At 62.8% G+C, this 113,039-nt stretch carries 105 protein-coding genes (1 of these 105 only partly in view); 61 read left to right on the plus strand and 44 right to left on the minus strand.

Features of this window, described 5'->3' with window-relative positions; translation table 11 throughout:
• Positions 1–291, minus strand: the 5' portion of a protein-coding gene (locus B0919_RS04230) for a universal stress protein (RefSeq protein ID WP_078010976.1). It extends 597 nt beyond the left edge of the window; only the first 291 of its 888 coding nucleotides appear in the window; it begins with the start codon at positions 289–291; its stop codon lies off the left edge, out of view.
• A 38-nt stretch (positions 292–329) separates the two neighbouring features.
• On the minus strand, positions 330–1,796 hold the full coding sequence (locus tag B0919_RS04235) for a BON domain-containing protein (protein ID WP_078010977.1): 1,467 nt from the start codon (positions 1,794–1,796) through the stop codon (positions 330–332).
• Positions 1,797–2,612: 816 nt separating this feature from the next.
• On the opposite strand from B0919_RS04235, the gene B0919_RS04245 reads away from it, so the two are divergent.
• The 7 genes from B0919_RS04245 (at position 2,613) to B0919_RS04280 (ending at position 11,884) form a co-directional block, all read left to right on the plus strand.
• The gene (locus B0919_RS04245) at positions 2,613–3,893 is read left to right on the plus strand and encodes a GTPase-associated system all-helical protein GASH (protein ID WP_078010979.1); all 1,281 of its coding nucleotides are present in this window, start codon (positions 2,613–2,615) and stop codon (positions 3,891–3,893) included.
• On the plus strand, positions 3,890–4,912 hold the full coding sequence (locus tag B0919_RS04250; RefSeq protein WP_139361902.1) for a TRAFAC clade GTPase domain-containing protein: 1,023 nt from the start codon (positions 3,890–3,892) through the stop codon (positions 4,910–4,912). The genes B0919_RS04245 and B0919_RS04250 overlap by 4 nt, the downstream gene beginning before the upstream one ends.
• Before the next feature lie 5 nt (positions 4,913–4,917).
• The gene (locus B0919_RS04255; protein WP_139361903.1) at positions 4,918–5,439 is read left to right on the plus strand and encodes a TRAFAC clade GTPase domain-containing protein; all 522 of its coding nucleotides are present in this window, start codon (positions 4,918–4,920) and stop codon (positions 5,437–5,439) included.
• A gap of 13 nt (positions 5,440–5,452) precedes the next feature.
• On the plus strand, positions 5,453–5,755 hold the full coding sequence (locus B0919_RS04260) for a hypothetical protein (protein ID WP_262490541.1): 303 nt from the start codon (positions 5,453–5,455) through the stop codon (positions 5,753–5,755).
• Positions 5,756–5,757: 2 nt separating this feature from the next.
• Complete coding sequence (locus B0919_RS04265; protein WP_078010983.1) at positions 5,758–9,186, plus strand: effector-associated domain EAD1-containing protein; 3,429 nt, start codon at positions 5,758–5,760, stop codon at positions 9,184–9,186.
• A gap of 748 nt (positions 9,187–9,934) precedes the next feature.
• On the plus strand, positions 9,935–10,567 hold the full coding sequence (locus tag B0919_RS04275; RefSeq protein ID WP_078010985.1) for an LON peptidase substrate-binding domain-containing protein: 633 nt from the start codon (positions 9,935–9,937) through the stop codon (positions 10,565–10,567).
• 84 nt (positions 10,568–10,651) lie between these two features.
• On the plus strand, positions 10,652–11,884 hold the full coding sequence (locus tag B0919_RS04280; protein WP_078010986.1) for a metallophosphoesterase: 1,233 nt from the start codon (positions 10,652–10,654) through the stop codon (positions 11,882–11,884).
• On the opposite strand, the gene B0919_RS04285 is transcribed toward B0919_RS04280, so the two are convergent.
• Both B0919_RS04285 and B0919_RS04290 read right to left on the minus strand, forming a co-directional pair.
• Positions 11,844–12,749 carry a diacylglycerol/lipid kinase family protein gene (locus B0919_RS04285; RefSeq protein WP_176132845.1) on the minus strand — a complete coding sequence of 302 codons (906 nt, stop codon included), beginning with the start codon at positions 12,747–12,749 and terminating at the stop codon, positions 11,844–11,846. The genes B0919_RS04280 and B0919_RS04285 overlap by 41 nt on opposite strands.
• 103 nt (positions 12,750–12,852) lie before the next feature.
• Entirely contained in the window at positions 12,853–13,665 is an 813-nt protein-coding gene (locus B0919_RS04290; protein ID WP_078010987.1) for a M48 family metallopeptidase, read from the minus strand.
• A gap of 181 nt (positions 13,666–13,846) precedes the next feature.
• On the opposite strand from B0919_RS04290, the gene B0919_RS04295 reads away from it, so the two are divergent.
• Positions 13,847–14,035 carry a hypothetical protein gene (locus B0919_RS04295; RefSeq protein WP_078010988.1) on the plus strand — a complete coding sequence of 63 codons (189 nt, stop codon included), beginning with the start codon at positions 13,847–13,849 and terminating at the stop codon, positions 14,033–14,035.
• An 80-nt stretch (positions 14,036–14,115) separates the two neighbouring features.
• On the opposite strand, the gene B0919_RS04300 is transcribed toward B0919_RS04295, so the two are convergent.
• On the minus strand, positions 14,116–14,886 hold the full coding sequence (locus B0919_RS04300) for a murein L,D-transpeptidase catalytic domain family protein (RefSeq protein ID WP_078010989.1): 771 nt from the start codon (positions 14,884–14,886) through the stop codon (positions 14,116–14,118).
• Positions 14,887–15,072: 186 nt separating this feature from the next.
• Here B0919_RS04300 and B0919_RS04305 point away from each other — a divergent pair, with 186 nt between their 5' ends.
• Positions 15,073–15,393 carry a hypothetical protein gene (locus tag B0919_RS04305; protein WP_078010990.1) on the plus strand — a complete coding sequence of 107 codons (321 nt, stop codon included), beginning with the start codon at positions 15,073–15,075 and terminating at the stop codon, positions 15,391–15,393.
• Between the two features lie 75 nt (positions 15,394–15,468).
• Here the strand turns inward: B0919_RS04305 and B0919_RS04310 are convergent, their stop codons facing one another.
• Together B0919_RS04310 and B0919_RS04315 are read right to left on the minus strand one after the other, a co-directional pair.
• Positions 15,469–15,867 (minus strand): hypothetical protein, encoded by a 399-nt coding sequence (locus B0919_RS04310; RefSeq protein WP_078010991.1) that lies wholly within the window; start codon positions 15,865–15,867, stop codon positions 15,469–15,471.
• Between the two features lie 225 nt (positions 15,868–16,092).
• Entirely contained in the window at positions 16,093–16,563 is a 471-nt protein-coding gene (locus B0919_RS04315; RefSeq protein WP_078010992.1) for a DUF4199 domain-containing protein, read from the minus strand.
• Positions 16,564–16,877: 314 nt separating this feature from the next.
• On the opposite strand from B0919_RS04315, the gene B0919_RS04320 reads away from it, so the two are divergent.
• Together B0919_RS04320 and B0919_RS04325 are read left to right on the plus strand one after the other, a co-directional pair.
• Positions 16,878–18,503, plus strand: a complete 1,626-nt coding sequence (locus B0919_RS04320; RefSeq protein ID WP_078010993.1) for an ABC-F family ATP-binding cassette domain-containing protein — start codon at positions 16,878–16,880, stop codon at positions 18,501–18,503.
• An 84-nt stretch (positions 18,504–18,587) separates the two neighbouring features.
• On the plus strand, positions 18,588–19,505 hold the full coding sequence (locus tag B0919_RS04325) for a hypothetical protein (protein ID WP_078010994.1): 918 nt from the start codon (positions 18,588–18,590) through the stop codon (positions 19,503–19,505).
• Between the two features lie 90 nt (positions 19,506–19,595).
• Here the strand turns inward: B0919_RS04325 and B0919_RS24580 are convergent, their stop codons facing one another.
• Complete coding sequence (locus B0919_RS24580; RefSeq protein ID WP_139361904.1) at positions 19,596–19,757, minus strand: lmo0937 family membrane protein; 162 nt, start codon at positions 19,755–19,757, stop codon at positions 19,596–19,598.
• Between the two features lie 350 nt (positions 19,758–20,107).
• Between B0919_RS24580 and B0919_RS04330 the strand changes: the two genes are divergently transcribed.
• Together B0919_RS04330 and msrA are read left to right on the plus strand one after the other, a co-directional pair.
• On the plus strand, positions 20,108–20,998 hold the full coding sequence (locus B0919_RS04330; RefSeq protein ID WP_078010995.1) for a 3-hydroxybutyryl-CoA dehydrogenase: 891 nt from the start codon (positions 20,108–20,110) through the stop codon (positions 20,996–20,998).
• A 293-nt stretch (positions 20,999–21,291) separates the two neighbouring features.
• Complete coding sequence (gene msrA, locus B0919_RS04335; RefSeq protein WP_078010996.1) at positions 21,292–21,828, plus strand: peptide-methionine (S)-S-oxide reductase MsrA; 537 nt, start codon at positions 21,292–21,294, stop codon at positions 21,826–21,828.
• 105 nt (positions 21,829–21,933) lie between these two features.
• On the opposite strand, the gene B0919_RS04340 is transcribed toward msrA, so the two are convergent.
• Positions 21,934–22,686 (minus strand): SDR family NAD(P)-dependent oxidoreductase, encoded by a 753-nt coding sequence (locus tag B0919_RS04340; RefSeq protein WP_078010997.1) that lies wholly within the window; start codon positions 22,684–22,686, stop codon positions 21,934–21,936.
• A 94-nt stretch (positions 22,687–22,780) separates the two neighbouring features.
• The gene (locus tag B0919_RS04345; RefSeq protein WP_078010998.1) at positions 22,781–23,725 is read right to left on the minus strand and encodes a helix-turn-helix domain-containing protein; all 945 of its coding nucleotides are present in this window, start codon (positions 23,723–23,725) and stop codon (positions 22,781–22,783) included.
• Between the two features lie 333 nt (positions 23,726–24,058).
• Here B0919_RS04345 and B0919_RS04350 point away from each other — a divergent pair, with 333 nt between their 5' ends.
• Positions 24,059–24,994 carry an isoaspartyl peptidase/L-asparaginase family protein gene (locus B0919_RS04350; protein WP_078010999.1) on the plus strand — a complete coding sequence of 312 codons (936 nt, stop codon included), beginning with the start codon at positions 24,059–24,061 and terminating at the stop codon, positions 24,992–24,994.
• Positions 24,995–25,055: 61 nt separating this feature from the next.
• Here the strand turns inward: B0919_RS04350 and B0919_RS04355 are convergent, their stop codons facing one another.
• Entirely contained in the window at positions 25,056–25,880 is an 825-nt protein-coding gene (locus tag B0919_RS04355) for a 2,3,4,5-tetrahydropyridine-2,6-dicarboxylate N-succinyltransferase (RefSeq protein WP_078011000.1), read from the minus strand.
• 109 nt (positions 25,881–25,989) lie between these two features.
• Between B0919_RS04355 and B0919_RS04360 the strand changes: the two genes are divergently transcribed.
• From B0919_RS04360 to mnmE, 4 genes are all read left to right on the plus strand, one after another.
• On the plus strand, positions 25,990–27,144 hold the full coding sequence (locus B0919_RS04360) for a glycosyltransferase family 4 protein (protein ID WP_078011001.1): 1,155 nt from the start codon (positions 25,990–25,992) through the stop codon (positions 27,142–27,144).
• A 79-nt stretch (positions 27,145–27,223) separates the two neighbouring features.
• Positions 27,224–28,234 carry a 3-oxoacyl-ACP synthase III family protein gene (locus tag B0919_RS04365; protein WP_217700996.1) on the plus strand — a complete coding sequence of 337 codons (1,011 nt, stop codon included), beginning with the start codon at positions 27,224–27,226 and terminating at the stop codon, positions 28,232–28,234.
• Between the two features lie 239 nt (positions 28,235–28,473).
• The gene (locus tag B0919_RS04370) at positions 28,474–29,133 is read left to right on the plus strand and encodes a metal-dependent transcriptional regulator (protein WP_078011002.1); all 660 of its coding nucleotides are present in this window, start codon (positions 28,474–28,476) and stop codon (positions 29,131–29,133) included.
• 113 nt (positions 29,134–29,246) lie between these two features.
• Positions 29,247–30,629 carry a tRNA uridine-5-carboxymethylaminomethyl(34) synthesis GTPase MnmE gene (gene mnmE, locus B0919_RS04375; protein ID WP_078011003.1) on the plus strand — a complete coding sequence of 461 codons (1,383 nt, stop codon included), beginning with the start codon at positions 29,247–29,249 and terminating at the stop codon, positions 30,627–30,629.
• 45 nt (positions 30,630–30,674) lie between these two features.
• On the opposite strand, the gene B0919_RS04380 is transcribed toward mnmE, so the two are convergent.
• The gene (locus B0919_RS04380) at positions 30,675–31,571 is read right to left on the minus strand and encodes an aldo/keto reductase (RefSeq protein ID WP_078011004.1); all 897 of its coding nucleotides are present in this window, start codon (positions 31,569–31,571) and stop codon (positions 30,675–30,677) included.
• 317 nt (positions 31,572–31,888) lie between these two features.
• On the opposite strand from B0919_RS04380, the gene B0919_RS04385 reads away from it, so the two are divergent.
• The gene (locus B0919_RS04385; RefSeq protein ID WP_078011005.1) at positions 31,889–33,181 is read left to right on the plus strand and encodes a citrate synthase; all 1,293 of its coding nucleotides are present in this window, start codon (positions 31,889–31,891) and stop codon (positions 33,179–33,181) included.
• A gap of 154 nt (positions 33,182–33,335) precedes the next feature.
• Here B0919_RS04385 and B0919_RS04390 read toward each other — a convergent pair whose 3' ends face one another.
• From B0919_RS04390 to lepA, 8 genes are all read right to left on the minus strand, one after another.
• Entirely contained in the window at positions 33,336–33,704 is a 369-nt protein-coding gene (locus B0919_RS04390; RefSeq protein WP_078011006.1) for a hypothetical protein, read from the minus strand.
• Between the two features lie 84 nt (positions 33,705–33,788).
• Positions 33,789–34,166 (minus strand): hypothetical protein, encoded by a 378-nt coding sequence (locus tag B0919_RS04395; RefSeq protein ID WP_078011007.1) that lies wholly within the window; start codon positions 34,164–34,166, stop codon positions 33,789–33,791.
• 321 nt (positions 34,167–34,487) lie between these two features.
• Positions 34,488–36,428, minus strand: coding sequence for an OmpA family protein (locus B0919_RS04400; RefSeq protein ID WP_254846479.1), 1,941 nt, complete (start codon positions 36,426–36,428; stop codon positions 34,488–34,490).
• An 11-nt stretch (positions 36,429–36,439) separates the two neighbouring features.
• Complete coding sequence (locus tag B0919_RS04405; RefSeq protein WP_217701000.1) at positions 36,440–37,021, minus strand: 7-carboxy-7-deazaguanine synthase QueE; 582 nt, start codon at positions 37,019–37,021, stop codon at positions 36,440–36,442.
• 228 nt (positions 37,022–37,249) lie between these two features.
• On the minus strand, positions 37,250–38,161 hold the full coding sequence (locus tag B0919_RS04410) for a bifunctional 5,10-methylenetetrahydrofolate dehydrogenase/5,10-methenyltetrahydrofolate cyclohydrolase (RefSeq protein WP_078011009.1): 912 nt from the start codon (positions 38,159–38,161) through the stop codon (positions 37,250–37,252).
• A gap of 37 nt (positions 38,162–38,198) precedes the next feature.
• Entirely contained in the window at positions 38,199–38,741 is a 543-nt protein-coding gene (locus tag B0919_RS04415) for a hypothetical protein (protein ID WP_078011010.1), read from the minus strand.
• A gap of 2 nt (positions 38,742–38,743) precedes the next feature.
• Complete coding sequence (locus B0919_RS04420) at positions 38,744–38,932, minus strand: hypothetical protein (protein WP_078011011.1); 189 nt, start codon at positions 38,930–38,932, stop codon at positions 38,744–38,746.
• Between the two features lie 104 nt (positions 38,933–39,036).
• Positions 39,037–40,824: a translation elongation factor 4 gene (lepA, locus tag B0919_RS04425; RefSeq protein ID WP_078011012.1), complete on the minus strand. Its 1,788-nt coding sequence runs from the start codon at positions 40,822–40,824 to the stop codon at positions 39,037–39,039.
• A gap of 129 nt (positions 40,825–40,953) precedes the next feature.
• On the opposite strand from lepA, the gene B0919_RS04430 reads away from it, so the two are divergent.
• From B0919_RS04430 to B0919_RS04465, 8 genes are all read left to right on the plus strand, one after another.
• A complete protein-coding gene (locus B0919_RS04430; protein WP_078011013.1) occupies positions 40,954–41,805 on the plus strand; it encodes a hypothetical protein in 852 nt (283 codons plus the stop codon).
• A 58-nt stretch (positions 41,806–41,863) separates the two neighbouring features.
• Complete coding sequence (locus tag B0919_RS04435; protein WP_078011014.1) at positions 41,864–42,217, plus strand: hypothetical protein; 354 nt, start codon at positions 41,864–41,866, stop codon at positions 42,215–42,217.
• Positions 42,218–42,348: 131 nt separating this feature from the next.
• Entirely contained in the window at positions 42,349–44,199 is a 1,851-nt protein-coding gene (locus tag B0919_RS04440; protein ID WP_078011015.1) for a glycoside hydrolase family 15 protein, read from the plus strand.
• Positions 44,200–44,269: 70 nt separating this feature from the next.
• On the plus strand, positions 44,270–45,136 hold the full coding sequence (locus tag B0919_RS04445; protein WP_176132847.1) for a carboxypeptidase-like regulatory domain-containing protein: 867 nt from the start codon (positions 44,270–44,272) through the stop codon (positions 45,134–45,136).
• 147 nt (positions 45,137–45,283) lie between these two features.
• On the plus strand, positions 45,284–46,117 hold the full coding sequence (locus tag B0919_RS04450; protein ID WP_176132848.1) for a carboxypeptidase-like regulatory domain-containing protein: 834 nt from the start codon (positions 45,284–45,286) through the stop codon (positions 46,115–46,117).
• Positions 46,118–46,206: 89 nt separating this feature from the next.
• Entirely contained in the window at positions 46,207–46,950 is a 744-nt protein-coding gene (locus tag B0919_RS04455) for a DUF434 domain-containing protein (protein ID WP_078011018.1), read from the plus strand.
• A 194-nt stretch (positions 46,951–47,144) separates the two neighbouring features.
• Entirely contained in the window at positions 47,145–48,017 is an 873-nt protein-coding gene (locus B0919_RS04460; protein ID WP_078011019.1) for a hypothetical protein, read from the plus strand.
• Between the two features lie 115 nt (positions 48,018–48,132).
• A complete protein-coding gene (locus B0919_RS04465; RefSeq protein ID WP_078011020.1) occupies positions 48,133–48,735 on the plus strand; it encodes a Uma2 family endonuclease in 603 nt (200 codons plus the stop codon).
• Between the two features lie 5 nt (positions 48,736–48,740).
• On the opposite strand, the gene B0919_RS24585 is transcribed toward B0919_RS04465, so the two are convergent.
• Positions 48,741–49,253, minus strand: a complete 513-nt coding sequence (locus B0919_RS24585) for a hypothetical protein (RefSeq protein WP_139361905.1) — start codon at positions 49,251–49,253, stop codon at positions 48,741–48,743.
• A 119-nt stretch (positions 49,254–49,372) separates the two neighbouring features.
• Here B0919_RS24585 and B0919_RS04470 point away from each other — a divergent pair, with 119 nt between their 5' ends.
• The 4 genes from B0919_RS04470 (at position 49,373) to B0919_RS04485 (ending at position 57,030) form a co-directional block, all read left to right on the plus strand.
• Positions 49,373–52,840 (plus strand): methylmalonyl-CoA mutase family protein, encoded by a 3,468-nt coding sequence (locus B0919_RS04470; RefSeq protein ID WP_078011021.1) that lies wholly within the window; start codon positions 49,373–49,375, stop codon positions 52,838–52,840.
• A gap of 168 nt (positions 52,841–53,008) precedes the next feature.
• On the plus strand, positions 53,009–53,779 hold the full coding sequence (locus B0919_RS04475) for a Hachiman antiphage defense system protein HamA (protein ID WP_176132849.1): 771 nt from the start codon (positions 53,009–53,011) through the stop codon (positions 53,777–53,779).
• Between the two features lie 2 nt (positions 53,780–53,781).
• On the plus strand, positions 53,782–56,253 hold the full coding sequence (locus B0919_RS04480) for a DEAD/DEAH box helicase (RefSeq protein WP_078011023.1): 2,472 nt from the start codon (positions 53,782–53,784) through the stop codon (positions 56,251–56,253).
• Between the two features lie 162 nt (positions 56,254–56,415).
• On the plus strand, positions 56,416–57,030 hold the full coding sequence (locus B0919_RS04485) for a hypothetical protein (RefSeq protein WP_078011024.1): 615 nt from the start codon (positions 56,416–56,418) through the stop codon (positions 57,028–57,030).
• A 204-nt stretch (positions 57,031–57,234) separates the two neighbouring features.
• Here B0919_RS04485 and B0919_RS04490 read toward each other — a convergent pair whose 3' ends face one another.
• Together B0919_RS04490 and B0919_RS04495 are read right to left on the minus strand one after the other, a co-directional pair.
• A complete protein-coding gene (locus B0919_RS04490) occupies positions 57,235–58,791 on the minus strand; it encodes a tail fiber domain-containing protein (RefSeq protein WP_078011025.1) in 1,557 nt (518 codons plus the stop codon).
• A 302-nt stretch (positions 58,792–59,093) separates the two neighbouring features.
• Positions 59,094–59,420 (minus strand): hypothetical protein, encoded by a 327-nt coding sequence (locus B0919_RS04495; protein ID WP_078011026.1) that lies wholly within the window; start codon positions 59,418–59,420, stop codon positions 59,094–59,096.
• A gap of 675 nt (positions 59,421–60,095) precedes the next feature.
• On the opposite strand from B0919_RS04495, the gene B0919_RS04500 reads away from it, so the two are divergent.
• The 6 genes from B0919_RS04500 to B0919_RS04525 all read left to right on the plus strand — a co-directional run bounded on the left by B0919_RS04500 (position 60,096) and on the right by B0919_RS04525 (position 67,581).
• Entirely contained in the window at positions 60,096–61,169 is a 1,074-nt protein-coding gene (locus B0919_RS04500; RefSeq protein ID WP_078011027.1) for a mandelate racemase/muconate lactonizing enzyme family protein, read from the plus strand.
• 9 nt (positions 61,170–61,178) lie between these two features.
• Entirely contained in the window at positions 61,179–61,958 is a 780-nt protein-coding gene (locus B0919_RS04505; protein WP_078011028.1) for an SDR family NAD(P)-dependent oxidoreductase, read from the plus strand.
• A gap of 392 nt (positions 61,959–62,350) precedes the next feature.
• Positions 62,351–63,547 carry an MFS transporter gene (locus B0919_RS04510; RefSeq protein ID WP_078011388.1) on the plus strand — a complete coding sequence of 399 codons (1,197 nt, stop codon included), beginning with the start codon at positions 62,351–62,353 and terminating at the stop codon, positions 63,545–63,547.
• A 113-nt stretch (positions 63,548–63,660) separates the two neighbouring features.
• Positions 63,661–65,487, plus strand: coding sequence for a peptidoglycan D,D-transpeptidase FtsI family protein (locus B0919_RS04515; RefSeq protein ID WP_176132850.1), 1,827 nt, complete (start codon positions 63,661–63,663; stop codon positions 65,485–65,487).
• A gap of 108 nt (positions 65,488–65,595) precedes the next feature.
• On the plus strand, positions 65,596–66,546 hold the full coding sequence (locus B0919_RS04520) for a hypothetical protein (RefSeq protein ID WP_078011030.1): 951 nt from the start codon (positions 65,596–65,598) through the stop codon (positions 66,544–66,546).
• 162 nt (positions 66,547–66,708) lie between these two features.
• Positions 66,709–67,581 carry an aldo/keto reductase gene (locus B0919_RS04525; RefSeq protein WP_078011031.1) on the plus strand — a complete coding sequence of 291 codons (873 nt, stop codon included), beginning with the start codon at positions 66,709–66,711 and terminating at the stop codon, positions 67,579–67,581.
• A 95-nt stretch (positions 67,582–67,676) separates the two neighbouring features.
• Here the strand turns inward: B0919_RS04525 and B0919_RS04530 are convergent, their stop codons facing one another.
• Positions 67,677–68,180 carry a hypothetical protein gene (locus B0919_RS04530; protein WP_078011032.1) on the minus strand — a complete coding sequence of 168 codons (504 nt, stop codon included), beginning with the start codon at positions 68,178–68,180 and terminating at the stop codon, positions 67,677–67,679.
• A 312-nt stretch (positions 68,181–68,492) separates the two neighbouring features.
• Between B0919_RS04530 and B0919_RS04535 the strand changes: the two genes are divergently transcribed.
• From B0919_RS04535 to B0919_RS04570, 9 genes are all read left to right on the plus strand, one after another.
• Complete coding sequence (locus B0919_RS04535; RefSeq protein ID WP_139361906.1) at positions 68,493–69,572, plus strand: OmpA family protein; 1,080 nt, start codon at positions 68,493–68,495, stop codon at positions 69,570–69,572.
• Positions 69,573–69,692: 120 nt separating this feature from the next.
• Positions 69,693–70,520, plus strand: coding sequence for a polysaccharide deacetylase family protein (locus tag B0919_RS04540; protein WP_078011034.1), 828 nt, complete (start codon positions 69,693–69,695; stop codon positions 70,518–70,520).
• 100 nt (positions 70,521–70,620) lie between these two features.
• On the plus strand, positions 70,621–71,292 hold the full coding sequence (locus tag B0919_RS25920; RefSeq protein ID WP_078011035.1) for a methylated-DNA--[protein]-cysteine S-methyltransferase: 672 nt from the start codon (positions 70,621–70,623) through the stop codon (positions 71,290–71,292).
• 244 nt (positions 71,293–71,536) lie between these two features.
• Entirely contained in the window at positions 71,537–71,674 is a 138-nt protein-coding gene (locus B0919_RS25120; RefSeq protein WP_176132851.1) for a hypothetical protein, read from the plus strand.
• A gap of 291 nt (positions 71,675–71,965) precedes the next feature.
• Positions 71,966–72,970: an alpha/beta hydrolase gene (locus B0919_RS04550; protein WP_254846480.1), complete on the plus strand. Its 1,005-nt coding sequence runs from the start codon at positions 71,966–71,968 to the stop codon at positions 72,968–72,970.
• 50 nt (positions 72,971–73,020) lie between these two features.
• Complete coding sequence (locus tag B0919_RS04555) at positions 73,021–73,938, plus strand: hypothetical protein (protein ID WP_139361907.1); 918 nt, start codon at positions 73,021–73,023, stop codon at positions 73,936–73,938.
• Positions 73,939–74,050: 112 nt separating this feature from the next.
• Positions 74,051–74,677: an FKBP-type peptidyl-prolyl cis-trans isomerase N-terminal domain-containing protein gene (locus B0919_RS04560; RefSeq protein WP_078011038.1), complete on the plus strand. Its 627-nt coding sequence runs from the start codon at positions 74,051–74,053 to the stop codon at positions 74,675–74,677.
• A gap of 51 nt (positions 74,678–74,728) precedes the next feature.
• The gene (locus B0919_RS04565) at positions 74,729–75,280 is read left to right on the plus strand and encodes a hypothetical protein (protein ID WP_078011039.1); all 552 of its coding nucleotides are present in this window, start codon (positions 74,729–74,731) and stop codon (positions 75,278–75,280) included.
• A gap of 101 nt (positions 75,281–75,381) precedes the next feature.
• Positions 75,382–77,355, plus strand: a complete 1,974-nt coding sequence (locus B0919_RS04570) for a KUP/HAK/KT family potassium transporter (RefSeq protein ID WP_078011040.1) — start codon at positions 75,382–75,384, stop codon at positions 77,353–77,355.
• 70 nt (positions 77,356–77,425) lie between these two features.
• Here the strand turns inward: B0919_RS04570 and B0919_RS04575 are convergent, their stop codons facing one another.
• Positions 77,426–77,890: a hypothetical protein gene (locus B0919_RS04575; RefSeq protein WP_078011041.1), complete on the minus strand. Its 465-nt coding sequence runs from the start codon at positions 77,888–77,890 to the stop codon at positions 77,426–77,428.
• A gap of 217 nt (positions 77,891–78,107) precedes the next feature.
• Between B0919_RS04575 and B0919_RS04580 the strand changes: the two genes are divergently transcribed.
• Positions 78,108–79,691 carry a S8 family peptidase gene (locus B0919_RS04580; RefSeq protein ID WP_078011042.1) on the plus strand — a complete coding sequence of 528 codons (1,584 nt, stop codon included), beginning with the start codon at positions 78,108–78,110 and terminating at the stop codon, positions 79,689–79,691.
• 74 nt (positions 79,692–79,765) lie between these two features.
• On the opposite strand, the gene B0919_RS04585 is transcribed toward B0919_RS04580, so the two are convergent.
• Positions 79,766–80,404 (minus strand): NAD(P)H-dependent oxidoreductase, encoded by a 639-nt coding sequence (locus B0919_RS04585; RefSeq protein ID WP_078011043.1) that lies wholly within the window; start codon positions 80,402–80,404, stop codon positions 79,766–79,768.
• A 66-nt stretch (positions 80,405–80,470) separates the two neighbouring features.
• Positions 80,471–82,276, minus strand: a complete 1,806-nt coding sequence (locus B0919_RS04590) for a M61 family metallopeptidase (protein WP_078011389.1) — start codon at positions 82,274–82,276, stop codon at positions 80,471–80,473.
• A gap of 185 nt (positions 82,277–82,461) precedes the next feature.
• Here B0919_RS04590 and B0919_RS04595 point away from each other — a divergent pair, with 185 nt between their 5' ends.
• From B0919_RS04595 to B0919_RS04610, 4 genes are all read left to right on the plus strand, one after another.
• Complete coding sequence (locus B0919_RS04595) at positions 82,462–83,022, plus strand: C40 family peptidase (protein ID WP_078011044.1); 561 nt, start codon at positions 82,462–82,464, stop codon at positions 83,020–83,022.
• An 810-nt stretch (positions 83,023–83,832) separates the two neighbouring features.
• Positions 83,833–84,270, plus strand: a complete 438-nt coding sequence (locus B0919_RS04600; RefSeq protein WP_078011045.1) for a DUF2147 domain-containing protein — start codon at positions 83,833–83,835, stop codon at positions 84,268–84,270.
• Positions 84,271–84,394: 124 nt separating this feature from the next.
• Positions 84,395–84,850, plus strand: a complete 456-nt coding sequence (locus B0919_RS04605; protein WP_254846481.1) for a DUF2147 domain-containing protein — start codon at positions 84,395–84,397, stop codon at positions 84,848–84,850.
• Positions 84,851–84,931: 81 nt separating this feature from the next.
• Entirely contained in the window at positions 84,932–85,549 is a 618-nt protein-coding gene (locus B0919_RS04610) for a hypothetical protein (protein WP_078011046.1), read from the plus strand.
• Between the two features lie 69 nt (positions 85,550–85,618).
• Here B0919_RS04610 and B0919_RS04615 read toward each other — a convergent pair whose 3' ends face one another.
• Positions 85,619–87,679 (minus strand): M1 family aminopeptidase, encoded by a 2,061-nt coding sequence (locus B0919_RS04615; protein WP_078011047.1) that lies wholly within the window; start codon positions 87,677–87,679, stop codon positions 85,619–85,621.
• A 198-nt stretch (positions 87,680–87,877) separates the two neighbouring features.
• Here B0919_RS04615 and B0919_RS04620 point away from each other — a divergent pair, with 198 nt between their 5' ends.
• The gene (locus B0919_RS04620; protein WP_078011048.1) at positions 87,878–90,124 is read left to right on the plus strand and encodes a gliding motility-associated C-terminal domain-containing protein; all 2,247 of its coding nucleotides are present in this window, start codon (positions 87,878–87,880) and stop codon (positions 90,122–90,124) included.
• A gap of 105 nt (positions 90,125–90,229) precedes the next feature.
• Here B0919_RS04620 and B0919_RS04625 read toward each other — a convergent pair whose 3' ends face one another.
• The 3 genes from B0919_RS04625 to B0919_RS04635 all read right to left on the minus strand — a co-directional run bounded on the left by B0919_RS04625 (position 90,230) and on the right by B0919_RS04635 (position 91,601).
• Positions 90,230–90,874: a heme-copper oxidase subunit III gene (locus tag B0919_RS04625; protein WP_078011049.1), complete on the minus strand. Its 645-nt coding sequence runs from the start codon at positions 90,872–90,874 to the stop codon at positions 90,230–90,232.
• A 147-nt stretch (positions 90,875–91,021) separates the two neighbouring features.
• On the minus strand, positions 91,022–91,360 hold the full coding sequence (locus B0919_RS04630; protein WP_078011050.1) for a hypothetical protein: 339 nt from the start codon (positions 91,358–91,360) through the stop codon (positions 91,022–91,024).
• Positions 91,353–91,601: a hypothetical protein gene (locus tag B0919_RS04635; protein WP_078011051.1), complete on the minus strand. Its 249-nt coding sequence runs from the start codon at positions 91,599–91,601 to the stop codon at positions 91,353–91,355. The genes B0919_RS04630 and B0919_RS04635 overlap by 8 nt, the downstream gene beginning before the upstream one ends.
• Before the next feature lie 165 nt (positions 91,602–91,766).
• Between B0919_RS04635 and B0919_RS04640 the strand changes: the two genes are divergently transcribed.
• The 3 genes from B0919_RS04640 to ligA all read left to right on the plus strand — a co-directional run bounded on the left by B0919_RS04640 (position 91,767) and on the right by ligA (position 95,497).
• Complete coding sequence (locus B0919_RS04640) at positions 91,767–92,606, plus strand: hypothetical protein (RefSeq protein ID WP_078011052.1); 840 nt, start codon at positions 91,767–91,769, stop codon at positions 92,604–92,606.
• A gap of 50 nt (positions 92,607–92,656) precedes the next feature.
• Entirely contained in the window at positions 92,657–93,172 is a 516-nt protein-coding gene (locus tag B0919_RS04645) for a DUF4920 domain-containing protein (RefSeq protein ID WP_078011053.1), read from the plus strand.
• Positions 93,173–93,454: 282 nt separating this feature from the next.
• Positions 93,455–95,497: an NAD-dependent DNA ligase LigA gene (gene ligA / locus B0919_RS04650; RefSeq protein ID WP_078011054.1), complete on the plus strand. Its 2,043-nt coding sequence runs from the start codon at positions 93,455–93,457 to the stop codon at positions 95,495–95,497.
• A gap of 66 nt (positions 95,498–95,563) precedes the next feature.
• Here the strand turns inward: ligA and B0919_RS04655 are convergent, their stop codons facing one another.
• A complete protein-coding gene (locus tag B0919_RS04655; RefSeq protein ID WP_078011055.1) occupies positions 95,564–95,965 on the minus strand; it encodes a hypothetical protein in 402 nt (133 codons plus the stop codon).
• Between the two features lie 284 nt (positions 95,966–96,249).
• Between B0919_RS04655 and B0919_RS04660 the strand changes: the two genes are divergently transcribed.
• Both B0919_RS04660 and B0919_RS04665 read left to right on the plus strand, forming a co-directional pair.
• Positions 96,250–96,630 carry a rhodanese-like domain-containing protein gene (locus B0919_RS04660; protein ID WP_176132852.1) on the plus strand — a complete coding sequence of 127 codons (381 nt, stop codon included), beginning with the start codon at positions 96,250–96,252 and terminating at the stop codon, positions 96,628–96,630.
• Between the two features lie 6 nt (positions 96,631–96,636).
• Positions 96,637–96,948: a hypothetical protein gene (locus B0919_RS04665; protein ID WP_078011057.1), complete on the plus strand. Its 312-nt coding sequence runs from the start codon at positions 96,637–96,639 to the stop codon at positions 96,946–96,948.
• Positions 96,949–97,017: 69 nt separating this feature from the next.
• Here B0919_RS04665 and B0919_RS04670 read toward each other — a convergent pair whose 3' ends face one another.
• Positions 97,018–97,959, minus strand: coding sequence for a polysaccharide deacetylase family protein (locus B0919_RS04670; RefSeq protein ID WP_078011058.1), 942 nt, complete (start codon positions 97,957–97,959; stop codon positions 97,018–97,020).
• 125 nt (positions 97,960–98,084) lie between these two features.
• Here B0919_RS04670 and dapA point away from each other — a divergent pair, with 125 nt between their 5' ends.
• Positions 98,085–98,951 carry a 4-hydroxy-tetrahydrodipicolinate synthase gene (dapA, locus tag B0919_RS04675; RefSeq protein ID WP_078011059.1) on the plus strand — a complete coding sequence of 289 codons (867 nt, stop codon included), beginning with the start codon at positions 98,085–98,087 and terminating at the stop codon, positions 98,949–98,951.
• A gap of 121 nt (positions 98,952–99,072) precedes the next feature.
• Here dapA and B0919_RS04680 read toward each other — a convergent pair whose 3' ends face one another.
• From B0919_RS04680 to B0919_RS04700, 5 genes are all read right to left on the minus strand, one after another.
• Entirely contained in the window at positions 99,073–99,810 is a 738-nt protein-coding gene (locus B0919_RS04680; protein WP_078011060.1) for a (Fe-S)-binding protein, read from the minus strand.
• Positions 99,791–100,306: a hypothetical protein gene (locus tag B0919_RS04685; RefSeq protein ID WP_078011061.1), complete on the minus strand. Its 516-nt coding sequence runs from the start codon at positions 100,304–100,306 to the stop codon at positions 99,791–99,793. The genes B0919_RS04680 and B0919_RS04685 overlap by 20 nt, the downstream gene beginning before the upstream one ends.
• A gap of 17 nt (positions 100,307–100,323) precedes the next feature.
• Positions 100,324–101,175, minus strand: coding sequence for a hydroxymethylglutaryl-CoA lyase (locus B0919_RS04690; RefSeq protein ID WP_078011062.1), 852 nt, complete (start codon positions 101,173–101,175; stop codon positions 100,324–100,326).
• 129 nt (positions 101,176–101,304) lie between these two features.
• The gene (locus B0919_RS04695) at positions 101,305–102,276 is read right to left on the minus strand and encodes a hypothetical protein (RefSeq protein WP_078011063.1); all 972 of its coding nucleotides are present in this window, start codon (positions 102,274–102,276) and stop codon (positions 101,305–101,307) included.
• Between the two features lie 123 nt (positions 102,277–102,399).
• Positions 102,400–103,059 (minus strand): helix-turn-helix domain-containing protein, encoded by a 660-nt coding sequence (locus tag B0919_RS04700; RefSeq protein ID WP_078011064.1) that lies wholly within the window; start codon positions 103,057–103,059, stop codon positions 102,400–102,402.
• 149 nt (positions 103,060–103,208) lie between these two features.
• On the opposite strand from B0919_RS04700, the gene B0919_RS04705 reads away from it, so the two are divergent.
• Positions 103,209–104,564: a M23 family metallopeptidase gene (locus B0919_RS04705; protein WP_078011065.1), complete on the plus strand. Its 1,356-nt coding sequence runs from the start codon at positions 103,209–103,211 to the stop codon at positions 104,562–104,564.
• Between the two features lie 104 nt (positions 104,565–104,668).
• Here B0919_RS04705 and B0919_RS04710 read toward each other — a convergent pair whose 3' ends face one another.
• The 3 genes from B0919_RS04710 to B0919_RS04720 all read right to left on the minus strand — a co-directional run bounded on the left by B0919_RS04710 (position 104,669) and on the right by B0919_RS04720 (position 107,885).
• Positions 104,669–105,274, minus strand: a complete 606-nt coding sequence (locus B0919_RS04710; RefSeq protein WP_139361908.1) for a hypothetical protein — start codon at positions 105,272–105,274, stop codon at positions 104,669–104,671.
• A 137-nt stretch (positions 105,275–105,411) separates the two neighbouring features.
• A complete protein-coding gene (locus tag B0919_RS04715) occupies positions 105,412–106,134 on the minus strand; it encodes a hypothetical protein (protein WP_078011067.1) in 723 nt (240 codons plus the stop codon).
• A complete protein-coding gene (locus B0919_RS04720; RefSeq protein ID WP_078011068.1) occupies positions 106,131–107,885 on the minus strand; it encodes a S8 family serine peptidase in 1,755 nt (584 codons plus the stop codon). The genes B0919_RS04715 and B0919_RS04720 overlap by 4 nt, the downstream gene beginning before the upstream one ends.
• Positions 107,886–108,089: 204 nt before the next feature.
• Here B0919_RS04720 and B0919_RS04725 point away from each other — a divergent pair, with 204 nt between their 5' ends.
• Positions 108,090–108,920 (plus strand): flagellar motor protein MotB, encoded by an 831-nt coding sequence (locus B0919_RS04725; RefSeq protein ID WP_078011069.1) that lies wholly within the window; start codon positions 108,090–108,092, stop codon positions 108,918–108,920.
• 86 nt (positions 108,921–109,006) lie between these two features.
• On the opposite strand, the gene B0919_RS04730 is transcribed toward B0919_RS04725, so the two are convergent.
• Both B0919_RS04730 and B0919_RS04735 read right to left on the minus strand, forming a co-directional pair.
• On the minus strand, positions 109,007–109,993 hold the full coding sequence (locus B0919_RS04730; protein WP_078011070.1) for a hypothetical protein: 987 nt from the start codon (positions 109,991–109,993) through the stop codon (positions 109,007–109,009).
• Between the two features lie 300 nt (positions 109,994–110,293).
• Positions 110,294–110,857: a 2'-5' RNA ligase family protein gene (locus B0919_RS04735; RefSeq protein ID WP_176132853.1), complete on the minus strand. Its 564-nt coding sequence runs from the start codon at positions 110,855–110,857 to the stop codon at positions 110,294–110,296.
• A gap of 92 nt (positions 110,858–110,949) precedes the next feature.
• On the opposite strand from B0919_RS04735, the gene B0919_RS04740 reads away from it, so the two are divergent.
• Positions 110,950–111,390 (plus strand): hypothetical protein, encoded by a 441-nt coding sequence (locus B0919_RS04740; protein ID WP_078011072.1) that lies wholly within the window; start codon positions 110,950–110,952, stop codon positions 111,388–111,390.
• A gap of 217 nt (positions 111,391–111,607) precedes the next feature.
• On the opposite strand, the gene B0919_RS04745 is transcribed toward B0919_RS04740, so the two are convergent.
• Positions 111,608–113,002, minus strand: a complete 1,395-nt coding sequence (locus B0919_RS04745; RefSeq protein ID WP_078011073.1) for a M28 family peptidase — start codon at positions 113,000–113,002, stop codon at positions 111,608–111,610.
• Positions 113,003–113,039 lie beyond the last annotated feature (37 nt).

The following is a 113,039-nucleotide window of genomic DNA, read 5'->3' on the forward strand; positions in this document are numbered from 1 at the left end:
GATAAGGGCCTGTAGCGTATCGTGCAGCCCGCCGGCGGCCGGCTGCACCCGGGCCGGAGCGGGCAGCGTCCGGGCCAGTTCGGCCAAGGCTGCAGCCACGTCGTGCTGCTGCTGGTCCAGGTACTCGGCAGGCAGGGGCAGCATCCCGAACTCCGGCTCCACTACTGCCTCGGCTTCCAGGTACACCAGCCGTAGCTCGGCCCCGGTAGCCCCCGCCAGCAGCGCCGCGTAATACGCCGCCCGGTGTGCCCCGGGCGAGAGGTCGGTTAGGACAACGAAGATGGGTTTCATCTGTAAGGCTAGGTTAGAACAGTTTCAGCACACCGCGTTCAGGCCGCTGGCCCCGGTGCCCGCACCCGCAGCAGGTTGCGTACCGAGCCAGCTCCGCCTTCGTGGGCGCAGAGCGCGGCCGCCTGCCGGTCCAGCCAGGTATCCACCGTGCCCGTGAGGGTGGCCTGCCCGCGGCGCACCGCCACCGTTATGGGCTGGGTGGCCAGCAGCGGCGTCCAGGCCAGCTGCTGCTCGATGCGCTGCTGCAAGGTCGCGTTGGGGAGGTCGGAAGCCGGGGCGGCGGGGTCGTAGGCGAGGTAGCAGGCGTAATAATCGCTGCCCCCGGCCGTGGGCCACGCTGGCACCGTCAGGCCGTTGTCGACAGCTACTACCCCGCGCAGGCTGGCGGCTACCTCGGTGGCCCGCTGCTTTTCATAGTGCGAGTCCACCGTGCCGTACAGCCGCACCTGCCCATTGCAGGCCACCACTTCCAGCGCAAACCGCTGCAGGTACGGGTCGCGCAGCAAGGCGGCTTGCACGTGCACCTGTATGGAGGTGTCCGCTGCCGGCTGCCGGGGGCGCACCCGCAGGTAGTTGCTGACGCTTAGCACGCCCACGACGCCGAGCGCGTCTTGCTCGGCCGCCTGCCGGGCACGCAGGCTGTCCACGCAGCCCCGCAGCGTCACCTGCCCGTGCTGCACGTCGACTTCCGGCTCGTCGGAGCGTACCCGCAGGTCGTAAAAGAAACTGTCCCGAATGGCTTGCTGGATTTCTGCGTCGGCGCGGGGCGCGTGCTTGTCACCGCGCAAGGCGTCGTTGCGAGCGGCGGGGGCCACAAGCAGTCCGGCGGCCTCCACGGCCGCGGCGCCCACGCGCCAGGCCGCCCGCACCACGTCGCGCCGCTCCGCCGCGCTGCCCACGTACCCGCGCAGCACCAAGCCGGCTCCATCATCGGGCCGCACCTGCACCAGGGCGCTGTTGAGGCGCACATCCCAAGCCAGCAGTTCTTCAAGGGCGGCGGCCAGCTCGGCCCCGGAGGCAGCGGCATGCCCCAGGCCCGCCGGGGAGCGAAGGTGGTCCTCCACGGCGCGCACGCCCCGCACGCTTTTCACCACGTGCAGCACCAGGTCCTTGTCCGACCACGTCGGCACGTCACCCAGCACCATCACCCGGCCTTCGCGGGCGGTACAACTCACCTCGTAGTGGCAGGTAATAGCGTCCTGCAGTAGGGCCTCTTCCACGTCGCGGCGCAACGTCACGTCGGGCAGGTCGACCCAGGCGCGCACGTCGATGGTGTTGATGACGCCCCGCACCCCGCGCACGGCTTGGGCAATTTCCTCGGCCCGTTCGCGCGCCAGCAGGTGGTCCGCGTACCCGGACAACGTCACGATGCCCTGGGCGGTGCTGACGTCGACCCAGTGGGCTTTTATTCCACTTTTGATGGCCAGCAGACGTTCCACCGCGGCCGTGATGTCCGCATCTGCGAGGTCTGTTTCCCGTGCGAGGGTAGATACTAGGGTTGCCATGGCCGTTTCAGTGTGAAGACCCAGCCGGGTGGTTGTATTTACTACCCCAAAATGCTTGTTCTACAGCGCGTTTATCATGACGAAGCGCACCTTTATTGGTGATTTATATCACTGGGCTAAAGTGTAGCTCGACCATCGGTATCTACCTGGCTCAGGCGGTAGTATACAAGCAAAGTGACGTAGTATGCCAGGCTCGCATCTTGATACTAATAGTCACGGCGTTGGGTGGCTGGCTCCACTCCGAGCCGCCGTAGATATACAGGCCGGGTGTATTATCGGTCTGGTAAATGAACAGGCCCACGGCGTAGCTCTGGATGGCGTCGCGCTGGGTTTTAGTCAGCTGGGGCAGCAGGCCCTTGTTAGCAGTGCTCAGTTTTAGCAGGGCATCGGGGGCGGTGGTATCACTATCTACTAGGCCCTGAGCCTGGCCAGCGGCTAGCAGTAGGCCAGGCAGTACACCCGGCCAGGCGGCCGGAGCCCCCAGAATACGCCGGAAATATAGCGGCGGGCATAAGCAGAAACGACGGTAGAAAAGCAGCCGGATAGCGGAAGAACTTGGGAAATTGAAGGCACTGGTGGCTTGACCTGCCCTCCACCGACGAGCGGCGGACAAGCACGACCAAGGCGCACGAAAACCCGATGACTAGTTATTCGACTATCAGCCGCTGCGCTTGCTCGACGCCGCGCACCACATACACGCTGGCTATCGGTAGCATAACGAAGTTTATAGCTTTTTTTCCTACTCACTATTAGCCTCGGCTCACCTAACTTGCGTTAGCATCTCGCGCTAACCATTTTAGACACCAATCAGCATTCATGTCTGCCAATCCCCTGTTCGACCGCTGGCACGAAAACGACTTTTTCGGTATCGGTGACGACGACGCCCGTCGCGACCAGCTCCTGAAAGCTGTTGCTGATTTAGGCAAGATTTTCAAGAAGACGCCCAGCCAGATACGCTGCTACACGCTGGTAGCCCTCGATGCCCACATTGCGGAAGACAACGCCCTGCTGGCAGCTACCTATGAACTGATAAAGAAGCATTGGCCAGGAGCCGGCGGCAGGTTCAAAGGGACCATGCCCCGCCAAACGGTGCGGGGCGTCATGTTGAGCGCCCTGTACGAACGTGCCTCGGAAGACCTGACAGCGCTAAAAGTCCTGTACTACACTGCCAGCGGGTATTATCCTTTCACGGACTTCGGCGCGGAGAAGCCCGTTATTGACTTACTGCTGGAGGAGTTCGGTAGCAAGCTAGAAACCCAGGCTATTGCGGAATGGTCGTTGGATCAAGCTGGCTTTACGCCTCACATTGAGAAATTTCAATTCTCCCTCTCGCCTGCGGAGGTAGCAGTTGACAAAACGCAACTTGAAGTTTTGTTAAAAGAAGCCATTCACTCACTGCAACTTCAGGATAAGTACGGAACAATCCGCCCTCAAGACGAAGAGGGTACCGCATTTGGGTCAAAATCGGCTGCAGCCATTGGTAATGCCATCGAGGTAGCTATAAAATCCTCGGGCAAATCTCTTTCCACCGCCAGCTTCGAAGCAGAGCTAAACAGTTTCCTCGACTCGGTCAGCAAGGTTATAACCGATACATTAACCAAGTCACAGCAGGCCATGAAGGCGGTGGAGCGCCGTAGCCAACTATTGTGGTGGAAGGAGACGCTGTACTCCACCACGCTCCGCCGTAGCTACCGCGACCTAGATGTTGCGCTGCTGCCCGCCGTCATGGCCGTAGAGCTGGCGAAGCTGGTGCCCAACACCATTCCCGTGAGCGTGGACTATTTGCTGACTGATACGTACCGCGCCGTGGTGAGCGGCAAGCCCGCCCCCCAAACGCTGGCCGAGCTGGTGGCCCCCTTCGCCACCGCCGAGCACCGCACGGCCTTGCGCCAAGCGCTACCCCAGGAGATGACCGCCTGCGATGAGCGCACCACGCTTACCGCGTTCCTAACGCAGGTATTGCACCAGCGCGCCACCCCCGAGCAGCTGCAGGTCCGCACCGGCCTGCGCCCCGACCACCCCGCCGCTCCCGACCAGCTGGCCGTTATCCTACTCCACGACCTACTCACCGACCGTCTACTGTCTGCCCGCTCATGAGCACATGTTCTCAACCTTACTGCCACCCCGAAGAGTCGGGCTGCGCCGAAGAGGGCGGTGGCGACGGTGCTAAGTGTAAATTCCGTCGCAAGGTCTCCGAACCCACCGCAGCGGGTAAAGCCGCCGCAGCGGCCGCAAATGAAGAAGTTCACCTGTCGGCTGGCTTCCGCGTAAGCTGGACGGGTAGTCCATTGGGGGCGCAGGATATGCGGTTGCTCAAGGCCCGCTCGCAGGTGGTATGCATTGGGTTGGTGGGGGCCGACAACGCGGGCAAAACCACGTTTCTGGCGCTGCTCTACGCGCTGCTGCGCCAGGGCCAAGCTATTCCGGGCTACCGCTTTGCGGGCTCCTGTACGCTGCCCGGCTGGGAAGCCATTGCCAGCTCCCTCACATTTCGGGAAGATCGAACCGACATTCAGTTTCCGCCGCACACCAGCCGCAGCACCGGCCGCGACGAAGGCCGCGTACCGGGCCTGCTGCACTTGGTCCTTCGTCCGGACGACGCCCCGGCCGCCGTGCTCGACGTGGTATTCACAGACGCCCCCGGCGAGTGGTTCACCAACTGGGTTGTCCGGCACGAGGCCGACGCGGCGGCTGGGGCGCGCTGGGTGTACCAGCAGAGCCGCGCCTTCCTACTCTTCGCCGACCGAGAACGATTAACTGGTAGCCAACGCGGCCCAGCCCGTGGGGAACTTATGGATTTAGCCGACCGGCTCAAGCACGGGCTTGGCACCCGGCCGCTGGGACTAATGTGGACCAAAGCTGACCTGCCCAATGAACGCCCACAATTTTTGGAGGATATCAGCCAGCACCTGCAACACGATGCCGCGCGCCACTACCGCGAGTTTGAGGTGAGTGTGGAGCTAAGCGGAGCCGCTCAGTGGCACCCGCAGGTACTGGCCAGTGTGGCCTGGCTGCTGGACACACTTCGTCGCGAATCGGGTACACCGCCGCCCGTGCCTGTACCGGCCGCCACCGAGCAAGACCTATTTCTACTGCGCCGCCAAATAATCTGTTAATCCGGATGGCTCACCAACTTTTGATTCTGGGCGGACCGCACGTGGGCAAAACTCACTACGTAGGCCAGCTCTACCTGCGCCTTACCGACAAGCGCCGGGCTGCACAGTACGCCCTGCAAATGACCGTACCACCCACCGACCTAACGGCCATCAATCACATCATCCAGCGCCTACGCGAAGGGCGGTCGGCTGGGCACACTCCCAGTGGATTTAACGAGGTAATCAGCTTTACTGTGGCCGACCGGCAGGGACAACAGGTGGCGCTGACGTTCCCGGACTACGCCGGGGAGCAGGTGCAAAGCCTGGTCAGAAACTACCTCATCCCGCCGCGCTGGCAGGAAATGATTTCGCAGGCCAACGAATGGCTGCTGTTTATCCGGCCAGATGAGATAAAGCCGCTCGAAGACGTTACCAACCGCTCTCGTTCGCACTTGGTCGAGCAGCGCCCCCGGGCCAAAGAGGCGCTAGCGCAGGGGGAACTGTCGGCCCCGGCTTTTTACATCGAGTTGTTACAGATGCTACGCTAGGGGGCAGTCGGCTCTGTCGCGGGCCCAGGCACCGCGTCTGACCGTAGCCCTTACCTGCTGGGATATTCTACCCAACGTAGCTGAAGCGCCCCGCCCAGCCGACCAGTTGCGGAGTTGCCTGCCGTTTCTAGACGAATTTCTGACGGCCACCTGGGAGCCCGCCGCGCTGCGCATCCTGGGCCTCTCGTCCACCGAAACCACGCTCGACCCCGACATACCCAACGAAGATTTTGTGGATGGCCCTGAGATGAAAGGGTACGTGGTGCTGGCCGACGGTACGCACAGTTCCGACCTCACGCTGTTGGTGGCGCCCTGAATATGTCTGTCAAGCCCATCCTCATCCAGCAGGCTTACTACGGGGCCGTGCGCGGCACCTCGCACGGGTACCTGGCCAGCAGTGAACCCCTGAGCGAGTCGCTCCAAAACTTCCTACCGGGCTTCACCGACCGCCCCGGCAACGAGATGATTCCGGCCGGAGTGTCCTCGTATCTGTCCGGAGCTGTTACTGACAAGTATTTTTTACTCAGCCGCACGTGGCCCGACGAAACGACTGCCCGCGCCGGCATGGTGTTCACCCATGTGCTGCTGTTGCCCCTAGCGGCCGTGCTCCATGTGAACGATCTGGCAGACCTGCTGGCCCTACTGCTTCCCGTGCCGCCCGCCGCAGCCGACCGCATCCAGCTCCCCCCTGTTACTTTTTGCCCGGCTGAGCGTTCAGATAATTTCCTTACTTCCTTACCTAATAGTTGGCGGCAAGTGGGGCAACAGCTACTTAGCGGGGCAACGGCGGTGACTGTGAGTGCCGAGCAGGAGCAAATGGCGGCGCTGCTGGTACGCCTGTGGAACGGGCTGCTGCCCAGCCTGCGCCCGCTGCTTACCTGGGCTACCCGCTTCAGCCCAACCGCCACTGGTGCGGAAGCAGGCTTGCTGGTAGGCGTGCCGCCGGTGGTGGCAGGGCGTTGGGTCGGCCGACCGCTCATTACCCTCACCGGCGAACCTGCTGCCTCCGCTATGTCTTTGCAGGAACAGGTACTCTGGAATGCGGCTTGCGCCACTCCCTTCCGCGCTTTCCTGCGCGCGTTGGAGATAGAACCAACGCTGTTTCGTGCCCTCACGCAGCACGAAAGGGCTTTCACCAACTACGAGCGCCTAGCCGACTTGTCTGCGGCCGAACTGATGTCGTTGGCGCGTGACGTGGCGGCGCTTCAGCCCGCACCAGCTAAAGGAGTAACTATCAAAGAGGCCGTGCTGTCGCGCTTAATCAAGGCTATTGCTACCTCCAACGAGCCACCGCTGAGAAACCTGCGCAAGTTTTCCTTAGCGCCCTTTGCCGATACCTCCGCCTTGGAAGCAGCCGTTGTTACCAGGGTAAAAGTCTTAATGACCGCCGCAACCAGCGCGCCTGATGCTGTAACTGAAGCTTTCGACCTCGACACGGGTCCGGATGCCGCCGACAACCAGCCGTGGCTGCGGGTCGCTGTAGAGGCTGCCTTAACCGACCAGCTGCGCCAGCCCACGGTGGCCCTGGCTCCGGCATGGTGGCTGGGGATACAGCACCACGAGGCTACCCGTATAAAATTGCTCGCTACGCTGGCTCCCTCCCCCGCAGCGGCTTCCGTGCTTGCCGCCACCGCGCCAGCTACGCTCGATAAAGGCGTAGCCGAACCGCTGCTGGCCCTGAGCCGCGAGTGGGGCTGGTGGGCGTTGCACGCTGCCGTGGCGGCTGCGGCCCTGCTTCCGGCCGCAGCCTTGCGCCGCCAGGTAGTGGCCGAGGGCACCGGACGTAACAACGCTTCGCCACAGGTGGTGCAACTGGCTCAAGCTGTAGCCGATGACGACCTGTTGGCCCTGGCCCTGGAAACCAATGATAACCAACTGCTGAAACTGGCGGGCGCGGCCTGCGCCAACGACTCTTCGCTCCTTTCTGGGCTTGATGTGGCAGATGATGCTTGGCGGCAAATTTGGGAGTACGCGGTAAGCCAATCAGACAAGCTAACCGCAGGGCTGACCGCGCCAGCCGCTACAGTGGATGCCTACCTAAGCCTGTTGATTGAAAACCCGGCCAGGGCTTTCTCATTGCTGCCACGCATTGCCCGGTCGTCGTTTGCCAATGTGTTGCACCACCCCCGGCGTTCATCATTGTGGGCCGTGCTGCCGGCTCCCAGTCGGTCGGTATTCTTGAAAGCAACCGCTCAGGCACTGACTGCCGAACTGGTGGACGGACGACGATACACCTCCATCGAAGCCCCTTTGCGGCAAGCGGTGCAGCAGCCGGCTTTCACCACCCAATTGCTCTCCACCTACCGTGCCGCCCCGGCAGCCGTTCTTGCCATTCAAGCTGGCTGCGACAACCTGACCGACCGTTACCTAGCCGACTACGTGGCAGATCTTCCTGCCATAGAGCCAGCGGACGCGGTGGTCCTTGGCCGGCTCATCAACAGCAAACGATGGTCGCTGTCCGCGCAAAAAGTGGCGGACCGGGCCAAACGCGATGCTGGCTTTCGGCTTGTTTTGGCCGAATGCGAAAGCCAGCTGAATGGTGTAAAAAGTTGGTTAGCCGGATTATTCACAAGCGACACCGGCCGTTCTTTTTCACCCCAGTTCCCCTACACTCCATCTACCTCCTCCAACATGGCAACTGATGTGCTCATTATGACCGCGCTAGGTCTGGAATTTAATGCCGTACAGCAAATTTTATCGGCCCCTCAAGCCATAAGGCACCCCACAACGGGCCCCCGTTACACGCAAGGAATTTTCGCTCATGACGGGCGGCAGTTTTCGGTGGCTCTGGCGGAGTCCGGGGCAGGCAATGTGGATGCTGCCCAGGCCACCGAGCGTGCCCTTTCGCATTTCAAGCCCCGCTATGCTTTCTTCGTGGGCGTGGGCGGCGGCATTAAAGATGTCAGCCTGGGCGATGTTGTCGCCTCATCCGAAGTGTTGCAATACGAGGGCGCCAAAGATGGCGAAACGTACAAGCCCCGCATCAAGGCCCACTCTGGAGCGCACGAGCTTACAGAGTTAGCTAAGTTCATTGCTAACCGCAATCTGTGGCAGCACCGGCTGGGACCACATGGGCAATATAAAGCTGAAGTCAAGCCGATTGCTGCGGGCGAGAAGGTCGTAGCTTCCAATCGTTCAGCCACCTACCAGCTAATCAGTCAAAGCGTGAGCCAGGCCATAGCCGTAGAAATGGAAGGATATGGGTTTCTGGCTCCCGTCCACTCGCACCATAGCAAGGGCATTGTCATCCGCGGTATCTCCGACCTGTTGGAGAACAAAACCGCATCCGATCAGGCCGGTTGGCAGCCAATTGCCGCCGCCAACGCCACTGCCTTCGCAGCCGAAATGCTGGCTCATCTGCTCAATGACCAAATCAGTGAGCTCCCCCCTGCACAAGCGGCCCCGGCCACCGCGCAACCGCGGTCAACAGATGTGATGTCTAGCTCTGAACCCGCCAGCGCCCCGCTGACCGAACTGTTGGGCTCCGTGTCGGCTCGCAGTGAACTCGCCACTATTCTTGCTGATTTGTACGACCGAGGCCCCGAAGAGCGACAAGTGTGGAAGCGGGCGGGCGGAAAGCTAAGCTTCTTGAAACAAGCAGACCCTGCTGATACGCAATGGCATCACGCGCTGGACTATCTGGCCAAGGGGGGCAGTGGTAATATTACGCCACGCTCCCTGCTCGAAGCCGTGCAGGCGGACTTCCCAGCAAATCCTTCATTACAGCGTTATTATGGATTGCTGTAAAGGACCAGTCATCATAAGTCCGATTCAGGTTAGTTGATGGGTCGGGTAAGGGTGTGCCGGAGTATCCGACAAATGAGGCAACCCGCTTTCCTCTCCAGAAGGACGTTTGAGGAGAAGAAGCGGGGTGAAGAGCTTCACAAAGCACAAAAGATGCGTTGGCTGCAGGTAAGGCTAAATGGAGCAAGGCAATTACGAGTGGACACCCACGCCCCGTAACAAAACCCATGTCGTTGGGACCGTTGCCCACGATAATTAGCGCCCCGCTGGCGAAGGTATCCACGCCTTTATTGAGTATTACCCGCACTGATTCCGCAATGGTCAGAGCGGCCAACAGGTCCAGGTCGTCGCCGGTGTCTACTTCGGCGGCTGTCACTGCGTGTGACTAGCCACTGAGCGTCGTGGCCCTACTGTTCATGAAGGCAGCAGAGCCGCTGTTAAGCCAAATATACAATGTCGTAGCGCCCGCATCGGCCGTTGCCAGGTTCAGCGTCTAGGTCGGCGGCCACGTCGTTGGACTGCCCATAGGCGATGTAGTTGATGCCGCTGCTAAAATACCCTCTGATTATATAGGCAGCCTCAAACGCTTTCGCCCCGGCACGGCGAACTTGGTTGCCCACATTCGGACAAATGTTCTACTTCGCGAGGTCTGCGCTTGGGTCCTGCTTGGGACCAAGTGGGTACCAAAAATAGCCAACAGCATCGGGACCCACGCCTTACTTCTTTCGACCAAATCCGATTTTAGATGCGTATGAGGCTTTTACCACTCTTCCCTCTTAACCTTGTAGTATTTCCCGGCGAGAAACTCAACTTGCACATTTTCGAGCCGCGCTACCGCCAGCTGGTGGCCGATTGCCTCGCCGGGGACATCACCTTCGGCATTCCGCCTTACCTCGACGACCAAGTACAGCCCATCGGCACGGAAATGCGGCTGCTGCGCGTGGAGCGCACCTACCCCAGCGGCGAGTCCGATGTTCGCACCCAGGCCATCGGGCGGTTTCGCATCAGCGAGGTTTACCGCCAGGCGCCGGGCAAGCTCTACGGGGCCGCCGCCGTAGAAGACCTGCACGACGATTCGCAGCCCGATCCGCTGCTCAAGCAGCACATCAGCGCCGAAATCGAGAAGCTGTACGGGGCGCTGGGTCTGCAAAAGCTCTTCATCGAGCTGGCCCCGGACTACACCATCTTCGACATTGCGCATCACCTCGGGCTGTCAACGGAGCAGGAAGTAGCATTGCTGGCCTTGGACACCGAGCCGGAGCGGCAGGAGTACGTACTGGAACACCTGGCGCGCATCCTGCCCGTGGTGCTGGAGACCGAGCGCCTGAAGGAGCGGGTGCGCCAAAACGGCCATTTCAAGCACCTCACGCCGCCGAATTTTTAGTCCATAACGGCGCGGGCTGGCCTGCCTCGCACTTGCCGGCTGCCCATTCTCGACCGCAACGCCCCAGCGGCCGTACACGGGGCTGTGACGCACCTCTACCTCTGGCTGCTCGCCGCGGCAGCCTGCCTTGTACTGGCGTGGTTGCTGCTGCGCTTTGCGCGGGAACGCCGCTACCGCCGGCGCCCGTTTGTGGCCGCTGCGGCGGCCCACTGGGCCACGCTACAGCCGCCTACCGAAGCGCCTTTGCACCGCATTTGCCTGGTGGGCGACCTGGGCGCCGTGGCTACCGACGGCCGCGACCCGGTGCTCAACCTGTTGCAACAATGGATGCGGGAGACTAGGGCACACGGCACGGTGGTCATCCTCGGCGACAACGTCTATCCCACCGGTCTGCCGCCCGTGGGCCATCCGCAGCGCCCCTTCGCCGAGCACCGCCTCGATGCCCAACTGAACCTGCTGCGCGACTTTCCCGGGCAGGTGGTATACCTCAGCGGCAACCACGACTGGAACAAAGGCCGCCCCGACGGCTACGTTTACCTGCAGGCGCAGGAAACCTACATCCGCCACCACTTGCCGCGGGCCTTGTACCTGCCCGAAAACGGCTGCCCTGGCCCCGTAGCGCTGCCCTTGGCCGAAAACCTCGTACTGCTGGTGCTCAACACGCAGTGGTGGGTGCAGCGCGGCCCGCGCCCCCTAGGCCGCAGCCACGGTTGCACCGCCGACGACGCCCGCCAGCCCTTTGAGCAGCTACGCGAGCTGCTGGAGGAGTTTCGCGGCCGACAGGTGGTGGTGGCGGGCCACCACCCGCTGTTTTCCAATGCCGTCCACGGCGGCAAATTCACCATCAAGCAGCACGTATTCCCGCTCACGGCCGCCCACAAGCGCGCCTATGTGCCGCTGCCCGTCATCGGGTCGCTGTTTCCGGCTTACCGCCGGGTGCTGGGCGCGGCCGAGGACATGGCCCACCCACGCTACCGCCGCATGCGCCGCCGCCTGCTGCAGGTGCTACGGCAGTTTCCGGGCACCGTGTACGCCGCCGGCCACGACCACAACCTGCAGTACTTCTTCCGGCGCGCGGTGCACTTCCTGGTCAGCGGCTCGGGCAGCAAAACGGCTTTCGTACAGGATGGCGGCAAGGCCACCTTTACCCACGAGCACAAGGGCTTCTTCAGCCTCGATTACTACGCCGACGGCCAGCTGTGGCTGCACACCTGGGAGCCCGCCGACAACCAAGGTACGCCGGCTCCTTCGCCCTTCCGTTGGCAGCTCACGCCCCCTACTCCGCCGGCACCAGCACGCGCAGGCTCTGCGGGTTGATGGTCACCTCTACCGGCGTGGGCAGGTGCAGCGGCTCGCCATCCACCTGCACGCGCACGTCCGCCACGCCCGGCAGCTCAATGCGGGCCCAGTGGCACTGCAGCCGCCGCGTGTACGCCGATTCGTCGAAGCCCTCGGTGTAGAGCTGGTATAGGATGCCCGGCGCGGCCGTGCCCGGGAAGGGCTCAATCACGCACACTTCGAAGCGGCCGTCGTCCATGCGGCTGGCCGGGTTGATGACCACGTTGCTGCCGAAGGTGCGCGCGTTGGCAATGGTGAGCATGAAGGCTTCGCCCTCCCAGGTTTCCTGGTCGGTTACCACGCGGTAGCGGGCCGGCTCGTAGCTCATGTACTCCTGCAGGGCTACGCGTACATACGCCGCGGGGCCGCGGGTGCCGCCCTCGGCAAAGCGCGCGACAATCAGCGCGTTGAAGCCCAAATCGGCTAGGTGCGCTGCGAAATGCCCACCCACCGACAAGGTATCCACCGGCACCACCCGGTGCTGCCAGACTAGGCCCAGCGCCGCCTCGGGGTCTTGCGGAATGCCCAGGTCCTTGGAGAGGCCGTTGCCCGAGCCCAGCGGCAGGATGCCCATCGGTAGCTGGCTCCCGCTCAGGGCCTGCGCCACCAGGTTCACGGTGCCGTCGCCGCCGGCGGCAAATACCGCGTCGTAGGCGTGGCCCTGCAGGTGCCGACGCAGGCGGTTCAGGTCATCCTCGCCGGTGGTTTCGTAGAGCTCGGTGGTGCGGCCCCGCTCGCGGCAGACTTCCCGGATCAGGTGCTGCACCTCGGCTTTGTCGATGTCGCCTGAAATCGGGTTCATCACGAACAGCAAGTGGCGCAGAATGGGTGGGGTATCGGGCATTGAGGTGGTAAAATGACGGCAAAGCAATAAACGCAGTACAAATAAAAACGGCCGGAACCTGGGTCCCGGCCGTTTCCAGCGCGCACATAGTCAGCGCGTAGCGTTAGGGCTTTAGCCCGCCCGGCAGGCCACTGGGAAATTCCTCCTGGATTTCGCGCTGCAGCACCCCGATGCGGTTGCCCGGGTCGGGGTGGGTGCTCATAAACTCGGGGCCGCGGCCGCTCCCGCCCTGCTCCTGCAAGATCTGCATCACCTGAATCATGGCGCGCGGGTCGTAGCCAGCCTGGGCGGTGTATTTCACGGCCTGGCGGTCGGCGTCCAGCTCGTCCTCACGGCCGAAACGCAGGTTCACGACCTTGGCAATGGCGGCGGCAATGGCCGCGTTGGCCAACGAGCCACCGGGACGGTCGGGGTCGTAGGCGGCAATGCCGGCGGCCCCGGCCAGGCCCTGCGTAAGCTGGGTCTTGGCCAGCTGCTCGGCCGAGTGGCGACCGATGACGTGGCCGATTTCGTGGCCCAGTACCCCGGCCACCTGGCCTTCGGTTTTGAGGTGCTTCAGCAACCCGGCGGTGATAAACACCTGCCCGCCCGGCAAGGCAAAGGCGTTGATGGTGTTCTGGTCGGCCAGCAGGTGAAAATCGAAGCGGTAGGGCGAGCGGCCCGCGCCCGAAGCCTGCACCAGCGTGGCGCCGATGCGGTCAATGGCGTCCTGGGCTTGCTGATCGGGGTACAGCCCGCCGTACTGCTGCGCCATCTGGGGCGCCGCCTGCAGGCCCAGGGCTATTTCCTGCTCGGTGGTCATGTTCACGTGTTGCACCTCGCCCGTGACGGGGTTGGTCTGGCGGTTGCAGTAGTAGGTTATCAGCGAAAACCCGGCTACCACCAGTGCTATGAGGTATCGAAGGTTGCCTCTCATGGGAATGTTGAAACGTAGGAATGGAAGGAAGCCCGGCCGCAGCCGGGGGTAAGCCGTCTAACGCGGCCCCGCCAACAGGGTTGTACCGGCCTATATAGCCAAAACTGCTTGGCTTGCGTATCAGGCAAAACGGCGCTGCCACGGGCTGGCGCCGCATTCCCGATACTCCTCCCCCTGAACTATGAATCAGAAACGCACTTTCGGTTCGCTGCTGACGCTGCTCGGCATTGCGGGCATCATTTATGGCGCCATGGGCCTGCTGGGCATGGTGGGCCTGAGCAAGATTAACTCCTTCGTCCCGCTCGGCGTCGGGCTGATCTTCTTCTTCGCCGGCATCAGCCTGGTGCGCGCCACCGGCGACCGGGCCTGACCCCTCACCCCGAAAAAGGCCGGGGCCGGCTTCCAGTACAGGAAGCCGGCCCCGGCCTTTTTTATGCCTGCTCAGCCAGACTACTGGCCCACGCTGAAGCCGCTGCCCCGCGGCTGGAAAGCCGATAGCGCGGTGTTCATGTTCAGCCAATTGGAGGTGTAAGCCACCGAGCTGGGGCCCTGCACGTACAGCACCGAGCCGCCTTTGATGGTTTTGATGATGCTGGCGGCTTGCGCCGGGGGCAGCGCCGGGCAGCCCTGGCTGCGACCCAGGCGGCCGGTTTGCCGGATAAAATCCTGGTTTACGTAATCGGCGCCGTGCACCACCACGGCGCGGTCGGCGGCGTTGGAGTTGTAGCGCGGGTCGAGGCCCTGTAGCTTCAGAGAGAGGCCGTGCTTGCCCTGGTAGGTCTGGCCCGTCAGATAAAAGCCCAGACTGCTCATTTCCGAGCCTTCGCGGTTGGAAAAAGTGCGCGCAAACTCTTCGCCGGTATTTTTGCCGTGGGCCACCAGCGTGTGAAACAGCAGCCGCGAGTGGTTCAGGTCAATCACCCAGAGGCGATTGAGCCGGCTCGAGCGGCTGAAGTCCACCACCGTCAGCACTGGTTGCTTGGCTAGGCCGCGGCTGCGCAGGTTGAAGTAGCCGATGAGGGCGTTGCGCAGCACCGGCATGCTGAGCCCCGTCGGCCCCAGCTTGGCGGCCACATAGGTACGCGCCAGGTACTGCTCGAAAGCCACCAACGACGCCGCCTGTGCGGGCGCTACGGGGCGCACGGGGCCTTTAGCCGCCACCGGCCCAAGGCCCGACGTCAGCAGCAACAACCCAACGAGGGCGCAACGAAAAAACTTCATGGGTGGAGAAGTAAGCCTAAAAAACCGCAGGCAGAAACCTGGCCAAAGGCAAAAATAGTAGATTTGTCCAAGCAGAGCCCATCCAACGGACCTGCCGCCGCTCTGGTTCCCACAATGTTACAACGCGCCCTCTTCCTACTTTCGTGTACGCTCCTGCTGGGCGGCTGCGGTCAGTCCCTCGGTTCGATGCCCGGTTTCGATGCTGCCGCCTGGCGCCAGGACGTGCGCGGCTGCGCCGGCCAGCGGCAGCTGCTGCTGCGCGCCCTCGATGCCAACCGCGAAGCCCTGTACAATGCCCACGTCAGCGACGTGGCGGACTTGCTCGGCCGCCCCGACGAAGAAGAACTGCAGGAACAAACCCAGCGGGTGTACTCCTACTACGTGGCGCCAGGCCCCCAGTGCGCCCCCGGCCGTCCGCACGCCGCTACCCGCCGGCTGATGATCCGCTTCGGCTCCCTCGGCACGGTTACGGAAGTGCTGTACTCCGCTCCTGCCCCGGCGCAATAGCAACTTCCCCGAAACGCAACGCGGGCGTCCTCAATGAAGAGGACGCCCGCGTTGCGTTTCGGGGAAGAGCCCAAATTAGCCCAGTCCGTTGCCGGCCGTTTCGGTGGGCGTGGGCACCACGTCGTGGGGCTGCTCATCGCGCAGCAGGCTGATCTGGGAGGGCGTCAGGATGCGGCGGCACTCCTGCTCATACTGCGCTTCCAGCTCAATCAGGCGTGCTTGCTGGGTCTTCGGGTCGTTGCGATACTGCCATTGGATTTCATCCATCCGGGCCAGCTTCAGCTGATTCACCGTACGCAGCCGGATGTACTGTGCCTCGTTGAGCCGCAGTCGGTTGGTCATCTGCCGGGTGAGCTGCTCAGCACCGGCTTTGGTAACGTTATCGGTGGGCACACCCGCAACACGGTCGCGCATTTGGGCAGAAGCCGACATAGCTACGCCGCCCAGGAGGAGGGTAAACAACAATTTTTTCATGTGGAGTGGAGCTTGATGGACAGGAAAGCCAAGATGCGTTGGCGTAACACAAAGCTTTGTTCAGTCCAAATATATATTAATAAAGTTTCAAAACAACTTCCATTTATAACATTTAACCCAGCTGTAATCGTTCCAATTCCGGGAAATTCAGTATCATAATGAGAATAAAAAAAGCCCCGCCGAAAAGCGGGGCTTTTTTACTTTTTTGTCAACGCCAAGAGTCAACTACTCCAATTGTTGCATCGGCTTGTGGTCGGGGCTCTTGAAATATTGCATGGCCACCAACGAAATAATTACGCCCGACATCACACCTTGCAGCAGAATGGCCAGGAAAGCAATGGTTACCGACAGGTCAAAACCAAACAGGTCCTCGGCGCGCATGCGCTCCATCAGGCCGGGGCTGACAACGGTAACGATGATGAAGAACAGGCCAAACACCAGGCTAGCCACAGCCGCAGCAATAATACCCGTACCGTAGCCGTGCAGATACGGCATCCGGTCGTGGCGGGCGCGCTTGTAGTGCGCAATGGCCAGACACACGCCTACGGCCAGAATGGCACTGTTGGCGTAGCTGTATTCAATCTTGTGGGCGACGCCGAAAAGTACGGCCAGCAGGAAATAGGCGGCCATACAACCGGCCGTGTACAGGCCGTAACGTACGCCGTTGCGTTCAGGGGAAAGCAGTTGATCAGCCATAAGGCAGGGAAAGTTTAGAGGAGTTGGAGAGAAGCGCGGGACCCGCACCTGAACCGATTGCGCCACAGCGCCTCAGCCGCAGTGCCGGGTTGGTTATTAATACTTTCATTCGTCATCCGCGGTTGTGTTTTGAGCCGAAAAAAGCTTGCAAACGCTCCGACAACGCGCTGACAATGAAGTGGCAGCCCAGGGATTTTTTGCGCGGGCCGCGTTGTTATGCATCAGATTCCGGCGACCGGGCGCGGGTATTTTTTCTCTACCTTTGCGCGATTTTCCGGGTCGGGGTCCTTCCTTATTCCGCTTACATCTCCTGCATGATCAGCACTACCAACGTCAGCCTGCGCTACGGCAAGCGCGTGTTGTTTGAAGACGTCACCATCAAATTCATGCCCGGCAACGTGTATGGCCTCATCGGGGCCAACGGCGCCGGCAAGTCCACGTTCCTGAAAATCCTCTCGGGCGAAATCGAGCCCAACACCGGCTCGGTGGACATGCCCAAGGGCGCCCGCCTCTCGGTACTGAAGCAGGATCAGTTTGCCTACGACCAGTACCCGGTGCTTCAGACGGTGATTATGGGTCACCAGCGCCTGTGGAAGGTGATGGAAGAAAAGGACGCCATCTACGCCAAGCCGGACTTCTCCGACGCCGACGGCGAGCGTGCTGCGGCCCTGGAAGGCGAGTTTGCCGACCTGGAAGGTTGGAACGCCGACTACGAAGCCGCCGAGCTGCTCTCGGGCCTCGGCATCGGCGAGGACAAGCACTACACGCTGATGGGCGACCTGGGCACCTCCGACAAGGTACGCGTGCTGCTGGCCCAGGCCCTGTTCGGCAACCCCGACGTGCTGCTGCTCGACGAACCGACCAACGGCCTCGACGCCGAAACCGTGCTGTGGCTCGAGAACTTCCTTGACTCGTTCCAGAACACGGTTATCGTGGTAAGCCACGACCGTCACTTCCTCGACGCGGTGTGTAACTACATGGCCGACCTGGACTTCTCGAAAATCACCATGTACCCCGGCAACTACTCGTTCTGGTACGAGTCGTCGCAGCTGGCTTTGCGCCAGCGCCAGGAGGTAAATAAGAAGACCGAAGACAAGCGCAAGGAGTTGGAAGAGTTCGTGCGCCGCTTCTCGGCCAACGCCTCTAAGTCCAAGCAGGCTACTTCGCGCCAGAAGCTGCTGCAGAAGCTCACGCTGGAAGAGATTAAGCCTTCGTCGCGCAAGTACCCGTATATCGCCTTCAAATCGGAGCGCGAGGCCGGCAACCAGCTGCTGTCGGTGGAGAATCTTTCGGCGACTATCGATGGCGAGACGGTGTTCCGCAACGTGTCCTTCTCTCTAGACAAGAAGGACAAAGTAGCCATCGTGAGCCGCGACGACCGCGCCGCCTCGCTGCTGTTCGACATCCTGTTTGAGCAGCGCAAGGCCGACAAGGGCGACTACAAGTGGGGCACTACCATCACCCCCTCTTACTTCCCGAAGGAAAACACCGAGTTCTTCGATACGGACCTGAACCTGGTGGACTGGCTGCGCCAGTACTCCACAGAGAAGGACGAATCGTTTATCCGCGGCTTCCTGGGCCGGATGCTGTTTTCGGGCGAAGAGTCGCAGAAAAAGTCGAACGTGCTGAGCGGAGGCGAGAAAGTGCGCTGCATGCTCTCCAAGATGATGATGGAAGCCGGCAACGTGCTCGTGCTCGACGACCCGACCAACCACCTGGACCTGGAAAGCATCACGGCCCTGAACAACTCGCTGCGGGACTTCCCGGGCTCCATGCTCTTCGCTTCGCACGATTTGCAGTTCATCGACACCATCGCCAACCGCATTATCGAACTCACCCCGGAGGGAATTATTGACAAGCGGATGTCGTATGAGGAATACCTTGCCGACGAGAATATTAAGGCTCAGCGCCAGCGCATGTACCAGACGGTGGGTGCGTAACTGCTGAAATCGGAAGGCCGCGGATGCAACGATCCGCGGCCTTTTCGTTACTTACACTCACACGCCCTCACACGCCCTGCTCTTATGAAGCGCTTTTTGCTGGTGGCCGCGCTCAGCACCGCCGCACTTTTTGCCTCCCACACCGATGCTCAGGCCCAGCGTACGGACAGCACCTACGTGAAGCCGCAGCTGCCCACCGGCCCGCCCGCTCTGCCCCCCACAGCTCCGCCCACGCGCCCGCCCCAAACCACGCAGCCCCAACAGCCCGTGCAGCAGGTACCGACGCAACCGCAGCAGCCCACGCGCCCACCCGGCGGCATCGACGACGACGGCCGCTCGGCCCAGCCGCTGCCCGGCTCCCGGCCGCAGCAGCCAGCCGCAGCGCCCACGCAGCGCCCCGGCGGGGGCATCGACGACGACGGCCGCCCCGCCCAGACGCTCCCGCAGAACGGCACTGTGCCCGGCGCTACGGTGCAGCAGGAGTACCAGCCCAGCAAGTACTTCATCTACGGTAACCTGAGCCTCGGCCTCACCTCGAACTACGTCGGCGGCGTGTTCTACAACGTGGGGGCATCCCCGGCCCTGGGCTACCGCCTCAATTCGCGCGTGGCCGTAGGGCCCGGCCTTGTGTACTCGCACAGCGCCTACACCATTCCCAGCCGGTCGCGCGCGCCTGGCACCCCGAAGAACATCACCGGTAACAACCTTGGCCTGAAGGTCTTCGGGCAGGTGATTGTTTACAAGCAGTTCTTTATCCACGCCGAGTACGAAGTCACTAAAGCTGAAATCATCAGCGAAGCGGTGGCCGGCAACCAGGTGTTTGTGGGCAAGACCAAAGCCACGGTGCGCACGCCCCTGCTCGGCGCGGGCTACCGGCAGCAACTCGGCGACAAGTTTGCCACCGACATTGCCATCCTGTACAACTTCAACGACGGCCTGGACAACAACATCTACGGCCAGCCCGTGATTCGCTTCAGCCTGCTCTACGATTTGGGCAAATAACCGCCCGGCGCGCCAAACACGAAAAGGGCGGCTCCCAACAATGGGAGCCGCCCTTTTCGTGTTTTTCAGACAGAATTATCGGAAGCGGCCTCAGACGGCACTGCCGCGTATCAGACGCAGCACCACGGCGATGATGGCAATTACCAGCAGGATGTGAATCAGGTTACCCATGCCGAAGCTGTTGAAGCCAAACAGGCCGAGCAGCCAGAGAATGATCAGGATGACGGCGATGATGTACAGTAGGTTGCCCATGGCGGGGGAAGGATTTAGGTGAGAGGTGTTGGTTGAGAGAACGTCGACAGTGCACCCCGGTTGTATCCAGTTTGAAAGCCGGCCGGCAGGGCAGTCTGCGGTTTTGTACGCGGGGTTGTACAAAAGGATATGAAAGGCCAGAAAAAATATTTGCACACATAGTTGCATAACTATGTAGCTGACTGATTTTCTGCGCCAAAACATTTTATGGCTTGGCCGGTTATGCCGGACCGGCTCCGTAGCATACCCCAAACAATAACTTGGGTGGCCCCGCCCATTCGGTTAGTTTTGCCGCGGCTTGCGGTGTCAGGCCACTTTTGCTCATTTCCCTCTCCTCATTCCCACCACACATGCTGAACGTTGCCGTTATAGGCTCGGGCACCATGGGCAATGGCATTGCCCACGTGTTTGCCCAGCACGGTTTTCCGGTTACCCTGATTGACTTGAACCAGGCCGCCCTCGACAAAGCCTGGACCACCATCGGCAAAAACCTGGACCGCCAGGTAGCCAAAGGCGGCTTGAGCGAAGACGACAAAACCGCCACCCTGGGGCGCCTGCAGCGCAGCACCTCCCTGGCCGACGCCGTGCGCGACGCCGGCTTGGTGGTGGAAGCGGCCACCGAAAACGTAAATATCAAGCTCGACCTGTTCCGCCAGCTCGACGAGCTTACGCCCGCTCACTGCATCCTGGCCACCAACACGAGCAGCATCAGCATCACCAAGATTGCTGCCGTCACCAACCGCCCCGATAAGGTTATCGGCATGCACTTCATGAACCCGGTGCCAGTAATGAAGCTGGTGGAGGTGATTCGCGGCTACGCTACCTCCGACGAGGTAACGGAGCAGATCATGACCCTGTCGCGGCAGCTGGAGAAGGTGCCCACGGAGGTCAACGACTACCCCGGTTTCGTGGCCAACCGCATCCTGATGCCGATGATCAACGAGGCCATCATCACGCTGCACGAGGGCGTGGCCGGCGTGGAGGAAATCGACACGGTGATGAAGCTGGGTATGGCGCACCCCATGGGCCCGTTGCAGCTGGCCGATTTCATCGGCCTGGACGTGTGCCTGGCCATCCTGCGCGTGCTGCACGACGGCTTGGGCAACCCCAAGTACGCCCCCTGCCCGCTGCTGGTAAATATGGTAATGGCCGGCCGCCTCGGCGCCAAGTCGGGCGAAGGCTTCTACAGCTGGACGCCGGGCAGCAAGGAGCTGGTGGTAGCCCCGCGCTTCCGCTCGTAGGCCGAGGCGGATACCGCGCGCTTGCTTACTTCTAAAGAGGCCCCGCTGCCAGCAGCGGGGCCTCTTTATAGTTAGTAGCAGACCGATGCGGCTGGCAAGCGGCGGCCTGCCGACAGTTGAAAAGCAAGTTGTTTTTGCCAGCCACGAGCTAACCCGCTCCAAGAAAGGCGGCAACGCTGATCCAGTGGCCTTTTCACGTGCTACAGGTGCTGCTTGGCCGGCGCTTTGGCAGCTTGCAACTTTCCGGCACGAAATACGCTTAACCATATTCCACACCTTATCCCCCTCCCATCATGGAAATTGCAACCTTTGGGGCCGGCTGCTTCTGGTGCGTCGAGGCCGTATTTCAGAACCTGCGCGGCGTTGAAAAAGTCGAATCGGGCTACACCGGCGGGCGCATTGCCAACCCCACCTACAAGGAAGTATGCTCGGGCCTGACGGGCCACAACGAGGCTATCCGAATCACCTTCGACCCGCAGGTCATTAGCTTCGAGGAACTGCTCGAAATCTTCTGGAAAACCCACGACCCGACGACCCTGAACCGCCAGGGCAACGACGTGGGCACGCAGTACCGCTCGGGCATCTACTACCACAACGACGAGCAAAAACGCCTGGCCGAAACCTACAAGCACAAGCTCAACGAGGCCCAGGCCTTCGACAAGCCCATTGTGACGGAAATCCTGCCCGCCGCGCCCTTTTACAAGGCCGAGGACTACCACCAGAATTACTACAATCAGAACAGCTCGCAGCCTTACTGCCAGTTCGTGGCCAAGCCCAAGGTGGACAAGGTCAAGGCGCTGTTCGGCGACAAGCTCAAGGCTACCGCCTGAGTTAGCTCGTTTCCGGCCCAACTGCTTACCACAAACGCAAAGCCGCCCCAGCCATCTTGGCCGGGGCGGCTTTTTTGCGGGCAAGACCAGTACGCCCTTCGGGGCCTATATATTCATGCCACCGGTCAGCTCGATGCGCTGGCCATTGAGCCAGCGGGCGGCGTCGGTGCAGAGGAAGGCCACCACGCCGCCGATGTCGTCGGGCTCGGCGGTGCGGCCCAGAGCCGTCATCTGGGCTACCCAGGCGCGGATTTCGGGCGTGTCCGTCATGGTCCCGCCCCCGAAGACGGCGCCGGGCGCCACCGCGTTGGCCGTAATACCCCGCGGCCCCAGTTCCAGGGCCAGGGCGCGCGTAAATACCTCCACGGCACCTTTCATGGCGGCATAGGCCGAGACGCCCGCGAAGGAACTGCGCGTGACGGCCGAGGAAACGTTGACGATGCGGCCGCCATCGCGCAGCAGGGGCAGCGCCCGCTGCGTGAGGAAGTACACGCCCTTGAAGTGGATGTTCAGCATCTCGTCGAACTGCCCCTCGGTCATCTCGGCAAAGGGGGCGCTCAGGCTGGTGCCGGCGTTGTTGATGAGGAAGTCGAACCGGTCGGTGTCGAAAGTGTCGCGCAGCACGGCCGTCACCTGCACAAAGAAGGCGTCGAAGGTGCTCAGGTCGGCCGCGTCCAGGGGCAGGGCCACGGCCCGGCGGCCCAGGGCTTCGATGTCGGCCACCACGGCCTGGGCCTCGGCCTGCTGGGTGCGGTAAGTCAGGATGACGTCGATGCCCTGCTGGGCCAGTTTCAGGGCCATGTCCTTGCCCAGGCCCCGGCTGCCACCGGTGAGCAGGGCGATGTTGGAAGTGCTCATATAGAGTGCGTTTGTCGCGTTAATTGGAACACGACAAAGGTCCCCTGCCCCGCGGCTGGCCACGTTGTACGCCGCAATCAGCTTGTTGTACAAATCAAGCCGACACGGCCTGCTGGGTGCGAAACACGCCGGGACTTACAGCGGCGTAGCGGCGGAAGAAGTGCGAGAAGTGCGCCACGTCGACGAAGCCCAGGCAGTCGGCAATTTCCCAGAGGGTCCAGTCGGTCTGGTGCAGCAGGGCCTTGGCTTCCTGGGCCACTCGCCCGGCAATGAGGTCGGTGGTAGTGCGGTTGGTGCTGTCCTTAAGCACCTTGTTGAGGTGATTCACGTGCACGGCCAGCGCGTCGGCAAAGTCCTTGGCCGTGCGCAGCGGCACGCGCTGCTGGGGCGAGGTAAGCGGAAACTGCTGCTCCAGCAGTTCCACGAAGCGCGAGGAAAGCCGGGCGGCCGCCGAGTGCGCCGGCTGCACCACGGCCACGGGCTGCCGCTTCTGCCCCAGGTGCAGCAGCTCCAGCACGTAGGCCCGGAGCAGGTCGTACTTGTAGGTGTAATCCGACGCCAGCTCCTGGTGCATCTGGGCAAACAGGGCCTCGGCCCGGTCGGCCTCGGCGGGCGTGAGCTGAAACACGGGGTAGCCGCTGGTGCGGAACAGGGGCAGCTCGTCGGGGGTGAGGCCGCCGAGGACGGGCAGCAGAAACTCGGCCGTGAACAGGCAAAACTGGCCCTGCTGCACCTCGGCGGGCCGCCACTGAAACGACACCTTGGGCGTGGAAAACACCAGCGCGTCGGGCTCGATGGTGATGGTCTGGTCGGCGTACTCGGTGCGGCTGCGGCTGCGCAGCAGGCTTATCTTGTAGAACGAGCGGCACGGGTACGGCGTACCGGGCTGCAGCTGAGCGGCCGGCCACAGGTCGGCCAGATCAAACACGTTGAAGTGGCCGGCTTCGCGCTGAATGCCTTTGGGCAGCAGCGCGCTCAGGTCGGTGCCGGTGCAGGGGGCCAGCTCCTGGTAGAGGGCATTCAGGTCGGTAGTGGTCATGACAGCGGAGGAATCAGCCTGAGGAACCCATCAGGATGCGGAAAGTTTGGGGCGCAGGGATGGCGGGCGGGCCGTCTGCCTGCGTTGGGGTGAGGCCGCGGCGGGCGCGGCACCCGCCATCAGTGGCCGGGACCTGCCCGGGACAAAACCTGGGGAGTGAATGCCCGCCAAATTCCCGGGTGAAGCTACCCACCGAGCCATATTTTTTGCCTGAACTGCTGCAGGATAGGCTTCATCGACCCTAGCTGGACACCAACCCTGCGGCGTACTGGCCGTAACAACGGCACGCCGCATTACACGCCACACCCTCACCATTCACCACCAGCACCGAATATGGGCAAGTGCGTTCTGATTATCCACGGCGGCGCCGTGAACACCGATCCGGCTACCATTCCGCCGGAAAAGGAAGAAAAACTCAAGCAGGGCCTGAAACAGGCCCTGATGGCTGGCTACGAAATCCTGGAGCGCGGCGGCGTCGCGCTCGACGCGGTGGAAGCGGCCGTGAAAAGCATGGAGGATAACCCGCTGTTCAACGCCGGGCGCGGGGGCATGTTCAACATCAACGGCGAGGTGGAAACCGAATCCTCCATCATGGATGGGGCCACGCTGCGCGGCGGGGCCGTGAGCGGCCTGAAGCTCATCAAGAACCCCGTCAGCCTGGCCCGGCTGGTGATGGAGAAGTGCAAGCACTCCTTCCTCACGGCCGAGGGCGCGCAGGAATTTGCCCTGTCGCAGGGCCTGCCCCTGCAGGATCCGAACTACTTCAAGACTGACGAGCAGCGGGACGAGTGGCTGGAAATCATTCAGGAAGCCGAAGCCGAGCACGCCAACAAGCACGACACCGTGGGCGCGGTGGCGCTGGACATGCACGGCAACCTGGCTATGGCCACCAGCACCGGCGGCATCGAGGGCAAGCTGCGCGGCCGGGTGGGCGACAGCTGCATCTTCGGGGGCGGCGGCTACGCCAACAACGAGGTGTGCGCCGTCTCGACCACCGGCGACGGGGAAATCATCATGCTGGCCGGCGTGGCGCACGAGGTATACGCCCTGCGCAAGTACAAGAAACGGAGCATCACCCAAGCCGCCCGCGAAGCCGTGGAGGTGTACGCCGATAAGCTCCAAGGCGACCGGGGCATCATCGCCCTGGACCCGGAGGGCAATGTGGCCATAGAATCGAACACCAACGTGATGCGCTGCGCCTACCAGGTAGACGGCGAGGAACCCTTCGTGGCCGTCTGGAAAGAGGAGTTGGAGCAGCATTTCAAGTAGGCTTCACCCAACAAAAAAGCCCGGCTGCAATGGCCGGGCTTTTTTATTGGCGGGCGGGTAGTTACACGGCCACGTTATGCTCGCGCAGGGCGTCGTTGAGCGAGGTCTTCAGGTCCGTGGAGGGCTTGCGCTGGCCGATGATCAGGGCGCAGGGCACCTGGAACTCGCCGGCCGGGAACTGCTTGGGCAGCGAACCGGGAATGACCACCGAGCGCGGCGGCACGTAGCCGCGGTACTCCTTGCCCTCGGGCGTGCTCACGTCGATGATGCGGGTGCTGCCGGTGATGGTCACGCCCGCCCCGATAACGGCTTCCTTGCCGATGTGGCAGCCTTCGACCAGGATGCAGCGCGAGCCGATGAAGGCGCCGTCTTCCACAATTACCGGCGAAGCCTGTACCGGCTCCAGCACACCGCCCAGGCCCACGCCACCCGAGAGGTGCACGTGCTTGCCCACCTGCGCGCACGAGCCCACAGTGGCCCAGGTGTCCACCATGGTGCCTTCGCCCACGTGGGCGCCGATGTTCACGTACGAGGGCATCATGATGACGCCGGGCGCTAGGTAGGCGCCGTAGCGGGCCACGGCCGGGGGCACCACGCGCACCTGCTGCGGGGCGTAGTTGGTCTTGAGCTTCATCTTATCGTGAAACTCAAAAATGCCTACTTCCTCGGTCTTCATTTGCTGCAGCGGGAAGTACAGAATGACGGCTTTTTTCACCCAGTCATTCACCTGCCAGGAGCCGTCTTCGGCGGCCGAAGGCTCGGCTACGCGCAGCAGGCCGCGGTCGAGGTGGTCGATAACGTTGCGGATGGCGTCCTGGGTGGCGGCGTCCTGCAGCTTGCTGCGGTCGGCCCAGGCCGCTTCGATGAGGGTCTGAATGTCAGTCATAAAGTCAGATGTGACGAAAAGTTGTACGAGCATCGGGTGCCGACGGAGGCGCGAAAGTAGTAGGTTTGGCTTTGTGCTGCCTCACTCCCGCCCTGCGCCGCTCATCCTTTTGGCTTCCGTCCTGAAGCCCGTGGACGACACGCGCATGTTCGAGAAATTCGGCCGCACCTTGGCTGATGCCGGCTACCGGGTGGCCGTGGCGGGCCGCGGCACTGCCCAGGCTTCTCAGGCCAGCGGCATTACCCAGCGCGTACTTTTCCAAGGTCAGCGGCTCGGCTTGGATCGGCTGGCCGCGCAGGGCCGCTACTGGCGGCTGCTACGGCAAGCGCAGCCGGCCTTGGTGGTGGTGCATGCGCCCGAACTGCTGCCGCTCACACTGCTCTGGCACCGGCTCACCGGCCGGCCCTTCCTCTACGACGTGCGCGAGAACTACGCCCTGAATATTCGCACGCAGCAGGTATACCGCGGTGGCCTGAAGCGCCTGCTGGCCCGCGCCGTAGGTTGGGTAGAGTCTCACGCAGCCCACCGCGCCGCGGCCGTGCTGCTGGCCGAGCGCAGCTACGCCCAGGAGCTGCCCTGGCTGCCCCGGCACTGCACCGTGGTACTGGAAAACAAGTACGCGCCGCCCGCCGCGCCCGCATCTGCCGCGGCGGCCGTAACTCTGCCCACCACGGAGCAACCCCTGCGCCTGCTGTTCACCGGCACCAGCTCCGCCCTCACCGGCGTGTTCGACGCCATCGACTTTGCCCGGCAGCTACGCGGCGCCTGGCCGCAGCTCACGCTTACCATCATCGGCTACTGCCAGCAACCGCCCGAGCTGGCGCGGCTGCGGCAGCTGGCCCAGGCCCACGCCGACTGGCTGCGCGTGGTGGGTGGCGCCCAACCCGTGCCGCACGCGGCTATTGTGGCCGAAATTGGGCACCACCACCTCGGCCTGCTGCCGTACCGGGAGCACCCCAGCTCCTGGCGCTGCTTGCCGACCAAGCTCTACGAATACCTCGCCAGCGGCCTGCCCGTGCTCATTCCGCCGAACCCATTGTGGACGGCTGAGGTCCAGCGCTACCAGGCAGGGCTTACCGTAGCTTTTGACCGCCCCCTCCCCGACGCGCAGGCTCTGGCCCGACAGCTCAGCGGCCAGCGTTTCTACCCAAGCGGCCCGCCCGCAGAGGCGCTCTGGTCGTCGGAAGCGCCGCGGCTGCTGGGCGTTGTTCGGCAGGCGCTGGGGCTGCGGTCGGAAACTGCGCCTTTCCCTGCCACGTTCTAAGCCCGGTGCTATTGTTATCTTTGGCGCCTTTTTCCCCGCAAAAAAACCGCTCCGCTTCTTTCCGCACCCCATCAACATCATGTCTCAACTGTATTCCGCCGAAATTGCCGGCATGGGCCACTACGTGCCTTCCCGCGTAGTCACCAACGCCGACCTCGAAAGCCTCATGGAAACCACCGACGCGTGGATTCAGGAGCGCACGGGCATTCAGCAGCGCCGCTGGTTCAACGAAGGCGAAGACACCACCGCCAACATGGGCGCCCGCGCCGCCCGCATGGCACTGGAGCAAGCTGGCCTCACGCCCGACGACGTGCAGCTCATCGTCTTCGCCACGCTCTCGCCCGACTACCTGTTTCCCGGTTCGGGCGTGCTGCTGCAGCGCGAGCTGGGCATCAAGGACCCCATACCGGCCTTCGACGTGCGCAATCAGTGCTCGGGCTTTATCTACGCCCTCTCGCTGGCCGATCAATTCATCAAAACCGGCATGTACGAAACGGCCTTGGTCGTAGGCTCCGAAATCCACTCCTCGGGCTTGGATAAGTCGACGCGCGGCCGGGCCGTATCCGTCATCTTCGGCGACGGTGCCGGGGCAGCCGTGCTGCGCCGCAGCTCGCGCGAGGGCCACGGCATCCTGAGCACCCACCTGCACGCGCAGGGCGAGTTTGCCGAGGAGCTGATTACCAAGGAGCCGGGCTCCAACCGCGAAAACCGCGTGCAAGTGGTGCTCGATGATCCGGAGGCCATGTACCCCTACATGAACGGGCAGCAGGTGTTTAAGCACGCTGTGACGCGCTTCCCGGAGGTCATCAACGAAGCGTTGCAGACCAACGGCTACCAGCCGTCCGACATCGACCTGCTCATCCCGCACCAGGCCAACCTGCGCATCACGCAGTACGTGGGCCAGAAGATGGGCCTGGGCGCCGACAAGGTGTTCAGCAACATCCAGAAATACGGCAACACCACCGCCGCCTCGGTGCCGCTGGCCCTGAGCGAAGCCGTGCAGGAAGGCCGCGTGAAGTCCGGCGACCTGGTGTGCCTGGCCGCCTTCGGCTCGGGCTTCACCTGGGCCTCGGCGCTGATCAAGTGGTAGACCGATAGACGTTGTTTCTATCATCCTGCCATCTGTCCTCCGCAACGCGAAGGACCTTACCGCTGCAGAACGGCCATCGACACGACGACTCCGTGCCAGCGCGATAAGGCCCTTCCCTACGCTCAGGATGACAAAGGCCAGATTAGCGAGGCAGACGCAATGCGTCTGCCTCGCTTTTTTTTGGGACCTTTGCCCCGATTCGCCCTAGTGCTTTCGTTTCCCACCCAGCTTTTACCGCGTTGCCCAGCCACACCGAGGAAAACTACCTGAAGGCTATCTATAAGCTGTACGAAGCCGAGCCCGGCGCCGAAGTCAGCACCAACAGCATTGCGGAAGCGCTGCAGACGCGGCCGGCATCGGTGACGGATATGCTGCGCCGCCTCGGCGAGAAAGGCCTGCTGAGCTACCAGCGCTACCGCGGCGTACTGCTCACGGCCGAGGGCCGGCGACTGGCCCTGCTCACCATTCGCAAGCACCGCCTCTGGGAAGTATTTCTGGTGCAGAAGCTGGGCTTTGCCTGGGACGAGGTGCACGACGTAGCCGAGGAAATGGAGCACATCAGCTCCCCGCTGCTGGTGCGCCGCCTCGACGAATTCCTGGGCTTCCCCGAAGTGGACCCGCACGGTGACCCGATTCCGCGCGAAGACGGCGCCATGCTCCGCCCCCAGCACCGCCTGCTGGCGGAGTTGCAACCGGGGCAGCAAGGCTTGGTCGTAGCCGTTAAGAATACTTCCCAACCCTTCCTGCAGTACCTCAACAAAGTAGGCCTGGGCCTGGGCAGCCGCATTGAAGTATTGGATAAAATCATCTTCGATAACTCATTAGAAATAAGCATTAATAACCTACCCAAAACCCAGATATCTGCCGAAGTAAGCCGCAACCTGTTTGTTACGTTTTAGGCAGTGAATTGGTGAGATGGTGAAATGGTGAGTGTCGTTCTGATTGCGCACAATGCGCGGTTCTGCACCTCCTAAATATCAACTCACAATTCACCATCTCACCAGTTCACCACATGCTTCCTCTCGCCCTTTCCGATACCATCGTTGCCCTCTCCACGCCGTCCGGTGCCGGCGCCATTGCCGTGGTGCGCCTGTCGGGCCCCGCGGCCATAGGCCTGACCAACGAGGTGTTCCGCGGCAAGGACCTCGCCGCGCAGCCGGGCCACACGCTGCATTACGGCACCATCCGCGACGAGGAAAAAATCCTGGACGAAGTGGTGGTGAGCCTGTTTCGCGGGCCCCATTCCTACACCCGCGAGGACGTGGTCGAAATCAGCACCCACGGCTCCGACTACATCGTGCGCGAGCTGCTGGCCCTGCTGGTGCGCCGGGGCGCCCGCCTGGCCGAGCCGGGCGAATTCACCAAGCGCGCCTTCCTGCACGGGGCCTTCGACCTGGCCCAGGCCGAGGCCGTGGCCGATTTGATTGCCGCCGATTCGGCCCTGCAGCACCGCGTGGCCCTGAACCAGATGCGCGGCGGCTTCTCCCGTGAGCTGGCCGATCTGCGCCAGCGCCTCATCGATTTTGCCGCCCTGCTGGAGCTGGAGCTGGACTTCGGCGAGGAAGACGTAGAGTTTGCCGACCGCTCGGGCCTGCTACGGCTGCTCACCGAAGTGAAGACCTTGGTGCAGCGCCTGCTGCGCTCCTTTGAGCTGGGCAACGTCATCAAAAACGGCGTGACCACCGTCATTGCCGGCCGCCCCAACGCGGGCAAGAGCACCCTGCTCAACGCGCTGCTCAACGAGGAGCGCGCCATCGTGTCGGCCATTCCGGGCACCACCCGCGACTTTATCGAGGACGAAGTCAGCCTGGAGGGCATCAAGTTCCGCTTCGTGGACACGGCCGGCCTGCGCGACACCACCGACGTGGTCGAGGCCATCGGCGTGGAGCGTACCCGCCAGCGCGTGCAGCAGGCCGCCGTGGTGCTCTACCTTTTCGACCTGGGCACCGCCACGCCCGCCGAGGTTGCCGCCGATGTAGCTGCATTGCCCCTGCCCGCTGGCGCCAGCCTGCTGCTCGTGGGCAATAAGCGGGACGAAGCCCCTGCGGCAGCCGTAACCGAGCTGAAGGCGGCCTACCCAGATATGCTCCTGCTATCGGCCGCCAGCCACAACGGCCTCGACGAGCTGCGGCAGCGCCTGCTGGCCACCGTGCGCAAAGAAGGCCTCGATGCCGGAGCCGCCACCATTGTGACCAACCTGCGCCACGCCCGCAGCCTGGAAGTAGCCGCCGAGGCCCTGACGGCCGTGCAGCACGGCCTGCAGCACGGCCTGGGCACCGAGCTGGTCGCTTCCGACCTGCGCCGTGCGCTGCGGGCCCTGGGCGAAATCACCGGCGACATCAGCTCCGACGATTTGCTGGGCAGCATCTTCACGCGCTTCTGCATTGGGAAGTAGGCCCGCGCCATAGCGCGGGCCTATGCGCCGGTTTCTACCGCTGGTTTATCGGTGCTGCTCGTAATGATTGACCGACAGCGCACCACGCAGATGCGCCAACTCGGCATCCGTCAGCGGCGGGGCCTGCCCGGCCGCAATGGCCTCGCGCAGTTGCTGCTCGGTACGTATGCCGAGCACCGCCGCCGTGATGGCCGGCTGCGCCAAGGCAAACTGCACCGCCGTTTCCGCCATCGGGCGCGGTGGCTGGACGGCCGTCTGCACGGCCTGGGCGGCGCGGGCTACTTCCGCGGCCGAATAGTTCAAGTAGGGCTTGGCCGGCTTGCCCGCCAGCAAGCCCTGGGCGAAGCTGCCACGGGCCAGCACGCTGATGCGGTGCTCGTGCAGCGACGCCAGACTGCTTTCCTCTGGCCGGCGGTCGAGCAGGCTGTACTGCATCATCACGCTGGTTAGGCCGGCGCGGCGCACGTACTCGCGAATGACGTTCGGCCGGATGGAGGAAATACCGTACGCCCGGATTTTGCCCTGCTGCTTGAGCAACTCAAACGCTTCGATGGTCTCCTCAATCGGGTCCCCGATGGTGCCCCCGTGCAGCTGGTACAGGTCGATGTAGTCGGTTTCAAGGCGGCGCAGGCTGCCTTCCACCGCCTGCAGAATGTATGCCTTCGTCGGGTTCCAGTCCCAGCCCTTGCCATCGGGCCGCCACTGGTTGCCCACCTTCGTGGCCAGCACCGCCTCTAGGCGCCGCCCGCGCAACGCCTTGCCCACGGTGACTTCGTTTTCACCCTGCTGGTACAGGTCGGCCGTGTCAAAGAAGTTGATGCCGCCCTCCAGGGCTTGGTGCAGCAGGCGGGCATTGGCCGCGTGGTCGTCGCCAAGCGACATGCAGCCGAAGCTGATTTCACTCACGCGCAGGTCGGAAGTACCGAGGGGTTGGAGCTTCATTGGACACGGATTAGAATCAGTCAATAAGCCAGGGCAAGGCGAAATTGTTGCCGCGGGTCGAGAGGCGTGCATTTGCACGGGCGAGAGCAGCAGGCCCTTGCCGTGGCCTTAGCATTCGGGAACCGACCTTAAAAATTTTTAACCTTAGCCAGAGCGGTTTAACTTTTCTAATTGGCAGTCAAGGCCAAACATCCGCCCAGCTTCATTTGTACTACACCCAGGGCGATGCAAACTCGCCGCCGGGTTGCAGGGCAAAGTGCTAATGCCGTACTTCGCCCCTGCACGCCACCCACTCCCTGTCCACTAATCAGTTTGTAATGGCAGAAACCGCTGAAATTATCCTCGACGGCAAATCGTACACGATGCCGGTGTTCGAGGGTACGGAGAACGAAAAAGCTCTCGACATCAACAAACTCCGCGACCAGACCGGCTACGTAACGCTGGACTCTGGTTACAAGAACACCGGTGCTACCAAAAGCGCCATCACCTTCCTCGACGGCGAAGAAGGCATCCTGCGTTACCGCGGCTACCCCATCGAGCAGCTGGCCGAAAAGTCCAGCTTCCTGGAAGTGGCTTACCTGCTGATCTACGGCACGCTTCCGACCGAAGCCGAGCTGAAGGACTTCTCGGGCCAGATTACCAAGCACACCCTCGTGCACGAGGACGTGCGCAAGATTTTCGACGGTTTCCCGTCGGCGGCCCACCCGATGGCCATCCTGTCCTCGCTCATCTGCGCCCTGACGGCTTTCTACCCCGAAAGCGTGTCGCCGGACCTGAGCAAGGAGGAAATCGACCTGAACGTCATCCGTCTGATGGCCAAGCTGCCCACCATTGCAGCCTGGACCTACAAAAACCAGATGGGTCACCCGCTGAACTACCCGCGGAACGATATGGACTACGCGTCCAACTTCCTGCACATGATGTTCAGCTTCCCCACCGAGAAGTACGAGCTGAACCCGGTGGTGGTAAGCGCCCTGAACAAGCTGCTCATCCTGCACGCCGACCACGAGCAGAACTGCTCCACCTCGACGGTGCGCCTCGTAGGCTCGGCCAACGCCTCGCTCTACGGCTCGGTTTCGGCCGGTATCAACGCCCTGTGGGGCCCGCTGCACGGCGGTGCCAACCAGGAGGTTGTCGAGATGCTCGAAGCCATTGAGCGCGACGGTGGCGACACCAGCAAGTTCATCGCCAAGGCCAAGGACAAGAACGACTCCTTCCGCCTGATGGGCTTCGGCCACCGCGTGTACAAGAACTTCGACCCGCGCGCCACCATCATCAAGAAGGCCGCCGACGAGGTACTGACCGCTCTGGGCCTGCAGGACAGCCCGTTGCTGAAAATCGCGAAGGAGCTGGAGCAGGCTGCCCTCACCGACGAGTACTTCGTGCAGCGCAAGCTGTACCCGAACGTGGACTTTTACTCGGGCATCATCTACAAAGCCCTGGGCATCCCCACGGAGATGTTCACGGTAATGTTCGCTCTAGGTCGCCTCCCCGGCTGGATTGCCCAGTGGAAAGAGATGCGCGAGAACAAGGAGCCCATCGGCCGCCCGCGCCAGATCTACGTGGGCGAGAAAGAGCGCAACTACGTGCCGATCAACGAGCGCGGCTAGTCAGCCTCTTCTCTTAACTGCATAAAAAAACGCCAGCCCCAAAAAGGCTGGCGTTTTTGCGTGTGGGCCGGCTGCTGCAACAGCCTACCCTAAAGCAAAGCACTGAGTAAGCGAGAGTGAAACGTGGTGAGTGAAAGCGAATGGTTGCCGGGGCTCAGCGTTGTTCGGTAGATGAGCCCAGGGCCGTCATGTTGGCGCGGGTGCGCTGGTAGGCCGCCAGCTGACGCGGCCATAGAATGGCGGCCATATCCCACTCGTAGTTGTCCTGCAGCTCGGCTAGGCGCTGGTCGAGGGTAGCCGAATCATTAGCAAAGCGGCCTTTCAGCTCTTGAGTGGCCGCCAGCAGGTTCAGGTTGAGGCGGCGCACCTTCACGAACTGGGCTTCGTTCAGGGGCACTTTCTGGGCCATCTGCTGGGTCAGCGTGGTGGCGCGGTCGTTGAGCGTGGGCTCCTGGGCCTGGGCGTGGCTGGCCGCAGTCAGCACAAGGGCCGCTGCCGCGGCCAGGCAAAACAGTTTGTTCATAACGGTGGAGAAATTAACGGTGAAGCATCGGGAAAAGAAGCAAAACAGCCCTGCCGTGTGAGCTCGGCAGGGCTGTGGTTGGCATTAGCGGCCGCTGGGCAGGCCCAGGGCAGTCATGCTTTCCTGGCTTTGCTTATAGGCTACCAGTTGGGCCGGCCGGAGCAACATGGCCAGCTCGGTGTGGTAGCTCACCTGGGTTTCGGCCATGCGCATGTCCCGGATTTCGGGGTCAGCCGCGAAACGCTCCTTCAGGTCTTCCATCGTGCTGAGCATGCTCAGGTTGAGCTGCCGCAGCTTGAGGTACTGCCCTTCGTCGAGTTTCATCTTGCTGGCCATGGCCCGCGTCAGCGCAGTAGCCCGGGTGTGCAGGCCCTTGGGGCTGCCGTTTTCGGGGTCCGAGGCAGCTTTCGTGGCCTGGTGCAGTCCTACGGCCAAAACGGCCAACAGTAGGATCTTCTTCATGGGACTGGGGTATGAAGGTTGGACAATGGAAAAAAGGGTTTAAGTGATGACAAAGAGCTAGACCCGGTTCTGGCGCAGTAGTTGGCCTACTTTGCCGGGGTTGGGTTCGGACCAAATGTGAGGAAAGGAAAATGAAACTCCAAAAAGAAATTTTGTAACTATTTTATTCAATGACTTTTATCAAAAGCATACATTATCCTAATTATCAGATCATTAATCCACATGCCGATAAGCACTGATATAGCACAAAAAAAAGTCAAAAGGGCTGCCGCGCAGTGCGCGGCAGCCCTTTTGACGAGGGTTTCGGGCCAGTAAAAGGGATTAGAGGATGCGGAACTCGATGCGGCGGTTCTGCTGCCGGTGCTCATCCGAATCGTTGACCACGAGGGGCTTCGATTCGCCGTAGCCGCGGAAACGCAGCCGCTCCGCCTTTACCCCGTGCTCTACCAGGTAGCTGTACACCGACTTAGCCCGGTTTTTCGACAGCACCATGTTGTCGTCATCAGTGCCTACATCGTCCGTATGACCCGAAATTTCCACCTGCACGTCTGGGTACTGGCTCATGAACTTGATCAGCCGGTTCAGTTCGGTGCGGGAGTTGGGCTTCAGGGCGTACTCCTTAGTATCGAAGAAGAGGTTGTTGAGGACAATGGCCCGGCCGGCGCGCATCGGCTCGAGGTAAATATCGAGCGTGAGCGGGTCAAAGGAACGCTTGTCGGTGTAGTCGAAATTGAGGCTCTTCATCAGGTACTTATCCGCCACGGCGTACATGCCGTATTGGTGGCCTTCGTTGAGCACCACGGTGTAGTCGCCCTCCACCGGGTCGCTGGTCACGGCCTGGGTCAACTCGTCGGTTTTCAGGTCGTAGAGCTGCACGTCGGCCTGGATGGGCTTCTTCGTCACGGCGTCGTACACCCGGCCCTGGGCGTAGGTGCTCTGCTCGCGCGAGCGGATTTCCTTAGGCACTTCGAAGCTGAACAAATCCACCGGTCGGTCCCGCTCGGCCACGGCGGCCTCGGCCGGGCGGGTGCGGGAGCAGAAGCCGCGGCGGTTGTCGGAACTGATGAACAGCGAAGCTTCGTTTTCGAAAGTGTTGAGCGGGTAGCCCAGGTTTTCGGGCGCCGACCACTTGCCCGCATTCAGCGCGCTGCGGTACACATCGAGGCCGCCCATGCCCACCAGCCCATCGGTGACGTAGTAGAGCGTGGTGCCGCTGGCGTGGATGAACGGAGCCATGTCCTTGCCCGGCGTGTTGACCGGCGCGCCCAGGTTCCGGGCCAGGGACCAGGAGCCGTCTTCCTGCAGGGTGGTTACGTAGATGTCTTCCTGCCCCTGCCCGCCGCGGCGGTCGGAAGTGAAGTAGAGCGTGCGTCCGTCGGCCGAAAGGGTCGGCTGCGAGTCCCAGTTAGCGGAGTTGACGTTGCGGCCCAGGTTGCGCGGCTTGCTCCAGCTATTACCAGTGCGCCGCGAGATGTACAGGTCGCAGTTGCCGACGCCGCCGGGCCGGAAGCAGGAAGCAAACACCAGCGTTTTGCCGTCACCGGAAATGGAGCTGGCGCCCTCGTTGTACTGCGTGTTGATGGCCGAGGAAATCAGCTGCGGCGTGGCAAAGGAACCGTCCTTCTCCATGCGGCTCACCACGATGTCCTCATCCGACTCACCCGTTTTGCGAATGGTGTACACGAGAAACCGGTTATCGGCTGTCACCGTGGGGAAGTACTGGAAGCGGTAGGTGTTCAGCGGGTCACCGAGGCGCTGGGGCTGCTGGCCCACCGGGTTCTGCATGGCCTTCAGGGCAAACTCGCAGTTCTGCACCTGCTGCTGGGCCTTGGGAATGTTGCGCTGGCCCTTGGGCGCCACCTTCAGAAATTTGCGGTAGCCATCCAGCGCGGGCTGGTACTCACCCAGGCCCATGGCCAGCTCCCCGAGGTAGAAGTAATCGTTCATCCGGGCGGGGTCAAACGGCATCTTCTCAACACCTTGTCGGTACGCTTCGAAGGACGGCCGTATCTGACCCATGGCCTTGTAGAGCTGGCCTTTCAGCAGAAACGGCTCCCCGAGCGAGGGAAACTTCTGGTTGAGTGCCGTCAGGGTTTCGATGGCCTTCTCGAAGTCGCGGTCCTTGGCTTGCTGCTGGGCTTTCTCCCACAGATTCTTGGCCTTGGTATTGGTAATGGGCACTTTGGCTTGCGCAACTGCCGGCTGCAAGGGCAGCAGACAACCGGCAGCCACAACCAACAAGGGCAGCAACACGCGGCGCATACAGGGGGCGGCTAGGGAATGTCGAGGTACTTATGCGTCTGCAAGGACACCTGCCAGCGCGGGTTCTGCTTGACGTAATCGATGATGAGCGGCGTGACTTGGGCGGCTTTGCTCCACTCGGGCTGCAGGAACAGGCGGCACTCGGGCCCGACCTGCGCGGCGTGCTGCTCGGCCCAAGCAAAGTCGCTTTTGTGGAACACAACGACTTTCAGCTCGTGGGCATTGCGCAGCACTTCGGGTAGCGGGGCCTTGAATTTCTTGGGCGACAGGCAGATCCAGTCCCATTCGCCCGAGAGCGGGTGGGCCCCGGAAGTTTCCATCCAGGTTTGCAAGCCGGCTTCGTGCAGGGCTTTGGTCAGCGGGCCGAGGTCGTGCATGAGCGGCTCGCCGCCGGTAATGACCACGTTCTTGCCCGGGTGGGCTGAGGCCTGCGCGACGAGGTCAGCAATGGCCTGGCGCGGGTGCGCGTCGGCGTCCCAGGACTCTTTCACGTCGCACCAGTGGCAGCCGACGTCGCAGCCACCGAGACGGATGAAGTAAGCGGCCCGGCCGGCATTGGCGCCTTCGCCCTGAATGGTGTAAAACTGCTCCATCACCGGCAAGGCGGGGGCAGTAAGCGAAGCGGCAGCGGACAGGGTAGGCAGCGGGTAAAGCAAAGCGGAAACGTAGGGCAACAAATACAGCGCGGGCTGCCCGGTAAACGAAGGTACCCCCATTCGGAGTTTCCTCAGCCTCCCAGCAGCCCGACTTTAAAAATAGCATACCCCGCCGGCATTGGCAACGCCGACGGGGTATTTGTCTACTTTTTAGTGCAACTGCGCTTAGCGCGGGTACACCTCTCCCTTGGCCGCGCGCAGCGTATTCAGCAGCAGCATGGCAATGGTCATGGGCCCGACGCCGCCCGGCACAGGCGTGATGTACGAGCACAACGGCGCGACGCCGGCAAAGTCCACGTCGCCGCGCAGGGCCCAGCCGGCCTTCTTGCTGGCGTCCTCCACCCGGGTGGTGCCCACGTCAATAACCACCGCGCCGGGCTTCACCATGTCGGCCGTCACGAAGCCGGGGCGGCCCAGAGCGGCCACCAGAATGTCGGCCGTGCGGGTAATGCTGGCCAAATCCTGGGTACGCGAATGGCATAAAGTAACGGTGCAGTTGCCGGGCTCCAAGTTCTTAGCTAGCAGAATACTAACCGGCGTACCCACGATGTTGGAACGCCCGATAACTACGCAGTGCTTGCCGTCGGTGGGCAGCTCGTAGCGGCGCAGCAGTTCCACGATGCCCGAGGGCGTGGCGGGCAGCAGCGCGGGCAGGCCGGCCACCATGCGGCCGATGTTCATGGGGTGGAAGCCGTCGACGTCCTTCTCCGGCTTGATGGCCTCGATGACCTTGTTCGGGTCGATGTGCTTGGGCAGGGGCAGCTGCACGATGAAGCCATCGATTTCCGGGTCGTTGTTGAGGTCCTCCACTTGCTGGAGCAACTGCGCCTCGGTGATGTCGTCTTCGAAGCGCAGCAGCGTGGAGCCGAAGCCCACGGCCTCGCAGGCCAGCACCTTGTTGCGCACGTAGGTTTCGGAGCCGCCGTCGTGGCCCACGAGCACGGCCGCCAGGTGCGGCACCTTAAGGCCGGCAGCCTTGCGCTGCTCTACGTCAGCAGCTATTTCGCGCTTGATGTTCTCGGCGGTCTGCTTGCCGTCGATGAGGCGGTAGGTAGTGGCGTCGGGAGCAGTGGTCATATGTGAGAGAAGGGTTGAGTGTTCGAGGAGAATTTGGCTATGAACTGGCGTCAGCGGTTAAGCTTCTGATGTAATTCCCAATGTCACCATTAGCATTCAGAGCAGTGGTTCTAATTCCGCCAGCGGCCATGGGCTCATACCGGGTTCTGGTAAATAGCGTGTCCAAGCACCATGCGTTATCAGTTAGCAGCCGCTGGCCATCAGCAAAGGTGATACACAGACTCAGATTTGCATCGAGCACCACGTCCACGATTTGCAAGTCAGTCAAAGAGCCAATGCTGGCCGGTTCTTTGAACCATCCTCCTGATTTGCTGCCCTTTTTGTCTACAATTCGTCCTTGCTTCACTATCACCCACTCACTGCCGAGCTGTAGGTTCAAATCAGAGAAGTCCTGTTCTATTACCGCCCCAGTATTTGGGCGTGGCCCCAAACTGTGCAGCTTGATGGTGTGCTTCCGGCCGATGTACAGCTCATACGACTTCATCCAAGCTGCCCATACCGGCAACCCAACCATTGCTGCAAGCACCGGCCGAAACTCGTCGGGTGACAGAAAGCCCATGGTTGGATTGGCGGCGGTCATGCTTACTTCTCGCTGGTGGCTGCCGTAGCCGCTTCCGTGTTGCGGGCAATGGCTTCGCGGCCGGCTTTCAGGATAGCTTGCTCCATGGCGGGCCAGTCGTCGCGCCAGCGGAAGCGCAGCTCCTGGCCGCGACGGATGCGCTCTAGTTGGTCTTCGCTCGTGCAGTTTTGGGTCAGCGTGGTGCTATTCATTGGGAGTTGTTGTAAGTCACACAGCGCTTTTGCAAGAATTGCATGAAATGAAAGAAATGTAGGCGGTAAAAAAAACGCGCCGCAGGGGCGGCGCGTCTTGGGCATTAGTCGATTTTCAAAACGGCCAGGAAGGCCTCTTGCGGGATTTCCACGGAACCCACCTGGCGCATCCGCTTCTTGCCCTCTTTCTGCTTCTCCAGCAGCTTGCGCTTACGCGAAATGTCGCCGCCGTAGCACTTGGCAATTACGTTTTTGCGCAAGGCCTTCACCGTTTCGCGGGCCACGATTTTCTGCCCGATAGCGGCCTGAATGGCAATTTCGAACATCTGCCGCGGCAGCAGCTCCTTGAGCTTTTCGCAGAGGCGCTTGCCCCAGTCGTAGCTCTTGGAGCGGTGCACGATGGCCGAGAGGGCGTCCACCTTCTCGCCGTTGAGCATCACGTCCAGCTTCACCATGTCGGACTGCCGGAAACCGATCAGCTCGTAGTCCAGCGAAGCGTAACCGCGCGAAATGGTCTTGAGCTTGTCGAAGAAGTCGAACACGATTTCCGACAGCGGCAGCTCAAACGCCAGCTCTACCCGCTCGGAAGTCAGGTACGACTGGCCCTTGATGATGCCGCGCTTCTCCATGCACAGGGTGATGATGGGGCCCACAAACTCGGCGGCGGTGATGATCTGCGCCTTAATGAAGGGCTCCTCGATGTGCTTGATGAGGTTGGGCTCAGGCATCTCGCTCGGGGCCGACACCATCTTCAGCTCGTCGCGGTTCGAAATGACCTTGAACTGCACCGAGGGCACGGTGGTAATCACGGTCATGTTGAACTCGCGCTCCAGGCGCTCCTGCACAATTTCCATGTGCAGCATGCCCAGGAAGCCGCAGCGGAAACCGAAGCCCAGAGCGGCCGAGGTTTCGGGCTCCCACACCAGCGAGGCGTCGTTGAGCTGCAGCTTCTCCATGCAGGAGCGCAGCTCTTCGTATTCAGTGGTATCAACGGGGTAGATACCGGCGAATACCATCGGCTTCACGTCCTCGAAGCCGACAATGGCCTCCTGCGTGGGCCGGGCCACGTGGGTGATGGTGTCGCCCACCTTCACCTCGCGAGCCTCCTTGATGCCCGAAATCAGGTAGCCCACGTTGCCGGCCGACATTTCGCCGCGCGGCTCCTGGTTGAGCTTGAGCACCCCGATTTCGTCGGCGCCGTATTCCTTGCCGGTGGCCAGGAAGCGTAGCTTGTCGCCCTTGCGCATGGTGCCGTTCTTGATGCGGAACAGCACTTCGATGCCGCGGTAGGAGTTGAAAACGGAATCGAAAATCAGGGCCTGCAGGGGCGCTTCCGGGTCGCCGGAGGGCGCGGGGATGCGCTCCACGATGGCGTTCAGGATTTCCTCGATGCCGATGCCGGCCTTGCCCGAGGCGTGGATGATGTCCTCGTGCTTGCAACCGATCAAATCCACGATTTCGTCCGAGACTTCCTCGGGCATGGCGTGGGGCAGATCGATTTTATTCAGCACCGGGATGATTTCCAGGTCGGCACCGATGGCCAGGTACAGGTTCGAAATGGTCTGCGCTTCGATGCCCTGCGAGGAGTCCACGATCAGCAGCGCGCCTTCACAGGCGGCAATGGAGCGCGACACTTCGTAGCTGAAGTCGACGTGACCGGGGGTATCGATGAGGTTGAGCGTGTACATTTCCCCTTTGTAGGGGAACTGCATCTGGATGGCGTGGCTCTTGATGGTGATGCCCCGCTCTCGCTCCAGATCCATGTTATCGAGCAGCTGCGCCTGCATCTCGCGCTGACTCACGGTGCTGGTAAATTCCAGCAGGCGGTCGGCCAGCGTGCTTTTGCCGTGGTCGATGTGGGCGATGATGCAGAAGTTGCGAATGTTCTTCACTCGGCGGGTATAAAGGCGTTATGCAACCGCGAAGGTAGCGTTTTTGGCCGGCAAAAGCTACCGGCGGACCGGTTTGCTGCTTGGCGGTACGGGGGCAACCCGCTTACATTAGCGGTAGTTCCCACGCCTATGTCCGTAACGTCTACCCCTGTTTCACACGCTTCGTCCGATGTTGGGCAGAAGTCAAAGATTGCCGGCGCCAACGCCACGCTGCTTTTCATTCTGGCCTACCTGACCGCCGACGGCCTGTACCGGCTGGCGACCATCGGGGTGGCCGCGGCGCTGGGTATTCCGGGCGTGTGGCACTTCAGCGCCATCCGGTTTCGGCTGGCCGACGCGGAGTGGTGGCGCACGGCGGTGGTGGCCGTGTACGGGGCCGGGCCGCTGGCCTGCCTGGCCCTGGCGGGCGGGGCCGCGTGGTGGTTCTGGCAGCGGGCGCGTTTCAAGCGCGGCTTGTTCAAGCAATACCTGCTGTGGCTGACGCTGCACGGGCTGAATCTGTTTTTTGGCGCCCTGGTGGCCGATACGTTTACCCAAAATGGCTTTTGGTACGTGCCCAGCTGGCTGTTTCTGGCCGGCAACATCGTCAATGTCGCGCTGGCTTTCATATTCGGCCTAGTGCTGCCGGTGCTGGGCTACCTGGCGGCCCCGCTGTTCCTGCAAAGCCACGATTCGCGCACGCTCATGCGTTACGAGCACCGCCGGCGCCTGCTACTTACCACGCTGCTGGCGCCCTGGCTGCTGGGCTCCGTCATCCTGTGCCTGGCTAAGTACCCCGACCTCAGCGTGAACGAGCGGCTGCACCTGAGCACGCTGCTGCTGGCCCTGCTGCCGCTGGCCCTGGCCTGCTCCAACGAGTTGTTCGAGTTTACCATCGAAGCCCCGCAGAAAACCCGCCTGGCGTGGGGCTTGGCCGTGCTCATGGCCCTGCTGCTCGGGGCGGGGCGGGTGGTACTTGGGCACGGCCTGACGTTCGGCTAGGCGTGACCGTTCGGCTTCGGCCTGCGTATGCGGGAGAGCAACCAACCCCAACCGAGCTATGGCCATTAAACTCAATCCCGAAGCCGTGCGATACGCGCACGAACTCATCCGCGACGGCAAAGTGCTGCACGACGAAGGGCACTGGCGGGAACACAACCCTGACGCCGACGCCGAAAACTCCTACCTCGACAAACACGACTACGCCGAATACGGCCGCTGGCACCTGGGCGTGGACAGCAGCGCGGGCGAGGACACGAAGGGCCGCTACAAATTTCCCGTGGGCGACTTCAAGAAGCTGCACCGCGACGGCCTGATTGCCGCCAAGGAGCGCGCCGCCCAGCAAGGCTACCACGACATCGAGAAAGCCGCCGACGAGCTGCTGCAGCTCGTCGATAAGCACCAGAAGAAATAGCGCCGCGCCGGTGCCGCTTCTCCCCGACCGCCGGGCTGCCTGTAGTTGGCAGCCCGGCGGTGTTGTTTAGACCCAGGTTCGGCGGGGCACGGGGGAGTTGCGTTATAAGGCTTCTACCCACCACCTGCCGCATGCATTCGTACCCACCGCTGGAAGATTACGGCCTGATTGGCAACCTGCACACCGTGGCGCTGGTGTCGAAAGCCGGTTCGCTGGACTACCTGCCGTTCACGCGCTTCGACTCCCCCACCATCTTCGCCGCCCTGCTCGACGCCGACAACGGCGGCCGCTGGACCCTCGGCCCCAGCGACCCGGCGGTGCGCAGCAAGCAACTTTACCTGCCCGATACCGGCGTGCTGATGACGCGCTTTTACTGCGAGGCGGGCATTGCCGAGCTCACCGACTTCATGCCCGTGAAGCAGCCCGGCCAACCCGGCACCGTGGTGCGGCTGCTGCGCGTCATCAAGGGCCGGTTGGCCTTCCGGCTGCACTGCGCCCCGCGCTTCGACTACGCCCGCACGCCCCACGCCGCGGAGCCGCAGCCCGATGGCAGCCTGCTCTTCCGCAGCCTGGGCCCCGACGCGTTTCAGTTTCGGCTGCTCAGCGACTGGCCCGTGACGGCCACCCCCGAGGGCGACGCCACCGGCAGCTGGGAGCTGCAGGCCGGCGACGCGGCCAGCTTCGTTATCGAGCCCGTGGTGGCCGACGCCCCCGGTTCCGGCCTCGCCGACCTGGCGGGCTACACCGCCGCAGCCCTGCAAGGCACGCTGCAGTTTTGGCGCGATTGGGTGGAGGGCAGCACCTACACCGGGCGCTGGCGCGAAATCGTGCTGCGCTCGGCCATTACGCTGAAGCTGCTCACCTCGCTGGAATTCGGCTCTACGGTGGCCGCCGCCACCTTCGGCCTGCCCGAATGCGTGGGTGGCCCGCGCAACTGGGACTACCGCTTCACCTGGATTCGCGACGCGGCCTTTACCATGTACGCGTTTCTGCGCCTGGGCTTCACGCAGGAGTCGAAGGACTTTCTGCGCTGGATCATGGAGCGCTGCCAGCAGCTGGCCGATGCCGGCGACCTGCAGCTGATGTACGCCGTGGACGGCAGCCCCGACCTGCCCGAGCAGGAGCTACCCCACCTCGATGGCTACCGCGGCTCCCGCCCGGTGCGCATCGGCAACGGCGCGGCCCAGCAGTTCCAGCTCGACATTTACGGGGAGCTGCTCGACACCATCTACCTCTACAACAAGTACGGCGGCGCCATCACCTTCGACTTCTGGCAGCACGTGAGCCGGCTGGCCGATTTCGTGGCTCAGAACTGGCAGCGCCCCGACCACGGCATGTGGGAAGTGCGCGACGAGCAGCGCGCGTTTCTTTCGGGCCGCATGATGTGCTGGGTGGCCCTGGACCGCGCCATCCGCATTGCCCGCGACCGGTCGTTTCCGGCCCCGCTGGCCGAGTGGCTCCGCGTGCGCGACGAGATTTATCACGACGTGTACCACCGCTACTGGAACGAGGAACGGCAGGCCTTTATGCAGTACCCCGGCGCCGCGGCCCTCGACGCCACGGCCCTGCTATTGCCGCTCATCCGCATGTTCAGCCCCGCCGAGCCGCGCATGCAGGCCACGCTGCGCACCATCGAAAAGGAGTTGCTGCTCGACTCGCTGCTCTTCCGCTACCGCACCGACGACGGTGCCACCGACGGCCTGCCCGGCGGCGAAGGGACCTTCACCATGTGCTCGTTCTGGTTTATCGAAAATCTGTCGCGCGCGGGGCAGCTCGACCGCGCCCGGCTGTTGTTTGAGAAGCTGCTGGGCTTTGCCAGCCCGCTGGGCTTGTACTCGGAGCAGATCGGGCCCGAAGGGGTGCAAATCGGCAACTACCCCCAGGCCTTCACCCACCTGGCGCTGATCAGCGCGGCGTTTCAGCTCAACCGCGACCTGGATGCCCGCCGCGGCGGCAGCAGCGAGGGGCGGCACTTCGTGTAAGCAACATTTTTGTGCGGGCGCGCAACCTCGGAGGGGCCGCCGCCCCTCTACCCGGAAACCTTTGTTCCCGATGATAGCCCGCACCCTGCGTTTACTGCTCCTCTTCAACATTCCTTTGGCCGCGGCGGCCCAGCATCTGGCGGGCCGCGTGGTAGCGGCCGGCTCCGAGCAGCCCGTGCCCTTTGCCACCGTCGGCATCAAAGGCCAGCCCGTAGGCACCACCGCCGACGAAGCGGGCCGGTTTGCATTTGCCCCCGCGGCCAGCCTGTCCGCTACCGATTCGGTGGTGATTTCCTGCGTGGGCTACCGCTCCCTGCGCCTGCCCGCGGCCGCGCTGCGGCAGGCCGGCGCCACGTATCTGCTGACGCCCGTCGTGCAGACCCTGCGCGAGGTGCAGGTGCGCCACGGCCAGGTGCGCCCCGCCACCCTGGGCGGCAAAGTGGAGCGCGGCACGGCGCATTGGAACACCGCCATCCGCGACGTATCGGCCGTGGGCGCCGACGAACGGGGCTGGGAAGTGGCCACCGTGCTGCCCGTGCGCCGCAGCTGCTACCTCGACGGCTTCAACCTGTACATCGAAGAAAACCAGTTTCGCCAGATCCGCCTGCGCTTCATGCTCTACGCCGTGGAGCACGGCCAGCCCACCCGGCTGCTGCTCACCGACGACATTCAATTCATGATTCCGAGCCAGCAAACCGGCTGGACGAACGTCGACCTGCGCGGCTACAACCTGCACCTGGAGCGCGGCCAGACCGTGGCCGCCGGCATTCAGTGGCTGCAGGGCGAACCGCTCACGGCCCAGAGTCACCGCTTCGGCGGGCCCGCTACTTTTCCGGCCCTGGGCCACCGCACGCTGGTCCGCGACAAAAGCGAGGCCCGGTGGCGCTCCTACCCCGCCAACGCCGGCATGTACCTCGACGTGCAGGAATACGACTAAGCGCCGAACCGGCTGGCAATAGCTTCCCGCAAGCGTTACCTTTGATAAACACGCGTTGCTAGCTTTATCCAGTTGTTTACTTTCCGTCGATTCTTCCGGCTTAGTGGGTTTCCCGCTGCCTCGGTTTATCCACTTATTGCGAGCGGCTTGCTTAGCGTCAGCGCCTTAAGCACCCGTGCCCAAACCGCACCCGCGCCCCTCGAAGGCCAGGTGCTCAACGCCCGCACCGGGCAGCCCGTGCCCTTTGCCACGCTGGGCGTGCCGCGCCGGGGCCTCGGCACCGTGGCCGACGAGCAGGGCCGCTACCTGCTGCGCCTGCCCGCCGGCTCGGCCGATACCCTGATTATCACCAGCGTCGGCTTCTCGCGCGAAGTAGTGCCGCCCGCGGTCCTGGCCGCTGGGCAGCGCGTGTTTCGGCTCATGCCCCAGGAGCAGCTTATCGACAATGTGGTGGTGGCCCACCGTGCGGTGCACCCCGCTACCCTCGGCCGCAAGCAGGACAAGGGCGACATCCGCTGGCTGGCCGGCAGCAGCGGCAAGCAGACCGTCGACGACGAATGGGGCTGGGAGCTGGGCACCGTGCTCCGGCCGAAACGCCCCGCGCTGCTGGAGGAATTCCACGTGTTCTTGTTCGACAACCGCTACGAGCGGCTGCGCTTCCGCCTCAACCTCTACGCCCTCGAAAACGGCCGGCCCGGCCGCGCCCTCCTTGCCCAGGACATCCAGCTTACCAGCGCCGCGCTGCAGAAGGGTTGGCTGAGCGTTGACCTGCGCCCCTACCACATTTCGCTCGACGCCCAGCCGGTGGTGGCCACCATTCAGTGGCTGCAAAGCGAGACAACCAAGCCCGAAAACAAGTACTTCAGCATCCCCGTCAAGCGCCAGCCCAAGCAGACCATGGTGGAGCGCGAAAACAGCCAGGCCCTCTGGACGCTGCACCCCATGCAGCCCAGCCTGTACTTCGATCTGCTGATGGAGTAGCCGGTTTACCGGGCGGCCGAAACCGAAGCGCCGTAGACAGGCTGGCCTTTATCGCGCAACTTGCCGCCGCGTCCCTTACCTGCCCGCTTATGCGCCCTGCCGACACCCGCCACCGCGGCCCCCACCCCGCCGACGTCGAACTGTTTGCGCCCCGCTGGCTGCCCGAGCTACGCCGCGCCGTGGCCGAAATGTCTTGGCTGCTGACGCGCGGCTACCCGCCGGGCGGCACCCTCAAGCTGGTCGGCGACCGGTATGCCCTCACCGAGCGGCAGCGCTGGGCCGTAGGGCGTGCCGCCTGCACCGACGAGCAGTACACGGGCCGCACCGCCAAGCAATTGCCCGCCGCCGGCCTCGGCGGCCGCCCCGTCGCCATCGACGGCTTCAACCTGCTCATCATCCTCGAAACGGCCCTGAGCGGCGGCGTGGTGCTGCGCGGCCGCGACACGGCCCTGCGCGACCTGTCCAGCATCCACGGCACCTACCGGGCGGTGCAGGAAACCGACCGCGCCATCCGCCTCGCGGCCGCCGCGCTGCTGCCCCTCAACCCCGGTCCTATCCGCTGGTTGCTCGATCAGCCCGTATCCAACAGCGGCCGCCTCGCCGCCCGCCTGCGCGACCTGGGCCCGGAACTCGGCTTGCCCTGGACGGCCGAAGTCGTGATGAACCCCGACCACGTGCTGGCCAGCACCACCGATATCGTCGTGACGTCCGATTCGGTGGTACTGGACCGCGCCGGGAGCTGGCTCAACCTGGCTGCCTTGGCGCTGGAAGCCGCGCCGCCGCGCTGGCTGCTGGACTTTGCCCAGCCCGACACGGACATTCCCCTCGCCTAGTGAATTCCACCACCCCTGGGCCGCTCACCCGAGCGGGATTTGAGCTATAGCATCATCCGAGGCCCCTCAGCCGCAGGTTTTACCTCTCTTACTCAACCGCTTTCGGCACCCGGCTTCATGACTGCGCGCAGCTGTTGCAACCGTTCACTTCCCGAATGGGCTCCTTTCTGCGTACCCTTCATCTTAGTTATTCGATGCTGATTTCCTGGATTTATTCCTCCAGCAGCGCGGCGCTGCTTGCCGCGTTGGCCTTCCCTCCCCAACAATCCCAAACCCAGGTGCTCGACGCCAGCACCGGCGCCCCCATACCCTACGCCTCCATCGGGGTCCAATTCAAGCCCGTCGGCACCGTAGCCGATGCCACCGGCCGCTTCGCCCCGCAAGCCCTGGCTGCCGCTCAGCCCGCCGACACCGTGCTGGTGACCTGCGTCGGCTATGCGCCCCAAAAGCTCCTGGCTAGCCAACTAGCCGATCTGCCCGCGGTCCGGCTAACGCCACAGCCGCACGCGCTCAGCGGCGTCACCGTCCGCGCCAGCGCCTGGAAACGCCAGCGCGTAGGCCACGAGGGCTCGTTCAGCTTTACGCACTACAATTTCCACCTCAACGGCGACGCCGAGCCCGCCCGCAAGCTGGGCCGCGAAGTGGGCACGGTACTGGCCCTGCGTCCCCAAAGCGAGTTGGAAGACGTGCACTTCTACGTCGGCAATAACTCCTTCCGCGGCGTGCGCCTGCGCCTGAACGTGCGCGCCCTCGACGCCGACGACAACCCCGCCGCCTCGCTCCTCACCCAGGACATTCACTACCAGTTGCCCGACGGTGCCAAAGGCTGGCAGCACCTCGACCTGCGCCCCTACCGCGTGCAGACGGGCCAGAACGACCGGGTAGCCGTGACCCTGGAGTGGATCGACGGCGCCCCCGACCCCGCCCGCGACTGGCAGGTGCTGCTGATGCCCGCTCCGCTAAACCCGCTGCACCGCATGGTCTACCGCGACAAATCCGCGGACCAATGGCACAGCCTGCGCGCCAGCCTGAGTTTGTACGTCACGGCCGTGAGCCCGCGGGACTAATCGAGGGCCGTATGCGCCGGAAATAGTCCGGGCTGGCCCGCTCTGGCTGACGTCAGCCGACAGCCGCTTATTAGGTATTGTAGTCCACCCACGTGTTTCACCGTATCTTTAGCCTATGCGTAATTCCCTCGAATCTGGTGGCATCCTGCTGGGCGGCTCCTACCTGGAGCGCATGAGCGACGACGAATTCTTCGACTTCTGTCAGCAGCACCCCGACCTGCGCATCGAGCGCACCGCCCATCACGAAATCCTGCTTATGTCGCCCACCGGCAGCCGCTCCGGCAAACGAAATTTTCGCCTTAACTTCCAGCTCGGTAAATGGTGGGAACACCACCAGGAGCTGGGCGAAGCGTTTGACTCCAACACTGGCTTCCGACTGCCTGACACCTCTATCCTCTCGCCCGACGCCTCTTGGGTATCGGCTGATAAGTGGAATGCCCTCACGCCGGAGCAGCAGGACAAGTTCGCTCCTCTGTGCCCGGAGTTCGTGGTAGAGCTGAAATCCAACACCGATTCGATCAAAGCCCTGCAAGCCAAGATGCACGACTGGCTGCGCAACGGCGCCCGGCTGGCCTGGCTGCTCGACCCAGACACCGAAACGGCCTTTATCTACCGCCCCGGCCAGCCCGAGCCCGAAACAGTGCAGGGCTTCGATAACGAGCTGTCCGGCGAAGCGGTGCTGCCCGGCTTCCGGCTGCGGCTTTCGGAGCTGCGGTGAGGCTGTTACAGTCGAACGATTTTCAAATCACCAGTCCGCCAAACATCAGTATCCCACCATAAAACATCCTGAAGGTCACGTACATCTTCTGGGAAGCGCTGACCATAAGCAGAGCCGTCTGTTCGACACCACTGGGATACAAAGCATATTGGCTGAGCCGGATAGTATGCTTTCTTCTTTTCGTTAAGCTCCGGTTGCCAGAATGATATCAGGCAGGTTTCAGTCCTCTCCAACAGGCTTCGGTCAAATTTGGCAGGGTATATAATCTGGCCGAGCCAGATTTTCAGGTTAGCCTCTCTGATTTCCTGCTTTTTATGATGCTTCTCATTTATCCGCGTTCTAAATTTTCCCTCCGTGATTCCACAATACAACGCCTTATCTGTTGATGCACGGCTGTATCTTTTTTTCCCAGTCAAAAGATATAAGCCATTGCCATCTGGTAATTCCTGGATTTGCTCATAGGTATAAGGGCCTTTCCAACGCAACACTACCGTTTCAAGAACTTCGCTGTTTTCCATAAGATATACTTTGCCACTAATATAGGAATTAGTGCCTAACACTCGTTAGCCCCGCGTGTCACCCCACCGGGGCTTTTTCGTACTTTAGCCGCCCATTTCCCACTCGTTCGGAATCTACCATGCACCCAGCTCCCGTAGCTCCCTATAAACCCCAGAACCACGTCCGCATCGTCACGGCGGCCGCGCTGTTCGACGGCCACGACGCGGCCATCAACATCATGCGCCGCATCATCCAGGCCAGCGGCGCCGAGGTCATTCACCTTGGCCACAACCGCTCGGTGCAGGAAATCGTGGACTGCGCCATCCAGGAAGACGCCCAGGCCATTGCCATTACCTCCTACCAGGGCGGCCACAACGAGTTCTTCAAGTACATGCACGACCTGCTGCAGGAGCGCGGCGCGGGTCACATCAAAATCTTCGGCGGCGGCGGCGGCGTGATTCTGCCCGCCGAAATCGAGGAGCTGCAGGGCTACGGCATCACCCGTATCTACTCGCCCGACGACGGCCGCGCCATGGGCCTGCAGGGCATGATCAACGACCTGCTCGAAAAAGCCGACTTCCCCACGGGCCAGAACCTGAACGGCGAAGCCGGCCACGTCAAGGAAAAAGACGCCCGCTCGCTGGGCCGCCTGATTTCGGCCGCCGAAAACTTCCCCGACGAGTTCGAGCGCGTGAAAGGCCAGCTCATTGCCGATTTCCAGAAGGCGGAGTTCGGCAGCGACCAGCGCATCAACGCGGCTTCGTCCTCGCCCAAGAAAGCCCCCATCCTCGGCATCACCGGCACCGGCGGCGCCGGTAAGTCGAGTTTGGTGGATGAGCTGGTGCGCCGCTTCCTGCTCGACTTCCCCGACAAGACCATTGCCATCATCTCGGTCGACCCGAGCAAGCGCAAGACCGGCGGCGCCCTACTCGGGGACCGTATCCGGATGAATGCCATCAACAACCCGCGCGTGTACATGCGCAGCCTGGCCACTCGCCAGAGCAACCTCGCCCTCTCGCGCTACGTGCAGGACGCGGTGGACGTGGTGCGCGCCGCCGACTTCGACCTCATCATCCTCGAAACCTCGGGCATCGGGCAGTCCGACACCGAAATCATCGAGCACAGCGACGCCAGCCTGTACGTGATGACGCCCGAGTACGGGGCGGCCACGCAGCTGGAGAAAATCGACATGCTCGACTTCGCCGACGTCATTGCGCTCAACAAATTTGACAAGCGCGGTGCCCAGGATGCGCTGCGCGACGTACGCAAGCAGTACCAGCGCAACCACCAGCTCTGGGAAACCAAGCTGGACGAGCTGCCCGTGTTCGGCACCATCGCCTCGCAGTTCAACGACCCGGGCATGAACCGCCTGTACCGGGCCGTGCTCAGCACCATTGAGCGCAAAACCGGGGCAGCCTTCCTGTCCCACCTCGAAACCTCGGAGGAACAAAGCGAGAAGGTGTATATCATTCCGCCCCACCGCACGCGTTACCTCTCCGAAATCACCGAAACCATCCGCCAATATGACCAGTGGGCCGATAAACAAGCCGAAACCGCTCAGCAGCTCTACGGACTCCGCCAAAGCCTTGACGCCGTCCGGAGCCTTGGCGCCGCAAACGGAACCGGGGGGAGCAGCCGCGACGGACTCCAGCCCGATCAGCTCACAGCCGGCCTGGAGAAAACCTTCGAGGAAATCAAACTCCGGCTGGACGGGCAAAACTGGAAACTCCTGGAAACCTGGCCGCAAAAGGTAGCCGCCTACAAAGCCCCGGAGTTCGTGTTTAAGGTGCGCGACAAGGAAATCCGCATCAAGACGCACTCCGAAACCCTCTCCCACCTGCAAGTGCCCAAGGTGGCCACCCCGCGCTACACCGCCTGGGGCGACCTGCTCAAGTGGATGCTGCAGGAAAACGTGCCCGGCGAGTTTCCCTACACCGCCGGCGTGTTCCCCTTCAAGCGCGAGGGCGAAGACCCCACCCGCATGTTCGCCGGCGAAGGCGGCCCGGAGCGCACCAACCGCCGCTTCCACTACGTGTCGGCCGGCCTGCCCGCCAAGCGCCTGAGCACCGCGTTTGACTCGGTGACGCTCTACGGCGAAGACCCCGACCACCGTCCCGACATCTACGGCAAAATCGGCAACGCCGGGGTGAGCATCTGCTGCCTCGACGACGCCAAGAAGCTCTACTCCGGCTTCAACCTCGCCGACCCGGTTACGTCGGTGTCGATGACCATCAACGGCCCCGCCGCCCAGCTGGCCGCCTTCTTCATGAACGCGGCCATCGACCAGCAGTGCGAGCTGTACATCAAGGAGCACGGCCTGGAAGCGGAAGTCAACCAGAAAATCGACGCTATCTACCGGGAGCTGGGCCAGGAGCGCCCGCGCTACCAGGGCCAGCTGCCCGAGGGCAACGACGGCCTGGGCCTGATGCTGCTGGGCGTGACCGGCGACCAGGTGCTGCCGGCCGAAGTGTACGGGCCCATCAAAGCGCGCACGCTGAGCCAGGTGCGCGGCACCGTGCAGGCCGACATCCTGAAGGAAGACCAGGCCCAGAACACCTGCATCTTCAGCACCGAGTTTGCCCTGCGTCTCATGGGCGACGTGCAGGAGTATTTTATCAAGGAGAAGGTCCGCAACTTCTACTCGGTCTCGATTTCGGGCTACCACATTGCCGAGGCCGGCGCCAACCCCATCACCCAGCTGGCCCTCACGCTCTCGAACGGCTTTACCTTCGTGGAGTACTACGTGAGCCGGGGCATGGACGTGAACGACTTCGCGCCCAACCTCTCCTTCTTCTTCTCCAACGGCATGGACCCCGAGTACGCCGTGATGGGCCGCGTGGCGCGCCGCATCTGGGCCAAGGCCATGAAGCTGAAGTACGGGGCCAATGCCCGCTCGCAGATGCTGAAGTACCACATCCAGACCTCGGGCCGCTCCCTGCACGCCCAGGAAATCGACTTCAACGACATCCGCACCACGCTGCAGGCGCTGTACGCCATCTACGACAACTGCAACTCGCTGCACACCAACGCCTACGACGAGGCCATTACCACGCCCACGGAGGAATCGGTGCGCCGGGCCATGGCCATTCAGCTCATCATCAACCGGGAGCTGGGCCTGGCCCGCAACGAAAACCCCATCCAGGGCTCCTTCATCATCGAGGAGCTGACCGACCTGGTGGAGGAAGCCGTGATGCTGGAGTTTGACCGCATCACCGAGCGCGGCGGCGTGCTGGGCGCCATGGAAACCATGTACCAGCGCGGCAAAATCCAGGAGGAAAGCCTGTACTACGAGATGCAGAAGCACACCGGCGAGCTGCCCATCATCGGCGTGAATACCTTCCTCTCCTCCAAAGGCTCGCCCACGGTGCAGCCGGCCGAGGTTATCCGCGCCACCGAGGAGGAAAAGCAGTACCAAATCACGATGCTGCAGGCCCTGCACGCCCGCAACCGCGACAAAGCTGAAGAAGCCCTGAAGCGCCTGCAGCAGGTGGCCGTGCAAAACGGCAACCTCTTCGAGGAGCTGATGGAAACGGTGAAGTCCTGCTCCCTCGGCCAGATTACCAACGCCCTGTTCGAAGTAGGCGGCCAGTACCGGCGGAATATGTAAGCTGAGGCGGCTGCTTTGCCATATAATAAGCCGAGTATACTTGTTATCTTGCATATCCAGCAAGATGGCTAGTATGCTCGGCTTCTAGTTTTTAGATAGTACAGAGCGAAGCCAAGTGAGTTAAACTTCCCTCCAAATCTTAGTTTTAATAAAATGCCATTCAAGGGAGTGAAAGTAGAAGCAGAGCCTGATTTTACGTTATGTTACGTAGAGGACTTCTGTATAGAATTCAAAAGAGAAATAAGAAATTGTTTAGCCAAACTATTCAGCGGCGCAGCCAATGTAAATGACAATTCAACTCTTTTTACATATAAGTGGACTGTTAAGGAATTTTTAGAACGATATAATGGGAAAGATTTAAAGACGAAAAAAGGAATGATAGGCGAATTACTTGCGCACATATTAATAAACAAGCATCATTTATTGCTTAAAACAGTATCAATTTTAGCTAACAAGGAAGAGAGAAGCATAAGAAAGGGCTTTGACATTATATATCTCCATGACACTGACAACTCAATATGGTATTCGGAAGTCAAGTCTGGAAACAGCAGACTAAAGGACTCGACAACCTATAACCGAGTATTACTAAATCGAGCTAAGACTGGATTAACAAATACTCTACTAGAAAATAGTGACTATCGATGGTTTAGTGCAATTGTCGACGCTAGATTAACTTTAGATGGTCCGGATAAAATAAAGGCTAGCGCACTCTTATCTAATGATTTTCCAAGTAAAGATCTAAGTGTTGGCACAAAGAGGAACGTAATTATAATAACAGTTTTATACCATTGTTTAACGGATAGAATCTTGTCTGATAATATAAAAAAATTCCAGAAAAAGCTTATCAAATCAGGTACGTTCCAAAAAAGCATAATCTTTTGCATACAAAAGACGACATACAAGAAAGTTGAACGTTTTTTGATTAAAGAATCCATTTAGCCATGAACAAGGAAACATTAACAATTCCGCAGTTTCGCAAGGCACTAACAAGCTCGTACTTTGAAATAGCTTACTCTAAGCTAATTTCTAATAACGCCGATTCACTAGAAGAGGAAGAAAAACATTATTTATTAAAAACGGCTATAATACTATTAAATCAAATTGATTCCAGCCTTGAAAAGCTAGGATATAGAATTATATTATCTTATTGCAACCAATTCAAATTTTATATACCACTATACGATGTATCTATAAACAAAGGGTACATTCCAATATCTAAATACATAGAGAGGAATTTTCTACAAGAAAGAAGAAGCGAATCCGAAAATCGTTTTTTCAATGTATTGCTTTCTTCTTATAAGGAAAACTTCGCACAGGATGGAATTTACTTATCAGAAGGCCAGCTAGATTTAGCAAAATTTGCTGCTTCAGCAGAAGGCGACTTTGCATTAGTCGCACCCACCTCATACGGCAAATCAGAAATAATCATAGATAAAATAAAGAAGAATAAATCCAAGAAAGTATGTGTGATTGTACCGACAAAATCATTGCTAGCGCAAACCAAACGACGGCTAATCAACAACGGCTCAGATAATGAACTGAATAAAATAATCACGCACCCTGATATGTATTTAAACAATCAGGAAAGCTTCATTGCTATACTTACTCAGGAGAGACTATTAAGATTAATACAAAAATTTCCCGATTTCACGCTTGATATTCTTCTTGTAGACGAAGCGCATAATTTATTAAAAGGAGACGATAGAGCAATTTTGCTAGCGCAAGTTTTATTAATAACAAGAAAAAGGAATCCAAATTCTATCATTAACTTCTTCTCTCCGTTCATAGCAGACACCCGTAGCCTAGAATCCCCATACTTACCCAAACAACTATCATATAAGAAGACTGAAGAATTCATAAAAATTGAGAAATATTTTTCTATTGACGTCCAGAATAATAAAAACCTTGAACTCTATGACCAATTCACAAATAAGTTTATTCCCATAACAGGCCATAGTGGCACCACCGATTTAATATTCGTTAGCAAACACAAAGCAAGCAAGAATATCATATACTTAAACAAGCCACGAGATATAGAAAATTTCTCAATAAAAGCAGCAACGACAGAGCCTGAAAGGAGCCTGAATAAAGGCATTGATGAACTTATAGCATCAATCGCAGAATACGTACATCCTGAATATTACCTTATTGATTGCATCAAAAAAGGCACAGTGTATCACCATGGCTCAGTACCTGACATTATAAGATTGTATATAGAAAGCGCTTTCTCACAGCAGCAATATTTTGAATATATCGTTACAAACTCAACCTTACTTGAAGGAGTAAATATCCCAGCTGACAAACTATTCATTCTATCACCTAAAATCGGCAATAGATACTTCACAAAACCAGAATTAAAAAACCTTATAGGGCGAATATGCAGGTTCAGTGAAATTTTTCACAGCTCAACAGGAAGCTTACAGCGCCTGGAGCCATCAATATATTTTATTAAAGGACAATATGTTAGCAACAAGGCAAACATTAATAATTTTATAGAACGCTCATTAAGATCTGACCTAGTCATCTTGGACGACATTGATAATGTACTTCTAAAAGACATTGATGATATAGAAGACTCTGATGAGAAGTCTAAAGCAGCAGAATCGTTAGAATATCTTGAGAACATCGAACCTAACACAGTTGATAGCAATTCTGTGACTTATGCACAATCAATAATCGCGCAGTTATGCTATAAAAACAACGTTCACGATTTCGATATCAAGAAAAACGAAGAAATTTTAAAGAAAAATTTTGCAGAAAACCTACTATTTGATATAAATACATCATCTTACCTAATACGAGCAATAACATTACTCTTTACCAGAGACATTGATATCTTGAACGAGCATTTCAAAAGAATGACGTCCCCTAGCGTTCAGCGGTACTACACCATTCTTTTGCAATGGAAGGCAGATGCTCTACCATTTAGTCAGATGGTTATTAATCTTGTAAACCTCTGGATGTCTTCTGATAACCCATTGATCTACGTAGGCAATAAATGGGGCGACATCAACTACGAACAGAAAAAAGGATCAAATGGATACATAAACCGTAACCAGAAAACCGAAAAACAGCTTATCAATCTCGCTATTGTAAGAACCAAGGAGGAACAGGATTACATAGACAACTACCTAGTTAAATATATCGAAATAATAAATGGACTAGGACTTATTGAGAACATGTTTTACAATAAAATAAAATACGGAACTGACAATCAGACCATAATCTGTTTTCTTAAGAACGGCTTTACTATAGAGCTGGCTCAAACACTCACAAAAGAAATTTACCAAGATTACATAACAATAGACCTTGAAACTGATACTATTATTATCAATCCAAACATAGCTCAAGCAATGTCAGAGAATGGAGAAAACAGAATACTAGTTTTTGAGGTCAAATATCATATCAGATAATAGCCCGGCTGGTATACGTCACAGATGTATACCAGCCAATATAGGTTGAACCAATACACAGAAGCCCCAGCCTCCCTAAGCCGCCCCAGCGGCCAGCCGCTCGGAGTCGTCCGGGCGGCGCTACTCGTACACTGCGGGTGCATTGCGTAAATTTCGGGTGCTATGGCTTACACCGATTTCACCGTTTTCGACCTGCGCCAACAGTTCGGGGTACACTTCCGGGCCGACCACCTCTTTCCGGATGCAGCACCAGTAGCCCCGAGCGACTGGCTGCGCCAGTCCATCCGTATCGGGCAGGAAGTGGGCTTCAACAGCGAAAAGTCCCGTTCCGAGCGGCTGGTGACGCCCGTGCTGCTGGAGCTGTGCGAGCTGAACAACCGCTCCTTTTCGATTTATTCGGGCATGAGCCTCGACATCGACCCGGCCCTGGGCCTGCGCGGCGAGTGTGGCTTCATTTGCTCGTTCAGCCGCATTCAGGACTTCATCACGGCCCCGGTCTTTTGCATTGCGGAGGCCAAGAAGCAGGATTTGGAGCAGGGCATTATCCAGTGCGCGGCCCAGCTCATTGCCGCCCGCAAGCTCAACGAGCTGGAAGGCCATTCGCCCCGCACCCTGTTCGGCTGCTCTACCACTGGTATTGAATGGCGCTTTCTTAAGTACGAAGGCAACGAATTTGTACTTGATGAAGGGCGGTATTTAGTCAGCGACTTGCCCTCCTTGCTAGGCGTATTACAGCGCATCGTTGACTTGTCGCGGGAGCAGTTCCACGCAGCCTAAGCCGCCCCAGCGACCAGCCGGTGCCGCGCCGCCCGGAGGCGGCCGGGCGGCGCGGTTCGTGCTGACGGGGCGCAACCTTCCGGCAAGGCTGGTCACGAGTTATACTGCGCTAACCTCGCGCCAGGCAAAGCTCCTCCGTCCGGGCGATATTGCTTCCGGGTAAGTTCAACACAGACCGTGTCGTGATGCCCAAAGGTGATGCCCCTATTTGTGCGCCTCCGCCCCGATGAGCTCCAGCCGCCGCAGCCGGGCTTCGAATGCTTCGCTGGTGGCCGTGGCTTGGGCTTCGGCCGTGACGGCGCGGGTTTTCAGCGCTTCGATCTGCTGCTGCTGCTCCTTGATGGCTTCGAGTAGCACCGGCGTGAGCTGGGCATAGTTCACGGCCTTGTAGCCCTCGGCATCGGTGCTCACCAGCTCGGGGTAGATTTTCTCCACTTCCTGGGCAAGCATCCCCACCTGCTTGGCGCCGGCCGTGCCGCCATGGCGCACCCCCAGCGCGTTCCACTCGTAGCGCACCCCGCGCAGGGCCAGCACGGAGGCCAAGGGGCTGCTGATGGCCCGCACGTTGGTCTTGAAGCGCTGGTCGGAGGTGACGGCCACGTTGTTGGCTCGTATCTGGCCGCTCACATCCAGCTTGTAGCTAGGCGTACCCATGCCGATGCCCACGTTGCCGTTGCCCAGCACCCGCAGCAGCGTGGCGCCCGCCACGTCCTGGTTGGCCCCCTGGCTCACGTCAAGGGCGGCGGTGGTGCCGTTGTTGGCAATCTTGACGGCCAGGCCGGAGGCGTTGGCCGCGGCGTTGGCGTTGTAAAACATGCCCACGTAGCCGGTTTGGCTGGCGGCCCAGGCCAGGGAGCCGGGGTTGCCGCCAGAGCCTTCGCTGCCGATGATGTTGCTGGCGGTATTGGCCAGCTGGGAGTAGGGCGCGGCGACGTTGATGCCCACCCGGCCCGTGTTGGTAATGGCCAGGCCCGTGCTACCACCGTTGCCCACCAGGTAGTACGGGCCCAGGTTGAAGTTGGCTCCGGCCGCCGTAATGGGCTGCCAGGTGCCGTAGCCGACGCCGTCCGACGTCAGTACCTTGCCCGCGGCCTGCGTGCCATCGACGATGCGGATGGCCGAGCCAGTGTTGTTGTAGCCCGGGTTCTGGCAGATGCCCACCCAGCGCAGGGGCGTGGTGGTGCTGCCCGCCGAGAAAAAGCCTGCCCACCCGCCGCCGCGGTAGGCCGTGGCCCAGATACCGTAGTCGTTGGCTGTCGTGGTACCCTCGGGCAGCTTGCCGTAGCCGGAGAGCATCACGCGGGAGTAGCGGGCTCCGAAGTTGCTGCGCGTGATAAGCGCGGTGCTCTGCGTGCCCACGCTGGCGGTCAGCTCGACCTGGGCAGTGGAGTCGCCCAGGGAAGTGGCCGCGGTGCCCAACAGGCGCTGCGCATTCAGGTTGAGGGTCTGGGTGGCGGTGTGGTTGCCCAGGTTGTCGCCGGCGCCGAGGGAGGTCCAGCCGGCGGTGGCTTCGTAGTACCAGAAGCCAGGCATGCCATCGGTCTGGTACACCAGCAGGCCCGCGGGCACAGGCGCGGCAATGGCCGTGCGCTGGGCCTGGGTCAGGCGGGGCACCAGCACGCCCTTGTCGGTGGCTGTTACATCCAGGGCCGCTTTGGCATTGGGGGTGGCCGTGCCGATTCCCACCGAGCCGGCCGGCGCTTGTGCTTGGACGGCAATGGCAGCCGGCAGCGCGGCCAGCAGGAGTAACAGGTGTTTCATAACGGGGAGCAACAGGGTCTGAGTCAAAGGTAACCAATAGAGCGGGCTGGGATTCGATAATCGTCCGCTACCCGGCGCCCGCTGGCACACGCCTGCGACGCGTGCCAGCGGCCCCGCGTCTCTGACGCGCATCAGCCGCGCCGTCTGGTCGATGCTCGTTCAACGAATCGTTCTAACGGACGCGTCGCAGACGCAAAACCGGTCGGCACGCGTCGCAGACGCGCGCCAGCTTACCGAGAAACGCAAAACCGGCCCGCCCCTCTCCCCGAGGCGCGGGCCGGTTTCGTTGCCACCCTTCCCGACTACTGCGGCTTTGCGGCCACCTTGCCGCCCTTGCTGCCCGTCGTCACCAGCTTGCGCGCCGGCCGGTAGCCGTCGAACAGCACCCGGTTCAGCAGCTTGAAAGCCTTCATATCCGCGTCGAGGTGGCGCACTTCGTCCATCAGCGCATCGAGCAAACCTTCCAGGGCCGCCCCGGCCAGCACCCGCTCGTTGATGGTTTTGCGCGTGGCCGGTTGGACCGCTTTATAGGTAACCAGCGCCTCGTGCAGCGGCTCCAGCGCCTTGTCCGTAAGTCCCTGCTTGGCCAGCTCCGGCACCACGGCGGGGCGGGCGGCGCTGCCCAGCACCGCATCGCCCCGATAAAGGCCAATGGCTGCAGCTTGCGCAGCTGCTTGCTGGTAAGCGTGGCAGAGGCCAGCAGGTCGTGGTCACCGAGGCGGGTAGCAATGCTGCTCAGCGGCCCCAGCAGCGTTTTCCTGGCTGCTTTGGCGTCGCCGGTGAGTTGGGCGGTGCGCTTGGCCGTGCCGCCCCGCCTCTGCTCAATCAGCGCGTACTGCGCTACTACGTCGGCGGCATTTTTGGCGGCTACCTCACTTACCGCAATGTCTGCCTGATGGTCTTGCAGATACGTCACTACTTGCCCGCACATGGCCAATTGGTCTTCCCGGTCCTGATTCATTTCCACGAGTATTCAATCACTGACGGAGGCGCTCCGCCCGGCGTCGTAAGTCCTTGCCTACTAAGCCCAAAGCAGCCGACCCGCTCATCAATAGCAACATTCCCACATACCATGATTTTTTGCCTCCAAAACACCCACCAAGCAACCTGCAACACCCGCCGAGCAAGGCAAAACACCTCCCGACCAACCGAAAACACCCGCCGAGCAAGGCGCAGCCGGCCGCGCACCGCCCCACCCGACACTACAGGACACCCCGGCCGCCGGCCGCCGCTACTTTGCCGCAGCCATTCACCAAACGGCCGCCCGCCTGCCAGCGGCGCCCTTCCACCCTACCTCCCCCCGCATGAACCGCATCAAGAGCTTCGGCGTCTTCACCGCTAAGGCCCGGCTGGCCCAGCCCATTGCCGACGCCACCCACACCCTGACGGAAATATCCTTTTTGGTGCTGCGCATCACCACCGAAACCGGCGTGGTGGGCGAGTCCTACCTACTGAGCTTCCAGTACAGCCCGCTGGCCATTGCCGGGGCCGTCAAGGACGTCGGCGCCCTGGTGCTCGGGGCTGAGGTGTCGGAGACGGTGGGCGTGTTTGAGCGCCTGAACCACGCCAACGAGTACTTCGGCCAGGAGGGCATCAACCGCTGGGCGCAGGCCGCCTACAACATTGCCATGTGGGATGCCTGGTGCAAAATCCTGGGCCAGCCCATCTGGAAAGTGCTGGGCACCTCCCGCACCGAAGTGCCCATCTACGGCAGCGGCGGCTGGATTTCCTACTCCGTCGAAGAGCTGATTGCCGAAGTCAGCGGCTACAAAGCCCGGGGCTTCCGGGCCGTCAAGATCAAAGTCGGCAAGCCCGACTGGCGCGAGGACCTGGAGCGCCTGCGGCTGGTGCGCGAGGCCGTCGGCAACGACATCGGCATCATGATGGACGCCAACCAGGGCATGACCGTGCCCAACGCCCTGGCGCTGGCCCGCGCCGCCCGCGAGCTGCACATTCAGTGGTTTGAGGAGCCCATTCCGCACGACGACTTCCAGGGCTACGCCTTGCTGCGCAACCAGGCCGGCATCTCACTGGCTATGGGCGAGCGGGAATACTCCACCCTGCCCCTGCGCGAGCTGCTCACCCGCAACGCCATCGATATCTGGCAGCCCGACATTCTGCGCCTGGGCGGGGTGGAAGCCTGGCGCAACAGCGCCGCCCTGGCCGGCAGCTTCAACATCCCGGTGCTGCCCCATTACTACAAGGACTACGATATCCCCTTGCTGTGCACCATCCCGAACGGGGCCGGCGCCGAGTCGTTCGACTGGATTGACCCGCTCATCGACCACCCCCTGCAGATAACCAACGGCCTGGCCCGCCCCCACGACCGGCCGGGCTGGGGCTTCAGCTTCAAGGACGCCGTGCTCACCGAAATCTAGCCCCGCCCCATGCAGCCCAACTCCGATTCCAAGCTCCGCGCGCTGTTTTCCCTGGCCGGCAAGCGCGTCATCGTCACCGGTGCCTCCAGCGGCCTCGGCCTTGACCAGGCCATTACCCTGGCCGAGTGCGGCGCCGAAGTTTTCGCCCTGAGCCGCTCCGGCCGCATCAAGGTGGAGCACCCCGGCCCGGTCCCCTCCACCATCACCTTCCTGCCCCTCGACGTGACCGACGAAGCCGCCGTGCAGCGCGTGTTCGACGACATTGGCGCCGGCGGGGGCATCGACGTGCTCGTCAACAACGCCGGCATCACCCAGCGCAAGCGGGCCGAGGCGCTGACGACGGCCGAGTGGGACGCCATTCACGCGGTGAACGTGACCAGCGTATTCCGCTGCTGCCGCGCCGCCTTCCCGTACCTGCGCCAGTCCCCCCGCATCGGCCGCATCATCAACGTCGCCTCCATGGCCTCCTACCTGGGCTTTGCGGAAGTGGTGCCCTACAGCTCCAGCAAGTCGGCGGTGCTGGGCATCACGCGCGGCCTGGCCGTGGAGTGGAGCCAGGACAACGTGCTGGTCAACTCCGTGTCGCCGGGCTGGTTCCCCTCGGAGATGAGCCAGCAGGTGATGGACGCCGACCGCCGACAGAAAATCCTGCAGCGCATGCCCCTGCACCGCTTCGGCCGCCCCGAGGAGCTGTCGGCTATGGTCTGCTTCCTGGCCTCGCCGGGCGCCAGCTACATCACCGGCCAGGACTTCAGCGTCGACGGCGGGGCCCTGGCCTTTGGGTTCTGAGCTGGCCGCTTTGCGGAGAAGACTACTTCTAGCAGGTGGCTTCTGGTTGGGCTGGCGGTATACCCGACAACGAAACCGATTCTACTTAACCCAAGTTGCGGAGCCAGAGATAGAAGCTAATTCCCCTCCTCAGATGATTCCGCGCATCAAGCGGCGTGGGGCCAGGGGTGGTTGACCTTACGCTAGAATGTCATCTAGATTCTAGCCCTAACCTTTCAACTACCCCCAACCCCTCATCAGCTGAGGAGGGGAGCTAGCTCTAGCTCCGCAACTTGGGTTACTTATTAGGACGGCTCCCCAACACGGAGTAACCGGTCGATTCGTCTACGGCATCCGCCGAATCCTCGCGGCAGATGCATCTTAGCGCCCCGACCTCTCCTCTGCTCCCACCCATGCTCCGGGTTTCCGCTCCCATCCCATCCCGCACCCTGCCCGTCATCGTGCTGGCCCAATTCTTCTGCACCTCGCTCTGGTTTGCCGGCAATGCCATTGCGCCGGAGTTGGCGGCCACGCTGCACCAACCCGCCGCCTTCGTGGCCCACCTGACCAGCGCCGTGCAGCTGGGCTTCATCACCGGCACGCTGGTGTTTGCCCTGCTGGCCGTGGCCGACCGGTTTTCGCCTTCCCGCGTGTTCGGGCTCAGCGCCCTGGCCGCCGCGGCCTGCAACCTGGGCCTGAACCTGCCCGATGTGGACGCCAGCAGCCTACTGGCGTGTCGGTTTCTGACCGGCTTTTTCCTGGCCGGCATCTACCCCGTGGGCATGAAAATCGCCGCCGACTACGCCCCATCCGGCCTGGGCAAGTGGCTGGGCTTCTTGGTGGGCGCGCTGGTGCTCGGCACGGCGTTTCCGCACTTGCTCAAGAGCGGCGCCGTGCAGCTGCCGTGGCAGGCCGTGGCCTGGACCACCTCGGGGCTGGCGGTGCTGGGTGGCCTGGCCATGTGGGCACTGGTGCCCGATGGCCCCTATCGCCGCGCCGGGCAGCGCCTGCAACTCACCGCGTTCTTGAGCGGCTTCCGGCTGCCGCCCTTCCGGGCGGCGGCCTTTGGCTACTTCGGCCACATGTGGGAGCTGTACACCTTCTGGGCCTTCTTGCCCCTGATGCTCACCAGCTACAACCATACCCACCCCACGGCCGCACTGCCGGTGGCCGCCTGGTCGTTTGGGCTGATCGGGGCGGGCGCGCTGGCCTGCGTGGGCAGCGGGCTGCTCTCGCGGGCGGTGCCGGCCCGCCCCCTGGCCCTGGTAGCGCTGGCCTTGTCGGGGCTGTGCTGCCTGGTGTCGCCGCTGGTGCTGCAGGGGGCTTCGTCGGCCGGGCTGCTGGCCTTTCTGCTGTTCTGGGGTCTGGTGGTGGTGGCTGATTCGCCCATGTTTTCCAGCCTGGTGGCGCAGAACGCGCCCGACACCACGCGCGGCACGGCCCTGACCATCGTCAACTGCCTGGGCTTCGCCATTACCATTGCCAGCATTCAGCTCACCAGCTGGCTGGCCGGATGGGTGCCGCCGCAGCAGCTTTTTCTGGTGCTGGCCGTGGGCCCGGTGCTGGGGCTGCTGACCCAAATCGGCCGCCGCCCGGCCCCGGCATCGTAACCGCCGACGGGCACACTCAGCCGCTTAGGATACGCCGCCGTTCGGGCAGCTGCGGGCCTGATTCAGCCAGAAGCCCGGCCGCCAAACTGGGCAATTGCCTAGCTTTGTCCTCTATGCGCACGGCTTTCAATCAGTGGAAAAAGACGCTGCTGGCGGTGTTGGTGGGCCTAAGCGCCTGCTCCTCACCCGACCAGCAATCCGGCGGGCCCACGGCCGGGCTGGAGGACGTGCGCATCCGCTACTCCGCCCGCCGCGTGGTGCTGCCCGAGGTGCCCGAGCGTGGCCGCATCCTCGACCGCCACGACTCAGTGCTGGTGGCCACTCGCCTGCAGTACCTGTTGCAGCTGCCGCGCCGCGGCCCCCTCGATACCCTGAAACTGGGCGAACTGCTCGGCTGGGACTCCACCACCGTGCGGCGGCGCGTTGCCGAGGCGCTGCCCTACCCGGGCGCCGCCGGCACCCTGGTGCAGCTGCGCCTCAGCGCCACCGAAGCCGAGCGCCTACGCCTCGACAGCAGCACCACGGTGCCCAACCTGACGCTGCTGGAGCAGCGCCGGCGCACCTACACCACCCCGGCCGGCGCGGCCGTGCTGGGCTACACGGCCGCCGAGGCGCAGCCGTTTTTCCGGCAGGCCAAGCGCACGGGCCGGGGCCGCTTCTACCGCCTGCGCAACGGCGGCGTGGAAAGCTACTACAACGGCCTGCTTAGCGGGCACCGCGGCTACCTGCACCCCCTGCTCGATAAGCAGGGCCGCCAGCACGGCAGCTGGGCCAAGGACACTGTCTTCCAGCAAGGCCAGGACCTGCACCTGACCATCGACGCGAAGCTGCAGGCTTACGCCGAAAAGCTGCTTGGCAACCGCAAAGGCTACCTCGTGGCCCTGGACCCGCGCACCGGCGAAATCCTGGCCTACGTGTCGGCGCCGGTGTACCAGGCCGCCACCGTCACCGCTCCCGATCAGGCCGCCATCCGCGCCGAGCTGCTGGAGCACGAAGACCTGCCGCTGCTCAACCGGCCCGCCATGCTGGCCAACCCACCCGGCTCGGTGTTTAAGCTGGTGAATGCCGCCGTGGCCCTGCAGATGCGCGCCATCACGCCCGCCTCGGCCTTTGCCTGCGACCAGTCGCTGGTGAGCTGCGTGCACCGCCACCGCCCCGCCAACACCCTGACCGCCGGCCTGAAGTACAGCTGCAACCCCTACTTCTACCAGGTCATGCGCCGCCTTATCGACTGCGTGCCCGACACCTTGGCCGGCGACACCATCGGCGCGCGCCACGCCAATCTGGCCCAGTGGCGCCGTTACGCCCGCTCGTTCGGGCTGGATTCGGTGCTGGGCGTGGATTTGCCCCGCGAGGCACCCGGCTTTCTGCCCACTCCGGCCTACTATGACAAGGCCCGCCGCACCCGCGGCTGGACCTACCGCTCCATTTACTCGCTGAGCCTGGGGCAGGGCGAAATCAACCTCACCGGCCTGCAAATGGCCAACATGGCCGCCATCATTGCCAACCGCGGCTGGTACTACCCGCCCCACTTGGTGCGCAGCGTGGGCACGAGCGGCCCGCTGCCGCGCTTCACCCGCAAGCACCGCACCCTTATCGACAGCGTGCACTTCGCGGCGCTGATACCGGGCATGGTGGCCGTGCTGCAGCGCGGCGGCACCGCCGATGCCTCCAGCCTGGCCGACGTGGGCATCACTGTGGCCGGCAAAACCGGCACCGTGCAAAACGACGAGGGCGACGACCACGCCGCGTTTGTGGGCTTTGCTCCGGCCAACAACCCCAAGATTGCCGTGGCGGTGTACCTCGAAAACGCCGGCTTCGGGGCCACGGCAGCGGCCCCCTGCGCCGTAATGGTGATGGAAAAGCACCTGCGCGGCTACGTCGCGCCCAAGCGCAAGCGGTGGGAACAGCGCATCGTGCGCCGGGCCCAGGGCGAATAATCGGGCGTGGAGCGCACGGACGGCAGGCGGGCCGCAAGCTCACCGGTTACGGATTATCTATATAGCTTGCCGCGGCTTTAACGTCTGTTCCCTCCATTCTCCCCATTCATGCGCATCAGTCGTTTCGTTGCTTTCGGCGTGTTCCCTTTTGCCGCGGTACTGATGGCAGCGGCCTCCTCGCCGGTGCCTACCACCACGCCGCCCGCCGGTTTCACGCAGGGCGTAATCACCACCCGGGTATCGTTGCCGGGCAACCCTTATGATAAGCTGCTGAGCCAGATCGACCCGGCCAAGGGCAACGTGCAGGCGCAGGTGCAGCAGCTGGCCATGCGGCTGACGCCGGCCGAGCAGCAGCAGTTGCAGGCCGAGGCCGCCAAGCTGCCCCCGGCCCTGGTGATGGGCGCCATGATGCTGCCCCGCAAAGGCACCATCTACTGCCGGGGCCAGGAAGCCCGCGTCAGCACCGATGCGCTGTCGTACCACCTGGAAAACTACTTCGACGGGGCCAAAAACGCCGGCACCATGCTGCTGGCCTCGCAGGCCAACCCGGAGCGCGTGGCCTACACCTACAACGCAGCGACCCTGAAAAAAACCTGGCAGAGCATCGTGGTGACCGAAGAGGACTACACGCTGAAAACCACCACCGAAACCAGCCCGGTAGCCGGCTACCCCAGCCAGAAAACTACCTACACCCTGAAACCGGGCGCGGCCCCCGCCACCGACGAGCCGGGCGGCATGAGCCAGAAGCCGGTAGCCCTGGACGTGTGGACGTCGGTCCAGATTCCGCAGATGCTGAATTTTGCGCACCCGGTGTACGTCAAGGAGAAAAACGGCATCACGAAGTTGGTCGTGTACTTTGATAAGGAGCGTAAGCACAAGCTGGTGTACGAGTTTGCCAGCGTGCAGTCCCGACCGGTGACCCCGCAGGAGCTGCAAATCAAAGCCAATACCCCCATCCTGGACTACGCCAAAGACGAAATGCAAATCGGCATGAAGTCCCTGGCCATCATGCTGGGTGGCGGTCCGAAGAAAACCGGGGCTTCGGACGGCAACGAATAGCCGCTTTGCACCTGCCCTGACCCCAAAAACGGCCCGTTCCTACCCCGGAACGGGCCGTTGTGCTTTCAACTACTGCGGTGGTGCCACCCGCCGCCAGCCTTTTTTCGGCAGCAGCTGTTATAAGGCTATTCTGTCACTGCCCTCTTGCGACCAACTTTATCAATGTCAACCATCACCATCGCGCCTAACTCGGCGCACCCCCTCACGGTCAACCGCCTCGGCTACGGCACCATGCGCCTCACCGGCCCCGACATCTGGGGTGAGCCGGCCAACCGCCCCGAAGCTCTCGAAATCCTGCGCACGGCCGTGGAAAGCGGCGTCAACTTCATCGACACGGCCGACTACTACGGCGAGGACGTGACCAACCGCCTCATCCGCGAGGCGCTGTACCCCTACCGCGACAACCTGGTTATCTGCACCAAAGTGGGTGCAACCCGCCGCCCCGACAAAAGCTGGGTGCCCTTCAACCGCCCCGAAGAGCTGCGCCAGAGCATCGACAACAACCTGCGCACCCTGGGCCAGGAGCAGGTACAGCTGGTGCATCTGCGTCTGATGGGCCAAGGCCCGGTGCCGCTCGACGAGCAGCTCGGGGCCATGTTCGACATGCAGCAGCAAGGCAAGATTCTGCACGTGGGCCTCAGCAACGTCACGCCCGACGATTTGGAAGCCGGCCTCCGCCTCGGCCCCATTGCCACGGTGGAGAACATGTTCAGCTACGCCCAGCGCACCACCGTGCAGCTGCCCCACGGCGCCAACCCCGGCGGCGAGGAAGTGCTGCACCTGTGCGAGCAGCACCAGCTGCCGCTGATTCCCTTCTTCTCCTTGCTGCATGCCCTGCCCAAGCAGCTCAATAAAGTAGCCGAAGTGGCCCGCAAGCACGACGCCACGCCGGCGCAGGTCAATATTGCCTGGCTGCTGCACCACTCGCCGTGGCTGCTGCCTATTCCCGGGACTTCCTCGCTGGCACACCTGCGCGAAAACCTGGCAGCCAAGGCCGTTGAGCTGACTGCCGAGGATATGGAGTACCTGGGGTAGATAGCGCCGCAGGCCCGCGTGCCTGCTGCCGTAAACGAAAGAAGCGCCCGTTCCATCTTAGCGGAACGAGCGCTTCCATTGTGTTGGGCGGCGGCTTACTTGGCCGACGCCGGCTGACCGGCAGGTTGTTGCCGGCGGGCTTCTTCTTTCTGGTAGAAAGCAAGTTCCTGCTGGTACGGGGCGTAGTTCCAGTTGGGGCGGACGGCCACGGCTTTGCGGTTGGCAGCTATTACGGCCTCGGTGTGAGCCGCGGTGAGGAAGGCTTTCACCGAATCAGCCTGAAATGCCACGTGGATTTCTTCCAAAGCGGCTTCCAGCGCCTGAATTTCGGCTCCGCCCTTTCCTTTAAACGTTGCGGCCTCGGTGCGCTTGCGCGGTACCGACTGCCCCCGGAAGCTAAACGGCGTCACGCCCGGACCCGCAGCAGGCGTGGCCGGTGCGGCTGCGTCGGCAGGCTGAACGTTTTTCTGGGCTTTCTTCTGCCGCGCCGCGATGGTAGCAGCGGCCGAAGCAGCTCGCACACCGCCCATCAGCAGCCCGATCTGGGCCTGCGCGTGGTGAACGAAGACGAATAGGACAAGGGTGAAAAGGTATTTCATGCGGTAGGGTTAATGTGGCTAAAGTTGCACAAGGTAAGCACAGCAGCCCAACTGCACCAAGCGGCCTCGGCTGCCAGCGGCACCTGTTTTTACGGGTATGGCTACGCCGGCTCAACACACTGCCGCGTCCAGCGGCTTACCGGTCCGCCGGACGGGGCCGTGCGGCTTGCGCGCAATGGTTACCGCCACCGATATTCGGCTGTCCCAACGGCCCACCATGCACTTTGGCCCCGCCGCTGACGTTGGATCGGTAAGCCTATGAACCCTACCCGGCCTTTCCTCTCCCGCTGCCCTTTTTCTTCTGCCGGCCTGTTGCTGCTTCTGTTGCTGAGTAGCGGGGCTGCGCAGGCCCAGTCCCAATCCCTGGCTGGCATCTGGCAGGGCGTAGAAACCGACCCCGACGAACCGGGCGCTACCTGGCCGGCCGTGCTGCGGGTGCAGAACGGTAAGGGCAACAGCTTATTCGGCGTGCTGTACCAGGAAGCCGGCGGCCGGCCGGGCGTCACGGTCACGTTTCAGGTACAGGCCACGCCCACCGGCACCGGCATGCGCCTGGAGCACCAGCGCAAGCTCAATGAAACGGGCCGCACACTCTCTGGCCACTGGTGCGAAGGCGCCATCAGCTTCACCTACAACGCGGCCGAGGAAAAGCTGACTGGCCGCGCCGATTACGACCCCGTCGGCGACTGCGACAAGGGCGTCTTTACGCTTTACCGCGTCAAGCTGAAATCGGCGGCCACGGTGCCGGCCGCCACCGAAACGGCCATTCGCGTATCGGGCCGCAACGTGCGCTGGTACGCCGACGCGGACCTGAAGCAGCCGGTCAACAGCGGCAACGAGTACCGCACCAAGCTCAGCAAGACCACCACTTTTTACCTGACGCAGAACTACTACCCCACGCGCGAAAGCGCCGTGGTGCCTATTACCATTAAGGTTGGGGGTACGGCGCCTAAGCCGGCCGCCACGCCCAAGCCCACTCCGCCTCCTACCGAGCCGGCGCTGCCCCCGCTCGACACCACCCGCCGCGCCCCGGCTCCCGTGCCGGCGCCCCCCGTCCTGACGGAGCAGCCCGTAGTGCTGCCCACGGTGCTCTTTAAGCTGGGCACGGCCGAGCTGCTCACCGACGGCCTGCCGGCCCTCAACCAGCTGGCCGCGCAGCTGCGGGAACGGCCGGCGCTCAAGCTGCAGATTGCCGGCCACACCGACCGCATCGGCGAGTCAGATAAAAACCAGGTGCTCAGCGAGCAGCGGGCGGAGGCCGTCAAGGCGTACCTGGTGAAGGCCGGCATCGAGGCCGAGCGCCTGAGCACCATCGGCTACGGCGACACGCGGCCCCTGTACCCCTCACCCGACGCGCGCAACCGGCGGGTAGAAGTGGCGGAGGTAAAGTAAGCGGCCGGGTGCCCCGCCGTGCCGCACATCAGCCGCGGTCCGCCAGCCCCGAAACCCGCCTAGATAGGCCTGCCAGCCCGCCCCGGCGCGTATCTTGACCGCCCGCTGACCGCACAACCTATGGCCCTTCGGAATCTTCTTGCCACTGCCACGCTGCTGCTTGCCGGCAGCCTGCCTGGCCTTGCCCAAACCACTGCTACGCCCTGGAACAATAAGTCCTGCGCCGTGGTGCTGACCTACGACGACGCCATCGACGCCGATTTGGACCGCGTGGTGCCGGCCCTGGATTCGGTGAAGCTGCGCGGCACGTTTTACCTCATCGGTTCCTCGCCGGTGGTGGCCAAGCGCCTACCGGAGTGGCGCCGGGCGGCCCAGCGCGGGCACGAGCTCGGCAACCACGCCCTGATGCACCCTTGTGACGGCTCGTTGCCGGGCCGCTCGTTTGTCACGCCCGATAACGACCTGAGCAAATACACTGTGAGCCGGGCCGTGAGCGAAATCCGCGCCACCAACACCCTGCTCACTGCTATCGATGGCAAAACCCAGCGCACCTTCGCTTACCCCTGTGGCGACCGGCAGATGGGCGGGGTATACTTCTACGAGCAGCTGAAAAACGACTTCGTGGCGGCCCGCGGCGTCACCACCGGATTGCAGACCGCGGCGCAAGTGGACTTGAGCAACATCAACGCCGTGATGATCAACGGGACGAGCCGCGAGCAGCTCATTGCCATGGTCAGGCAGGCCCAGCAGGAGCACAAGCTGCTCGTGTTTCTCTTTCACGGCGTGGGCGGCGGGCACAGCCTCAACGTGGACCTGCAAGCGCACCGCCAGCTGCTGCGCTACCTCAAGGCGCAGGAAAAAGATATCTGGGTGGCGCCGATGGTGGAAGTAGCCGCAAAGATCAAGGCCGCCCAGCAAAGCGGCGGCGCTGCCACCGGGACCCGGTAAAGCGGTTGGGAGCCGGGACGGTGCAAAACCCGGTGCTGCCCTAGCAGAACTGCGGGCCGCGGCTGTACCTTACCACTATCGTCACTTGCCACGCTGCCCTATGCCTACGCCCCACCCCAACACCAGCCCGAGCCAGGCCCCAGCCCTGAGCGCGGCGGAGTATTCGCTGTTTAACCAGCCGCCGCTGCCCGCTGCAAAGCCTGCCCCGGCACAAACGCCTGAGCAGCCCGAGCCAGCCCTTACCCAAACGCAACTCCCGACTCCGCTGGGCCCCATGCTGGCCTGCGCCACGGCCGAGGGCATCTGCCTGCTGGAATTCACCGACCGCCCTACCCTGGACGCACAGCTGCTGGACCTCACCCAACGCCTGGGCGCCCTTGCTGCCCCCGGCACCAATCCGCACTTCGAGACGCTGCGCGCCCAATTGGCGGAATACTTTGCTGGCACACGACAGGTATTTACCGTTCCGCTCTTGACGCCGGGTACCGAGTTTCAGCAGGCCGTGTGGGCCGAGCTGCAGCGCATTCCCTATGGCCGCACCCGCAGCTACGGCCAGCAGGCCAATGCTTTGCAGCGCCCCGCCGCCGTACGCGCCGTGGCGGCAGCCAACGGGCAAAACCGGCTGGCCATCCTCATTCCCTGCCACCGCGTCATTGGCGCCGATGGCAAGCTCACGGGCTACGCCGGCGGCCTGTGGCGTAAGCAGCGCCTACTGGCCCTGGAGCGGCAGCACCACCTGCCGGCCGAGGGCTTTCAGACCTCGCTGCTCTAAGTAGCCCTTACTGCATTACCGGTTGCAGCCTGCTTACTACTCGGCTGAAACCAGCATCATGGGCTACTTCGCGCATTTCTTTCGCACGATGGAGAAGTGGCTCGGGCCTGCTAGCCCCGCTACGCCGGAAGCTGGTTTGAGGCGGAACGGCAATCAAACAATGACGCATGCATAACAATTATGTAACAACTGCGTAGTATCTTTGCATCAAGAATCTGATCTACACCAACATAGAACATAGACAATGAAAAAGACCACCGCCGTTTCGACGTTGTTGCTGCTGGGTGGCCTAGGGTCCCTGGGGCTGTGGGCAGCCCGCACCTTGCGCTTTAAGCTGCACATTGATGCGCTTGAAGAAGACTGGAGCGACTACTGCTGCTAATCCAGTTTTTTCCGGGACTTACTTCATATCGCGCCGGCTCCCCATCCAGGGAGCCGGCTTTTTATTGCCCGGCAGCCTATGCAGCCCATCCCGCCCAACGCACCGCCACCAACTCCGCCTGAGTAACAGCGGCCTCCAGCTTATCCGCAGTGAGAAGCAGATGCCCGGCAGCCAGCTGCGGGTGCTAGGGCGTGGAGGCGGCACGGCGCAAGTGAACTGCTCAGCTCATCTGATCTGAAATCGAGAAATTAGCTTTGCTCTTTGCCGACCTACTGCTTTTCCATGCGCGCCTTGCCCTCTTTTTCCCGTTGCAGCTTATTTCTGGCCGTGGGCCTCGGCAGCTTAGGCCTCGCCCACTCAGTTCAGGCCCAGCAGCCCGCCCCGCGCGATACGTCTTTCACCGTCCACAGCGCCTACGTCAAGGCCAAAAAGCAATTCCCCGACATCACGGTGGCCCGGCCGCCGATGCCTAGGAACGTGCGCGCGGCCCTCGCTCAACCTTACTGCACCCTGCCCGGCGGCCGCACCCTGCAGCTGGACGTATTCTACCCCAAGGCCAAGCGCAAGCAGACGTATCCGGCCGTGCTCGTCATCCACGGCGGGGGGTGGGCCTCCGGCGACCGGTCGCAGCACGTGCCGCTAGCCCAGCAGCTGGCCGCCCGCGGTTACGTGGCCGTTACGGCCGAGTACCGCCTCACGCCCGAGGCCCGGTACCCCGCGGCGGTGCAGGATCTTAAAACGGCCATCCGCTGGCTGCGGGCCAACGCCCGCCGCTACGCCATCGACACCACCAAAGTGGCGGTGTGGGGTTTCTCGGCCGGGGGGCAGCTGGCTACGCTCGTGGGCACCACCAACGGGGAGGCGCAGTACGAGGCGGGCTCGTGCTACCGCTCGCACTCCAGCCGCGTGCAGGCTATTGTCGACGCCGATGGCACCCTGGCTTTCATCCATCCCGAGTCGGGCGAGGGCGACGACCGAAAGGGCCCTTCAGCGGCCACGCGCTGGTTTGGGGCCTCCAAAACCGAAAAGCCCGAACTCTGGCACGAGGCCGGCGCCCTCAGCCACGTGTCGGCCCAGACGCCGTCCATCCTGTTCATCAACAGCGGCGTGGACCGCATGCACGCCGGCCGCGACGACATGCGCCGCCAGCTCGACGGCTTCGGCATCTACAGCGAGGTGCACAGTTTCCCGGAGGCCCCTCACCCCTTCCCGCTGTTCAACCCGTGGTTTGAGCCGACGCTGCAATACACCGTCGACTTTCTGAACCGGGTGTTCGGCCGCGGGCCTGCCAGGTAATTGCCGCTACCTTGCGCCCGCCTTTATTCCGCCGCGCTACCTTTTTACCCGTGAAACGCTCTGTGTTCCCGTCCTGGTCGGCGCCGCTGTGCGCCCTGCTGATGCTGGCCGCCTGCCAGTCCCGGCCTGACCGCATCAATTCCGGCGCGGCCGGCGACGCGCCACCTGAAAAGCCGGCCGCCGATGGCCCTACCGTGGCGGAAAGCAGTCAGCAGCTCGCGGGCCGGTTTCTGCCCATCGTCGGGGGCGTATGGCTGAACGCGGATTACCTGGACCGCGTCGGCCGCACCCGCTCGCCCCGTCGGGCGCTGGCCGACATGCCCGGTGGAGCCCATGCCCCCACGGCGCTGCTGCTCAACCCGGCCGAGCGGCAGGCCGATACCCTGCAATTCCTGCTCGGCATCGACAACCACGAGGGCATGACGGCGACCCTGCTTTTTCGTCCGGGCCTCGGCACGACCACCCTGCCCGTGCGCATCAGCACCAACGAGCCGGGCATGAGCCACACGCTCCGCTACCAGCTGCTGGGCCAAGATACCCTGCTGGTACTAAACAGCTATACCCGCCGAGGCAAGCTTCTCCGCACCAACACCTACCGTAAAGCCGCCATTCCACGCGGCAAGGCTCCGGAACTGGACTACGGCACCCAATGGATGCTGCGCCAGCGCCTGTTTGCCGGCCGCTACCGGGGCGTTGATTCCTTGGCGCGGCCCTACTCGGTGCGCTTCGATGCCACGGGCCAGGTGAGTGGCCTGCCCGGCGCCCGTACCTACGCGGTGCAGTACGACTTCACGGGCCCCTACCTGAACCTGGATTACCTCACGCTAAACGCCGCCTCGAAACAGCCCCGGCAGCTGACTTACCGGTTTCACGGCGACACGCTCCGGCTCTACCGCGTGCAGGAAGATACCAGCACGTTTGAGCTGCGGCCGGGCGCGCTGCGCTACACCCTGATCCGGCAGCGCTAGGGCCGCCCGGCAGCGCCAGAACCCGCCGACCTGCTTTTTTTCTGCACCTTCGCCCCGCCGGCCGTATAACCACCTTTGGCCACTACGGCTCCTTTTATCCAAACCTACTTCCATGGAACTGACCTCGCTCAAGCAGCAAATCAGCTACATCATCGGCCGCGACCTGGCCCGCAACTTCGCCGAGCAGGGCGTTGACCTCGACGTGGACACGCTGGCCGCCAGCCTCAAAGAAGCCCTCAGCGGCCAGCAGAGCCGCCTTTCGCCCCAGCAAATGCAGGCGGCCATGCAGCAGTTTCAGCAGCAGATGCAGGCCCAGCAGCCCCAGGGCGGCGGTGGCGGCTCGGCCGAGGAAAACAAGGCCGAAGGCGAAGCTTTCCTGGCCGAAAACAAAAACAAGCCGGGCGTGACCACCCTGCCCAGCGGCCTGCAATACGAAGTGCTGCAGGAAGGCTCGGGCAAAAAAGCCGGCCCGAAAAGCTCCGTTACCACGCACTACCACGGCACGCTGATCGACGGGACGGTGTTTGACTCGTCGTACGAGCGCGGCGAGCCCGCTACCTTCGGCGTCAACCAGGTTATTGCCGGCTGGACAGAAGCTCTGCAGCTGATGAGCGAAGGCGCGAAGTGGCGCCTGTACATTCCCTCGAACCTGGCCTACGGCACCCGCGGCGCCGGCTCAGATATCGGCCCGAACGCGGCGCTGGTCTTCGACGTGGAGCTGCTGAAAGTAAACAACTAAGCAATCCGGCGGGTGGGCGGTTTATCAGAAAAACCGCCCACTCACTCGGCTATGGAACCGATTACTTACGGCTTTGCGCCGCCCCCTTTGCCCCTACCCCGGCCCCCGCAGCAAAGCGCGGACGGCCGCTGGCGCCTCACCGATGACGAGCTGACCTTGGAAGGTCGCACCTACAGCCTGCTGGAGCTGGAGCGCGTGGGCGTGCAGCCCGTGCGCTGGCTGCTCTGGATTATGACCGGGGCCCTGGTGCTGGGCGGCTTCACCCTGGCCTTTCTGCAGGACTGGATTCGTACGCCCACGGCCATGCTCGGCATGGGCATCGGAGCGCTGCTGCTGGCCTGGGGCCGGCGCGGTGCCATTCGGGTGCGGCTGCACCGGCTGGGCCTGCAGGATGCCTACCACGCCCTCTCCGGCGAGCTGGCCGACTGGCAGAAGCTGGCCGCCGAAACCAACCTGCGTATTCACCTGCGCCACCAGCGCGCGGCCGCCGAGGCCATGGCCCTGCTGGCCGCCCAGGAAGCTGCGGCTGCGGCCGCCCGGGACGCCGAAGCCCGCGCTGCTGATGCTGAATCGGCCGCTCCCTCGGCATACGAAGCCATTTAACCGCGCGTAACTGCCCTGTGCCATCGGTGGATGGGGCCCGCGCCTTACCTTTGCGCGCCTCGCCAAAAGAGGCGCCTTTTATTTCTCGTTGTCGCGACATCATGAGTGACACCCAAACCCTGGCGGACAGCAAAACCACGGCCGCCGCGCACCATTCGCACACCGCCATTTCCACGGCGGGCCTGCTCATTGCCCTCGGCATCATTTATGGCGACATCGGCACCTCGCCGCTGTACGTGATGAAAGCCATCGTGCCCAGCGTCATCACCAAAGACCTGGTGTACGGCGGCATCTCGGCCGTGCTCTGGACGCTCACGCTGCAAACCACCGTCAAGTACGTGCTGCTCACGCTGAACGCGGACAACAACGGTGAAGGCGGTATCTTCTCGCTCTACACCCTGGTGCGCCGGCGCGGAGCCTGGCTCTCGGCCGTGGCCATCGTGGGCGGGGCGGCCCTGCTCGCCGACGGGGTCATCACCCCGCCGATTTCGGTATCCTCGGCCATCGAAGGGCTGGAAGCGGTTTACCCCGGCATCCCGACGATGTACATCGTCATTGCCATTCTTTTCGGGCTGTTTTTCCTGCAGAGCTTCGGCACGCAGATCGTGGGTAAAGCCTTCGGGCCCATCATGTTCCTGTGGTTTTCGATGCTGGCGGTGCTCGGCGTATACGGCATCACGCAGCACCCCGAGATTCTGCAGGCCCTGAACCCCTACTACGCTTATAACATGCTGGTGAACACGCCCGGCGGCTTCTGGCTGCTCGGGGCCGTGTTCCTGTGCACCACCGGGGCCGAGGCCCTGTACTCTGACCTGGGCCACTGCGGCAAGGGCAACATCCGCATCAGCTGGACCTTTGTGAAGCTGTGCCTGGTGCTCAACTACTTCGGCCAGGGCGCCTGGCTGATGGAGCACGCCGGACAGCAGCTCAACGGCCGCAACCCCTTCTACTCCCTCATGCCCGAGTGGTTCCTGCTCATCGGCATCGGCATTGCCACCATTGCCGCCATCATTGCCTCCCAGGCCCTGATTACCGGCTCGTTTACGCTGGTGGCCGAAGCCATCCGCCTGAACATGTGGCCCAAGGTGAAGCTGAACTACCCCACCGACGTGAAGGGCCAGCTCTACGTGCCTTCCATGAACCGCCTGCTCCTGCTGGGCTGCATTGCGGTGGTGCTCTACTTTCAGCGCTCCGAGCACATGGAAGCGGCCTACGGCCTGGCCATTACCATCACCATGCTCATGACCACGCTGCTGCTGAGCATGTGGCTGCGCTCCAAGCGCGTGGCCACGCCGCTGGTGTTGCTCTTCCTGGTGGTGTACGGCGCCATCGAAGGCTCCTTCCTGGTGGCCAACCTCATCAAGTTTCCCCACGGCGGCTGGGTGTCGGTAGCCATCAGCCTGTGCCTGATTTCGGTGATGTACGTGTGGCTGCGCGCCTTCTACATCAAGCGTCGCCTGACGGAATTCGTCAAGATTGACCCGTACATGGACGCGCTGAAGGAGCTCAGCAACGACGAGACGGTGCCCAAGTACGCTACCCACCTCGTGTTCATGTCCTCGGCCGAGCGACAGACGGAAATCGAGTCGAAAATCATCTACAGCATCTTCCAGAAGCGGCCCAAGCGCGCCGACATCTACTGGTTTGTGCACGTGGATACCACCGACGAGCCGTACACTATGGAGTACAAGGTGACGGAGCTGGCCCCGAACGACGCCTTCCGCGTGACCTTCCGCCTGGGCTTCCGGGTGGAGCAGCGCATCAACCTGTACTTCCGCAAGGTGGTGGAAGACCTGGTGCGCAACAAGGAAGTGGACATCACCTCGCGCTACGAGTCCTTGAGCAAGCAGCACGTCACCGGCGACTTCCGCTTTGTGGTGCTGGAAAAATTCCTTTCCGTGGAAAACGAGCTGCCGCTGGTAGAAAACCTCGTGATGCAGGCCTACTTCTACATCAAGCAGTTCATTGCCTCGGAGGACAAGTACTTCGGTCTGGATACGTCCTCGGTGAAAATCGAGAAGGTGCCTTTGATTCTGACGCCCACGCGCAACGTGTCGCTGAAGCGCGTTTACTAAGTCCCAAATCCGCTTTTTACGGCCGCCGGCTCGCTTCCCTTTCGGGGAGCGGGCCGGCGTTTTTTGGCACCTACTTATCGCCGTCGCAGAGCAGGATATGGTACGTCTGGTCAATCAGCGCCCGGTCGTCCATGATGCGCCGGCCTTTGGCCAGTCGGCCCACCGTTACCACTAACTGGTCGCCGCCCTGCACTTTCGAGCGCATGGGTAGCTCGTAGCGCCGGGGCACCTGCGCCGCCGAGGGCGGGGCCACGCCGGGCGTGTTCAGCCAGGTCCGCACGTCGAACTGGTTGAACGCGGCCACCGACGGAAACTGCCGCACCCCGATGGGCCGGTAGCCACGCACGACGATAAACTCCACCATCAGCGTATCGGGGCGGCCAACGGGCAGCGTCAGGCTGCGCAGTTCTGCCAGCGGCTGGCAGTCCTGAAACGGGGCACCGTTGACCACAATGGCCGGGCGGCTCTGGCCCCGGGCGGCAGTGGCCGCTGCCAGCCCACCGGCCAGCAGCACAATTCGCAAGAGTGGGTTCATTGGCAAGGCAGAAGGCGGGCGTACGCCTGCCGGCGGAGCTACCTCCTACGCGTGGCCGGCCCGAATGGCTGGGTTTCGCTCTCGAAATCGTCCCTGCCAACTGCTCCGCGCTGGGAGCGGTTGGCGCCCGCAGGAAATTTGTTATGCATGTTGCAATAATCGGTGATTTTACGTGCCTTGGCGGAATGTTCTCATTCCCAACCCAAAACACCACTTTATGCGCAAGTTTACCCTATACCCCGCCGTGGCTGGCCTGCTGTGGCTGGGCGCCTGCCAAACCCAGGAGGAACAGCTAGTCCGACCCGAGCCGGCCGCCGCGGGGGAAGCGCTGAGCACTGCCGAGCTGGACGCGCAAATCTGGGCCCGGGTGCAGCAAAGCGGCAGCTACGACTGGCGCCAGGCCACCGACCACGTAGTTTGGAGCGCCCTGCAACGCTCCGACCAGGTGCTGAGCGTGGGCTACGCCCCTGCCGGCCATTGCAATCCGAACGAGACGCTACCCGCCAGTGCCGCCGACGATGCAGCTTACGCGCAGGCCCGTGAGCAGGTGCTGGCGCTGATCGTGGCCAGCGAGCAAGCCGCCGAACCGGCCGTGACGGCCCAGAACGTTCTGGTATTTCAGGAAAGCACGTTGCCGGTGCTCACCGTGCGCGTACGGCAGCTGAGCACCGTGCAGCGCCTGCGCCGCTCCGGCCTCGTGCGCTACGCCGAGCCCATGGGTTACGAGCCTTACCACGCCACCGTAGCCAGCCGCACCGCCGCCAGCCTGAGCAGTAGCGGCTGCGGCAACAACGCCGCCACTGCCGGCCTGGCCGCCGGCTCCGACTACGTGGTGCTCAGCAACGGCAGCAAGTCGTCGTGGAACCAGGCCGATACCTACCACGGCATCCGCTCGGTCTGGTCGCAGAGCACCGGCCGTGGCGTCAAGATGGTTATCATCGATACGGGCTCGTCTACCGCGCAGGAAAACCTGGGTTCGGCTTTTAACCAAGGCCTGAGCACGGGCCGCACCATCGAGCGGCTGGTGACGCTACCGCGCAACAGCATCTTCGGCATCCCGTACGGCGACGCCGAAACGCCCAACGACGGCTGCGGCCACGGCACCAGCATGGCCGGGGCAGCCGCCGCGCCCCGCGGCACCGACGGCGCCTCTACAGGCATTGCCTACAACGCCAATCTCATCACCATCCGCGCCGCCGAGGATGTGTTCCTCGATGCCTCGCGCGAGGTGCAGGGCGTGTCCGATGCCTTCACGCTGGCCGCTGGTCGCGCCGATGTGCGCATCATCAGCATGAGCATGGGCCGCGTGACCAGCTCCTCCCAAATGGCCGATGCCATTCGGTACGCCTACGCGCGCGGCAAGCTCATCTTCTGCGCCGCCGGCACCTCCTTCGATTGGTCGGCGGGCTGGGTGGGCGTCATCTTCCCCGCCAGCATGGCCGAGGCCGTGGCGGTGACGGGCGTAAAGGACAACCTCACCACCCGCTGCGACGAGTGCCACGTGGGGGCTGACGTGGAGTTTACGGTGGTCATGCAGCGCACCAGCAATAACCTGCGCCCCCTCTCCCTGGCTATGAGCGGCGACGCGCCCAGCACCGTCGGCGGCTCGTCGGTGTCCACGGCTTCGATGGCGGGCATGGCGGCCGTGGTTTGGAGCCGCTACCCCACCGAAACGCGGGAGCAGATCAAAGCCCGCCTGGTAGCGGCCAGCTCCAACGCCACCAGCCGCGACCCGAACTTCGGCTACGGCCGCGTGAACCTGGCCCGGGCGGTGGGCGCCACTGCCACGCCGCTGCCGTAAAGCAGCTTGCTACAGCAAAGCGCCTCGCCCCGAAGCTTCGGGGCGAGGCGCTTTGCTGTAGCAAGCTCAGACCTTTAGACTAATACCGGGCGCTGATTCAGCGCTTCGAGCATGCGGATGAAGTCCGCCTCCGCCTCGGTGCGCTCATCCGGGTTGAGGTGCTTGGCGCTACCGATCATAAAAGGTGCGTAGACCTGCATGCCGCAGTAAGCCAAGGTGCCCCGCAAAATATGGTTGAGCGTGCTTTCCAGGGTGGGCAACGTGCTGCCGTCCCACAAGTGATTGGGCGTACCCGAGGTCAACGACAGCAGTGCTTTCTTGCCGGCCAGCGCCTTGGTACCACCGTAGGCAAAACCAACGGCCAGCACCCGGTCAATCCATCCTTTGAGAATGGCGGGTACTGAGTGCCACCAAAGCGGAAACTGCAGTAGCAGCAAATCACAGCGCCGCAGCTTTTCCATCTCGGCCTGCACATCGGCCGCAAACGTATCGTTGACCGCGGCGGCGCGCTGCTGGGCCTGCAAATCAAAGAAATCAGCCGCAGCGGGCGGGCTGAAGTCGGCCGGGCCACTGACGGCGGCGAAGCCCTGCCGGTACAGATCGGACACCTCTACCGTATGGCCGGCGGCGGTAAGGACCTCCTCGGCTAAGCGGGCAAGGCGGCCGTTGAAGGACGCTGGCTCGGGATGAGCCAGTACGAGAAGAACGTGCATAACGGGGCAAAAAAAGCCACCGGCTCGTCTTGCGACGACACCGGCGGCGAGATACTTAGCGGAACGTTACTGCGGCAGCTGCAGCCACTTGCGGCGCACGGTCAACTGCTCGGGCGTGGCGTCGGCCGCCATGTCGATGCGGTAGCGGGTGGCCGTGCCAGCCAGCAGCGGGAAGCTCAGCTCGCGGGTCTGCCCGTCGCGCAGCACCAGCAGGCGCACCGTGCTGCCCACCGGGCGGGCCGCCATGGCTTGGTTGAGGTCCGTCGGGGGGCGCATACCGTCCACCGACAGGATTTCGTCGCTCACGTTCAGGCCGCCCTGCCAGGCGCTGCCGTCGCGCAGCACGCTGCTCACCACAGCCCGGCCACCGGCGGCCGATACGGTGGCGCCCAGTGCCGCCGCATCCTGCGCGGCAGCGGAACTCAGGCGCAGGCCGGCGTAGCCCAGGGCGCCCTCGTAGTCGAGGCGCTTGGTGCCGTACACCGACTGACGGAAGAATTCGTCGAAGCGGCGGCCGGCTACTTTAGCCACGGCATCCTGAAACTCCGCGTCGGTGAAGCCGCGGCCCTGCTTTTTGTAATACTGATCGTAGAGGTAGCGCATCACGTCGTCGAGGCTCTTCTGGCCCTTCGTGGCGTTGATGACCATCAGATCGAGCACTGCCCCGATAACCTCGCCCTTGTCGTAGTAGCTGATGGTGGAGTTGGGCGAGTTTTCGTTCGGGCGGTAGTACTTGATCCACGCGTCAAACGAGGCATCCGCCGCCGACTGCACCTTGTTGCCGGGCGTATTTTCGACCCGCGTAATACCGGTAGCCAGCTGATCGAGGTACTGCTGGGGCTTCTGGAAGCCGGCGCGCTGCACGATGAGGTTGGAGAAGTACTCCGTGCCGCCCTCGCTCAGCCAGAGCATACGGGTGTAGTTTTCCTTGTCGTAATCGAACGGCCCCAGCGCGATGGGCCGGATACGCTTCACGTTCCAGAGGTGGAAGTACTCGTGCGCGGCCAGGCCGAGGATGCCGTCGTAGCCGGCGGGCGTGTTGTAGGCGTTGCGCGAGACTTCCAGCGTGGTGGAGAACAAGTGCTCCAGGCCCCCGCCGCCGCGCTCCAGGTTGTGCACGATGAACAGGTAGCGGTCCAGCGGGTTCTGGCCCACCACTTTCTGCGCCGTCTCGCAGATGCGCTTGAAGTCGGCCACCACCCGCTGCTCGTCGTAGTTGGCTTGGCCGTACATAGCAATGCGGTGCGGCGTGCCGCCGGCCTCAAACGACAACACCTTGTGGTTGCCGATTTCGATGGGCGAGTCGGCCAGCTCGTCGTAGTTGCTCGACTGGAACGTGAACGACGGGCCGTTGCCGGCAGGCTTCAGGCTGGTCGACACTTCCTTCCAGCCTTCGAAGGGGCGCACTTCCACCGTCGAGGGCAGTTGCTTCTGGCCGTCGGGGTACATGAATACGCTGGTGCCGTTCAGGTAGCCGTGCGAGGCATCAATGAAGCTCGTGCGCACGCTCAGTTCGTTGGCATACACGCGGTAGCGCACCGTGAAGTCCTTCTGCCCGGCGTGCGTGATGCGCCAGGTATTCTTGTTGATTTTGTCGACGGCCAGGTCTTTGCCTGCGCTCTGCGCCCCGAACGACTCCACGTTCTTGGCAAACTCGCGCACCAAGTACGAGCCCGGCGCCCACACCGGCATTTTTACGTCGGTGGTGCGGCCCGAAAAGCCGCTGAGCTGCATCTCGACTTCGAAGTAGTGCGTTTGCGGGGCGGGCATGGTCAGCACGTAGCGCAGGGTGGGCGCTGCCCAGGCCGGAGCGGCGCCGAGCAGCGCCAGGGAGGCCGTTGCGCCGAGCCGGCGCCATGAGGAGTGAAGCATGTAATCGGTGGGGAGGTGAATGATACCGCTGTAAACCGCGCGGCACGCCACTGACGAGGCTACGGGCGCGGGGCTGCAAAGTAAGCCGGAAAAGTGCCTCGCGCCCACCTCGGCAACACCCGCGGCGGCCCTTGCGTTAGGCAGAATGCCGCCGTTTCACACCACCCGCACGGCTTGGCACGATTATGCGTACCGTCTGGCTCGTGTTTGGCTCCCTGATGACTCTGCTGCTGGGCGTACTGGCCTGGCAAAACCTGCGCCCCAATGCCCCCGTGCCCGCCTCCGGCGACCTGCCGCCCGTGCGCGCGGTGGTGTACCGCGCTACCCTGCCCCACCACGCCGCCAACGACCGCGGCGACGAGGTAGTGCGTACGGCGCTGCGCCAGCTCGGCAAAGCGTACTGCTACGCCGGCACCACGCCCGAGGGCGGCTTCGACTGCTCTGGCTTTTTAACCTACGTCTACAGCCAGTTCGGCATCAATGTGCCGCACTCCTCCGCCCTCCAATACCAAACCGGCACGGCCATACCGCGCGCCCAGGCCCGCAAGGGCGACCTGATCATCTTTACCGGCACGGCCCAGGACGCCGCCACCCCAGGCCACGCGGGCATCGTCATTTCCGAGCCGGGCCAGCCGTTGCGCTTCGTGCATTCATCCTCCTCCAAGCGCGACCCAGGCGTAAAAATCAGCCAGGTGGACGGCACCGACTACGAACGGCGCTTCCTCGGCATCCGCCGCGTGCTCTGAAACCATAACGCCCAGACCAGCACAGCTGCACCGGCCGTCATTGCGAGCAACGCGAACCGGAGGTCGACGTAGTCAAGCAATCCTTCCTCTCGCGGCACAAACGGTACAAACAGCACCGTCCGACACCACAGACGCTGGTTCCGGACGGTGCGGCTCATTTGGTCGGCACGCTGTACAGGACCGATTGCTTCGTCCTTCGTCCTCGCAATGACGGCCAGTTGAGCCGCGGCTTAACCGAAGCGCGTAGAAACAGCGAAGCCCGGCTTCCTTCACAGGGAGCCGGGCTTCTAATCCTGGGGCCATCTTACCAAGCGACCGGCCACCGGGGATACCGGTGCGGCCATCTTAGTTCAGACCTGCCGTAATGCAGGGAAACATACGCTCCCCCGCGACACTTGAGTGTTACGCGCGTTCGGCGGTGAAGCGAACGACATTACTCAGGCTTGGCAGGATGGATTTGGGACTATCAGACATTTTGTACCTCCTTTCTTTTTGATGAAACATCTCCCGCGGGGGCGCTACCAACAACTTAGGTCCGCTGGCCGGGGCTGAAGCACTCGCTTCGGTTACTAAAGTTATATCTGGTACGAATGGTTCAAAATAAAAAGCCGGTTTTTTTTAGCCCTGACCGGGTTTTTCCGCCAGCTATTTGATTTTCAGCACTATTATTTTTAGCCACCCCATCCTACCGCCCCTTTGCTCCCGAGCTTGGTACGTTACTTGATTTAGTGGCGGCGCGTCGTTTGTTGCGGCGTCAAGTTGCTTTTGTATATTTTCCGCCACCAACCTCATTCCCATACCCTCCTACTCATGAAAAGACTCCTCCTGTGCCTCGTCGTGTTGCTCGGCCTGGCCGGTGCGGCCTCCGCCCAAAGCCTCTCGCCGCTGGGCGTGTGGACCAACAGCGAGAAGAAAGCGACGTTCGAGATTTACAAGTGCGGCGATAAGCTGTGCGGCAAAATCGTGACGCTGGCCGTGCCCAACGACCCGGCTACGGGCAAACCCAAAACCGACAGCCAGAACCCCGATCCGAAGCTGCGCAACCGCCCGCGCATGGGCCTCGTGTTTATGCGCGACTTCGAGTACGACGGCGACAATAAGTGGGACGATGGCAAAATCTACGACCCCGAAAACGGCAAAGAGTACTCCTGCTACATGAAAATGCTCAACGCCAACACGATGGAGGTAAAAGGCTACATCGGCTTTTCCCTCATCGGCCGCTCGCAGACGTGGACGCGCGTGAAATAGCCCTCGGCATCGGCTGAGACGCTAGCGGCCTGCCCCGACGATGGGGCAGGCCGCTTTTTTGTGCCCGTTGAACGGGAATGGCCCGGCTTGTGTACTTTAGGGCAATAGCCCAAACGTTTTCCCTTTGTTTTTTCTGCGTTACCTGCTCCTGCCGCTGCTCCTCCTGCTTGGCGCTCCGGCGGCCCGTGCTCAAACCGGTGCACCCGATGCCCCGCCCCTCGGCGTGTGGACGGACGAGCAAGGCGAAACCCAAGTAGAGCTGTACCGCTGCGGCGAACAGCTCTGCGGCCGCATTGTGCAGCTGCTGCACGGCACCGATGCCGAGGGCAAGCCCCGCCTCGACGTGCACAACCCCGACCCGAAACGGCGCACCCAGCCGCACGTGGGCCTGACCATCATTCAGGATTTGCACTTCAACCCCGACGAAAAGCGCTGGGACGGCGGCCAGATCTACGACCCGGACAACGGCCGGACCTACTCCTGCTACGTGCGTCCGCTGACGGGCGACCGGCTGGAAGTCAAAGGCTACATCGGGTTTGCCCTCGTGGGCCGCGCGCAAGTGTGGAAACGCGTGCGTTAATGGCCGTTGCTACCGCGGCTTCCCGCGAAACTATTTTGCCAAGCCCGTGTTTTCCGGCTGTCTGCCCACGTTACTTGGCCATTGTTACAGTTTCTCCGACGCCTATTCAAGGGGCAAAAGCCCGATGCCGACTGGCAGCCGCTGCAGCGCTCCGCCGCGGAGCAGCGCGCCTACGCGCAATGGGTAGCTGATGAGGTGTACCGCAACTGGCTCGGTCCCTACTTCAAAGCCTACCATTACTGCAAAGCCGGCTTGCCGCCCTGCCACGGCGGCCTGCGCGTGCAGCGCCTGGAGTCCTGCGGGCAGCACGGCGCCCTGCTGCTGTACGATGCGGGCATCGGCGTAAGCAATTTCCGCCACCTGTTTGACCTGCTTCGCGACCGGACGCAGGCTTTGGGCTACCACCTGGCGGCCTCTGATGTGCGGACGCGGCAGCACCCGCGCTATCAGGAAACCATTGCCAAGCACTTTCTGAAGCCCACCCCACACGACTGCCCCGAAACCGGCCGCTGCCAGCAGCGCTTCGGCACGGTAACTATCGATTTGGTTAGCCTGAACGGCAAGCCCGGGTTTATCCGCCTCGTGTGCAATCCGATTCAGGACGAGATGTTCTGCCCGGCGTTTTCCTTTGACGAGTTCATGAACGCCCTTTTTAACGTTTCGTCCCCGGCGGCCGCTCCGGTTTCGTCCGGCAAGTAACTTCCACCACCAACAAAAGCGCCGCTGCACAATTGCAGCGGCGCTTTTGTTGGTGGTGAGCCTATTCTATCATTCCTTCACGAAGCGCGTCGCGCTGCTCATCGAGCCGTCGGCTTGCTGCAGCCGCAGCAGGTACAGGCCGGCTTTGAGCTGGTCGACCCGGAGTTGGCGGTCGGCGGCTTTCAACGCCTGGCGCAACACCACGCGGCCGGTCGCGTCGGTTACTTCGGCCGTGCGGGCACCGCGGAGCTGCTCGGGCAGGAACAGCACGTCCTGACAGGGATTGGGGTACAGGCTGAAGGTCACAGTGGGTTGCCCCTGGTGCGCAGCCAGTACGATGGTATTGTCGCGGGTGGCGGTACTGCCTTCATCCAGCACCCATTGATTAGGGTCGACGGTGATGCTGACAACGGTTTGGTCAGCTGGCACGGGTACGGAAAAGTCGGTGGTAGCCTGGGTCTGACGCAGGCGCACCAGCTGGCTTTGCCCCGAAGCATACACCACGTTGTAATCAACTTCGGTATCGAAAAAAGGCGTCACGGCGGGCATGGACACGGTTTCGGCGACGCGCAGGTATAGGCTGGTGCCCACTTGGTTCCAGCGCACCGCAAACGTGGGAAATCCTTCGCCCCGCCACCACTGATCAAAGAAATACTGCAACGAGCGTCCGGCCTCCTGCTCAAAAATGCGCTGCAGATCGGGTGTGCGGGCGGTGCGGCCGCCGTAGGTAGCTTGATAAGTGCGCAGGGCCCGGAAGAACTTGATGTCGTCGTTGAGCAGGTAGCGCAGCATGTGAATCACCGTAGCCCCCTTCTTATAGCTTAGCCGCGTGCTGAAAATGCGCCCGACGTTGGTGGTATCGGGCACGCGCACCGAGCCGCCGGGGGCCAGCACGTACGTCCGCGAGCTGGGGTCATACACGTTTTTGGCCGAAAAATGCGCCTGATCCATCCACTGACGGGCAGCGGTAGCCGACGCAAATCGTTCCAGCGACATGTACTCGCCGTAGGAGGCAAAGCTCTCGTTCAACCAGATGTCTTCCCAGGAGCCGCAGGTCACATTATCTCCGAACCACTGGTGAAACAGCTCGTGGGCCGTCAGGGTAAACTCAAAACCATCCTGCGTGGTCATGGTCTGGTGTTCCATGCCGCCATTGATGGGTGCCATGCAATGGCCGTACTTCTCGTTGGCAAACGGGTAGAGCCCGACTAGTGCCGAGTAGTTCTCGATAAAGCCGGGCGTACGGTCGATTTCCGCCCGAAAATCATTCAGAAACTGCTGGTTGTAGACGTAGTTGACAATGGCAATGCGCGGCCCGCCCACGGGGTTGGCGTAATTCACGTACTCCACGTACGGCGCCACGGCCACCGAAATCAGGTAGTAATCGATGGGGCTGCGCCCGTGCCATTCGTAGCGGCTGCGGTTGCCGGGCAGCGCCGTGACGCGGCGCAACACCCCATTGGAACCCACTCTGTTGGGGTTGGTAGTAGTAACCCAAACCGTTGAGGAGTCCGCTTTGTCGGTGAGCACCTGCTTGACGGGAAACCACTCGTGGGCGCTGTAGGGCTCCGACAGGCTCCAGGTCACGTTCACGCCGTAGTCGGTATCGGTATCGAGGGCGTTGCCGATGGCGGCCGTATTGCCGTGGGGCGCGGTACCGCGGTAGTAAATGCGCGCCTCGAACACGGAGCCGGCGGGCACGGCCTGCGGCAGGGCGGCCGTCACGTCGCTGCCGGCGCGGCGCCAGCCGGGGCTACGCCGGCCGGCCACCACGATGGAGTCGATGAAATAGCCCCAGTTGTTGGCCGCGTCGCGGTTGAAGAGTTCAAATGCCATCGAATCGAGCGGCTGCCCCGACACGTTGCGCGCCCGGATCAGCCCCGAACCGCTTACGTCGCGCGAATTATTTTCCAGGGCAATGTCCAGCTTGTAGTACTGTACATCGTAGCGGTCCATTTTCTGGCGGTGCCACACGGTGGTAGCGGGCTGGCGTAGCGCGGCGCTGGTGTGGGCCCGGGCGCAGCGCTGCGCCCCCGCCTCCAGGTCATCAACTGACAGGCGCACCGGCTGCTGCGCCATGGCGGCTCCGCTGAGCAGCAGGCCGGCCGTCAAACTGTAAAAAAGTCGCATAAAAATCGGGGAGAATGGGCGGGAAGAGCCCCAAGCCAATGGGCGGGGTTCCGGATGCAAGGTAGAGCGTAGATCGGCAACCCGAAACGCCAGGAGGCGTGCCAAAGCGGCTGATTCCGTTGTATCTTAGCATACGAGGCAAACCGCCCAAACGCCGATCGGGCCGGTAACTCAGCCATATTCTCCAGTTCCTCTTCTATGCGCCCACACCTCTACTTACGCTGGCTCCTTCCCTGCTTGCTGTGGCTACTAGCCGCGCCGGCCCGCGCCACCCACATTGTGGGCGGCGAGCTGGACATGCAGTACCAAAACGGCGACAACTACCGCCTGACGCTCACGCTGTACTTCGACGCCATCAACGGCAGCAGCGGCGCGCTCGACAACGACGCAACGGCCGGCATCTTCGAGCGCGGCACCAACCGGCACATCCGCAACCTGACGCTGCCACTCACGCAGAACGCCTTCGTGCCGTACACCAGTGTGGCCTGCACCATCGGCTCGCTCAGTACCCGCAAGCTCACCTACTCCAGCTTCCTGAACTTACCGGCGGGCGAGTTCAACAGCCCCAACGGGTACTACGTGGCCGTGGAGCGCTGCTGCCGCAACGGGGTCATCAGCAACATTGTGGCCCCGGGCGACGCCGCCCAGACGTACTACCTGGAGTTTCCGGCCGTGGTGCGTAACGGGCAGCCGTTGCGCAATTCCACCCCGCGCATTTTCCCGCCCCTGAGCGACTACGCTTGCGTGGGAGAGCTGTTCTACTTTGATTTCGGGGGCCAGGATGCCGACGGCGACTCGCTGGTGTACGACATGATTACGCCGCTGAACGGGCACGCGAATACGGTGGACCCGCGCCCGACGCAGCCGTTATCGGCGCCTTATTCGACGGTGACGTGGCTGGGCGGCCTGAGCCAGACCAATCAGATGCCCGGCTCGCCCACGCTATCGGTGGGCCGGCAGAGCGGCCGCCTCACGGTGCGGCCCACCCGCCAGGGCCTGTTCGTGTTCGGGGTGCGCTGCTCGGAATACCGCCGCGGCGTAAAGATCGGCGAAACGCGCCGCGACTTCCAGCTGCTGGTCATTGCCTGCCCGCGCAACCAGGCCCCCGCCATGGTGGTGCGCCCTCCCGGCCCGGGCCGCACGGCCTACCAGCCCGGCCGCGATACGCTGCACCTGCTGGCGGGCCAGAACCGCTGCCTGAGCCTGAGCTTCACCGACCCAGACCCGACCTCGCAGCTGCAACTGGAGCTGCGGGCCGTCAACTTTCCGCAGGCCATGGTGCCGACGCCGACCATCCGGCAGGGCACCGTGCGCGGCCCCGGCGTGCCGGATACGATTACCTCCACGGTGTGCTTTCCGGAGTGCTTCAACTCGCGCGGCCGGGTGTTTCTGCTCGACATCATCGTGGCCGACAATGGCTGCTCGCTGCCCAAGCGCGACACGGTGCGGGTAGCCTTCACGGCCCAGGCCCCGCCCAACCAGCCGCCGACGCTGGCCTTACTGTCGCCGCCGACGCGCTTTCCGCTTTCGGCGCGGGTGGGCGACGTGGTGCAGCTGGATCTGGAAGGCCTCGACGTGGACCTGGATGCCGTAAGCCTGGAGCTGACTGGCCGCGGCTTCACCCCGGCTTCGGTGGGGGCACAATTGGCGGTGGTCAGCACGGCGCCGGGCCGCACGGTGGCCCGCCTCACGTGGCGCGTCGACTGCCGAGCAGTGGCCCGGGGCCTGCACGAGTTTGAGGTGGTAGCGGCGGCCAACCCCTGCCAGGAGCGGCAAACCAGCACGGTACTGGTCATTCCGGTACAGGTCGATTACCGCAACGCCGCCCCGGTGCTCACCAGCTCGTTTCCGCCGGCTGCCGCCGATCCGGCGGCCCCGCCCGTGGTGGTGCGCCTGCCGCTGGGCGGGGTGTACGATGCCACGCTCGCCGGCCGCGATGCGGACCTGGATAACCTCACCCTCACGGCAGCCGGGGCCAACTTCGACCTGGCGGCCATGGGCATGAGCATGCGCAGCACCAACGGCGCTGGCTCAGCCGCGGGCACCTTCCGGTGGCAGGCCACCTGCGACGCGGTGTACCGTGGCCCGCTCGACGTGACGTTTACCCTCGTCGACGCCACCTGCGCGCCCGTGCCGCAGCAGCGCGTGGTGCGCTTCGAAGTGCAGCCGCCCGTGGTACCAGACTTTCTGCCGCCCAACGTATTTACGCCCAACGCGGATAGCCTCAACGACTATTTTGAGCTGACCAACCTGCCCCCGGACTTCTGCGCCTCGCGCTTTGCGTCCGTCAAAATCTTCTCGCGCTGGGGCAATGAGGTTTACCGCTCCACCAACCGCTCGTTCCGCTGGAACGGCAAGGGCGTATCGGAAGGCGTGTACTACTACCTGGTGGAGTACACCGACGAGCGGAAATTCCGCGGCACGGTAACGGTGCTGCCTCGCTAGCGCGGCAGCCCAGGATTCACATAGCGAAAGGGGCGCCGGGCAGTACTGCCCGGCGCCCCTTGTGTTGGTTGCCCATCGATTCGGCTGCTTGGCGCTGCCGTGCTCTTAAAACAAGAACAGGAAGACCATGAACAGCAGCACCCACAGGGCATCGATGAAGTGCCAGTAGATGCCCAGCAGGCGCAGCTGCATGCGCCGGTAGGGGTTGCGGATGAATACCAGCGTGCGCACACCGTCGCGGGCGGCGTAGGCGGTGCGGCCCAGCAATACCCCGAGGAAAATCATGCCGCCCAGCAGGTGCACCACGTGCAGGGCCGAAATCAGGTAGACGTAAGTACCCGATGCCTCGCCCGTCCAGAACACGCCCTGCTGGTTTAGCTCGCGCCAGCCCAGTACCTGCAGCCCGGCAAAAATGCAGCCCAGCAACAGCGTGGAACCCAGGCAGCGCGCCAGGCCCGGCACATCGTCGGCGCGGTAGAGGGCCGGAGCTTGCGCCAGCACGTAGCTGCTGAGCATGAGCACCACCGTGCCGAGCGAAAACCAGCGCGGAAAGGGGTGCGGGCTGCCGGTGCCGCCCAGGTCGGCGCGGTGCCGCAGGTAGAGCACCACCAGCACCCCAAACAGCACCGTGATGCCGGCCAGGCTCAGGTACAACATCATCACCAGCGGCGGCACCCGCTCGATGCGGGTAAAGGCCGGCGTGGGCCGGCCCGCTCCTACTTTATCCTTGCGTTCCTTGTCTGAATTCATGACCGTGGGGGCAGCAGCTGCTACCGCCCAACAACAACTGCCAACCCGCTGAATGGTTGGCCCGCTGGCCCGGTAACGCCTTCTAGCAAGGTACGCAAAAACGATGGGTAGAGACAGGGGAAATGGCGCTTTTTCGGCGGCAAAAATTTACCCCCGGAAAAACGAACCTATCTTGCCCAGCACCGCGTTTAGCGTGATTTTTGGCCCGCGGCCGGCCCCAAACGTTACCCAGGTTTTACCTCCCACGCGCAGGTCGAGCACCAGCCCGAGGCGGCGCATCAGGTCATTGAGCTGCTGCAGCGGATCGGGCCCTTTCGGCCCTTTGGGCTGGCGCGGGTCTTTGGGCTTGTTGGCGCCGGTCAGCTCGTCGAGCACCTGGGCCGAGGGCAGGTTCAGAATCAGGTAAGTGCCGGAAGCGGCCAGCTGAAGGTTGTGCCCGTTCCAGGTGATGACCAGCTGCGCGTCGATTTCCAGCGCCTTAGCCACCGATACCGGGGTTGGAGGCGGGCGGCAGCTGGCCCGAAGCGGGTTTTTCGCCTTTGGTGCGGATGCGCAAGGAGCCGTTGAGGCGCCAGGTGGTCGGCGCGCCGGCGGGGTTTTGCGGGTTGGGCATTTGCAGTTCCATCTGCTCGAAGGTGCAGGCCAGCTCGACACCGCCCGAAAGCTTGGAGAGCAGCGAAGCGGCCATGTCGGCCCAGTTGGAGGAAGGTTGGGTGGAATCAGCCATAACGTAGCGGCAAAAAGGTGAAAAGGCGCAATCGGGCCGCAAGAAAGCAATGCCGCCCGATTCCTCCATACGTAGCCTGCGCCCGGGCGGTGCAGCACCCCGACAGGAGCTTTTGCGTATGCAGCTTCGGCAGCCCGGCTGCCCGCCTCATTCTGTGCCTTACCTATGCCGCATTCCTTTCGTCCCCGCCAGTGGGGTTTTCTGCTGGCCCTGGGCCTGCTCAGCGCCTGCACCCGCCCCGACTCTGCCACACCGCCCGTCGCCGTTCCCGCCGCCGACTCGGCAGCCCGGACAGCGGCTCCGGCCGCGCCACCCGTGGCCGCCGGCCCCGTCGATTGTGCCCATCCCTTTGGGCTGACCGACGGCGCGGAGCTGACGTACCAGCTGCTCAACGAAAAAAACAAGCCCGAAGGCCTGCAGGTACTGAAAGTGGCGAGCATCACCCCCCACGAGGCCGCCAAAAAAGCGCCGGCTTATACCGAAGTCCTGCTCAAAAGCAGCCTCTACGACGCCAGCAACCGCCTGCAGCGCAACGACGAATACGTGTACCAGTGCCGCCAGGACACGGTGTTCACCGACGGCCGCCTGCTCCTCGACCCGGGGCTGCTTCGCTCCTTCCGCGACCGGCGCTTCGCCTTCGAGCCCATTCACCTGCCTTGGCCGAATCAGCCCACCGCGGGCCCACTGCCCGGCGGCAAGCTCACCGTGCAGGTCAGCAGCCCCAGCGTCGATATTGCCCAGGTCGTCACCAGCGTATCGGAGCGCAAGCTCAGCGGCCCGCAAAGCGTGACGACGCCCGCCGGCACTTTTCAGTGCTACAAAGTAGAGTCGCGCTACGAGTACGTGACGCAGGCCCGCAGCGACATGGCCCGCCGCTCGGTTAAGCGCGTGGTCGACTTCTACGCGCCCGGCGTGGGCATTGTGCGCACCGAAATGCGCGACGCCGACGGCGAGCCGGACCACGTAGCGGAGCTCATCAAGCGCACGGCCGGTACCGCGCGCTAACTCCCGCTGAATGCGTAAGTTTGGGAAGGTTTGTCCCCTTACTCTCTCGCATGAAACGCTCTTTACTTGCCCTCACGGCCGCCGTAGCGCTGCTGACTGCCTGCCAGCAGCAGGCCGGTACTGAAACCGCCGCCGCGGCCACACCCGCTGCCGAAAAGGCCCCTGCCCCTGCGGGCGGCCAAACCTACGGCGCGGCCGTAACCGAGGACGGTGCCCAGCCCATGTCGGCGCTGGCTACGACCCTTGGCACACAGGATTCGGCCAAGGTGAAGCTCGTCGGGCAAATCACCGACGTGTGCCAGGCCAAGGGCTGCTGGATGAAGATGCAGACCGCCGACGGCAAGGAAATGCGGGTACGCTTTAAGGATTACGCCTTCTTCGTGCCCAAGGACGTGAAGGGCAAAACGGTCGTCGTGGACGGCTGGGCCCACCGCGAGGAAGTGCCCGTGGCCGACCTGCAGCACTACGCCAAGGACGCCGGCAAGTCGGAGAAGGAAGTGGCCGCCATCACCCAGCCCGAGCAGCAGGTCAACTTTATGGCCGACGGCGTGCTCATTAAGGACTAATCACGGATTTAGACGGATTAGTCGGATTGCACGGATTGTGCGGACGCTTGTCGTCCAGCGTAGCAGTGCCACGGCTTTGAGCCGTGGCACTGCTGTTTTTACCCCAATCCATCGGCTGTAGGAGCCAGAGCCATCAAGCTTCTTTTGCACTGATTGGCAGCCGCTTGCCCTCCGGCATCCAGCTCACACTTCGGGCAATTGCCGCCGGCTAGTATTTTTAGCCAGCCGGATGGGGTTGCTTCCCCGTCGCACCGACGCCGGCCTTTTCCCGCCCTGCCTTCCATGACCGACTTATTTGCCGTCCAGGATAAAATCCGCGCCCTGACCGAGCGCCTACACTACCTCAACCACCAGTATTACCAGAACGACGTGTCGGAGGTGTCGGACCAGGAGTTCGACGCCATGCTGCGCGAGCTGCAGGAGTTGGAGCGGCAGTACCCCGAGTACGCCCAGCTCAACTCCCCCACCCAGCGCGTGGGCGGCACCGTCACCAAGCAGTTTCCGACGCAGGAGCACCGCTTTCCGATGCTCAGCTTGGCCAATACCTACTCCGAAGCCGACTTGCGCGAATTCGACGAGCGGGTGCAGCGCGGCCTGGAAGGCGCCGGGTACGAGTACGTCTGCGAGCTGAAGTTCGACGGCGTGGCCATGTCCTTGCGCTACGAAAACGGCCAGCTCACCCAGGGCGTGACCCGCGGCGACGGCACCCGCGGCGACGTGGTCACCAGCAACGTACGCACCATCAAGACCTTGCCGCTGTCTTTGCGCACCAATCAGGACGCCCCCGCCATTCCGGCCGACTTCGAGGTGCGCGGCGAGATATTCATGCCGCTGGGCGTGTTCAACGACCTGAACGCCGAGCGGGAGCAAAACGGCGAGCCGCTGCTGGCCAACCCGCGCAACGCCGCCTCGGGCACCCTCAAGCTGCAGGACTCGGCCATGGTGGCCGCCCGCCGCCTGCGCTTCTACGCCTACAGCTACCTCAGCCCCCGCCGCGACTTCCCCACCCACAGCGCCACCCTGGAAGCGCTGAAAACCTGGGGCTTGCCCGTATCGGACACCTGGCGCAAGGCCTCATCCATCGAGGGCGTGCTGGAGTTCATCCACTATTGGGAAAAGCGCCGTTTCGAGCTGCCCGTGGCCACCGACGGCATCGTGATTAAGGTGGATGACCTACGCCAGCAGGAGCTGCTGGGCTTCACGGCCAAGAGCCCGCGCTGGGCCATTGCCTACAAGTACCCCGCCGAAGCCGGCCGCACCCGCCTCAACGAAATCATCTACCAGGTGGGCCGCACCGGCGCCGTGACGCCCGTGGCCCTGCTCGACCCCGTGCCGCTGGCCGGCACCGTTGTCAAGCGTGCCTCGGTGCACAACGCCAACCAGATTGCCGCGCTGGATTTGCGCCTGGGCGACATGGTATTCGTGGAAAAGGGCGGCGAAATCATTCCCAAAATCACCGGCGTCGACCTGCTGGCCCGCCCCGCCGATGCCGTCCCGATTGTATACCCTACCAACTGCCCGGCCTGCGGCACCCCGCTGGTGCGCCCCGAGGGCGAGGCCCACTACCGCTGCCCCAACGAGCGGGGCTGCGCGCCCCAGCTCAAAAGCAAGCTGGAGCACTACGTCTCGCGCAAGGCCCTGAACATTGACGGCCTCGGCGCCGAAACCGTGGGCCGCTTCTTCGACCTGGGCCTGGTGCGCGACGCGGCCGACCTCTACGACCTGCCCCAGCGCCGCGACGAGCTGGTGAACCTGGAGCGCCTGGGCGAGAAATCGGTGCAGCGCATGTTTGCCGGCCTGGAGCAGAGCAAGGAAGTGGCCTTCGACCGGGTGCTCTTCGGCCTGGGCATCCGCTACGTGGGCGAGACGGTGGCCGAAAAGCTGGCCGCACACTACCGCCGCATCGACCCCATCCTCAATGCCTCGGTGGAAGAGCTGGCCGCCGTACCCGAAGTGGGCGGCGTCATTGCTGAAAGCGTGGCCGCCTGGGCTCAGGACGCCGCCAACCGCCAGCTGGTGGAGCGCCTGAAAGCCGCCGGCGTGCAGATGGAGTTAGTAGGCGAGGCGCCGCAGCCGCTCAGCGACCGGCTCAATGGGCTCACGTTCGTGTTATCGGGCGTGTTCGAGCAGCACTCCCGGGAGGAGCTGGAGCAGGTCATCGTGCGCAACGGCGGCAAGGTCACGGGCTCCATCAGCAAGAAGCTGAGCTACTTGGTGGCCGGCGACAAGATGGGCCCGGCCAAACGCGAAAAGGCCACGGCCCTGAACGTGCCCATCATCGGCGAGACGGACCTGCTGGCCATGGTATCGGACGGCGGGCTGTAAGTCTCACGTCTAGCCTAGACCACAAAAAGCCCGGCTGCGCGCAGCCGGGCTTTTTATTTGCCAAAATCAACCGCCCAAGTCGGGGTTGTCGGTGCCACCGCCACCGCCCGTACCACCGCCACCGGTACCGCCGCCACCTGGCCCACTGCAATACACAGGCGTGTTGTAGCCCTCGGCCATGCCGTCGAGGTAGCCGTTCCAGTAATCCCGTTGCTCATCCGTCATCGGGTAGTTGAAGGATGATTCGATGTGTCCACGGTAGTACCAATACCTTTCCACAAAAAGGTCACCATCGATGCACTTGTTCTGTTCGGTTTCGCGCTTGCCGTTGGCGTAGCCTTCCTGGTAATCGATGTAGGAGCGGCGCATGCTCACTTCGGATCTGGTACCGCTCAGCGGCACGGCCGAAGAGGCGCTGCCGACCGCCAGGGCAGCAGCGAGGGTGAAAAACTTCAGCAACTGTTTCATAAGGCTTAAAAAATGAAGGGTTAATGACAGTTGCCAATGTAGCCTTCCCGCTTGTTTATCAAATACTTGCCACCTCCACTAACTCGTTTATCATTAATATTCAAGCAGATAAAATTTATCCTATATTGAAATAGTATTGCCTGCCTGGTTAAACCATAGGGTGCTAAGGCCTTGACCCTTCCGCGCCTGCCAGGGCGTGCAATAATTTTAACCTAGCCCGGCACGTTATGGCCGGCGCGCGTTGTTTACCTTGCCAGCGCGTCACCAGACTTTTCAGCGTAGCGATGAAACAGCTTCTACCCTTCTTGTGCGGCCTGGCCCTTGCCACGAGCGTAGCGTCGGCGCATGCCCAAACAGCTCCTACTGCGACGCCTCAGCAAACCCAACAGCTGCTGACCAAGCCCGGCGTTGTCCTGCTCGACGTGCGCACGCCCACCGAGTTTGCCGCCGGCCACCTGCGGGGCGCCCGCAACGTGAATTTCCTGTCCACGGATTTTGCCGACCAGGTCGCCAAGCTCGACCCCGGCGCCACCTACGTGCTCTACTGCAAGTCCGGCAACCGCTCTTCCCAGGCCATTGCCTTGATGCAGCAGAAAGGCTTCAAACAACTCTTCAACGCCGGTGGCTTCGAAGCGCTGAAGGCCGGGGGCCTGACGGCGGAGTAAGCCTGCATGGAAATCCGCTTCTCGCCCGGTCGCTGGGTCGGCAATCAGTGGGCGTGCATCAGCATTACCCCGCCCGCGGCGTATCACTACCACGTGTTCAAGCCGTTGCTAGCTTACTTAGCCTCGACTTACGGATTCGAATTGCCCCGCATTGCGCCCATGCTCGACGGCTACGCCGCCGATTTCTGTCTGCTGGGCTCCGAAGCCACCCTGCAAGCCGACAACTGGGATGTGTCGCTGGCTTTTGAGCAGGACGCGGTGCGCGACCAGGTGCTGGCGCATCTGCAAAGCCAGCCCACCGGTTTTCTGCTCAACTAAATTTCCGCTCATCAAAAAAGCCCCGGCTGCGCGTGCAGCCGGGGCTTTTCCGTTTTAAGTCAATCGGCCCTATTTGCCGTCGAAGCTGTTGACGATGCTGTTGTGCAGGGTCTTGGGGCTCCAGTAGCCGGAGGCGATGATGCGGCGGATGGTAAACAGCGGGTCCTGCTGGTCACGCTTCTCGGCCAGCACGAAGGCGGCCACCATGCCGCGCTTCTTCAGCTCCGGAATGGCCTCGGGGTTCCACAGGCCGAAGGGGTAAGCGAAGTAGTTGATTTTCTTGCCGGTAATTTCTTCCAGCGTTTTGGTGGGCTTCTCGATCTGCGTTTCCCAGTCCTTGCCCTGGTATTTCTTCACATTGTGGTGGTCCCAGGTGTGCGAGCCGATGATGTTGCCCTCGTCGGAGAGCTGCTTCACCTGCGCCTTGCTCATGTAGTTCGGGCGGCCCAAGGACACGGTCATCACGAAGTACACCGCCTTGTAGCCGTACTTGTCCAGCGTGGGCTTGGCCACGGTGAACTGGTCGAGGTCGGTGTCGTCGAAGGTGAGCATCACCGGCTTTGAGGGCAGCTTGGCGCCGGTGGTCAGGTAGGCGTAGAGCTGGTCGGGCAGAATGGTGTGGTAACCCGAGTCGGCCAGCATCTTGATCTGGGCCTTGAACTGCTCCACCGGCACAATGTAGTCCTTAGCACCCTTGGAGTCCTTGGCGCGCCAGTCGCGGATCTGGTGGTAGCACAGGATGGGCACCTGCGGACGGGCCAGGATGGCGGCGGCATTGCCTACGGCCGAAGCCGGGATGCTGCTCGGGTCGGGAGCCGTGGTGGTGACGTCGGCGGGCGTGGCGGCTTTTTCCTCGGCGGCCGTGGCAGCGGCGCCCGACATGGCTTCGGCCGCGGCAGCCGGGTTTTCAGCTTCGGTAGCCGAAGCCTTTTCAGTGTTGCAGGACGACACGGCGAGGCCGGCGGCTAGAGCGGCGGTGCCTAGCAGAAAAGAGGAAAAACGATGCGACATGCGGGGAAGAGGCGGCCAACGCGGCCTGAAAGGAGGAAATCGAGCCAAGGAACCGGCCAAAGCCTGACGCTTTCGTACCTTCGCGCGGCCGGTTCTTCCCACAAAACTAACGGATTCGGCCCCTCATGCACAAACTTCACGGCACCGGCGTAGCGTTGGTTACGCCCTTCTCCCCCACCGATTTCTCCGTTGATTACGCTGCCCTGCGGCGTTTGCTCGATTTTGTCATCGACGGCGGCGTGGAATACATCGTCATCAACGGCACCACGGCCGAGTCGCCGACCACGACCACGGAGGAAAAAGCAGAGATTCTGCGCGTGGCCAAAGAACACGTAGCCGGCCGCGTGCCGCTGGTCTACGGCATCGGGGGCAACGACACGGCCGCCGTGGAGCGCACCATCCGCAGCACCGATCTGGAAGGCATTACGGCCATTCTGTCGGCCTCGCCTTACTACAACAAGCCCACGCAGCGCGGCATCGTGGCCCACTACCAACGCCTGGCCGACGCGGCCCCGGTGCCGGTGCTGCTCTACAACGTGCCCGGCCGCACGGCCTCCAACATCAGCGCCGAAACCACCCTCACGCTGGCCCAACATCCGAACATCATCGGCACGAAGGAAGCCAGCGGCAACGTGGAGCAATGCATGCAGATTGCCGCCGGCAAGCCCACCGACTTTCTGCTCATCTCCGGCGACGACATGCTCACCACCCCGCTCATCAGCTTCGGCGGCGTGGGCATCATCTCGGTACTGGCCAACGCCTTCCCGCGCAAGTTCTCCGACATGACCCGCCACGCCCTGGCCGGCGACTACGCCGCGGCTTCGAAGCTGCTGTTTGAACTGTTGCCGCTGAACCCGCTGATGTACGAAGAGGCCAACCCCGTGGGCGTGAAAGTCGCGCTGGAGCTGCTGGAAGTAATTCCCGGCGCCGTGCGCCTGCCGCTGCTGGAGGCTTCGGAAGGGCTGAAAGCGCGCATCAAGGCGTTGCTGTAGCCTGCTTCATCATCCTGAGCAACGCCAAGGACCTTCTCTCTACCAAACGAGTCGTTGTTACGACAGTCGTTCCGGCGAGGGAAGGTCCTTCGCGTTGCTCAGGATGACAGGATAACAATCCTTACCAGCCGCTGGCCAACACGTCGGCCACGTGCAGCGTGCGTAGCGGCAGCTTTTCCTTGCGGATGTAGGCGTCCAGGTGCATCAGGCAGCTCGTGTCGGTGCTTACCACGTACTGCGCGCCGGTGGCCAGCGCGTGCTCTACTTTCTGCTGAGCCATGGCCACCGAAATCGGCTCGAACTTCACGGCGAAGGTGCCGCCGAAGCCGCAGCAGGTTTCGGTTTCGGCCATTTCCAGGCGCTCCAGGCCCGTTACGGCGTCGAGCAGCTGGCGCGGCTCCTCGCGGATGTGGCACTCGCGCAGGGCCGAGCAGGAGTCGTGGTAGGTGTACTTGCCCGCCAGCTGCGCCTTTGGGATGCTGGTGACGCCGAGCACGCCCACCAGGAATTCGGTGAATTCGAACACCCGGCGCTGCAGGGCCGGAAACTCGTTGCAGCGCGGCGAATCGGCCAGCAGCTCGCCGTAGTGGTTGCGCACCATGCCCACGCACGAGGCCGAAGGGCCCACCACGTAGCGCTCGGCGGGGCCGGCAAAATCGGTGAGAAACTTCTCGGCCACCTGCTGGCTTTCCTGGCGGTAGCCGGCGTTGTAGGCGGGCTGGCCGCAGCAGGTTTGCGCGGGGTTGTAGTTTACCTGGCAGCCGACGGATTCCAACACCTTCACCATATTCATGGCGGTGTCAGGGAACAGCTGATCGACAAAGCAGGGCACGAAGAGGTCAACGAGGGCGGCGGGCATGGCGAAGGGGCTTGGGCATCGGCCGGGCAAACAGCTGTTTGCGACCGGCGTACGCGAAAATCACGAGAAGAACAAACGAGACAAGACTGCCGATTTGATTCTGTAAGGTAGAGTGCCGAAGCTGGATAAGCTCCTGCCCATCGGCCGTTAGCTGGTAAATAACGACTTCTGAGGCGGCCGGATCAACATCAAAACGGGCGAAGACCCGGGCAGCCGTCCGCAACTGCTGCGCCAGACTGGCCTGCCGGCTGGGCGGGAATGACGACTCCGGCCCCAGATAACCGCTCAACACGTAGGGCACACCTTCCAACCGTAGCTGTAGTATTACTTTGCGGCTGCGCCCCTGCGGCTCAAAGCTGACCTGCTCAACGCGCCCCATTGCCTGCTGCAACTCATCGGGCGTGCGGCGGCCCCGGTAGCCCAGCAGCACGGTGGCGTACCCCAGAATCAGCAGCAACATGATCAGCACCCACCGCCGCCGTTGGTCATTGGTCACGTCGACAGCTGGTCAGGTTAGTGGCTTGCAAATACCTGCTGGCTCAGCCGTTGGGCCTCGCCGAGCGCGCTCATATCCAGGCCCGTGGGCACGCCCTGCTCCTGCAGGTACTGCACCAGGTGCTCGGTGGCCATGTTGCCGGTAAGCTCGTCGGCGGCCATGGGGCAGCCGCCGATGCCGCCCAAAGCGCCGTCGAAGCGGCGGCAACCGGCGGCGTAGGCCGCTTCCACCTTCTCGCGCCAGCTCTGGGGCGTGGTGTGCAGGTGGGCGCCGAACTCGATGTGCGGGAAAGCGGCCGTCAGCTCGCGGAAGGGCGGCGCGATGGTTTCGGGCGTCGAGGCGCCGATGGTATCGGACAGGGCCACGATGCGCACGCCCAGCGCGTCGAGCCGCTGGGTGAACTCGCCGAGCACCTCGGGGTTCCACGGGTCGCCGTATGGGTTGCCGAAGCCCATGGAGAGATACACCACCAGCTCTTTGCCGCGTTGCGCGCACAGGTTCTGCATCTGGGCGACTTCAGCCAGCGCTTCGGCAATGCTCTTATTGGTGTTGCGCTGCTGAAAGGTTTCGGACACCGACAGCGGGAAGCCCAGGTACTGGATTTCGGGGTAGCCCACGGCCGTTTCGGCTCCGCGCAGGTTGGCCACGATGGCCAGCAGCTTGGTCGTGGTGCGGCTCAGGTCGAGGCCGGCCAGCACCTCGGCCGTGTCGCGCAGCTGCGGAATGGCCTTGGGCGAGACGAACGAGCCGAAGTCGAGCGTATCGAAGCCGACGCGCAGCAACTGGTTGAGGTAAGCGGTTTTGGTGTCAGTGGGGATGAAGTCCGGCCAGCCTTGCATGGCGTCGCGGGGGCATTCGATGAGTTTCATGGGCAGGAAGGGGACGGGCCGTAAAGGTAACGGCGCGGCCGATAACCCCTGCTTCCCGCTCCCTACCGCCGCTGGTTTCGGCCGATTCGGCAAGCCGCTCGGTTCGGCCCTGTTGCGGCGAAAAGCAGCTTAGCGCACCAGCCCGAAGCGTCCTCTCTGCACGTCGAGGATCAGCGTACTGGTGGCAAAAGGCTCGTTGCCGAGCATACCTTCCATGCCCGAAAAGCGCATCATCATTTCTTCCGCCATCGTAATGCCCTCCACGTAGGTGACGGTGCGCAGCGGAACGTCAGCGGCGCCAAAGCGGAGCTGCGCGGCCGTAGGCACGGTGTGCACCACTAGCTTCTTGCCCAGGTAGTTGCTGCCGGAAGTGTGCTCCGGCGCTTGGGGCACGGCCAGTTTTTGCCAGTTGTCTTTGTTGGTGAGCAGGGCGTACGCACTGGAGCCAGAGTCAAACAGCAACTGCTTGGTATGGCCTTCCAGGTCCGCATTCACTATCACCCGACGGTTGTCGAAGGCCAGGGGCGCAAACGCAGCCCGGCGCGTGAGGCCTTCGGCGACGTGCGTATCAAGCGTGAACCGACGCTGGGCATAATCCAGCACCAGCACGCGGCCCTCCAGCACATCGGTGCCGAGCGTCCCGATGATGAACGCGCTGCTGTCGGCAGGCAGCGCGCTGGCGCCGTGCTCCAGCACCTTGATGCGGCCCAGCGTCAGCTGCCCGCTGCCCAGCGTGCACTGGAAGTTCTGAACGTAATTGTCTTTGACTTGCAGCGCCGACTGTAGCGCGGGATAGGCGGCAACGAGGGCTGTCAGCGGACGGGAATACAGCCGGGTGTACGGCGAGCCGGTATCGAACTGCAGGTAGCAGGTACGCGGGTAGCCCGGCACCGTCACGGGCACGAGCAGCGCGGCGTGTGGCACCGCCGGCCGCCACACCGTATCGGCGTACCAGCGCAGGTCGCCGCTGACCGGGAGGCCGGTTACGGTAACTTCACTTGGGGCGGGGGTAAACTTCTGCTTCATGAAGAAGTAGCCGCCGACGGCGCTTACTACAAGCAAGGCTAACAGGATAAGCAGGATGTTGCGGAGCATTTTCATAAGGGAGGTAACAGGGGGCTGATTGATGCACCAAACGTAGCGGGCTTCCCTCCTACGGCCTTGCGTCATTTTGCCGCCATTTGCGCGACGCCAAATACAACCACTTAATAATCAATTCTAAAATCACAGCCTAACCGGGTAGATGTCCAGGCTCCCCTGCCGCAACCGGCGGGCATTGCGGAGCACCGTCACTACATTGAAGACGTAGGAAATGACCGTCCAGGCGAGGTAAGTGCCCGGCACCACCACCTGAAAATACCGCGCCGCCACCCAGTGCCCGAGCACCAGCAGCAGGTAGCCAAAGAAGCTGACCACCTGCCACAGCACCTGAAAACCAACCACGCGCCGGCCCACTTCCGCCACGTGCTCGGTATCGTGGCGACGGGCCCGCCAGAGCAGCAGCGGCACCACAATATTGAGCAGCGGCAACACCAGCAGGCTCAGCGCGCTGAGGTTGAGCAACTGCAGAAATTGCGGATCGGCCCGCAGCCCGGCCGTTGGCGGCGCAGTGGTTGCCTCGGCTGGTAGGGACACGTCTACGCGCACCGTTACCGTGGGCCCATCCGCCGGCAAGGGCGAAGCCGGGGCAGGCTCTGGACGGAAATCATCGAGGGTGACGCCCAAAGCACCGGCCAAAGCATGCAGGGTGTGCCCGCGCGGTACGGTGTCGCCCTGCTCCACGCGCTGAATGGTGCGCAGGCTGAGGCCCGATTGCTCGGCCAGCAGTTCCTGTGATAAGCCTTTGCTTTTGCGGATAGCCAGAATACGAGCGGCCGAAAACATAGCGGAAGAATAGCACGATAAACCGCCAATGATACAGCTTCTGCCGCACACGCACCCACATTCGGGGCGGAACTGAGGGCTGATCTGCACCCCGGCGCAGAAGCCGGCCGGAACGAACCCTGCGCTTCGCCTTGGTGTTCTGCCTGGGTATGACCATGCGCCTTCTGACGACGTGCCGGCCGCTGGGCTGGCTTTTTGCTTGTTTTATCGGTTCCTTCTTCCTGTTTTCCTGCGGCAAGCAGCAAACGCTGCAGGGCATTTTCAGCCAGCCCCGCACCCCGCACGAAGCCTACGCCCGCAAGCTCCGGCAGTCGGGCCTGGACGAGACGGCGCTGGGCCGCGACTGGCTCACCGCGGCCGACCGCGCCCTGCGGGATTCGCTGGTGGTGACGCTGCCCTTCCGCGAGACGGGCATCTTCCGGGCCGAGCAGGCCTTCGCCGCTTCTTACCGCTACGCCGTGCGGCAGGGCGAGAAAATCAACATTACGCTGACCGTGGAACCGGCTACCGCCGACGTACACGTGTTTCTCGACGCCTTTGAGTTGGACCCGAGCAACGCCCGCCTGCGCCCCTTGGCCTCAGCCGACACCACCGCCCGCAGCTTCAGCTACGTGGCCGAGGACGACCGACAGCACCTACTGCGCGTGCAGCCCGAGCTGCTGCGCACGGCCCGCTTTACCATTCGCATTCAGCGGGCGCCTTCCCTCGCTTTTCCGGTGCAGGGCAAAAGCGACGCGGCCGCCGGCTCCTTCTGGGGAGCCGACCGCGACAACGGCGCCCGCCGCCACGAGGGTGTTGACATCTTTGCCAAGAAAGGCACGCCGGTGGTGGCTGCCGCGCCGGGCATGATTACCCGCGTGGGCGATACGCCCCGGGGCGGTTTGGTAGTGTGGCTGGCCGATGCCACGCACCACCAGCACCTCTACTACGCGCACCTTTCCAAGCAGCTCGTGCAGCCCGGCCAGCTCGTGCACATCGGGGATACGCTGGGCCTGGTGGGCAATACCGGCAACGCCCGCACCACGCCCGCCCACCTGCACTTTGGCATTTACCGCACGGGCGGGGCTGTCGACCCATTTCCTTTCGTGCGCCGCGCCGATAAGGAGCCGGCTGCACCGCGCACGCCGGCGGAGCGCCTCGGCGAGTGGGTGCGCCTGACGGGCGCCCGCACCGCGCTGCAGGCCGCTCCCACCGACCACAAGCAGCGCACCGCCGCGCTGCCCAAGAACACGCCGCTGCTGGTAGTAGGTGCCACTGCCGAGTGGCTCCGCGTGCAGGCCCCGAGCGGCAAGCTCGGCTACGTGCCCGCCAAGGCCGTGGCCTCGGAAGCTATGCGCCGCGAGGCCCTGGCCACTACCGCCGATCTGCTTAGCTCGCCCGCGGCTTCGGCGGCCCCGCTGGATACGCTGCCGGCCAACACCCGCGTGGCAGTGCTCGGCGAATGGAGCGGCTACCGCCTGGTGCGCAACGCGGCAGGGCGCGTGGGCTGGCTGCGGATGGGGTAATTAGAGCAAACTTATTTGGCTTTGAGGAGCCAACAAAAAAGGCGGCTCCCACGTGGGAGCCGCCTTTTTTGTTGGGCTGGGGCCGACTGGTCGGCCATTCAACTCTAATCCGCCACGACGACGGCTTTGTTCAGCTTTTTGGCAAAGGCAATGCGTTTTTCGCGGCCCGAGGCATCCACGTAGTCGAAGCCCACGGCGCGGTTGTCGGCCTGCACGGCGCTCCAGCCGGTGGCGTCGCTGCCCTCGGGCGGCGCGGTGACAGTGCGCGGAATAGCGGGGGACGTGAATTTATCCTCGGCGAAAAACTTATTCATGCCCTGCAAAATGGCCAGCTCGCGGCCCCGCACGGAAGCGGCCTGCGGGTCGTCCTGCAGGGCGCGCTCGTCAATAAGGGCCTTGGCCGGAATGACTTCGTTGCGCAGGGTGTCGCCTTTGGCCGAGATGATTAGGAAACGGGCGTTGGCGTCGATGATTTTCGGGCCTTGCAGCAACAGAACAAAGCGGTCCTTGCTACCGCGGTCTGAAAAGGCGTGTTGGGTTTGCACGGTGCGCAGCACGGTGCGGCTGGTGAGGCGGCTGCGGTCGGCTTCGGGTTTGGGGGTGTATACCTTCTCCGGGTTATTGGACGTGCCTACTTCGCGGTCCGTCGTCACGCACGACGACTGGGCCAGCAGCAGCAGCAGCGCAGCGGGGAGCAATATGTGTTTCATTGGGGAGGAGAATCAGCAGGAAAGTAAGCCTAGGTACGAAAAAAGCGGGCTGACGGTGTAGTTAGCCGCGAATTTTGTACCAAATGGCTGCATGTTGGCCCGTACGCAAGGCGGCCGTAACAGTTGCGCTTACGCACTTAGAGCAAGCCGATTTCCAGCCCGAGTACCCAGCGAGGCGGTTCGGGATACGTAGCAGCCAGCGGCCCCCGGAACGTGTCGCTGAGACGGTAGCGGCCAGACAGGGCAAAACGCTGACTGCCCAGCCGCGCGCCCACCCCGTATTGCCAGCGCCGGCAGTAGGCCAGGCCGGTTTCGGTGGTTTTCTGGCGCCGGGCAGTTCCGCCTGCGGGTTCGTCGTCGGTGTGGTGGGCAGTGCCGGCTACCCAGCCGCCCCAGCCAGACAGGTCGAGGTAGCGGCCCACGGTGTTGCCCCGCCGGTCGAAGCGCAGCCGGGCCCAGCCTTCCAGATCGAGGCGGTGCAGCACCAGCGACTCGCTTTTGTGCAGGGTAGCGGTGGGCAACACCTTGGCTTCGTTCTGCCGGAGCGCGTACTGCAGCCGCACGTAGCGCACATCGGCTCCTATGGCAAACAGCGGCGTGAGCTGCAGCTTTTCGCGCAGGCCAAGCTGCACTTCCGAAGAGGCCCAGGAGCGTAACTCCGCGCCGGGGTGCGCTGGCTGCCCGAGCACGGGCAGCCAGCCGCCGTACAGGTGCCGAAAATGCCGGCGGTGCGGACCGTAGTTCTGCCGCGCGGTATCGGCGGCTACTTCGGTGCTGAGCAGGGGGCGCTGGGCCTGGGCCGGGACGGCACCGACCAGCAAGGCGGCCATCAGCAGCGACGACAACAGGGCGTGTTTCATGGCAGCTTCTGTTCAGTGGTGTAGCCGCGGTAGTGCACCCGCAGCACGTCGCCGGGGCTCCAGCTGCCCGCGGGCAGGCGCAGCACCGCCCGCTGCGACACTTCCAGTACCTCGTAGCGGCGCAGGCGGCCGCGGGCGTCGGCCAGGTGCCAGTAGCAGTAATCGGGGTACGGCAGTGGCAGGGGTACGCTGTTCGGCTCGCCGTTGCCGGGGCGGTTGGCGAGGGTTTTCTCCCGGCCGGGCCGCGGCACCGGCGGCGGCGTGCGGCTCGAGCCCGCCAGCGCACCTACCGCTCCTACCGAATCGGTGAACAGTGGCAGCGGCCGCAGCGCCAGCGTGGCTTCGGGCCGAATAACTACCTGCACTGCCGCCTCGCCGGGTATGATATCCAGCGTGGGCGCGGGCGCTGAGGCCGGCTGCAGGCAGCGGCCGGCCTGGGGCAGCCCGTAGCCATGGGCGTAGTCGTAATACGGATAGAGCGTGGCCGAGCTTTCGAGCAGGCGAAACAGCTCCATGGCCTTCAGCTCCCGGCGCTGCTGCCACACGCAGGCGGCCAGGCCCGCTACCAGCGGGCTGGCAAACGAGGTGCCTTCCAGTTCCTGCACATCGCCGCCGGGCGTGGCCGTCATCACCACCCCGAAGGCCGTCACATTGGGCTTGCGCCTTCCGCCCACCGCCGGGCCGCAGGAGCTGAAGTCGGCCGTCAGCCAGGTGTCGGGGTCGAGGGCCCCCACGGCCAGCACCGAATCGGCATCGGCGGGCGTACCGATGATGCGCCACCGCTCGTCGTCGCCGTCGTTGCCGGCGGCGCACACCACCAGCAGGCCCTTGCCGGCGGCCATGTTTGCGGCCCGGGCCACCAGGCTGGTGCGGCCGTCCATCTGCTCGCGGAAGTAGCGCGTGTCGGTGTAGCCCAGGGAAGAGTTGATGATGTCGGCGCCGAGGCGGTCGGCCCACTCAGCGGCGGCCAGCCAGGCTTCCTCCTCGCCGTAGGTTTCACGGGCCAGCAGTTCGGTACGGGCCAGCAGGTATTCGGCCTGTGGGGCCAAGCCCAGCGGCGTGCCATCGGTGAGGCGGCCGGCCAGGCAGGCCAGCACTTCGGTGCCGTGCGAGCCGCCGCGAAACACCTCGGGGCGGTGGCGCATGAAGTCCTGGGTGGCCACCACGCGTTTTTCGCGCAGCAAGTGCGCCAGCGCGGGGTGCCGATCGGCGCCCGTGAAGCCCACATCGAGCACGGCAATGCGCAGGCCGCGGCCGTCGAGGCCCTGGCGGCGCAGTACTTCGCCGCCAAGGGTGCGCGTTTGGCGCTGGGCCAGCTGCCGCTCATCGGCAGTGAGGCGGGGCGTGCTATCGGGCGGGGCTACTACTGACCGCGCCGTGGCCCTGCGGCTGGCAGGCTGCTGCGCCCGCGCCGGCATGGGCGCCACCGACTTCACGCCCGGCAGCTGGCGCAGAGCGGCTACCTGGGCGGGCGTGGCCCAGCAGGCCACGGCGTTGAACCACCGGCTCACCCCCGCCACGGAATCGACGCCGGCCTGCACTTGGCCTAGGTAATCCGGGCGCAACGGAAAGTCAGTAGTATCGGCGGCGGGCAGGTGCTGGCGGCGGCGGCGGGCCTGAGCTTCGGGCGAAAAGTAGGTGGCCGCATCGAAGCGCACGCCGTGCTTGTCGCGCAGAAACACCCAATACTTGGCCGGCGGCGCGGCAGGACGCGGGGCATCCGCCAGCGGCCGCGGCAGGGCGGCGAGCATCAGGAGGCCAGCGGAAAGCAGACGAAGTAGCACTAGGGAGACGAAGCGGGAAACGTGCCGAAAAATACGCCGGAAAAGCCAGCCAGCCCAACGACGGCGCAGCTGGTGGGCACAACTCGCCGCTGTCGAGCTGCGTAACCGGCCCCAAACACACCGCCGGGCCTGCCGGGGCCGGGGCGCTTTTGTTCACCCACGTTTTCCTCCATGAACCTCGTCTTTTCCCGCGGCCTGCTGGCCGCCTCGTTGCTGGCCGCCGGCACCCTGGCGCCCGGCTGCGTATCGCAGAAGAAATACACTGCCCTGCAAACCCAATACAGCGAGCTGACCAAATCACGCGACCAGCTTCAAGTGGAAAAAAGCTCGCTGGAGCAGGAAAAAGCCCGCACCGAAGAGGAGCTGCGCGGCCGGCTGGCCGCCCGTAGTCAGCAGGTAAACCGGCTCAACCAGAATCTGAGCGGCGCCGAAGCCCAGAACACCCAGCTCTCGGCCGACTTGAAGGACCGGGAGCAGCGCCTGGCCGAGCTGCAGCGCAAGCTGGTCGAGAAGGACCAGGCCGTGCAGGCTCTGCGCAAGCGCGTGGCCGATGCCCTGCTCGGCTTCAACGCCCAGGACCTGCAGGTAAACATGAAAAACGGCAAGGTGTACGTGTCCTTGTCGGAGCAATTGCTGTTCAAATCGGGCTCGACCAAGGTGGACCCGCGCGGGCAAGAGGCGCTACGCAAGCTGGCCACGGCCCTGAAGGGCAACCAGGACGTGAACGTGCTGGTGGAAGGCCACACCGACAACGTGCCGATTGTCAAGGGCACGGCCGGCATGCGCGACAACTGGGACCTGTCGGTGCTGCGCGCCACCGAAATCACCCGCCTGCTGACGGAAGCCGGCATGGCGCCGGGCCAGGTGACGCCCTCGGGCCGCTCGCAGTATGTGCCAGTGGCCCAGAACGACTCGCCGCAGAACAAGGCCCTAAACCGCCGCACCGAAATCATCCTCACGCCCAAGCTCGACGAGCTGTTTCAGATCCTGGAGCAGAACTAGGCTCCTCCCCCTTGCTTTAGCAAAAAAGCCCCCGCACTGTGGTACGGGGGCTTTTTGTTTATCAGGCAGGCTGCCGTACGGCTAGCTTACCACAGGTCGTACTTGTTCTCGGTGTAGGTGTGGCCCTGATCGGAAGACACCCAGGAGCTGATACGGCCGCTGATGGAGAAATCCCAGTACACGCTCGACGGGTCGCTGCCGCCGCCCATGTAGCAATCGGCAATGGTGTACTCCTGGTCGTAGTTGGTTTCGTTGTAGGCCGTGATGTTGAACGGCTTGCTGCACCAAGGCTGGGTGCTGCCGGAGATGATGGAGTTGGCATCCCCGCTGATGGCCAGATCCACCACGCGCTGCTCGCCGGCCACGCGCCACTGGCCTTTGCTGTTGCGGAACTCCAGCTTAACGGCCAGCACGAGCGCCGTGTACCAGTAGTCGACGCCCATCCCTTGGGTGTAGATGTAGCGCTCGAACACAATTTTGCGGCGCGAGCCGCAGTCGTTCCACAGGCAGAAGTCATACTGGTACTTGCCGTCGCGGCCGTAGCTGCTGTTGGCTTGCGAGCGGGAAGCCTCGGTGTCCTGCACTTTGGTGCGGCCGGCAAAAGCCGAGCGGTGCTCCACCGTCTGGTTCTGCTGGAAGGCCAGCATGTCGGCCTGGGTCTTGAACTCGTGTACCTGGCCGGCCTTGAAGTAGTAATAGAGGTTGCCTACCTGGTATTCGCCGTTGGGGTTGATTACCGCCGTCAGGTGGCGCGGAAAACCGAACTCCTCGCGCAGAGCGGCTGCTTCCTTGCTCGTGCTCTTGTTCAGAGAGGTAAAATTCAGGTTGGTATCCCAGGCCTTCAGCTCGGCATCCGACTTGCTGGCCAGCGTGCTGAGGATGCTGGCGAGGGTGCTCTGGTCTTTGAACACCAAGCGGCCTTCTACCACGCGCACATCGGCCGAATCCGCCGTGGTGACAGTGGGTGTGGGTGCTACATCGGCCTCTTGCTTGGAGCAGCTGATCAGGCCGCCCATCAGGCCAAAGGCCAGGAAGGCGCTAGCAACGCGGAGTTTGATTTGTTTGTTTTTCATAGGGTAGTGTGAGAAAAAGGATGAGTACTGGCACAAAGATGCCCGCACACTCCCCTACCCAAAAGGAACAAACCGGCCGCTGAGTGACTAGGCCTTTACTTACTATTAACTGCACTACGCCTGCACACTTGCACTGAATGCAGATGCATAAACCTCATTAGCAAATGCTGGCAGCAACGTAGTGTGCAGCTAATGTTTGTGTTTTTTCACCTCATGAAGGACATCCGGGCCGCGCGATATATCGACCTGCACTCCTCAACTTCCGCTTAGCTGCTACCACTCCCAGCAGAGCCGCTGGTATTAGTGCCCTGCCAGGGCAAACTCGTGGAGGGCTTGCCACTGCCGGCCGTCGTGGCGGAAGAGCACCAGGGAGGTGACGAGAAACGTAGCGGCGTAGCGCCGGGCGGCGAAGTCCTGCTTGAGCGCGGGCACCTGGGCGGGCGGCAGGTCGCGGGTGGCCAGGGTCATGTGCGCAGTAAAGGGGCGCGTTTCGTGCGGCACCTCGGGCAAGTCGGCGCGGCAGCGGGCCACCAGCGCAGCATGCAGCTGCTCTAGCGCTTCGGCCTGGGCCACATGCACAAAGAGCGTGCGGTGGTCGAACCAGGCAAAGTCCTGCAGACTTACCTCCGCGGGTGCCTGCGTAGCGGCAAAGTCTGCGAATACGGCTTGGGCGCGCAGCTCGAAATCGGCCGGCACGAGGCGGAAGGGCGGAATCAGGGTGATGTGCGGGGGCAGGCGCACGGCGTTGCGCGAGCCGGTGAGGCGGTGGACTTCCTGCTTCAGGGCCCAGACCTCGGCAAAGACGGGCTCGGACGGCAGGGTAGCCAGCAGGTAGAGGGCGGGTTGGGCGTCGGTTGGATTCACGCTGCACTCTAACGCAAACGGTTGGGAAAATGCTTCCCCGGCAATGCTCCGGCCCGAGTTACGTTATTGCGGGCATCTTACTTCTTATTCCGATGCCCACGTCCCAATCCTCGCCCCACCTGACGTGGGCTTTGCTGCTGATGGCAACTTTTGGCGCCCTGCTGGGTGGGTGGTGGTTTTTCAAGCCCAGCTACGATATCAGCTACCACACCATTCCGGGCTGCCCCCAGCCGCTGACGAGCCTGATGGTCAGCCAGGTTGGTCATGACCGGGGCCTCTACCTTATTGCCGGCCGTTACGCTGCTACCGAACCGCCAACGCAGGATTACGTGTACATGGGCGACCTGAGCGGTTTCGACGCCTCCTTCCAGTGCGTTGTCACTTGTGAAAACGGCCGGCTCATCGTCAATCACTACGAAGCCTCGCTCAAGCCCAGGCCGGATTCGGGCCGCCTAACTTCTCGTCGGCTGTACTCCGAAGACTGGAGTAAGCTGCGCGCCAGCGGCCAGGGTACGCTGCTGGAGTTTTTCTAAGCCGGCCGTCATACCAAGCGCACCGAACCGAAGGTCGAAGTTGCCAAGCATCTCGCGGGTGTGGTTGAACCACTTGAAAAAGGTAGTCATGTCGAGCTTGTCGAGACATCTCGTGTGCCGACTCTTGGTAGTAACCCCACTCGTTCAACGACGAAATTACTATTCAGCGAGATGTCTCGACAAGCTCGACATAACGTTCTGCTGGCTTCTTAAACGGCTACAGCCCGTACTTGCTCAGCAGGTAGATCAACGAGGCCATGCCGGCGCCGCCCAGCTCCAGCTCGCGGCGGTGCACTTTGTCGAAGGTGTCGGCGGCGGTGTGGTGGATGTCGAAGTAGCGCTGCGAGTCGCAGTCGTAGCCGATCAGCGCCGTGGCTTGGCCTTTCAGCGGGCCAATATCGGTGCCGCCGTGGCCGGCCGCAATGTCGCCGGCGTGGTAGGGCGCCAGCAGCGGAGCCCACTGCTGCACCTTGGCTACGGTGGCCGGCGAGGCGGCTTCTACCCCGAAGCCGCGGGGCGTGAAGCCGCCGCCGTCGGACTCAATGGCGGCCACGTGCTTCTCGCCGGCGGCTTTGGCCAGCTCAGCGTACTTGATGCCGCCGCGGTTGCCGTTTTCCTCGTTTATGAAGAGCACGGCGCGCACGGTGCGCTCGGGGCGCAGGCCGGTGGCCAGCAGCAGGCGCAGGGCCTCCATGCTCTGCACGCAGCCGGTGCCGTCGTCGTGGGCACCCTGGGCCAGGTCCCAGGAATCGAGGTGGCCGCCCACGGTGATGATTTCGTTGGGGTACTTCGAGCCCTTCACCTCCCCTACCACGTTATAGGATTTCACGTCGGGCAGGGTCTGGCAGGCCATTTCCAGCTCAAACTCCACCGCGGGGTTCTGCTTCAGCTCAGCGCTGAGGCGGTCGGCGGCCAGGGTACTGAGAGCCGCGGCCGGAATCTTGGTCACTTTGTCGTCGTAGCGGGTGGTGCCGGTGTGCGGGTTGTCGTCCTTGGCCGAAGTCATGGAGCGCACCAGGGCCCCCACAGCGCCGCGCTTGGCGGCCTCTACCGGGCCGCGGCCGCGCTGATCCACGGCCCCGCTGTAGGCCCCACCCGGCTCGATGAGCTTGTCGTCGAAGGGGCGGTTGAAGAACACAAACTTGCCCTTCACCTGCGCGTCGGGCAGCTTGGCCAGCTCGTCCCAGCTGCGCACCTCCACCACCTGGGCCTTGAGCTTGCCACTGGTGCCCACCGAGCCGCCGAGCGCGCACAGGGCCACGTTCTGGGCTTTGCCTTTGGGGGCCTTGAAGCTGCCTTTTTCCTTGGCGCCGCGCACCCAGTGCGGCACCATCACCTCCTGCAGGTACACGCGGTCGAAGCCCAGCTTTTCCATGGTTTGCTTGCCCCACTGCACGGCCTGCTCGGCCTGCGGCGAGCCGCTCAGGCGCGGGCCGATGTTCTGGCAGAGGTAGCGCAGGTTGTCGTAGCTCTGCCCGCGCAGCAAGGCTTCGTCGTAGATTTTGCGCAGGTTCAGCGAGTCGGTTTTGGCGGCGGTCTGGGCGTGGGCGGGTGCGGCCAGCGCGGCGGCGAGCAGCAGGCCGGCGGCCGCAGTGCGGAGGTGGTGGAGCATGGAGGCAGATGAAAAGCGCACGCCCAACCGGGCGCGG

The organism is Hymenobacter sp. CRA2 (assembly GCF_002007105.1).
In the GTDB taxonomy this organism is placed as follows: Bacteria; Bacteroidota; Bacteroidia; order Cytophagales; family Hymenobacteraceae; genus Solirubrum.

Excerpts from the sequence above, each read along its gene's own strand:
- B0919_RS04380 (WP_078011004.1), bottom strand. The coding sequence starts at position 31,571 with ATGAAGCTCCAACCCCTCGGTACTTCCGACCTGCGCGTGAGTGAAATC.
- B0919_RS04320 (WP_078010993.1), top strand. The coding sequence starts at position 16,878 with ATGATCAGCACTACCAACGTCAGCCTGCGCTACGGCAAGCGCGTGTTG.
- B0919_RS04465 (WP_078011020.1), top strand. The coding sequence starts at position 48,133 with ATGCGTAATTCCCTCGAATCTGGTGGCATCCTGCTGGGCGGCTCCTAC.
- B0919_RS04435 (WP_078011014.1), top strand. The coding sequence starts at position 41,864 with ATGGCCATTAAACTCAATCCCGAAGCCGTGCGATACGCGCACGAACTC.
- B0919_RS04305 (WP_078010990.1), top strand. The coding sequence starts at position 15,073 with ATGCCCGGTTTCGATGCTGCCGCCTGGCGCCAGGACGTGCGCGGCTGC.
- B0919_RS04525 (WP_078011031.1), top strand. The coding sequence starts at position 66,709 with ATGTCAACCATCACCATCGCGCCTAACTCGGCGCACCCCCTCACGGTC.
- B0919_RS04460 (WP_078011019.1), top strand. The coding sequence starts at position 47,145 with ATGCTGATTTCCTGGATTTATTCCTCCAGCAGCGCGGCGCTGCTTGCC.
- B0919_RS04670 (WP_078011058.1), bottom strand. The coding sequence starts at position 97,959 with ATGTCGCATCGTTTTTCCTCTTTTCTGCTAGGCACCGCCGCTCTAGCC.
- B0919_RS04470 (WP_078011021.1), top strand. The coding sequence starts at position 49,373 with ATGCACCCAGCTCCCGTAGCTCCCTATAAACCCCAGAACCACGTCCGC.
- B0919_RS04625 (WP_078011049.1), bottom strand. The coding sequence starts at position 90,874 with ATGAATTCAGACAAGGAACGCAAGGATAAAGTAGGAGCGGGCCGGCCC.
- msrA (WP_078010996.1), top strand. The coding sequence starts at position 21,292 with ATGGAAATTGCAACCTTTGGGGCCGGCTGCTTCTGGTGCGTCGAGGCC.
- mnmE (WP_078011003.1), top strand. The coding sequence starts at position 29,247 with ATGCTTCCTCTCGCCCTTTCCGATACCATCGTTGCCCTCTCCACGCCG.
- B0919_RS04295 (WP_078010988.1), top strand. The coding sequence starts at position 13,847 with ATGAATCAGAAACGCACTTTCGGTTCGCTGCTGACGCTGCTCGGCATT.
- B0919_RS04665 (WP_078011057.1), top strand. The coding sequence starts at position 96,637 with ATGGAAATCCGCTTCTCGCCCGGTCGCTGGGTCGGCAATCAGTGGGCG.
- B0919_RS24580 (WP_139361904.1), bottom strand. The coding sequence starts at position 19,757 with ATGGGCAACCTACTGTACATCATCGCCGTCATCCTGATCATTCTCTGG.
- B0919_RS04365 (WP_217700996.1), top strand. The coding sequence starts at position 27,224 with ATGTCTCAACTGTATTCCGCCGAAATTGCCGGCATGGGCCACTACGTG.
- B0919_RS04570 (WP_078011040.1), top strand. The coding sequence starts at position 75,382 with ATGAGTGACACCCAAACCCTGGCGGACAGCAAAACCACGGCCGCCGCG.
- B0919_RS04245 (WP_078010979.1), top strand. The coding sequence starts at position 2,613 with ATGTCTGCCAATCCCCTGTTCGACCGCTGGCACGAAAACGACTTTTTC.
- B0919_RS04620 (WP_078011048.1), top strand. The coding sequence starts at position 87,878 with ATGCGCCCACACCTCTACTTACGCTGGCTCCTTCCCTGCTTGCTGTGG.
- B0919_RS04445 (WP_176132847.1), top strand. The coding sequence starts at position 44,270 with ATGATAGCCCGCACCCTGCGTTTACTGCTCCTCTTCAACATTCCTTTG.
- B0919_RS04300 (WP_078010989.1), bottom strand. The coding sequence starts at position 14,886 with ATGAAGTTTTTTCGTTGCGCCCTCGTTGGGTTGTTGCTGCTGACGTCG.
- B0919_RS04235 (WP_078010977.1), bottom strand. The coding sequence starts at position 1,796 with ATGGCAACCCTAGTATCTACCCTCGCACGGGAAACAGACCTCGCAGAT.
- B0919_RS04455 (WP_078011018.1), top strand. The coding sequence starts at position 46,207 with ATGCGCCCTGCCGACACCCGCCACCGCGGCCCCCACCCCGCCGACGTC.
- B0919_RS04575 (WP_078011041.1), bottom strand. The coding sequence starts at position 77,890 with ATGAACCCACTCTTGCGAATTGTGCTGCTGGCCGGTGGGCTGGCAGCG.
- B0919_RS04655 (WP_078011055.1), bottom strand. The coding sequence starts at position 95,965 with ATGAAACAGTTGCTGAAGTTTTTCACCCTCGCTGCTGCCCTGGCGGTC.
- B0919_RS04250 (WP_139361902.1), top strand. The coding sequence starts at position 3,890 with ATGAGCACATGTTCTCAACCTTACTGCCACCCCGAAGAGTCGGGCTGC.
- B0919_RS04410 (WP_078011009.1), bottom strand. The coding sequence starts at position 38,161 with ATGACCACTGCTCCCGACGCCACTACCTACCGCCTCATCGACGGCAAG.
- B0919_RS04645 (WP_078011053.1), top strand. The coding sequence starts at position 92,657 with ATGAAACGCTCTTTACTTGCCCTCACGGCCGCCGTAGCGCTGCTGACT.
- B0919_RS04580 (WP_078011042.1), top strand. The coding sequence starts at position 78,108 with ATGCGCAAGTTTACCCTATACCCCGCCGTGGCTGGCCTGCTGTGGCTG.
- ligA (WP_078011054.1), top strand. The coding sequence starts at position 93,455 with ATGACCGACTTATTTGCCGTCCAGGATAAAATCCGCGCCCTGACCGAG.
- B0919_RS04330 (WP_078010995.1), top strand. The coding sequence starts at position 20,108 with ATGCTGAACGTTGCCGTTATAGGCTCGGGCACCATGGGCAATGGCATT.
- B0919_RS04565 (WP_078011039.1), top strand. The coding sequence starts at position 74,729 with ATGGAACCGATTACTTACGGCTTTGCGCCGCCCCCTTTGCCCCTACCC.
- B0919_RS25920 (WP_078011035.1), top strand. The coding sequence starts at position 70,621 with ATGCCTACGCCCCACCCCAACACCAGCCCGAGCCAGGCCCCAGCCCTG.
- B0919_RS04405 (WP_217701000.1), bottom strand. The coding sequence starts at position 37,021 with ATGGAGCAGTTTTACACCATTCAGGGCGAAGGCGCCAATGCCGGCCGG.
- B0919_RS24585 (WP_139361905.1), bottom strand. The coding sequence starts at position 49,253 with ATGGAAAACAGCGAAGTTCTTGAAACGGTAGTGTTGCGTTGGAAAGGC.
- B0919_RS04515 (WP_176132850.1), top strand. The coding sequence starts at position 63,661 with ATGCGCACGGCTTTCAATCAGTGGAAAAAGACGCTGCTGGCGGTGTTG.
- B0919_RS04600 (WP_078011045.1), top strand. The coding sequence starts at position 83,833 with ATGAAAAGACTCCTCCTGTGCCTCGTCGTGTTGCTCGGCCTGGCCGGT.
- B0919_RS04715 (WP_078011067.1), bottom strand. The coding sequence starts at position 106,134 with ATGAAACACGCCCTGTTGTCGTCGCTGCTGATGGCCGCCTTGCTGGTC.
- B0919_RS04355 (WP_078011000.1), bottom strand. The coding sequence starts at position 25,880 with ATGACTGACATTCAGACCCTCATCGAAGCGGCCTGGGCCGACCGCAGC.
- B0919_RS04350 (WP_078010999.1), top strand. The coding sequence starts at position 24,059 with ATGGGCAAGTGCGTTCTGATTATCCACGGCGGCGCCGTGAACACCGAT.
- B0919_RS04430 (WP_078011013.1), top strand. The coding sequence starts at position 40,954 with ATGTCCGTAACGTCTACCCCTGTTTCACACGCTTCGTCCGATGTTGGG.
- B0919_RS04385 (WP_078011005.1), top strand. The coding sequence starts at position 31,889 with ATGGCAGAAACCGCTGAAATTATCCTCGACGGCAAATCGTACACGATG.
- B0919_RS04505 (WP_078011028.1), top strand. The coding sequence starts at position 61,179 with ATGCAGCCCAACTCCGATTCCAAGCTCCGCGCGCTGTTTTCCCTGGCC.
- B0919_RS04310 (WP_078010991.1), bottom strand. The coding sequence starts at position 15,867 with ATGAAAAAATTGTTGTTTACCCTCCTCCTGGGCGGCGTAGCTATGTCG.
- dapA (WP_078011059.1), top strand. The coding sequence starts at position 98,085 with ATGCACAAACTTCACGGCACCGGCGTAGCGTTGGTTACGCCCTTCTCC.
- B0919_RS04480 (WP_078011023.1), top strand. The coding sequence starts at position 53,782 with ATGAACAAGGAAACATTAACAATTCCGCAGTTTCGCAAGGCACTAACA.
- B0919_RS04615 (WP_078011047.1), bottom strand. The coding sequence starts at position 87,679 with ATGCGACTTTTTTACAGTTTGACGGCCGGCCTGCTGCTCAGCGGAGCC.
- B0919_RS04595 (WP_078011044.1), top strand. The coding sequence starts at position 82,462 with ATGCGTACCGTCTGGCTCGTGTTTGGCTCCCTGATGACTCTGCTGCTG.
- B0919_RS04660 (WP_176132852.1), top strand. The coding sequence starts at position 96,250 with ATGAAACAGCTTCTACCCTTCTTGTGCGGCCTGGCCCTTGCCACGAGC.
- B0919_RS04490 (WP_078011025.1), bottom strand. The coding sequence starts at position 58,791 with ATGAAACACCTGTTACTCCTGCTGGCCGCGCTGCCGGCTGCCATTGCC.
- B0919_RS04340 (WP_078010997.1), bottom strand. The coding sequence starts at position 22,686 with ATGAGCACTTCCAACATCGCCCTGCTCACCGGTGGCAGCCGGGGCCTG.
- B0919_RS04440 (WP_078011015.1), top strand. The coding sequence starts at position 42,349 with ATGCATTCGTACCCACCGCTGGAAGATTACGGCCTGATTGGCAACCTG.
- B0919_RS04530 (WP_078011032.1), bottom strand. The coding sequence starts at position 68,180 with ATGAAATACCTTTTCACCCTTGTCCTATTCGTCTTCGTTCACCACGCG.
- B0919_RS04700 (WP_078011064.1), bottom strand. The coding sequence starts at position 103,059 with ATGTTTTCGGCCGCTCGTATTCTGGCTATCCGCAAAAGCAAAGGCTTA.
- B0919_RS04695 (WP_078011063.1), bottom strand. The coding sequence starts at position 102,276 with ATGAAAATGCTCCGCAACATCCTGCTTATCCTGTTAGCCTTGCTTGTA.
- B0919_RS04285 (WP_176132845.1), bottom strand. The coding sequence starts at position 12,749 with ATGCCCGATACCCCACCCATTCTGCGCCACTTGCTGTTCGTGATGAAC.
- B0919_RS04635 (WP_078011051.1), bottom strand. The coding sequence starts at position 91,601 with ATGGCTGATTCCACCCAACCTTCCTCCAACTGGGCCGACATGGCCGCT.
- B0919_RS04540 (WP_078011034.1), top strand. The coding sequence starts at position 69,693 with ATGGCCCTTCGGAATCTTCTTGCCACTGCCACGCTGCTGCTTGCCGGC.
- B0919_RS04705 (WP_078011065.1), top strand. The coding sequence starts at position 103,209 with ATGACCATGCGCCTTCTGACGACGTGCCGGCCGCTGGGCTGGCTTTTT.
- B0919_RS04390 (WP_078011006.1), bottom strand. The coding sequence starts at position 33,704 with ATGAACAAACTGTTTTGCCTGGCCGCGGCAGCGGCCCTTGTGCTGACT.
- B0919_RS04560 (WP_078011038.1), top strand. The coding sequence starts at position 74,051 with ATGGAACTGACCTCGCTCAAGCAGCAAATCAGCTACATCATCGGCCGC.
- B0919_RS04640 (WP_078011052.1), top strand. The coding sequence starts at position 91,767 with ATGCCGCATTCCTTTCGTCCCCGCCAGTGGGGTTTTCTGCTGGCCCTG.
- B0919_RS04485 (WP_078011024.1), top strand. The coding sequence starts at position 56,416 with ATGGCTTACACCGATTTCACCGTTTTCGACCTGCGCCAACAGTTCGGG.
- B0919_RS04255 (WP_139361903.1), top strand. The coding sequence starts at position 4,918 with ATGGCTCACCAACTTTTGATTCTGGGCGGACCGCACGTGGGCAAAACT.
- B0919_RS04275 (WP_078010985.1), top strand. The coding sequence starts at position 9,935 with ATGAGGCTTTTACCACTCTTCCCTCTTAACCTTGTAGTATTTCCCGGC.
- B0919_RS04590 (WP_078011389.1), bottom strand. The coding sequence starts at position 82,276 with ATGCTTCACTCCTCATGGCGCCGGCTCGGCGCAACGGCCTCCCTGGCG.
- B0919_RS04585 (WP_078011043.1), bottom strand. The coding sequence starts at position 80,404 with ATGCACGTTCTTCTCGTACTGGCTCATCCCGAGCCAGCGTCCTTCAAC.
- B0919_RS04745 (WP_078011073.1), bottom strand. The coding sequence starts at position 113,002 with ATGCTCCACCACCTCCGCACTGCGGCCGCCGGCCTGCTGCTCGCCGCC.
- B0919_RS04400 (WP_254846479.1), bottom strand. The coding sequence starts at position 36,428 with ATGCGCCGCGTGTTGCTGCCCTTGTTGGTTGTGGCTGCCGGTTGTCTG.
- B0919_RS04315 (WP_078010992.1), bottom strand. The coding sequence starts at position 16,563 with ATGGCTGATCAACTGCTTTCCCCTGAACGCAACGGCGTACGTTACGGC.
- B0919_RS04265 (WP_078010983.1), top strand. The coding sequence starts at position 5,758 with ATGTCTGTCAAGCCCATCCTCATCCAGCAGGCTTACTACGGGGCCGTG.
- B0919_RS04415 (WP_078011010.1), bottom strand. The coding sequence starts at position 38,741 with ATGACCGCCGCCAATCCAACCATGGGCTTTCTGTCACCCGACGAGTTT.
- B0919_RS04740 (WP_078011072.1), top strand. The coding sequence starts at position 110,950 with ATGCCCACGTCCCAATCCTCGCCCCACCTGACGTGGGCTTTGCTGCTG.
- B0919_RS04710 (WP_139361908.1), bottom strand. The coding sequence starts at position 105,274 with ATGAAACACATATTGCTCCCCGCTGCGCTGCTGCTGCTGCTGGCCCAG.
- B0919_RS04720 (WP_078011068.1), bottom strand. The coding sequence starts at position 107,885 with ATGCTCGCCGCCCTGCCGCGGCCGCTGGCGGATGCCCCGCGTCCTGCC.
- B0919_RS04325 (WP_078010994.1), top strand. The coding sequence starts at position 18,588 with ATGAAGCGCTTTTTGCTGGTGGCCGCGCTCAGCACCGCCGCACTTTTT.
- B0919_RS04520 (WP_078011030.1), top strand. The coding sequence starts at position 65,596 with ATGCGCATCAGTCGTTTCGTTGCTTTCGGCGTGTTCCCTTTTGCCGCG.
- B0919_RS04345 (WP_078010998.1), bottom strand. The coding sequence starts at position 23,725 with ATGACCACTACCGACCTGAATGCCCTCTACCAGGAGCTGGCCCCCTGC.
- B0919_RS04395 (WP_078011007.1), bottom strand. The coding sequence starts at position 34,166 with ATGAAGAAGATCCTACTGTTGGCCGTTTTGGCCGTAGGACTGCACCAG.
- B0919_RS25120 (WP_176132851.1), top strand. The coding sequence starts at position 71,537 with ATGAAAAAGACCACCGCCGTTTCGACGTTGTTGCTGCTGGGTGGCCTA.
- B0919_RS04730 (WP_078011070.1), bottom strand. The coding sequence starts at position 109,993 with ATGAAAAACAAACAAATCAAACTCCGCGTTGCTAGCGCCTTCCTGGCC.
- B0919_RS04725 (WP_078011069.1), top strand. The coding sequence starts at position 108,090 with ATGAACCTCGTCTTTTCCCGCGGCCTGCTGGCCGCCTCGTTGCTGGCC.
- B0919_RS04680 (WP_078011060.1), bottom strand. The coding sequence starts at position 99,810 with ATGCCCGCCGCCCTCGTTGACCTCTTCGTGCCCTGCTTTGTCGATCAG.
- B0919_RS04500 (WP_078011027.1), top strand. The coding sequence starts at position 60,096 with ATGAACCGCATCAAGAGCTTCGGCGTCTTCACCGCTAAGGCCCGGCTG.
- B0919_RS04690 (WP_078011062.1), bottom strand. The coding sequence starts at position 101,175 with ATGAAACTCATCGAATGCCCCCGCGACGCCATGCAAGGCTGGCCGGAC.
- B0919_RS04510 (WP_078011388.1), top strand. The coding sequence starts at position 62,351 with ATGCTCCGGGTTTCCGCTCCCATCCCATCCCGCACCCTGCCCGTCATC.
- B0919_RS04290 (WP_078010987.1), bottom strand. The coding sequence starts at position 13,665 with ATGAGAGGCAACCTTCGATACCTCATAGCACTGGTGGTAGCCGGGTTT.
- B0919_RS04420 (WP_078011011.1), bottom strand. The coding sequence starts at position 38,932 with ATGAATAGCACCACGCTGACCCAAAACTGCACGAGCGAAGACCAACTA.